Source organism: Halosolutus sp. YCN4, assembly GCF_059736495.1.
The window spans coordinates 442493-552167 of the sequence record NZ_JCASSM010000001.1; the positions used below are offsets into that span (position 1 = coordinate 442493).

Here is a 109675-nt window from a genome sequence, read left to right on the forward strand (position 1 = left end):
CGAACTGGTTCGCCGACGGGGCGGGGTTGACCGCGCTCGCGCTGGTGAGCGTCGCCCTCGCGACGCTCATCGTCCTGCCGTACCTCCAGTACATTCTCCTCGGTGTGGTCCTCGCGTACATCCTCGTGCCCGCACAGCGGCGGCTCGAAACGGTCGTCAGTCCGGTGATCGCGGCACTCGTGCTCGTCGCCGTGGCGATTCTCGCGATCCTCCTCCCGACGATGTACATCCTCGCGATCGCGCTCCAGCAGGCACTCGAGGTGGTGACGGCCGTCCAGGAGGGAACACTCGACGTCCGCGACGTCGAAGAGCGACTCGAATCGAGCGGGATCACCGTCGATATCGCCGAGATGTACGGGACCTACCGGGAGCCGATCGGCACCGCCCTTCAGGGGGTCGCGGGCACGGGGATCGAGTTCGTTGGCGGGGTACCCGGCCTCCTCATCGGGCTCACGGTGACGCTATTCGTGCTGTTCGCGCTGTTGCGCGACGGCGATCGACTCGTCGCGTGGACGCGTCGCGTCGCCCCGATCGAGGACGACGTGCAACGGGAACTGATCACCGAACTGGATCAACTGATGTGGGCGTCGGTCGTCGGAAACGTCGCCGTGGCGGCGATCCAGGCGGTCCTGCTGGCGACCGGGCTGTGGCTGCTCGGCGTTCCTGCCGTGGCGTTTCTCGGTGTGGTCACGTTCGTCCTGACGTTGCTCCCGCTCGTCGGCGCGTTCGGGGTCTGGGTGCCGGTCGTCCTCTATCTCCTCGCGATCGGTGACGTCCTCTCGGCCGGCGTTCTCGTCGTCTACGGCTCGCTCGTGAGCGCCTCGGATACGTACCTTCGCCCGGCACTCATCGGCAAGACGGGCGCGTTCAACTCCGCGATCATCGTCGTCGGTATCTTCGGCGGCATCGTCGTCTTCGGTGCCGTCGGCCTCTTCGTCGGTCCTGTCGTGCTCGGCGGTGCCAAGGTCACGCTGGACCTGTTCGCTCGGGAAGGAGCGGCGCGGCCGGGCGAATTCGGTGCGCCCGGGGGCGAGGCTGGCCCCGACGTCGACGCCGCCGTGGCCACCGACGCGGGTGACGACGCCGCGGTCGATACCGAACCCGATACCGGCATTCGATCCGACAGAGAAGACGACGCCGATCGCGCACCGGATTCGGACCCGGACGACGATCGATCGGCCCCGGCGGAGGACGCGGAGGTCTCCGACGCTGGTGCCGCCGGGACGAACGGCGAATCCGACGCCGACGAGTAGCGTCGACGCCCTTCGGTCGTCAATCGTTCTTCCAGTCGCCGGACCTGGTCCCGTGGATTTCCCCTTTCGCCCGACGCCGGCCGGAAAGCAGTGCGAGTGCGCCAACGGCGAAAAAGAAGACGCCGAGCGCCCCGGCGACGTAGTACCCGTGAACGCCGGGCAACTCGGCGGCCTCCGTCCAGCGCTGTTCCGGCGTGAACAGGGTGACCTTGAACGCCCACGCGGTCCCGGTCACTGCGAACAGCAACCCATAGACGCGACGAAGCCGCCGCGATAGCGCCTCCCGAACGGAGACCTTGAACGTCGGATTTCGCAGGTCGTCGCTCAGTTCCTCGCGCCAGTAGGCGTGCTCGACGCCGGACGGCTTGAGGACGTTCGCGAAGACGTTTTCCTGGAGGTATCGCACGCGCGCCCGCCAGTGATCGTAGAACCGGTACCGGCGGACCTCGTAGAACAGAAAGACGGACAGGGCAAACAGGCCGATCAACAGCAAGAACGCCGGCATCCGTGGACTCGCAAAGACCAGCGACAGAAGCGCCGCCAATAGCGCGATCGCCCAGTCGGTCGTCCGGTCGATCCGATCCTGTGCGCTGGTGGCCTGGCTAACCTCGCCCCGGTAGAAGTGGGGCAGGACGGCCAGAAATTCCTCGCGGTCCGTCGCGATGTCGGCCCCGATCTCCTGATCCTCCCGATCGAGCGGCGAATCGCGGTCGTCGACGGTCATGACGGGATCCCCACACCAGCCGGTTGTATCGTGATTCGCGTAGCACCTGCAGGCAGGCATCGCCCGAAGCGCGTCGTGCCGTTCGGGGACGCCGGTCGGCGGGCGTCGGGAGCGCTCGATCGGTCGCGTCAGAAGAGGTGCGTTCATTATCCCGTGGCCGTAAGAAGCGGATATCGTGTCTCGGATCGAATCCTGCCGTCCACGGGTCCGGTGGCGGAGCGGCGTGGCGAGCGCGTTCGATCGGGACCTGCTCTAGCATGTACGGAACAGACACCACGGGGAGTCCGTACGCTCCCCACACGGATGCGGATCGGACGGCGATGCTCGACGCGATCGGGATCGACGCGGTCGAAGACCTCTTCGACATCCCCGACGACGTTCGATTCGACGAGGAGTTCGGCATCGAGTCGCGAACGGAACGCGAGACGCGGCGGCTGGTCCGGTCGATCCTCGGGCGCAACCACGACCTGACCGAGTTACTCGGACGGGGCCACTACGGCTACTACGTGCCGTCGCTCGTCGACCACCTCGCGGATCGATCGGAGTTTCTCACCTCCTACACCCAGTACCAGCCCGAAGTGTCGCAGGGGTTCCTGCAGGCGCTCTTCGAGTACCAGTCGCTGCTGGTCGAACTGACGGGCCTCGATATCGCGAACTGCTCGATGTACGACGCCGCGACGGCCCTGGGCGAGGCCGCGACGCTGGCCGACCGGGTCCGCGCCACGAGCGGGCACCGGGTACTCGTCCCGGATCTCCTGCTCGAGGGGCGCCGAAGCACGCTCGCGAACTACGTGGCCGGAACCGACCTCTCGATCGAGGAGTACCCGACCGAGGACGGTACCGTCGACGTCGACGCGCTCTCGGCCGCTGTCGACGAGGACGTCGTCATGGTCTACGCCGAGAACCCGACCGTTCGCGGGACGATCGAGGAGGAACTCGATTCGATCGGTGACCTCGCCGCGGACGAGGACGCGCTGTTCGTGCTGGGCTCGGACCCGATCGCGCTCTCCCTGCTCCAGCGGCCGGCCGACGTCGGCGCGGACGTCGTTGTCGGCGACGCGAGCGTGCTCGGCCTGCCGACCAGCTACGGGATGGGGCTCGGCCTCTTCGCCTGTCGCGAGGACTACCTCCGGCAGGTGCCCGGCCGACTCGTCGGCGCGAGCGAGGACGCGACCGATCGCCGAGCGTACACGCTCACGCTCCAGACCCGCGAACAGCACATCCGCCGGGAACGCGCGACGAGCAACATCTGTACGAACCAGGCGTGGGTCGCGCTCCGGACGGCGATGCACGCCGCGTACCTGGGGCCGAACGGGATGGTCGACCTCGCCAAACGGGGCGTCACGCGGGCCGAGGACCTCGCCGATCGGCTCGACGACCTCGTCGGCGTCAAAGCGCCGGTGCACGATCGACGCCACTTCCGGGAGTTCGTGGCCCACGTCGACCAGCCGGCGCGAGCGATCGCCGACGACCTCGAGACGCGCGGGTTCGCGGTCCACGTGGTCGGCGAGCACGAGATCCAGGTCTGCGTCGCCGGCGTCCCGGACGATCGGATCGACGGCTTCGTCGAGGCGTTCACGGAGGTGGTTCGATGACGGACGAGAGCGCGGACGGACACCCCGCCCAGGAGCGGGCCGAACAGGCTCGCTACGACCAGGCCCGGTACGTCGAGGACGGGCAGTACGAACCCCTACTCGCCGAGAAGGACCGGACCGAGGTCGAGATCGACGCGGACGACTCCCCGCTTCCGGACGACCTCACGCGGGAGTCGATCGAACTCCCGGAACTCTCCGAACCCGAACTGGCCCGCCACTACACGCGCCTCTCGCAGATGATCTACGGGATCGACAGCGGCCCCTACCCGCTGGGCTCGTGTACGATGAAGTACAACCCGAAGTTCACCGAGGACGTGGCCGCCCTGCCGGACGCGGCGGTCCACCCCGATCGGTCCGAGGGGTCGATCCAGGGGACCCTCGAACTCATGTACCGCCTGCAGGACTATCTGGCCCGGATCGGCGGGATGGACGCCGTGACGCTCCAGCCGCCGGCGGGGGCGGCCGGCGAGTTCGTCGGCATCCGCGTCGCCGCGGCCTACCACGAGCACAACGACGAGGGCCACCGCGACGAGGTCATCATTCCGGAGAGCGCCCACGGGACGAACTTCGCGACCGCCGCGCTCGGCGGGTACGAGGTCGTCTCCCTGCCCAGCGACGACGAGGGGCGGGTCGACCTCGAGGCGCTCGAGGCGGCGCTCTCGGAGAACACGGCCGCGTTGATGCTCACGAACCCGAACACGCTCGGGCTATTCGAGCGCGACATCACCGAAATCGCCGAGATGGTCCACGACGTCGGCGGCCTCCTCTACTACGACGGGGCGAATCTGAACGCCCTCCTGGGTCGCGCCCGGCCGGGAGACATGGGCTTCGACGTGATGCACTACAACGTCCACAAGACGTTCGCGACGCCCCACGGCGGCGGCGGCCCCGGTGCCGGCCCCGTCGGCGTCGTGGAGGACCTCGCGCCGTTCCTCCCCGCGCCGCGCGTCCGGGAGGCTCGTGACGGGAGCGGCACGGACCGCGAGCAGACCTACGAACTGTTCGATCCCGAGCACACGATCGGGCAGGTCCACGGCTACCGGGGGAACTGGCTCGTGCTCGTCAAGACGTTCGCCTACATCGCCCGCCTGGGCGACGAGGGGCTCACCGACGCCAGCGCGAAGGCGGTGCTCAACGCGAACTACCTCGCGAGTCGGATCGACTACGACGTCCCCTACGAGCCGTTCCACCACGAGTTCGTCGCCAGCGCGGGCGACCAGGACGCTGCCGACGTCGCAAAGCGGATGCTCGACTACGGCGTCCACCCGCCGACGACCAAGTGGCCCGAGATCGTCCCCGAGGCGTTGATGACCGAACCGACCGAGGTCGAGAGCAAGGCAACGCTCGATCGGCTCGCTGCGGCGTTCAACGCCGTCATCGAGGAGGACGACGAGACGCTCGCGGCCGCCCCCGATCGGACGACGGCTCGACGGATCGACCAGACCAGTGCGGCACGGAACCCGCGGCTCTCGTGGCAAGCGCTCGCGGACGACGAGTAATCGCCACGGCGCTCACCGCGACGGCGTGGCCAGCCCGATGTCGCGTTCCAGGTGGTCGAGCAGCGCGGGGTGGAGCGAGCCGTTGGAACCCAGCAGGGCCGCCCGTTCGTCGGTTTCGAGGGCGAACGCGAACGGCTGACCGGTCTCGTCCGTGATCTCCGCGCCGGCGGCGCGAGCGATCACGAGGCCGGCGGCGACGTCCCACGGGTAGGTGTCGTACTCCCAGGTGGCGTCGGCGCTGCCGCTGGCGAGATAACAGAGGTTGAGCGCGGCCGAGCCGAGTCGGCGGACGCCGCGTGACTCCTGGTAGAAGTGCGAGAGGAAGGTCCCGTCGGGATCGTACCCCGAGATGAGCATGCTCTCGTCGAGGCGATCCCGATCGGTCGTCTCGATTCGAGCCCCGTCTTTTCTGGCCTCGCGGCCCGCGACGGCGCTGAACAGTTCGTCGGTTTCGGGAACGTAGACGACGCCAAGCACCGGCTCGCCGTCCTCGACGAGCGCGATCGAGATCGAGTAGTTCGGGTTGCCGTGGGCGAAGTTCCCCGTCCCGTCGAGGGGATCGACGACCCACGTGTACGCCGAGTCGGCGCCTGTCTGGCGGGCGCTCTCCTCGGAGAAGATCGCGTGGTTGGAGAACTCGTTGCCGATGACCGTCGTGATGATCCGATCGGCCTGGTGGTCGGCCTCGGTGACGATGTCCGACTTGTCGTTCTTGACGTCGACAGACTCGACCTGGCCGTGGAGTTCCCGGAGCGGGTCGCCGGCGGCCTGGGCGGCCTCTTTCGCGATCGTGAGCGCACGGTCGACGGTGTCCGCCTCGGGATCGTCCGTCCCGGACGCCGTGGCAGACCCCGAGAACGTCGCGGTGACGCGATCGGCGTCACCGTCGGCTGATGCGCCCGGCCCGTCGGCGTCGCGGACGTCCCAGCCGAGTTTCTTCGAGATGGCGGTGAAGAAGTGATCGTCGTAGCTGGTCCGGACGACGTGTGCGAGCTTGTCGGCGCCCGTGACGACGATCTCGTCGCCTTCGTCGAGGATCGCGTGCGCCCGGCCGCCGTCGACCTGGAGGCTCGCCCGTCCCCGGGTGGTGATCCGGAGTTCGGTTTCCGGCGAGAAGACGACCGGCCGAACGCCGATCTGGTGCGTGTGCAGGGGGACGAGCTGGAGGGTGTGGTTGTTGACGGGGTAGTGGACGGGCCCATCGGCCGAGAGCGAGACGCCGGTCGAACCGGTTGGCGTCGAGACGGCGATGCCGGTCCCCTCGAACTCGCCGACGTACTCGTCGTCGGCGTGGACGGCGAGCCGCGTGACCTTCCGATCGATCGGGTTCTCCGGCGGGACGTGCTGGATCATCACGTCGTTGATCCCGGTGGCCTCGATCCCTGGACCGTCGACCGCGACCTGCTGGCGGCTGTCGACCGAGGCCCGGCCGCGGATGGTCTCGTCGAGCGCCGCCCCGATATCCTCGGGTTCGACCCGGGCCAGAAAGGCGAGCGTCCCCGTGTTGACCCCGAGTTGCGGAATGTTCCGGGGTGCGAACGACTTGACGCCTTCGAGGAAAGTGCCGTCGCCCCCGAGGGTGACGCCAAGCGTCGCCCGGTTCTCGTCGTACGCGTCGTCGATGTCGTCCCCGACGTCGACGATCGAGAGGTCGATCCCGCGGTCGTCGGTCCAGGTCTCGAGCCGATCGAGCGCCGCGTCGCTGTCGGGGCTGACGATCGCGATGAGTTCGTCCGTCGTGGCCAGCCTGCGTCCTTGCATCGTATCCCGTGCTCACAGCAGAGCACGGCCAGTTATATATCGACTCCCGAACTGGCCGCTGTTTCGCCAAGCCGTGTTTTCATGCACGTACTGATGAACTGAGTAAAACTGATTACCAGTCGAAAGAGGCGGGAGAGATACCGATCGAGAACGATTCCGGGGGTTGCGAAGTAGGTGTTCGATCCGCGGTTCGTACGGACTACTGCAGGCCAGTTCCGGCGCAACCGCGATCGCTGTGCGGTTGCACCGGCACATCGGTACAGCAGGCCGTGTCAGGCCTCTGCGGTGCTGGTGTCGATACCGTTGATCCGGACGAAGCCGTAGTCACAGTTCGGACAGTGCCACTTGACCTTCTCGCCGAGGTGGAGCGTCGTGCTCGCGGCGCGGTAGAACGTGACCTCCCCGCAGTTCGGACACTCGCCGTCGCGTTCCATGGACATGCCGAAGGCTACCGACCGGAGCGAGTTTAACGTACTGATTTTCCCCCGACCGCACGAGATACGACAGCGGAGTTAAGTGAGCCCCGGCCATCGGTTCTCGTATGTCGATCTACACAGGTCGCGGCGACGAGGGCAAGACCGACCTCCGGGACATGACGCGGGTCTCGAAGGCGAGCGCCCGGATCGAGGCCTACGGGACCGTCGACGAACTCAACGCGCTGATCGGGACGATCCGCCCGACGAGTCACGACGACGTCGACGAGCGACTCCGGTCGGTCCAGAACCACCTCCACGTCGTCCTGGCCGACTTCGCGAACCCGGATCCAGACGAGGACGACCCCGTCGTTCGCGCCGAACACGTCGAGACGATCGAAGACTGGATCGACGAGTACGACGAGGAACTGGAGCCGCTAACTTCGTTCATCCTGCCGACCGGAAGCGAACACGGCGCCCAGCTCCACCACGCGCGGACGGTCTGTCGACGCGCCGAACGCCGGGCGGTCGCGCTCGCGAACGAGGAACCGATCAACGAACAGGCCGTGCAGTACCTGAACCGCCTCTCGGACGGGCTGTTCACCTTCGCCCGCGTCGTGAACAAGCGCGACGGCGAACCCGAGGAGTCGCCGCGGTACTGAGTTGTCGAGCGGCCCGAAAACGCGCTCCCGGGTGGTGCGGGCGCCCAGACGTCGTCGACGTGGGTTACGATTCTGCAATCGATTCGTCAGTATCCGGATCCAGTCCGACCAGCGATCGGTCCAGCACGTCGGCGTACCCCGAGGACGTGAGTTTGAGCGCGGGGACGCCGAGGAACGTGAGCGTCTGGAGGGTCAACAGGGGTCGATCGACCGCGACGCCGAGATCGTCGAGGGCGCGTTCGAGCGCCTCGAAGCCGTCCGCGACGTCTTCGGGCGGTGCGTCTGCTGCAGTCGCGGCGACCGGCATCGCGAGGTCGGCGACGACCTCGCCGTCCCGCGCGACGGCGAATCCGCCCCCCATCGCACGCACGCGCTCGGCGGCCGCGAGCGCGTCGTCGGTGTCAGCGGCGACGGTTACGAGCCCCGCGGTCTCCCACGTCCCGCTGGCGGCGACGGCACCTGTCTCGAGGCCGTACCCGGTGAGAAAGCCCGTGAACCCGCTGTCCTCGGTCGCCGGATCCCGATCGAGTAGCGTGGCCGTACAGACGTCGGCTTCGGGGTCCGGGCCGAATCGCTCTGCTTCGCCCGCAGTCTCCACGACGGCCGGTTCGACCGTCGTCTCGGTCGTCACGAGTCCCTCCTCGACCGCCATCGCGCGAACGGTTTCTCCCGAGGCCGCCGATCGCGGGGCGGTGAACCGCTCGCGATCGAGGTCGACGGCGACGGTGTCGGTGGCGAAATCGGGGTACGGATCGGTCCGGGGCTCGACCGTGGGTGCACCGTCGTCGACGACGATCGACCCGTCCGTGAGCACCGTCTCGACGCGCATCGACTCGAGGTCGTCGACGAGAACGAGATCGGCGATCGCACCCGGCGCGATCACGCCGCGGTCCCCGAGTCCGAACTGTTCGGCGGGGTTCCGCGTGGCGGCGTCGATCGCGTCCGCGGCGGGGATGCCGGCCTCGATCGCGCGCCGGACCACCTCGCCCATCCCGAAACCGTCGACGAGATCCGGCGGCCAGACGCCGTCGGTCGAGAGCGAGACGCTCCCCCGATCGACGTCCGGGAACGCCTCGACGAAGGGGTCGAGGTCGTCGCGGATGGTGCCACAGCGGCCGACCACGTGGAGACCGTGTTCCGCACGCCGGCGGATCCCCTCGGCCGAGATGGCCTCGTGGTCGTTGTCGACGACGGTCGCGAACGCCCGGAGCGCGGCCCCGCGACAGCCTGCCCCGTGGCCGACGATCGTCTCGTCGGCCTCGCGTGCACGGTCGTAGAGCCGTTCGACCGGAGAATCCCGGCCGACGACGTGGATCCAGTCGATCTCGCCGACGCCGACGACTCTCTCGTGGTCGAGCAGGCCCGCGAGTGCCTCGAGTTCGGAGTCGTCGGCGGTCGCCGGATCGAAGGTATCGACCAGCCCCTGCGGCGGCAGGGTACAGAAGACCGAGAGCGGGAGATCGGCGGTCCGATCGAGCGTCGTCTCGACGCCGCGACTCCCGAAGAGCAGCCCCAGTCCGGAGGTCTCGGTGACGATCGACGTCGTTCCGGTCGCGAGCAGTGGCGGGGCGGCCCGCTCGGGCGTGAGGTGGATGTCGGCGTGCGTGTGTGCGTCGATAAAGCCGGGGAGGACGACGCGATCGGCCGCCGAGACGACCGTGGTGTCCGGCCCGACGACGGAGTCGTCGTCCTCGAGCAGGGCGGCGATCCGATCGCCGACGACCGCGACGTCGCGATCGAGGAACTCGCGGCGATTCGAGCAGTAGACGCGACCATCCCGGACGACCAGGTCGGCGGTCGCGCCCTCGCGTTCGAGCGCGATCGGCTGGCACTCGTTCATGGGGCGTGATTCTCACGCAGGCTCGTAGGTGATGCGGTCCGCTCCGTCGACGCGCCGTGCCCGCCCGCGGTTCACGAGCACGTCCAGGTGCCCGATCGCTTCGCTCATCCCGGTGTACTGGTCGGCCAGCGAGAGATCGCCGAACAGGCCCTCCATGACCTCGTAGGCGGTCGCCTCGCCCTGCTCGTCGAGGATCGAGGCGACGTTTGCGGTCCGGTCCTCGTGCGCGGCGAGGATCTCCGCGATGCGCTCGGCCGGTTCGTCGATGATTCCGCCATGGCCCGGCAGGAGCCGATCGAATCCCCGATCGCGCAGGCGCGGCAGCGACGCGTTGAACTCCAGGAGCGGTTGCGGTCGGTCCCCGCCGTCGTCCACCGGGGGCCGGAGGAGCGGATTCGGCGTAATGTGTTCGAGGACGTGATCGCCGACGATGGCCGTCGTGCCCGCGGCCGCCTCGGGAGTTCGGTCGCCACCGTCCCCGATCGGCGTCCCGACCCCGCCACGGGAGGCGGACTCGACGGACAGGATCAGTTCGCCGGCGGCGTGGCCCGAGACCTGCTGGACCGACAGGGTCGCCGGTCCGACCTCGATCGTGTCGCCGTCGGTGAGGCGTCGATCGACCGTACAGTCCGGCGCGTACGATCGGTAGGCGCTCGAGAGATCGGTGATCGTCGCGGCAGCGTCGGCATCCATCCCGTGGGCCGGGAACAGGTCGCGGAAGAAGGCCGCTTCCGCGTCGAGTCTGGCACCGAACTCTTCGACGATCGCGGCTGCAGGCGGACTCGCGGCGACGGTCGCGCCCCGATCGCGAAAGCGCTTCGCGAGGCCGAAGTGGTCCGGGTGAGAGTGGGTCAGGAGTACCTGCTCGATATCGCCCGGTTCGAGATCGTGCACGGAGAGAAACGATCGGACCTCGTCCCAGGCCTCGTCGCTGTCGGGACCGGGATCCACGATCGTGCGGCCCGCGAGATAGGTGTTGACGTCGCCGACGGGAAACGGCGTCGGGATCGAACGACGATCGAACATCGTCGGATCCTTCCCGTGGGGCGTGTTAAGGATTCGGAAACCCGTGGCCACTCCTCAACTGTGCTACCGATCCGGCGGACGACGAACGCCGAGTGGCCGATGACAACCGGCGCGATCGTCGCGCGAGGAATTGTGTTGTCTGCGAAAGGTCTATAATTGTCCTCGTACTACTGTGTGCTAGAGGAACCCATGAACAACCACTTCCACGACAGTCTGTACTACCTCCGGCGTGCCGGCGAACACGCGGTCCTCGGCCTCCGCGACGTGGCCGACGACGCCGAAACCCGCGTTCGAACGCTGACCGGACGAGAGGTCGAACCGGAGCGTCGGGTCGACCGCGTGCGTGAGGACCTGGAAACAGTCGCGGGACAGGCCCGTGCGACGATCACAGCGGCTCGATCGTCGCTGGAAGAGCGGGGCCGATCGGGTGAGACGAAGTAACCCGGTCGGCGCTGAAAGGAAGTCTTAAGTCGAACGCACTGATACGTCCCGGTGCGGGTTGGTGATCTAGTCCGGTTATGATACCTCCTTCACACGGAGGAAGTCGGCAGTTCAAATCTGCCCCAACCCACTCGTTCACTTACTTAAGTCGAAGGAGCGGACTCCGGCGCGGTCACAACGACATTGTCCTGCGTACGTCGATATAAACCATTTGAGACCTCTCGAACCGTACCGAACCGATCGAACGGACGATTTGCATCTGTGGTGTCCGGATCGGTTAGTCCTCGGCGGCTGTTTCGGACGGTTCACGCGCCGAACCAGGGGCTGATTCGGGGTGGTCGGTTTCGTCGTCGGCGTCCGGTATCTGCCGCGGCAAGAACGTCGATGCGATGAGCAGGAGCAACACGACCAGTACCAGGAGGAGCAGCGTTGCCCGTTGCGCGTCGAACATCGCAGCCTCGAAGATACCCTCGAGCAACTGTCGCTGTGACGGAGTGAGTTGGTTCAGGAACTGTTGCTGAGTAGCTTCGGTCGCCGTCTCTGCTGCATCTTCGAGCGCGATCACCAGATCAGTTCGTTGCTCGGCCGAAACGGTCTCGTGTTCCGCTCGGAGTACCCCATCGACGACGCTCCCGTAGAACCGTCCGAGAAAATACGAGCCAACGACTGCTGTCCCCAGGGCAAATCCGATCGAATAGCTCACGTTCAGGACTCCGGATGCCTCGGCGGAGTACGCGGTCGGGACGGCCGACATCGTCATATTGGTGATCTGTGCCAGTATGAGTCCGACGCCGGCACCGTAAAGCGCCACCGGGAGAGCCATCCTGACGATCGTCTGATCGGGGCCCGTCTGCTCGTACAACAGCACCAGTCCAACGCCCATACACACGACACCGATCTGGATAAGCGTCTTCGGCGAGACGTACTTCCGCCAGTTGGGCGTAACCGACGAAAAAAGGATCGACGCGAGTGAATACGGTAACAGCGCGACTCCAGTTTCGAAGGCGGTGTATCCGAGTACTGCCTGGAGATAGACCGGGAAGATAAAAAAGAAGCCAGCCGAGACGATCGAGCGAATGTTGTAGGTGATGACACCGGCCAAAAACGGGCGGTTCGTCAGGACGTGCAGCGGAACGAGCGGCGACTTCCCAGCCCGTTCCAGTCGGCGTTCGTACTGAACGAACGCGGCGAACCCGAGCAGTCCGACTCCGAGAAACCAGATCGCCGGCGACGTCCCGAACGGATTGAACTGCATCTCGCCGACGACGAACGGCCGGCGTTCGACCATCCACCCGTACTTCCCGCTCAGAAGGAACCCGGTGACGAGCGACGTCGCACCGACGATGGACAGAACCGTCCCGCCTTTGTCCAGCGAACTGCGCGTTTCTGACAGCGGGTTCGGACTCACGTACTGCGCGAAGAAGAGAATACTCCCCACACCGACGAGTTGCAACGCAAACCCCCACCGCCAACTCGCGTACGTGGTGAGTGCGCCACCGATAATCGGTCCAAGCGTCGATCCAACCCCGCTCACGCCAGCCAACAGTCCGAACGCCTTCGCCCGGTCGTCGTCTTCGTAACTGACGATCAAGACAGTGAACGTCAGGGGAAATATCACGGCGGCTGCGGAACCCTGGATGACTGACCAGCCGAGATAGAGGATCGTCGTATTCCAGCTAATCGACGCCACCAGCGTCCCACCGGCATAGAGGATCAGTGCGACTGCCAGTACACGCCGAATACTGTGCCGAGACGGCAGCGTACCGGCTGGGAGAATCAGCGCTGCGGTCACCAGCGAGTAGAGTGCAACCGCCCCTTGAATCACGGTGACCGTGGTATCGAACTCGTCCACCATCGTGGGGATCGCCACGTTCATCAGGGAAGCATTGAGGACCACGATGAACGTCGTCAGACTCACGGCGATCGCAGGGGCCCAGTGTTGTACGCTCGTCGTTAAATCCGTGGCGGGACGAGTACTCCCGGTGGAAGGAGGGCCATCTGGGGGCATACGTGATCTACCACTGTTGACTCCCAAATAGCATGGACCCGGTCAGTCACCGAGAGTCGAAGCTACTGCCGAGCCGTCGGGGTGGGGAGGCTACCAGTTCGATTCCACCCACACGACCGGAATAGTCCACGTGCCGATCCGAGAGCCGACGGGTCAGGACGTGTCGTGTAGTCTGAAGAGACCACCACTGCGACAACTGTGCTGGTCACGCCCTACGGAGACTGATCAGCAACGGGAGAGGAGCCAGTCGCACCGTTCTCGAAATAGAACGGCGATCGCTGGGGTTCAAACGAGACTTGCAATGCCGCCCACGGACGAAACGAGGCGCGAAACAGTTGCATCGGTCGGTGGGCAGGGTGTGTAACTCGCTAGTATCGTTGCGAGGGGACCAAAAGCCGACAAGTCGGGACGAGTGACCAGAACGATGACGCCGGTTTATTCTGTATCCATCGAGACGCGAGGGCGATGCGACGCGAGCCACGAACGTCACGCAGAGCCGTATTGACAGCAACCGGAACGGTTTCCCTGCTCTGAATCGCCGGCGTCGCCGCCGGTAGTTCGGCGACGGTCGCGGACGCGCCCGTTCCGTCGGACCCGGACGCGTACGCATACCCGACGATGGGCGACGACGCGCCGACGGCCACGATCTACGGGAATTACAAGTGTCCCTATACCCAGGAGTTCGTCGCCGGAAACCTCGAAGCGATCGTCGAGGAGTTCGTCGAATCGGGACGACTCGCCCTCCAGTTCTACAATCTGGCCTACGAGCCGGGAGACACCTCGGCGTACTACATCTCCAGTAGCGATCCACGCATCGCAGCCGTCGACGTCGGTGTCTGGGACGAGGACCCCGACGGATACTGGCGATTCCACCGCGAGACGTTCGCCGACATGCCGAGCGGAACCGTCGACTACGACGACCTCGAGGAGCGACTCCGATCGGCGGGCGTCGCCAACGCCGAGGCGATCGTCGACCGTGCCAGGGCGGGGGAGTACGACGACGAGGTCGAACAGGTCGCCGCAGCGGCGGCAGCGGACGACGTCTCGTTCACCCCGACCCTCGAACTCGGTGGCGACACGACGGCACCGCACCACAACAGAGACGATATTCTCGACTGGATCGAGAAGCGCCTCGAGGACGAGCAGGAAACGGACAGCGAGGGTGGCGGAGCGAGCGAGGAAGACGCCGGGGGCGATGACGGTTCCGAAGACGAAAACGAGACGGACGGAACGGACGAGCCAGACGAAACCGACGGGGCGGACGAATCGTCGAACGACCGCGAGGACCAGAGCGGAGACGACGACTTCGTGTGGGTCACGGAACCCGAAGAACCGAATCCGGATGAGGCGTCCGGCACCGCCGACGACTGCTAGCGCCGCCGCGTCGTGACGGACTCGACGCCCGGACGGGACGTGATCTGACGACGGTCCGACCCGATCGATCCCCGCGGTGCGGGCCTCCCCGTCCCGAGTCGCTCTTTACGGATCGACGCCCTGAGCCCGCGATGAACGGGTTATCCAGCCACTGGCGAGAAGGGGGGTGGTCGCCGATCGATCGCCAACTTCAGGTCACGCCCACGAGAGACGGAACACGTCGTGACGACAGCAGACGGTGATCGTCGTGCCCGGGGATGACCACCAGACGAACCTGTTCCAGTTCGGCGACGAGGAACCGATCGAGGCGGACGGTCGCCAGGCCGACGATCGAACCGGGCGTGCCAGCGCCGATCGACCGACCCAGGACCCGTTCGTGCTCGAACTCAAGACGAGTGCCTGCGAGCGAAACGCTGCAGTGGGTGCGATCGCCGCGGAGGAGGGTCGACGACTCGAGTTCGGGTCCCGGCAGGAGGCGACGGCGTTCGCCGACGAGATGACGAACAAGGGCGGCGTTCGCGTTCGACTCCAGGCCGTCGCACCGCAGGACGAAACGCGGGCGGACGCCTATCTGGTTCCACAGCCGGTTCGGTACCGGGACGAACCGATCGATCCCGACGCGACGACGTGGGCCTTCCAGCCTGGCGCGAACCAGTACGGTGCGATCGGACAGGCCCTGGTGACGACGCCGCGGACGAACCCGCCGGCGCTTTCCTACTTCGTGCGACGGGATCTCGGGATCGACGAGGCGGCAGGTCTTCGCTGTCCCCATCAGACACGCCAGTCACGACACATGAGTTCTGACGTCCAAATCACTGGAACCCCTAGTACCGTTTGGGTAGCCAGCGCAGCGATGTACAATTCGAAACCGACCCCGTATGAACCGAAAATAATGCCGACGAACTTGACAGTGCCGGCGTCAAAAAAGACACCTAGGAGCACTCGAGGCGCGGTTTCGTTATTCGATTGTAATAATCTCATTCGTAAGATTCATCACACAGAAACACAGATGTTGTTGGATTTATTTTACATATATTGGAATACAACTCAACCATTACCCCTAATTAGATCTACTAGAGACCAACGCGAAGATCGTCACAAGCACACCTATTCCCATGTACATAACCTCTGTCCATATGACTGATCCTATCTGGCCTATCAAAGACATAATACCAAACAGTACTGTTATCTGTAACCCAAGAACTGAGATTATGATATCTCTATTCTTCATGTGAAATATTATTACTGCTTTGGGTTTAAATCATCTTGGTGTTAAGTGTTTGTTTGTTTGTTTGTTTGTTATTCACATATATCGGTCTGGGTCTCCTTCATCTGCTATGTCAAAAATATGAGTGGAGTCCCACCCGGAAAGCTCAACCCCAATCGGTCCATAACCTCCACTGATGCTATCTATATGGCCTGAGCCACCATTATGAACGTAGGAGCCAATTATATTACCTGCTATGCCGTCTAAATTCCTTAGCTCTGTCATTAATGACGCATCCGTCGTCTCTGGTGGATAGGGCGCGCCCCGAATATAATGATCAACCGGCAAGTCAACTTCAGCAGCTATACCTCCACCCTCAAGACTAGAAGAGTGGAAAAATATTTCCCCTTCTTCTTCAACACTGTCTGGGCAATTGATTGATTTGGATGTTGAACCGACAACTGACCAATGATCGTTGTTAAACGAAATGCCGATAGCATCATTTATGCCATCATAATTATCAGCCCATGAGTCTATCCCCTCAAGTTCTATATGTGCTGTGGCCCAAATCCTATCCTGGACGTCATTTTCAGCCAGCATTAGGTACACCTCAGCCTCGTCCCTTTCATAACCGTATTCTGGTGTGACTTCCGACTCTTCTGGCCGTTCTTCCCCTAGCGTAGTTGAAGTCACAGTATAGTCTAAGTTTTGTTTTTCAAATTCGTTCTTCACACCTTCTAGTCCGTCTTCATGAAAGCTTTCCACAATTTGTCTTCTACTCCTCCTTTCTCCTTTCCGGTTTTGAGCGGTAACAGTGCTAATCGTTCCCATTGCTGTGACAGAGCCGACAGCCGCTATGAGACTTCTTCGGTTCATGTTGAACCAACTGAATATACGCTCTATCTATATATAAAAATTTCTGTATTTAAGTAATATTTTTGATAGTATTTTTATTAATAATAATTTGACTACTGCAAGTATTTACCGTCGTTTTTACATTTCGCTCTGAGTTGAGAAATTGTACAACCAACTATTGTTACGTCTCGAGTGTCGCGAGTTCATCCCCGTCGAACTGACGGTCCGACTGCGCGACCCCGACGCGGTGACGATGTGGCTGGCCGACGGCACGAAAGCGCGATGGGTCTCCGACGCGGTCGCGGAGGCTCGTCGCGAGTCGACAGGCGCGACGCTCCGGACGTACCTCGTCGAGATCAAGACCGGCGACGCGTCGTTCGAGCGAGAACAGCGCGCGATCATGGAACGGAAAGCCACAGCGCCGAACGTCTCCGTACTCCAGGTCCGCGTCGAGGTCGATGCCCTGCCGGACGAGTACGGGGTCCGGATGGATCACGAGGTTGTGCCGTGACGACGTTCACGAAGGGACACCGTGAGGACGATGGGTCCGCGAGGGATCGTGAACCGGTCCGGGAAGCCATCCGCTGGCGATTTCCCGCGACGAACGTTTAAGCGGGGCCGTGTAGTACGATACAGTATGGCATACCAGCTCCGGTGCGACAGCTGCGATCTCGATCGCGAGTTCGCGGACTGGGCCGACGCGAACAGGTACGCCAGCGATCACGAGGCCGAGTTCGCCGAGCACTGGGTGAGCATTCACGACCTGCAACACGCCTGATCTCGTCACCCTGGGACCGAATCGCGGTCCCGTCGCGGCGACGACTCGTCGATCGGGCCGGACCGATCGCCGTGACGATCCGCTCCTAGACGACGGCCTGTACCCAGTCCGCCGTGACGAACTTGTACCGACAGCCCTCGCAGAGGTGGACCTCGACGACCTCGTCCGTCGCCAGGTAGACGTGGTAGCGATCGGTGGGGACGGCCTCACCGCAGTTCGCGCAGGGGGTGGTCATCGCGTCTCTACGCGCTAGTAGGACGGGGTCAGCAAAATAGCTCCCCCGGGAGCGGCGGTCCGCTACGGCTCGGATCCGCGGACGAGAACGCCGACTCAGAGGCGTCTGTGGAGTTCCGACACGACGGCCGGCGGCAGGTCCAGTCGTGCCAGCCACTCGCGACGCTGCTCGGGGTCGCCGTGGCCGGCGACGAACCCGTTGAGACGCGCGACGCCCGTCGAATCGACGAACGCGTCGCCGTACAGGGCCGCGAGTTCGTCACCGGCGATCGGCGTCGACCGGAGTTCGTACTTCTGGTGATAGTCTTCGGCGCGGGTGAACTCGTCGAGCGTCTCCACGGCGGTCGTGACGGACTGGCCGGTTCGGTCCTCGAGGGCCGCCCGATGTCGCGTGGCGGCCTCGCGCTGATCGTCGTCGTGGGCGAGGACGACGCTCCGGTACTGGCGTTTCGGCGCGGTCGATCGCCAGTCGTGGGCGGTCCAGAAGACGTCGAGCAGATCCCGGTACGACAGCACGTCGGGATCGTACTCGACCTGGACGACCTCGGTGTGATCGCCGAGCGAGTAGTAGGCCGGATCCGGCGTCGTCCCGCCGGCGTAGCCGACGCGCGTTCGGACGACGCCCTCGATCGCCCCGAACCGGGCGTCGGGACCCCAGAAACACCCCATCCCGAACGTCGCGGTCTCCGTTACCGTCGGGGCGAGCGACGGCGTCTCCCCGGTCGGTTTCGCGAGCGCCGGGTCCCGGATCGCCCGATCCCGGCCCGATCGCTCTCCGGTCGACTCCTCGGCGTTCGACTGTCCCATACGGTCCTGTGGGCTCGCGGCCGTATCCGTCCCCCGCTCCGATCGGGCGGATCAGAGTGCGGATCGCCGCCGGAACCCGATCGTCCCTAGACGAAGAACGTGCCGACCAGCGCGAGGATGAACAGGGCGGCGACGATCGCCAGCACCTCGGTGCCGTAGCCCGATTCGCCCTCGACGTCCGGGGTCCCGAACACGACGGCGAGAAGGCCTCCGGCGGCGACGATCAGGACGGCGATCGCGTAGATCGAGTACACGAGACTCGCCATGGAGTCACCTACCGGAGCCAGCGACGTAAATCCCCGACGGATCGGTCGGATTTCGACGATATCGTGGAGGTGTGCGGCTCGAAGAGCGACGGGAGAGGCGGTTCGAATATCGGGGTCGGAACGACGGACCGGGACCGTCAGTCGTCGGTCCCGCTCGCAGCGGTCCCCTCTCCCTGGGCGTCGGACTCGCCACCGTCGGCGGCGGGTCTGCCGGCCGCTGGCTCCTCACGGCGCTGGCGCACGTAGCGCGCTCGCAGGACGTTCCCGTACATCGAGAGCACGAGTCCGAGCAGGAGGACGAAGATGCCGACGTTGATCCCGATCGTCCGCACGACGCTGCCCTCGCCGAACACGAGCGAGTCCGGCACGGGGTAGCCGCCGTACTCGAGACTGGCGATGAGGACGCTGACGATGCCGACGACGACCAGTACGCCGACGAGGTTCGTCGCCCACCGCCACGAGGGCCTGAGCTGGAGGCGCTCGATCCCGGTCGTCTCGTATTCCTCGGGATCACCGTGGAAGTTCGGCGTCTGGTCTTTCGGCAGGAATGCCTTCATCTCGACCGGGTAGAAGGCGGGGTGGAAGCCGTGCTCGAAGGTGTGAAACATCACCCCCATCAGCATGATGATCCCCAGCAGGCCGTGGAACGCGACGAACGCCATCACGACCGACTGGGAGGTGTAGACGTCGATCAGCCACGTCTTCCGCCAGATGAGCAGTCCCGAGAGCATCAGCAGGATCAGTTCGATCGTGAAGATGGCGACGACGCCCTTGCCGACGTAGGACAGAAGGGGCATCTCGTCGGCCTTGTAGCCGGCGAACTGGCGGGCGGCCGGGTGGCGTTCGTCGGCTCGGCCGAGCGCGAACTTGACGTCCTGAACGAACGCCGCCGTATCGGCCTGCAGGTCCGGCAGGATCTCGCCGAAGTTCGATCGACTGCTCGATCGGATGAGCATGTAGGGCACCCAGAACCCGGTCAGGAGGATCAGCGTGAAGCCGGCCAGCCGGTGGATCGAGAGCACCCCCTCGTTACTGCCCATCAGTTCGACCAGCCACCACAGTTCAGTGTTGAACGCGATCGCGTAGCCCGTAAAGAACAGGACGAACACCGTCAGCGCCAGCAGCGAGTGGAACATCGTGGTGACCCGCGAGAACTTGCCGTGATCGAGGTTCGTCACGCCGGATCGCCTCCGCTGGATTGATCGGACGAGCGATCGTCGGCCGACTCCCTCTCCTCGTGTGGTCTCGCGCCGCCGTCGGTCGCGGCGGTCGTCTCTCGCGTGCGCGTCCTCGCTCCCGGCGGCTGCATCCGTGCGGCCAGCCGGCGGAACGCGGCCCAGTGGAGGAACACCATCACGAGGATGAAGATCCCCAGGACGACGTCCGCGAAGTGGACCAGCACGATCAACCACTCGAGCACCGGTTCCGTGTTGCCGACGACCCAGTCCGCGGCGACGCCACCCCCCTCGACGGTGGGCCGGACCCGCAGGAGGTCCTCGAAGAACGGGGCCTGTGCCGAGACGAGCGCGATCGAGCCGACCGAGAGGACGACGCCGATGAGGGCGCTGATCCAGAACGCGGCGCGGTCCGAGAGGCCACCGGTCTCGGTTTCCGTTTCGCGCGGCTCGTCCGGCGGCGCGGCGTGTTCGTCCTCCGTGGTCTCCCGCGGCCGCTCGTCGCTGTAACCGCCGTTCGCCTGTCCCTCGCGAGCCGGTTCGTCGGGCACATCGCCCGTGTGCGCGTCCCTGGCCTGATCAGCCTGTTCGTCGGCTGGCGCGTCGTCACGGTGGCTTGTCGGTTCGTCTGCGGGCGAGTCGTCGCTCGGGCCGGTCGGCCCGCCGGCGCGATCGTCGGGATCGTCCGGTGGTCGGTCGTCACTCATTGTCCTGGAAGTACTGGGCGTCCTCCTCGCCGAAGATGATCTCCATGGCCTCGTCGTTGAAGAACGAGCCACTGCCGCGTTTCTCGAGTTCGTCCGCGATCTCGCCGGCGCTGCCCACGAGGATCGCGTTGGTCGCACACTCCTCGGCGCAGGCGGGCCCCTTCCCGGCCTCCTGTCGCGGCCGACAGCCGGTACACTTGTCCATAATGGCGCCGGTGCCGAAGAGCTGGGCCGTACCGTCGTTGCTGTCGGGGAACTGCGGCGCGCCGAACGGACACCCCGAGAGGCAGTACTGACAGCCCACGCAGAGGTCGTCGGTCACCGTCACGAACCCGTCGTCTTCCTTCTGCAGGGCGTCCGTCGGGCAGACCGACACGCAGGGGGCGTTCTCGCAGTGGTAACACTGCATCGGGAGGCTCGTCTCGCCGGGGTTCTCGCCGGCGACCAGCCGATCGGTCTTGCTGGCGTTCTCGCCCTGGGGCCCCGCGGTCCCCTCGGCCATCGTCGTGATGTCGATACGCTGGTTCTGGATCTCGCGGTCCCAGGTGCGCTTGCAGGCGACGACACAGCCCCCGCAGTCGATACAGGCCTCGACGTCGGGGAAGATCCGCATCCCTTCGCCGGTACTCATCACGCCCTGGCTCAGCATCGGTCCGGACGGCTCCTGCTGTGTCATAGTCGGTCACCTCCCTCCATGACGTCCCACTCGCGGACGTCGTACCGCTTCTGCGCGCCGAGTCCGTGCTCGTCCTGCGGGTAGTCGATGAACTCCATGTCCAGGTCGTCGACCACCTCTTGGGTGGCCTTCTGGACGTGGACGACGCCCGACTTCGTCTCCTGCATCTGGGTCTCCGCGTCGAACCCGCTCGGCGTGATGATGTTCGCGCTCTCGCCGATCGCCAGCGGCTCGGTGCCGTCGGGCCAGTTGCTGGATCGGTTCTGGCCGTGGAAGACCCCGCCCCAGTGGTAGGGAAGGAATATCTCCTCGCTGTTGACCCGGTTGGTCACCTTGGCCTTCACGAGGATCGACCCCTTGTCGGCCGACGTGACGACCACGTGGTCGTCGCCCCCGACGACGTCCAGGTCCTCCGCGAGGCCGGGGCTGATCTCCGCGTACATGTGGGGCTGGCGATCGGCGGTGTACTCGTTGTTCCGCGTCTCCGCCCCGCCGCCCTGGTGTTCGACCTGCCGGCCCGAGGTCATGATGACGGTCCGGCCGTCCTCGGCGTCGCTCCCGAGGTCGGTGTGGACCGCCTCGGTCGCCCGCTGTTGGACCGTCGCGTTGTTCTGGTCGAGCCGCCAGAAGTTGACCTGCTCGCCGTTGGCCGGCCACTCCTGAACGAGGTCCGGTCGCGGGCTCTCCACGGGTTCCCGGTGGACCGGCACCGTGTCGAGGAAGTTCCAGACGACCGCTCGCGCCTTCCCGCGGCCCGTTGGCGGATCCGGCTGTGCGTAGTCGTACTCCTCGTACTCCGCGGGATCGACGTCGACGTCGTCGTACTGGTCGGCGACCTCCTGGGCCGCGTCGTACACCGACGTCTCCTCGTCGAGGGCCATCTCGACCGGCGTCGTCTGGGTCGACGCGTCGGCGGGGTCGTCGGGCAGGATCGTCGCGTAGCCCGGGTACGACGGGACGCCGTTGATCTCCTGGTCGTCCCACCACGGCGCCTCGAACGAGCCGGCGATCAGATCGAGACCGTCCTCGCCGTCCTGGTCGTAGGTCTCCTGCATCGGGTACGCCTTGTCGATGTTCATCTCCCCCCACTCGTCCGGGGTCGGGGCCATCGTGCCCCAGTTCTCGCGGAAGTCGTGGCCGCCGTCCCGCGGGTCGGCCTCCTTCGTCCAGATGATCGGCGAGCCGGGGTGGTCGTCGCCCCAGTAGGGCCAGGGTAACGACCAGTAGTCGCCGTCGACGGGCAGCCCGTCGGTGTCCGCCCGGAGGGTCTCCGTGCTGAACGCCCAGTCGTACTCCTGGTGTTGCTGGAGCTTTTCGGGCGACTGCTGGTAGCCGATCGAGCGGACGCCGAGGTTGATCTCCCGGAGGGCGTCCTCGTAGGAGCTCTGGCCGTTGTGGATCTCGGGGCCGGATCCCCAGTCGAAGTGTTCGCCAAAGCCCATCTCGTGGGCCAGTTCCTGCATGATCCGGAGGTCGGGCCGCGAGTTGTGCGCCGGCGGGCCGACCGCCTGGCTCCACTGGACCGATCGGTGGGAGTTCGTCACCGATCGGACGTGCTCGTACTGGCTCGAGGCAGGCAACAGGAGCACGTCGGCGTCGTCGGGGAGCGTCCCCGCGACCGCCGGGAAGACGTCGACGACGATCAGCAGGTCCAGTTCCTCCATGGCCCGTTTCATCCGGTCCATCTCGCTGATGGAGTTCGCGGAGTGACCCCAGAAGAACGCCATCTTCAGCGGTTCCGGCTGGTAGAGTTCCGATTCGAGGAGTCGGTCCTCCTGCGCCAGCGCCGCCTCGTACCAGCGGGCGACGGTCAGCCCGCGCTGGAACATCAGCGACTGCGGGTCGGGTTCCTCCAGCGGCGCGTCCTCGGTCTCCTCGAGGCCGTCCTCCTCGCCCTCCTGTTCGGCCTCGCTGTCGGTGTCCTCTCCCTCTTCGTCCTCGGTGGATTCTTCCTCCTCGACCTGGGCCGGCACCTCGAGGGCGTTCCACATCTCGTCGGGCATCATCTCGAACCGCTCGTACAGGTCCGCGAAGGAGATACTGCCGCTGGTCCACGGGCTCTCGGTCCAGACCTCCGTCCAGTGCTCCCACGACCCCGGCGAGTCGACGCCGTAGTAGCCCGGCAGGATACTCGCGTCGACCCCGAGGTCGGTCGCTCCCTGGACGTTCGCGTGCCCGCGCATGACCTGCAGGCCGCCGCCCGATCGGGCCGCGCTCCCTGTCGCGAGGCTGAACAGCGCGTACGAACGGATGTTCTGGGTCCCGTTGTTGTGCTGGGTGCCGCCCATCGCCCACTCCACCTGAATGTGGGGCTTGTTCTCGATGATCAGGTCGCCGATGTCCTCGAGTTGCTCCACGTCGAGCCAGGTGATGTCGGCGACCGTCTCGAGGTCGTACTGGTCGAGTTCCGTCGTGGCGTCGGGCCACCCCATCACGCGGTCGTCGAGGAACTCGTCGTCGAGTTCGCCCTGCTCCCGGACGTAGTTGAGCAGCCCCATCACCAGCGCGACGTCCGTTCCGGGCCGCATCCGGTAGTAGTAATCGGCGTGCGCCGAGGTCTTCGTGTACCGCGGATCGATCGAGACGATCGTCCCGCCGCGGGCCTGTCCCTCCAGGATGTGTTGCATCGCGATCGGGTGCGATTCGGCGGGATTCTGCCCGAGGACGATGAGCAGGTCGAAGTTGCGGTAGTCGTTGATCGTGTTCGTCATCGCGCCGAACCCCCAGGTGTTCGCCAGCCCGGTGACGGTCGGGGAGTGGCAGATCCGCGCCTGGTGGTCGACGTTGTTGGTCCCCATGAAGGCCGCCAGCTTCCGGATGGCGTAGGCCTCCTCGTTGGCGTGGTGGGCGCTACCTAGCAACATCACGCTCTCGCGGCTGTACTCGTCGATCGTCTCCTGCCAGGTCTCGACGATTTCCCGGTAGGCCTCGTTCCAGGTGACCTTCTGCCACTCGCCGTCGACCTTCCGCATCGGGTGTTTGAGCCGCTTGGGCGAGTGCTCGGTCTCGAGGATACCGGCCCCCTTCGAACAGAGCGACCCGTTGTTGATCGGGTTCTCGTGCCAGGGCTCCATCGCGGTGAAGGAGTCGCCCTCCTTGACCGCCTTGAACCCACAGCCGACGGCACAGTAGTTGCAGATCACCTTCGACGTATCCGCGTCGTCGACGACGCCGTCGTCGTCCTCCTGTGCCCCACCGAGGACGTGACCGGTGACGCCGCCGCCGAGGAACAGGCCGCCGGCGAGCGCGCTCGCTTTCACGAACGAACGACGATCGAGGTCGATCGTCACCGGCTCCCGGTCGGCACTCATGGAGGTGCCACCACGGGTGGATCGGGGTGCGCGATCGGGTGCGATACTGTGTTACTGCTACCCATTCCCATGGGCGCACTTCCCCGCTAGCCACTATGAATATTTGCTTTGAAAGTACGTATGTAATTTATCTGCGGACTAGAGTTGTAGCCACTCAAAGAACAAATTATACATTATGTGTGATTAACTCGTGCCGAATTCGTGAAACGTCAGCAATTTCGTACATAACGCTATTACCGTGTCACGAAATAGCACGATGGGATGAGAGTCGGGAGCTTCGTCTGTTCGTGTGCCGACACTTGTGACGTCGATCTCGAGGGCGTTCGAGAGGGGATCGAGGGGGTCGACGTCGCCGCGAGTTCGAGCCTGCTCTGCCAGGACGGGCTTCCCGCGATGGAGGAGGTGATCGACGAGTACGACCTCGACCAGTTGATCGTGACCTGTCCCGAGCGAGGGGCCCAGCGGACGATCGAACGCGTCGCCGAGCAACAGGGGATCCACCCCGACGGCGTCTCGTTCGTCGACCAGCGCGAGAGCGCCGGCTGGGTCCACGACGAGGCCGGTGCGACGGCCAAGACGGCCCGTATGGTCAACGCCCGGCACGCGGGGCTCGAGGCGGAGTCGATCTCCCGATCGATCTCGCGGGAGGCGGGCGACACCGTCGCGGTCGTCGCCGATCCCGAAACGGCTGCCGCACTCGCGGACGACGCCGACGTTACCCTGATCGCGGACGGCAACGAGTACGTCGACGCCGCGGCGGACCTGGACGACGTGACGATCGAGCGCGGGCGCGTCGTCGACGTCGACGGGCGCTACGGCGAGTTTTCGGTCCGCCTCGACGCCCGAGTCACCGAGGACTGCATCTCCTGTATGAAGTGCGTCCACGAGGGGCCGGACGGCGCGGTGACGCGCTACCCGGTCGATATCGATCCCGACGCGCCCGACGGCGAGTGGACGGACGTCTGTCCCACCGACGCGATCGATCTCGCGGGCGTCGAGCGCACGCTCGAGTTCGACCAGATCGTCTACCCGGCCGCCGATCGACGGACCAGGGGCGGCCGGATCGGCTTCTACACCGCGCCGATCGACGCGGCGACCATCTCGGCCGTCAAAGACCTCCTCGGAGGGATCGAGAAACCGGACCACCTCGACCTCGAGATGGACGTCTGTGCGGCTGGAAACTCGAGTCAGCCGGGGTGCAACGAGTGCGTCGAGGCCTGCCCCCACGACGCCGTCGAACGGACGCGCATCGACGCGGTCGAGTTCCACAAGGATGCCTGCCGGAACTGCGGGGCCTGCACGAGCGCCTGCCCGACTGGCGCCACGAGGCTTCGCGAGCCGTCGAACGAACGGATCGCTCGCGAGGTCGAGGCTCTCCTCCGGCCGACCGCTGAGGAAGGCGGCTGGCTCCTCGATCGATCGGGATCGGACGTCGACTCCCCGATCGTCGCGTTCGTCTGCTCCGAACGGGCGGACGACGCGCTGGCCGAGTACGGCCGCCTGGCCGCCGCGGGCAAGGCCGAGATCGAGTACCCGCCGATCCTCCCCGTCCACGTGAACTGTACGGACACCGTCGGGGAGGCCCACGCGATGCACGCGCTGGCCTGCGGCGCGGACGGCGTCGCGATCGTCGGCTGCGGCGGCGACTGCCTGCACTCCGGTCCCGATCCGAAAGCCGCCCTCGTGACCCGGCTCAACCGGGCGACGACGGATCTCGGGCTCGGCGAGCGCGTCGACTTCTTCGCCCCCGATCCCGACGATCACGGGGCGTTCGTCGAGGGCATCTCGACGTTCGCCGTCGAACTGGACGACTCACCGATCCCCGTCGGCGAGCACGAAGCCACCGGCGGGATCGACAGCGCGGAACCACGTTCCGCGAACGGCCGGACGCAGTCCGGCGGCGCCGATCGGGAGAACCCGCCGTTCGACAGTCACGGCTGGACCCTCGAGAGCGTCCGGACGATCGTCGACCACGCCGATCCCGATCGGGACGTGATCCGCGGCCTGAAAGACTTCGCCAGGATGGACGTCACGGAGGGCTGTACGCTCACGCCGACCTGCTCGAACCTCTGTCCGACGGACGCGATCCGACGCGACGAGGAGACGGCGACCCTCGAGTTCAACCACGAGCGCTGCGTCAACTGCGGGACCTGCGAGGAGGGCTGCATCGAGGACGTCATCACGATGCGGGACGGCCTCGACCTCTCCCTGCTTCCCGAGCGCCGGGACGACGACCCGTGGATCGAGGTGTTCGAGGGGTCGATGCGCGAGTGTGCACACTGCGGCAAGCCGTTCGCGAGCGAGGGGTCCGCCGCGAAGATCCAGGACGAGGTCGGCGACCTCGTCGCCGGCCTCGCGCCGAGCGCGTCGGGGAGCATCTTCGACTACTGTGGCGACTGTCGCGCCACGCTCCTGTCCGATCGAGGTGGGTGCGAATGAGCGTCGATCAGGCGGCGCTGTACGACGCCAGACTCGAACTCGTGACCTTCCTGATCGACGCGTTCGCGGACGTCCCGACCGAGTCGTTCGTCGAGACGCTGCTGACCGGCGAAATTCGGCTGCCGGACGAGAGCGTGAGCGCTGACCTCGATCGGGGATTCGACGAGTTGCGGACGTTCGTCGAGGCGAACGAGGGCCGCGATCCCGGGACCGTCCGGGACGAACTGGAACGGGAGTTCACGCGCCTGTTCGTCGGCCCGCGGCCGCAGATCATGGCCCACGAGACCTACTACCGCGAGGACACCGACTTCCGCGGGTCGGGACTGGCACAGGTCGAGGCGAGTTACGGGGCCGCCGGCTGGGCCCCGCCAGTGGAGTACCCCGAGGAGAACGATTACGTCGCCGTGGAACTCGCGTTCCTCCGGTACCTGATCCGACAGCAGCGCCGGGGTCACGAGGAGACGTTCGGCTACCAGCGCGTCTTCCACGAGGAGCACCTCTCGACGTGGATCGACGACCTCGCCGCCGACGTCCGCGAGGAGACCGACGAACGCTTCTACGCGGCCGTCGCGGCGATCCTGCAGGGAGACGTCGCGTTCGAGGAAGAAATCGCGATGCAGATGGCCTGAGGAGGAATTAGTCGTCGCGGAACGGCTCCAGTATCTCGTCGTCGAACGAGACCTCGCCGTCCACTTCGCCGTCGTTGACGTCGTGTGGCGCGGTGTGGTACCAGATCTCCTTTGCGTACTTCCTGTCGAGACCCGGGTTCGGTCGCCAGTTCGTGTGGGTCATACAGTCGCATGTGCACTGGTAGCACGGATATAGCTTTGTGGCGCTCGGCCTGTCAGTCAGGCCAGTTGACCGGTTTCGAGCGGCGCTTTCGACCGGCCGGACGGGGGTTCGACCGATCGTGATCGCGGGACCGCCTCCGATCGCTGACTCACCGCCCGGGACGGGGATCGTCGGACCAGTTCGGCCCGGAGCCACCCTCGTCCTCGAGAAACGCGCGAGCGAAGAGGTCGACGTGGAGGGCGAGCACGTCCGCGGGGTCGAGTCCGTACGCGTCGGCCTGTCGCTCGAGGAACGCCTCGAGGTCGTCGCTCGGGTCGTGGTGGATCGTCTCGCCCTCGACCTCGAAGGACACCTCGCTGGCGCCGGCGACGAGGTGTTCGATCTCGAGCAACGCCTGTTCGGCCTTGGTCTCGAGCGCCCGTTCCTCGTCCACGAGTCGATCGTCCCCCCAGTCGGCGGCCGCCTCCCGGAACCGATCGCTGACGGTGATAGAGAGCGTCATCGTGACCGTCCGTTCGCGTTCGTCTCGCTCTCGATCGGCCGGCGACTCGGATCCTCGACGGAGCGAGGCGGCCGAAACGGGTCGGTGGTCGATTCGCGTCCGAGACGATACGATCGTCCGCAGCGTGTCGGGTCGGAGTACATGGTGCGGAGCACGGCGACGGTGTTGCAGGTCGGTTAGCGGGTTACTCGGGCGGCCACTCCTCCGGTGCCGGGTCCGGTTCGCCGAGCGCACCGAACGCGAGCAGGAGCAGCCCGAGGAACGCGCCCATCACGATCACGCCCATCAGGCCGCCGAAGCCGTGCTGTCCGACCCAGTTCCCGGGGGTGAGACCGCCCATCCGGTTCACGACGGTGAGTCCGACCAGCACGGTCCAGGTCGCGGCGAACAGCAGCCCGAACGCGATCAGCGGATTGTGGTCGATTGCGGTTCGGATCCCCATAGCCGTGGTATCGCGGCCTACGATCAAAATTCCCACCGGGATCGATCACTATCGGTGAGTGTCACGGATTTCGATCGGTCCTCCGCGATCGAGTCGGCTCGCGGCCCCGGCGGCGGATCGAGCGATCGATCACGGCGTGTCGTCGTCCGACGCGAGGTCCCAGTCGGCCTTCGCGGCCGCTTCCGAGAGCGGGACGAACTCCCAGCCGGCGTCCTCGGCGATCGATTCGTCCGCACCCGCGCGGCCGACGAGGACCAGCCGATCGGCGTAGAACATCGAGTTGCGATCGATCTCGGCCAGCCGATCGGCCGGGGCCGTCCCGGTGCCGTTGAAGAAGTCCGCGTCGATCCCGTGGTCGCGCTGGAACTTCTGGATCACGTGAGCGGGGACGTCGCCGACGATGCCGATCCAGTCGGCCCACGTCGCGCCCGCGAAGACCCGGGCCGGCCGTTCGAGGTCCCGGACGGCGTCGTACGTGATCGCCATCGTCATGTCGTCGGCACCGCCGCCGTGGGGGCCCGAGGCCGAATCGGCCCCCATCGGCCGGGGTACCGAGGGGTCGGTGCCGCCCGCTTCCTCATCGGTCGATCGCGGTGCGTCTCCGGTGCCTCCTGCGGTCGGAATCCCGGCCGGCGTCCGATCGCCCGTTTTCGGGACGTGCGGTGCCGGAGCGTTCGATGGATCGGCGTCGGTGGCGTTCGCCCCCGCGCCGTCCGCGCTCGCTCTCGCACCGTCCCGATCCCGATCGGCCGACGAGGGCTCGGAGGGCGGGGCGTCGGGTTCGGCGTCCGGGTCGCCGTCGTCGCGCCAGATCCAGTCCCCGTCGTTCCCGTCCGGTTCGTCCCCGTCCGATCCGGTATCGACGTCGTCGAGGTCGATCCGGTCAGTCATCTTCGGTCACCTCCGACGGTCCGTCGCTCTCGGCTGCGTCCGCCGCGGGAACGGGCGTCGCGTCGTCGACGACCGACGCCAGTCCGAGTCGGCGAACGGTCTCGCGGGTCGGCCGCCCCGCCTCGTCCCAGCCGCGATACCGGTAGTACTGATCGAGCAACGACTCGAACGCCGCGGGATCGATCGCGTTCCCGTCGCCGTCCGCGTGCGGGTCGAGCAGGGCGGCCGGCAGGTCGTCGTCGGCCCGATCGAACCCCTCGCGGACGTTGAACAGTCGGACCAGCGTCCAGACCCGTTCGCCGACGGTCGCCAGGGCGTCACGGTCGTACGACCGGCCCACGGCGGAGAGCCACTCGGCGCCGAGGTCGGCCAGCGCGCCATCGAGGAAGTCGTCGGCGATCAGGCACCAGCGGACCGCTCGCCGGTTCTGCTCGCCGACGACGGCGGCCACCCTGGCTCGATCGCTCGCCCACGATCGGCCCAGCGCCTCGGTCTCGACGGGTCGGGCGCGGCGGTGACAGGCGCCGCGATCGCTCGTCGCGTAGGCGAGCGCCATCGTCTCGGCCCCGCGAGGGTCGTACGACGACAGGTCCATCCCCTTCACCGTCGGGATCGACCGCTCGCCGCCGAACTCGCGGGCCGCGGCGTCGATCCCGTCGGCGAGGGCGTCACCGAGCGGCGTCTCCCGTGTCGCGATCTCGCGGATCAGGTCCCTGGCGGCCTCGTAGTCGCCGAACGAGAGGTCCCGGTCGAGTATCCCGTCCTCGCTCGCGCGGACGGCCCAGGCCACGGCGTTCCCGGCCGTGATCACGTCGAGCGCGAGACGGTCGCAGATCGCCCCGAGCGCGGCGACGGCGTCGAAGTCGTCGATCCCGAGGCCGGCCCCGAGGACGATCGGCGTCGCGCCCCGCGGGACGCTGTCGCCCTCCTCGCTCTCGACGCGGAAGCCGCCGGGAACGGCCTCGTCCTGGCGCTCGCGTTCGAGCGCGTTCTCGCGGACGGCCTCGATCCCGATCTCGCTCGCGCCGTCGAACTGCCCTTCCTGCCAGCCCCGGGTCGGCAGGACGCCGACCTCGTTCGCGAAGTCGATCGTCTCGAGCGTCTCGCTCGCCCGCTGCCAGCGGCCGGTGTCGCTCTCGGCGAACGCCCGTTCGTAGCGCTCTCGGAGGGCCGCGTGCTCGTCGAGGGGGTCCCCGCGGGCGACGACCGCCTTGAGTCGCTTCGATCCCATCACGGTCCCGGCACCGCCGCGCCCGGCGTGGTGGTCGCCGCCGTCGGAGGCGATCGTCGCGTACTGGATGCCGTGTTCGCCCGCGGGGCCGACGCAGGCGACGGCCGCGTCGGGAAACGCCTCGCAGGTCGCCGCCGCGTCGGCCCCCCAGCAGTCGGCCGCGGATTCGATCGTCGCCCCGCCGTCCTCGATCTCGAGGACGATCGGTTCGTCCGATCGTCCGGTCACGAGAATTCCCATGTGAGCCCCGAGCGATCCGGCGAGCCGATGGGGAAAGCTCCCGCCGCCGTAGGAGTCGAGGAAGGTCCCGGTCAGCGGCGACTTCGTGATCGCCGCGTACCGGGCCTCGCCGGGCGTCAGGCCCGAGACCGGCCCGAGCATGAACAGCAGGACGTTCTCGGGCGCGAGCGGGTCCGTCCCCGCCTCGAGTTCCTCGTAGAGGTACCGCGCGCCGAGACCCTTGCCCCCGACGTAGGCCTCGAGCCACGCCTCCGGGATCCGCTCGCTGGTGACGGTCCGGGTCGTACAGTCGACCCGCAGGAGGCGCGACGGAGTGTCCCGTGTCATCGAGTACCAGGTACGTGGCCGGCGGTCTTTAACAGTTGGCCGGCAAGCTGCACCGATCGCTGACTCTCATATCCGCTCACGAAAATTCCCTTGCCTGTTCATCGCTAGCAGGGAAACATGCGAATGGAACTCCGGGTCTGCAACCACTGCTACGAGGGGACTCACGGGAACGACGCGAAGACGGCCATCACGCGGGACATGGTCGCGTGTGCCGAAGTGGTCCGGGAGTACAAGGACCTGATCGGCCTCGAGGCGGTGTACATCGCCAAAGTCGAGGAGGGCGACGTCGGCGGTGCTGAGGCACTTCCGGCGATCGTGGCCCGAATCGAGGAGGACCAGGTGACCCTCGCGGACACGCAACTCGTGATGGAAGACGGGGACGGCAACCTGCTCGTCTACCCCGAACCCGAGGACGTCCTCGAAGTGCTGACGCGAAACATCGACCAGATCGACGACCAGACCCGTCAGGACGTCACCGTCGAACTCTCGCCGGAGAGTTCGGACCTGCTGGTCGGATCGCGGTGAGGGGAGTCGGGAGACCGACGCTCGTGAACACCTCCCACACTTTTGTACTCGCTCGCTGAATGTCACCGTATGCGAGCGGCCGTACTCGAAGAACACGGGGAGTTGCTCGAAGTGCAGGACGTCGATTATCCGGAGCCGGAACCGGACCAGGTCATCGTCGAGACGGAGGCCTGCGGGGTCTGCCGGAGCGACTGGCACGGCTGGCAGGGCGACTGGAGCTGGGTCGGGGTGCAAACGCCCGAGGGCCAGATCCTCGGCCACGAACCCGCCGGCGTCGTCTCCGCGGTCGGCGAGGACGTCGAGACGCTCTCGGAGGGCGATCGGGTCACGGTCCCGTTCCACCTCGGCGACGGGACCTGTTCGCACTGCCGGGAGGGGCGGGCCAACAACTGCGAGACGGTCATCCCGCTCGGGTTCACGAGCATCTCGCCGGGGGCGTTCGCCGAGGCGTTCCCCGTCCGCGAGGCCGACTTCAACTGCGTGAAACTCCCGGACGACGTCGATTTCGCGGAGATGGCCGGACTGGGTTGTCGGTTCATGACGGCGTACCACGCCCTGGCCGACCGGGCGGAACTCCGGCCCGGCGACTGGGTCGCGGTCCACGGCTGTGGCGGCGTCGGCCTCTCGGCGATCCACATCGCCAGCGCCCTCGGCGCGCACCCGATCGCGGTCGACGTCCGCGAGGACAAACTCGAACGCGCCCGCGAACTGGGGGCCGTCGAGACGGTCGACGTGACCGAGGCCGAGAACCCGGCGAACGAGGTCAAGGCGCTGGCCGGCGGCGGTGCGGACGTCTCGATCGACGCGCTGGGAATCGCGGAGACGTGCCAGAACTCGATCGCCAGCCTCGGGACGCGGGGCACCCACGTCCAGGTCGGCCTGACGACCGGCGAGGAGGAGGGCCAGATCGACCTTCCCGTCGACCAGATGACGATGCAGGAGATCGACTTCCACGGCTCGTTCGGGATGCCGCTGGTCCGCTACGAGGAACTGTTCGACCTGATCGCACAGGGGACCCTCGAACCGGGGAAGATCATCGGCGAGACGCTCACGCTCGACGAACTGCCCGAGACGCTGGCCTCGATGGACGACTACGAGACGATCGGCATCCCCGTCGTCACCGAGTTCTCGGGCTGATCGACGGGCGGGAGGAACCGTTCGACGACGCGGTGTCCGGTCGAGACCGATCGGTCGTCGGTCGTGTGCTGTAAGCCGGGCGGGGGCGGGAGCCCGCCTGGCGTGAGAGACATGAGCTAACTCGAAGCGGGGGCGAGTCCACTTCCGAGCGATCCGGGCACGAACGCACGCAATCGGCTGGTCAGCGCGTTGTGGTCTGGGCCTGGCGTGTACCCGGCGGGGCGTTCCATCCCCGCAGGTGAGGCCAACGAGCGATCCCCCATTTGTTATACGGCGGTTTTGCACCCGGTAGCGTCTCCGATCCACAGCAAGGGGCGGACTACCTCGCGAACAGGGAGGCGCTACGATTCCGGCGATCGGCTCTCTCGAGCACTAGCCCCCGCATAAACGGTCCTGCTTGCAGTATCCTGCCACCGGTTCCCGCCCTCCCTGCGGTGGCGGGCCGGCCCCGCGATAGCCGGTGGGGTCCACAGGATCGGGTCCCCCAGCCCACGCGACCGGTCGACCCGCCGGTTTCAGGCACGGATAATCGACCCTTTCCGCCGATCGCGTCACGAACCCGGGATCGATCGCATTCCCTCGCTGTCCGACGATTAGGCACCGATTAGGAGTGGGTTACGGACCGCCTGTCACCCGGCCGGGGAGTGTGCGATGTTTTCACACGATTCGGGCGTCGTGGCGTGGCGGTTTCGAGAGTAAGACGGCCATAGGAAACCCTCACTTTCGGTTACAAGCCGGATAACTACAACCGATCGTCACCGACTCACTCGATATGATCACCTGCACTAACTGCGAGACCCCTCAGTTCCTGCAGATTACCCAGAGCCGCGTCTACTTCGAGGACGGAGAGATGATCAACGAGATCTCCGAGACCTACGAGTGCACCCTCTGCGAGGGGACCGGCCAGTACGTCTACGACGACGATCGGGACGAGGCCACCGTCTCCGGCGACGTCGAACTCACGAAGGAACGGCCGAAGCAAGCCTGACCGATCGCCCCCGCTTGGGGGCGACGGACGACTGGACAGCGCTACCACTCGATTACGGCTCTGGACGTGATCGTCCCTCCACGACACGCCGCCCGTGTCGCCGTCGATTGCTCTGATACCAACAGTTTCAGTTTCGATCGTGGTCACCGATCGTCTTCGACAGCCCCGCTGGAGTCGCCGTTTTCGCCGGCGCGTTCGCCGCTGGAGTCGCTCTCCGCGGCCGCACGTTCTCCATCGGCGTCAGCGTCCCCGTCCCTGTGACCGACGGCGAGTCGGTCGTATACGTCGTCGGCCACCTGCTCGCCGGAATCGCCGCCCTCGTACTGCCCCCGACTGATCGCCCGTCGGCGCTGCCTGGCGTCCCACTCCTCGAAGACGCCGTACTCGTTCATCGTCTCCATCCCGGCGAGCATCGCCGTGAGTTTGATCCCGATGAGCGGAATTTCCGCGACCGAGACGATCACGTCCGCACGGACGACGATACCGTCCCTGAGCAACACGTCGATCACGTCGACGAACGTCTCGTCGTCTCGTCTCGGTCTCATGGCCGGGTTGCTCCCTCGTCGTCGCCGAGTTCCGGCGCGAACGTGTACGGCGGCCACGGGCCCGTGAACCTGACCTCGAGTCCGGGGTTCGCCGCGACGTCGTCGAGGATCGACCCGACCGCCTCCTCGTCGTCTTCGTGGGCGAGCAGGGTGAGCCGACAGAGCGTCTCGCCGCCCGTCGCCGGCGCACCGTCGGCCGATCCGTCCCCGAGCGTCGCACTGGGCGAGCGCTCGAGCGCGTGGACCTCCCGGGTCACGTCGTCGAGATGTCCCTGGAGGTCGTCGCTCAGCGACTCCCGGCGCGCCTGCTGGAGTTCCCTGACTCGCTGCTCGTACTGTTTCTCGAGGAGGAACGCGGCGCCCTCTTCCGACGCGTCGATCCGCTCGTCGAGTTCGCGAAGCCGATCGTCGCGCTCGAGCAGCGCCTCGTCGTCGATCGGATCGGTCTCGGCAACCTCGACGCGATACTCCCAGTGGCCCGCCAGTTCGGACAGGGCCCGATCGATCGTCTCGTACTCCTCGCGGAGCCACTCGCGGAGTCCCTCGTCGCCGCCGCGGAGGATCGTGTCGAACTGGAAGGGGATCGGCGTGCCGAACGCCTCGCCGGCCTCGTCGACGACCGTCTGGTGCCGGACGAGCCACCGCTTGACCTCCGTGAGATCGGCCGAGTCGTAAATCGTGTCACACTGGTGGACGACGGCCCCGACGCCGTCGACCGTGAGCAGCGAGACCGGTTCGTCGTCCACGCCGGTCGTATCGATTGTCTCGGCCTCGTCGGCCCGGACGAGACAGTAGAGGTACCGCCCCTCCTCGATCTCCGGGAGTCGCTCGTCGTCCAGGGACTCCCCCTGTCGATCGCGCTCGCTCATGGTCTCCGGGTCGTCGGAACTCACGGCTCCTCACCTCCGAACACGGAGTAGCCGGGCTTCCGGTGGGCCTCGGGTTTCTCGTCGAACCGTTCGATCGCGTCGCTGACCAGTCCGTCCAGGTCGCCACGGAGATCGTCGACCCCCTCCTCGATCCCTTCGTCTTCCTTGATCTGTTCGATTTCGGCTTCGATCGTCGCCAGTTGGGTCCCGAGCCGCTCGATTTCTTCGTCGGCGAGGTTTCCCGACTCCATGCGGCGGACCGCCTCGCGTTCGAGAGCCTCGAGCAGGAGTTCGACGACGGTCACGACGAGCGTGACGAGTCCCTGGCGCGCGTCCTCGCCGTCGCCGACGTCGATCGTGGCCATCTCAGGACTCCTCCGTTTCGGGGGCCGCCTCCGCTTCGTCCTCGGTACCTCCCTCGTCGCTCCCGGCTTCGTCGTCTGCCGCGTCCTCCCCATCGTCGTCTGCATCGTCACTGAGCAGGTCGAACCCGCCGCTGGTCGGCCGCTCGGGATCGGGCCGCTTCCCGACCCGTTCGGAGACGCGATCCTCCTCGGGGTCGAGCGAGCCGCTCTCGTCGTCGGCCGCCCCGCCGTCGCCCGATTCTTCGTCGCCGCCCTCCTCTGGGTCCGGCGTCACGTTTACGCCGCGGGTGGGATCGATAACGGGGTTCGGTCGCTCCATCTCCGCGAGTTCCGGTTCGCCGACCGCCGCCGCGAGTCGCCGCATATCGGTCCCTTCCGGGAACTCGAGGCCGTACTTGGCAGCCGTCTCGAAGGAGGCGATCGCGGCCCGGATCTGTACGCCGAGCAGTTGGGTGTCGCCGATCGAGACGGCGATGTCGGCGTTGATGACGATCCCCTTGTCGAGGAGCATCTCGATGACGTCGGCGAGGTCGGTCTTCTGTCGGCTCGGCTGGAAGTCATGCGGCACGGCGATCACCTCCCGGGCCGGTTCCTCCCGACCGTGGTGCAGTTCCCGCCCGATACTCCCGTCGTTTGAGTGGTGAATCAGTCGTCATTCTCGGTCCTCCGTTTCTGTCGCTCGATCTCGAACCGCCGGCCGTAGATCCGCTTGCGGCTGGGGGCCGTCGACAGTTTGACCTGCTGCGGCACCGTCGCGTGACGGGCCCCGCCGCCGAGGTCGCGCCGATCGGTCTGGATCGTCGACGCCGCCGTCGGGTTCCGGGAGTTCGTGCTGGTGTCCTGGCTGCGCATCTTCTCGCGGTTGATATCGTACAGGCGCTCGAACTTCGCGTTGGTCTCGAGCAGCGCCTCCCGGAACGCATCGAGTCCCTTCATCGCCTGCTTCTGGATGAACACCTGGTAGGCCTCGGGATCCTCGGCGACGTCGGGTTTGCCGAGCGCTTCTTTCGTCCCTTCCACCGGATCCACGTCCGTCTCGATCAGATCCTCGTCGTCGTCGCCGATCAGGTCCCCGTCCTCGTCGCCGAGCAGGGATTCGTCGTCGTCCGCAACGGTCGCGGCGGCCTTCTCGACCGCGCTTGCGTCCGCATCCTCGTCGGCGACCGCCTCGATCGCGTCGTCCAGTTCGCGTTTCTCCGTCCAGATGTCGGTCAGGTCCGTGGCGTCCCACGCCTCCAGCAGGTCGATCGCCCGGAACACCTGCGCGAACTCGACGACGTCGCCGACGCCCGTGTCCTCGTCGGCGAGGGCGTCCGGGATCTCGCCGGCGTCGATCGCCTCGAGCAACGCGTCGGCGTCGACGGCCTCCGGGAGGTCGGTCAGGTCGAGCGCGTCGAGCAACTCGCCGGTCTCCGCCGCGACCCGCGTGAGCGTGTCGAGGTCCGACTGGACCCCTTCGAGGGCGTCGGCGTCGAGTTCGTCCAGATCCTCAACGCCGCCGAGACAGTCGTCGAGGTTCGCCAGGCAGTCCTCCGCGTCCGCGAGCAGACGCTCGAAGGAGTCCCCGTCACTCATCGTCGTCCACCTCGTCCGTCGATCGGTTCCCGGGCGTCACCTCGACGGTCAGGATTCCGTTCTTGATCGTCGCGTCCGCCGATCGATCGGCCCAGGGGACGTCGACCCGGTCGAGTTCCCGGTCCCCGACGGCGACGACGAGGGTACCGTCGTCGAACCCGACCGTGACGTCGTCCGGATCGGCGCTCGCCACGTCGGCCGTCACCAGCAGTTCGTTCTCGCCAGTCCGGGTCGTCAGGTGGTGCCCGCCAGTGGAACTGTGTCGACGGCGGCGTTTTCGCGGCCTGTCCCGCCGCGATTCTCCCAACTCGTCGATCGGACGCGAGCCGAACGGCGACCCCGCCGACTCGTTGTCGTCCGAATCGAACGCCGTGCCGATCGAGACGTCGTAGTCGAGAATCGTCCGGTCGCCCCGGCGTTGACCCGACGTCGAACTCCCCTCGAGTCGCTCGAGCGCGTCGATCAGGCTCGAGAGCCAGTGGTCGTCGTCCGAGCCGGCGTTCGCCGCCCGCGTGTGGGGGTGTGGATCCCGGGGCGGTGCTCGCCGGTCGTGGTCACTCCGGCCGGATTCGTCTCCGTCACGATCGGACTCGCTCTGGCCGGACTCGTCCCCGTCGTGACGACCGTCCCGGGACGCGGTGTCAGTCGACTCGCGGTCGGCCTGCTTCGGCTCCGACGGATCTCGATCGTCCTGCGCCGACTCCGACGGTTCGGCTTCGCTCTCGTCGGTTCCGGACCGATCGGCGTCGTCGTTGTCGATCGGGTGGTCGGCCGGTTCGTCGGGCGCATCGAACTCCTCGGGGTCGTCGGACTCGTCGTGCTGGTCGTCGGCCGGTTCGTCGCGGCTGTCGTCGGTCCACTCGCTCATTACTTTTTCACCTCCACGCGGCCGCTCGCGAGTTCCTCGTGGATCTCCCGTGCGATCTCGAGTTCTTCCTCGAGTTCCTCTTTCCGGCGCCGGTACTCCTCCTCGTCGCGCTCGCCGAGTTCGTACAGCAACTGGTTCTCCTTGAGTTCGTCCTCGAGTCCCTCCACGTCGTACAGTTCGTCGAGCGCCAGCGTGTGGAGCGTGTCGACGATGCCGACGATCGGTCGAAACAGGAGGTCGTCGAGGATGAACATGGTTAGCGCTGGGCCCCGATCTTGACGTCGACGAAGCTGTACGGTGCGAACGGACCCGTATACCTGAACGTGAGGTCGTCGTGTTCCTCCTCGAGTCGGACGATCGCCGCGTCGAACTCCTCGCGGTCGTCGCGCTCGACGAGGTAGGAGCGATTGAGCACGAGGCGATCGCTGAACAGGTCGTTCGCGACGGACTGTGCCGCGATCGGGTCGAGTTCGTCCGCGACCGACTCCTCGATCGCCGCCCGATCGACGTCGGCGTCCTCGTCCCGGACGATCTTGACGCCGAGTTCGATCCGCCCCTCGATATCGTTCATCGCCCGGCGGAACGCGGGGCGAGCGCCCCGCAGGACGTTCTTCAGTGCGCGATCGCTCTCGAACGCCATACCGAACTGCATCGGGACGACCGTGTGGCCGTCGTCCATGATCTCGCGGAGGACGTCGTCGTGACGCTGTGCGTCCTCGTCGGTCTCTTCGGGATCGGTCGTGTCGATGTCGGAGACGACGGCACCGAGTCGGCGGTGCGAGATCGTGTAGATTCGCGTCGCTCCGGCGACGGCGTCGGTCTCGAACGCGACGTCGTCGGAGTCGACGACGCCGTAGACGTAGCGGTGTTTCATCGGTCGGTGACGTGCTCGTGGATGGGTCGGACAGTTCGGGGTGGCTATTCGATCGCGACCTGGAACGATACTGCGACTGTGATAACTCGTCACGCGACGTTTGCGCCCCCGCGGCCTTACCGTGGTGCTTGCAATGGCAGTGGGTCGACCCCGTGCTGGTCGGCCCCGGCTGACCCGGACGTGGTGGTCGGCTCCGGGTCCCGGAGGGACTCGTGGCGCGCGTCTCGAGAGACGCCGTGCCGGGCGTTCCGACCCGATCGGGCGGACCGACAGGCGTTCTTCGTGGCGGCTTGCAGTCGCAGTGCAAGCCGTGTTACGAGGGTGGCGTGAACGAGTGGACGTAGCTATGGCACAACCACAACGAAGACCCGACTCCTCGAGTCTCGCGGAGGTACTGGACCGCATTCTCGACAAGGGCGTCGTCATCGACGTCTGGGCGCGCATCTCGGTCGTCGGGATCGAGTTGCTGACGATCGAAGCCCGCGTCGTCGTCGCCTCGGTCGACACGTTCCTGCACTACGCGGAGGAGATCGCAAAAATTGAGCAGGCCACCGCGGAGGGCGATCTCGAGGAACTGGAGGAGCTCGAGGTCGAACCGCGGCCGGAGTCGTCACCACAGTCAGCGACCGAATAATGGCCGGCGACTCGTCTTCCCGCAAGCGCAAGGTGCGCGGCCGCAAGATCAGGAGCGATCGCGAGCGCAGGGAGGGTCGACGAGCGAAGAAAGAACTCGCACGAAAGGCGTCGAAGGCGGGCGACCGCAACGGCGACAGCCCGCTGACCGATCCCGAGTCGGTCGTTCCCGAGCCGTTCGTCGAGACCGACGCAGTCGCGTCGCTTCGCGATCGGATCACCGGCTGGCTCGACGCGGACCAGCCGGTCCACCTGATCGGCCCGACTGGCTGTGGGAAGACGGCACTCGCGCTGTCGGCCGCGGCCGAACGCGGCCGCCCGGTCGTCTGGCTCAACGGTGACGAGGCCGTCGACACCGCCGCGCTCGTCGGTGAGCACGCGGGCGGGGAGCGATACGAGGAACACGATCGGTACGTCAGCGGCGTGGACAAGAAGACCCAGATCGTCCGCCAGCGGTGGGTCGACAACCCCCTCTCGGTCGCGGTTCAGGAGGGCGCGACGCTCGTCTACAACGAGTTCTCGCGGAGCGGTCCGGAGGCTCACAACGTGTTGCTCTCGGTGCTCGAGGAGGGCGTCCTCGAGCGACCGGGCAAACGCGGCGACGACCGGACGATCGAGGTCCACCCCGACTTCCGGGTGATCCTCACGTCGAACGACGTCGAGTACGCCGGCGTCCACCGGCAACAGGACGCGTTGCTCGATCGGTTCGTCGGCGTCCACGTCGACTTCTACGACGCGGAGACCGAACGCGCGATCGTCGCCGCCCACGTCGATCTCGCCGACGACGACGTCGAGACGATCGTCGCGACGACCCGCAAACTCCGCGACGAACTCGAGATGGTCGTCGGCACGCGCGCGGCGATCACGGCCGCGAAGGGCGTGGCCGTCTTCGACGCCGCGTCCGCGAACGGCGCGATCGACGACGAGGTACTCACGGACGTCTTCACCGACGTTCTCGCGCCGAAGATCGCGGGTGAGGGTCCCGACGACGTCGACGCACTCCGATCGACGATCGCCGAGACGATCTGAGTCGCTCTGCGAACGCACAGCACGCACACCGAAATTCACCACGACCATGGCCGAAGCCGATACGAAACAACGAGCGGACCAGTGCAAGGCGCTCACCGGGGACGGCGAGCGCTGCTCGCGGCCGGCCCAGGACGACGGGTTCTGCTACCAGCACGACGAGAGTGATCCAACCGTGAACGACAGCCAGGCCGTCGAACAGGAGGAGCGAGCGGACGAACAGGCCGACGAGGAGACCGAGGCCGAGACGGCCCAGGAACCGCCCGCGGTCGACATGACCGCGGAGGAGCGGGTCGACCCGGAGACCGTCGACGCCGACGTCGACGCCGATCGAAAGGAGATCGAGGGGGTCCTCGCCATTCGCGAGACCGTCCGATCGACTGCGGGCCAGCTCATCGGTCGGGAGTTCGACGCCGTCAGCGAAATCGCGCCGACCGACGACGGCTGGCGCGCGGTCGTCGAGGTCGTCGAACGCCGATCGGTGCCCGACACGCAGGACATCATCGGCCGGTACGAGATCGAACTCGACACCGAGGGCACCGTCCACGGCTACCGTCGACTCGATCGCTACCGGCGCGGCGATACGGCGTCGTTCGAGGGCTAAGCGCCGACGGATCACGCCCGGCACGTCCCGGAATCACTCGTCACACCCCGTCCGGGGCCGTCAGTCGCGACTGTAGCGCGGGCTGTTTCTGTCACGATCTCGTCGAGAGACTCGCGAGCGGTGGCTGGGATCGATCGCTCGATCGGCGACCCGATCGCGCTCAAACGGACTACCGGAAGTCGGTTCCGGTGCAATCGTGACCGCCCTGCGGTTGCACCGGGGAACTCGGTACAGCAGACCGTATCAATCGTCCGCCGGAGTCGGCGACGAGGCGTCGCCCTCGGTCGCCTCGTCGCGATCGAGGGCCGCCTCGACCCGCGGGGCGAGTTGGTTGACCATCGATCGGCCGTCGCGTTCGCGGACGACGAGTCCGTCGTCCGCGAGCGAGGAGAGGTGGTGCGAGACCGTGCTCGGGTCCCGATCGAGGGCGTCCGCGAGTCGCCCGTTGGGTGCCCGACCGAGGTCGGCGAGGGCCTCGAGGACGTCGCGTTTGGCGGGTTCGTCGAGCGCGGCGTAGAGTGCGACGTCGCCGTCCCGCCGAGCGTCCGCCGACGTCTCGCTCTCGACGTAGTATCGCCGTTTCCCGTTGATCTTGGCCGTCGACACCAGCCCTTCGTCCTCGAGAATGCGGACGTGGTGGCGGACCGTCGAGAGGGAGACGTCGCTTCGCTCGCTGATCCGCGAGAGGTAACAGCCCGGATCGGCTTCGATCGTCTCGTAGACCGCCCGACGCCGATCGTTTTCGAGCGGATCGGAGTCGTCGTAGCGGCTGTACTTGAATATCGGGAGGAGCTTCCACGGGAACTCGGCTCTCGCGTGCCGGAGGTGGCGAAGCGTCCTCGCGGTGGCCGACGATCCACTTGCACCGCCGGCACCGGTGCCGGCGCCGCCCCCACCGGCCGCCACGCCCGTCGCAGTCATCGCACCCATGAGGCCGACCAGGACGGCGTCGGCGGCCGTCGAGGACGTACCCGGACTCGATCGATCGGCGTCGTCCGGGCCGTCAGCCGCCGATTGCGTCCCGTTCTCACTCGACGACTCGTCGACGGGCCGCTCGATCGACGCCGACGACTCCGCGTGCCGGTCGTCGGTCTCGAGGGTGACGAGCGTCCCCGTCTCCGCCACGGTATCGTCGACGAGGCTCGTCGTTCCGGTGACCGTGTACTCGATCGTGCCGGTCGTCTCGTCGACGGTGTACTGGACGAGGGCGGCCGTCAGTTCGACGCCGTCGTCGACGAGATCGGTCGTCGTCCCCGTCGTGTTTTCGAGGCCGTCGGAGAGGTCCGTGACGGCGTCCTCGGTCGTGTTGGTGACGGGGTCGTCCAGATCGCCGGTGGTTTCGTTCGTCGTGTTCTCCACGGCGTCGGTCGTCTCGTTCGTCGTATTCTCGACGGCGTCCGTCGTTTCGTCGGTGGTATTCGCGAGAGCGTCTGTCGTCTCGTTCGTCGTGTTCTCGAGGGTCCCGGTCGTGTCGTTCAGTTCGTCGTCGATGGCGCCGACGCGATCGGTGCGCTCCAGATCGAGCAGGCCGGCGTCGGTCGTGCTCGACGGCGCGGCGACGGCGACGCCGACGAGGGCGCTGCTGATCAGCAGCGTGACGGCCAGAAACGCGAGTACCCGACCGATCGACGAGCCCGGTTCCATGTCAATCACTCCCCTCTTCGAGAGCCCCCGTAATACGTTTTTTCCGATAGCGTGACAGTCAGACGACTCGATCAGTCGAGCAGAGAACCGATCGATCGCGATCGATCCGGGGAGAGATCCAGCAAGGTATTTCCCCGTGCGGCGGCGGAATTGAGACATGGATTCGGCGCTTGGCCCGCCCGACGCGATGGCCGAGAAACGCGACGAGTTGACGCCGATGATGCGCCAGTACCACGACCTCTGTGCGCGCTACGACGACGCGCTCGTGCTCTTCCAGGTCGGGGACTTCTACGAGACGTTCTGTGAGGCCGCCGAACGCACCGCGCGACTACTCGAGATTGCGCTCACCAGTCGCGAGGACAGCACCGGCGAGTACCCGATGGCCGGCATTCCGATCGACAACGCCGAGTCGTACGTCGAGGAGTTGCTCGAGGCGGGATACCGTGTCGCGGTCGCCGACCAGGTCGAGGAGCCTGGCGAGACCTCCGGCGTCGTCGAGCGGGCGGTCACGCGCGTGATCACGCCGGGGACGCTCACCGAGGACGAACTGCTCGCGGGCGACGACAACAACTTCGTCGCCGCGATCGCACGGGACGGCGACGACCTCGCGCTCTCCCTGCTCGACGTCTCGACCGGCGACTTCCTCGCGACGAGTTCGACCGCGAGCGAGTCGATCGCCGACGAGGTGAGCCGGTTCGATCCGTCCGAAGCGGTCGTCGGCCCCGACGCATCCGCCGACCTCCTCCCCGAGGACTGCATGGTGACCCCGTTCGACGCCCGCGCGTTCGATCGCGATCGAGCCGGCGAGAAGGTCTCGACGTACTTTCGGAACCCCGATGCGTTGCTCGCGAGCGACGCGGAGATCCGGGCCTGCGGCGCGTTGCTCGCCTACGCCGAGTACGTCCGCGGCGGGGAGCACGAGGGCGAACGCGGCGAGGACGACGACCGTCGCGTCGACGCCGTCTTCGCGGCCGATGCCACCCATCGACTCGAATACATTACCCGCCTCACCCGGTACGATCCCCGCGAGTACCTCCTCCTCGACGCCGTCGCCCTGCGGAGCCTCGAACTGTTCGAGCCCCGTGCCGTTCACGGCCGCGAGGACGCCACGCTGGTCGGCGTGCTCGACGAGACCGCCAGCGCGCTCGGCGGCCGCAAGCTCCGGGACTGGCTCCGTCGGCCGCTGCTCGACACCGATCGGATCGCGGCCCGCCACGACGCCGTCGACGAACTCACCGGCGCGGTCCAGCGGCGGGAACGGCTCCACGACCGCCTGCGGAACGTCTACGACCTGGAGCGACTGATCGGCCGCATCTCCCGGGAGCGTGCCAACGCGCGGGACCTGCGATCGCTCCGGGACACGCTGGCCGTCGTCCCCGAGATCCGGGCGCAACTCGCCGACGCCGACTGCGACCGCCTCCGGGACCTCCACGCGTCCCTCGACCCGCTGGCCGACGTCCGCGAGTTGATCGAGGACGCGATCGTCGCGGATCCGCCGATCGAGATCACCGAGGGCGGGATCATCGCCGAGGGGTACGACGAGGACCTGGACGCGTTGCGCGAGACGGCCCGGGACGGCAAGCAGTGGATCGACGACCTCGAGGAAGCGGAACGGGAGCGGACCGGGATCGACTCGCTGAAGGTCGGCTACAACTCCGTCCACGGCTACTACATCGAGGTGACCAACCCCAACCTCGACGCGGTCCCCGAGAACTACCAGCGCCGCCAGACGCTGAAGAACTCCGAGCGGTTCGTCACGCCCGAACTCAAGGAGCGCGAGGACGAGATCGTCGGCGCGGAAGAGCGCGCGAACGAACGCGAGTACGAACTGTTCCGGGAGGTTCGCCGCGACATCGCCGGGGAGGTCGAACGGGTGCAGGCGCTCGCCGACGCCGTCGCGACGCTCGACGCGCTCGTTTCGCTGGCTACCGTCGCGGCCCAGTACGACTACTGTCGGCCCGAGATACTCGATCGGGGCGGAACCGGAGCCAGCGCCCCCGGAGACGGGGGCGACGACGGCCTCGTCATCGACATCGAGGGCGGCCGCCACCCGGTCGTCGAGCGCACGCAGGAGTCGTTCGTGCCGAACGACGCGACGTTCGATCCCGATCGGCGGCTGGCGGTGATCACCGGTCCCAACATGTCGGGGAAGTCGACGTACATGCGGCAGGTGGCCCAGATCGTCCTCCTCGCGCAGGTCGGCAGTTTCGTCCCCGCGCGATCGGCCCGGCTGACGCCGGTCGAGCGGATCTTCACCCGTGTGGGTGCCAGCGACGACATCGCCGGCGGCCGATCGACGTTCATGATCGAGATGGACGAACTCGCGACGATCCTCCGGGAGGCCGACGAGCGCTCGCTGGTCCTGCTGGACGAGGTGGGTCGGGGCACGTCCACCGCGGACGGCCTCGCGATCGCACAGGCGATCACCGAACACCTCCACGACGAGGTCGGGGCGACGACGCTCTTTGCGACCCACCACCACCCGCTGACCGAACTCGCGGACGACCTCCCCGACGCGTTCACGCTCCACTTCGAGGTCGACCAGGACGAGGGCGAGGTCGTCTTCCACCACGAAATCGCCCCCGGCGCGGCGACCGGGTCCTACGGCGTCGAAGTCGCGACCGCCGCCGGCGTTCCGGAGTCGGTGGTCGAGCGGTCGCGGGATCTGGTCGCGGCGGCGGCCGACGACTCGATCGGCGAGGACGACCGAGACCAGTCCGAAGTGTCGCCGGTCGACGACGCGGGAACGGGGCAGGCGACCGCAGACGGCGGTGAGCGGACCCCTGGTTCGCGATCCTCGTCGGAGCCACGCTCCGACGTAGGCGACGTGCCGACCGACGTCGCCGCCGAACTCCGGGCGCTCGACCTCGCACACCTCACGCCCGTCGAGGCGCTGACGGAACTCGATCGGCTGAAACGGCTGCTCGAGGAGTCGTCGAAACCGTGAGAAAACGGCGGCGGTTACGTCGAACGACGGGCGACTCGCGCGAACGCCAGTGCGGCGCCGAACAGCGCGGTGTTTTTGAGGAACTGGATCTGCTCCCGTTGTTTGGTCTCCTCGTCGTCCTGGTTCCAGAAGTCGTGCATCACGGGAGTCGTTCCGGCCAGGAAGCCGGCGATCCCGATCGCGGCCGCGGCCGGCAGTTTCCAGAGGATGACGCCGAGTCCGCCGAGCAGGAGGCCGACGCTGGCCGCGGGGACGGTGCGGTCGGGTTCGGGTGCACCCTTGAATTCGGCGTAGTCGATTCGTTCCTCGAGGTTCCGCAGGTTGTCGATCGCGTTGAACGCGAGGACGCCCCCGAAGAGGACGCGCCCGAGACGGAAGAGCGCGGTGTCGGTCACCGTGTCGTCGGTCGACTCCGCGAGCGTTTCGGATCGATCCGCAGACTCGCTATCGCGACGGTTCGGAAGACGAGATGCAAGTGACATCGACCGCCTTAGGAAATCGAGAGGAATAAGTGCGCGCTGACACCGATGTCACTGCGCCAGTGTGTAACGTTCTTCGTGGACGAGGTGGGAGAGTCGAGTGATGCCTCCCCTGTCCCTCACGAGTCCTGCATTCGACGACGGCGAGCGGATCCCCGACCGGCACGGCTACGGCGCGGAAAACGTCAGTCCGCCCCTCGAGATCGACGGCGTTCCCGACGCCGCCGAGTCACTGGCGCTGATCGTGGACGACCCCGACGCGGTCGAACCCGCCGGGAGGGTCTGGGATCACTGGGTCGTCTGGAACGTTTCGCCGGAGACGACGACGATTCCCGAAGGATGGGATCCCGACGACGCGACGGAAGGGACGAACGATTTCGGCGAGTCCGGCTACGGCGGCCCGAGTCCACCGGACCGGGAACACGAGTACCGGTTCAAACTCTACGCGCTCGATACGACGATCGACCTCGAGTCGGCCGCCGGCGCCAGCGACCTCGAGTCAGCGATCGACGGCCACGTCCTCGAAATGGCGCAACTCGCGGGGACGTATCCGTCGAACTGACGTCCCGGATCGGACGACTACCCGCCCGTCGGCTCCAGCGCGACGAACTCGAGACCGTGCTCTACCAGCAGCCGATCGGCCCGGTCGGTCACCGACGGGGCGACGAGCAGACCGCGAACGGCGGCGTCGGCGTGGAGGTCCCGCTCGAGGGCGTCGACGTACCGTCGCAGTTGACTCACGGCGTCCGGACCGACCCGGCGGCGCTTGAGTTCGACGACGACGGCGCGACCGGACGCGTCCTCGCCGTAGATGTCCACGGCACCGGCCGGGGTGTCGCGCTCGGTCGCGAGCGGCGTGAATCCGTCCTCGAGCAGGGCGGGTTCGTCGAGGATCCGCTGGCGGAGATCCTCCTCGGTTCCCTCGAGTGCGAGTTCGTTCGTGTCGGTGCCCGAGAAGGCCGAGACCTGTAACACCTGCTGGAATCGCACGCGGAGCCGTTCGTCCGGCGTCGATCGGCGGCTCTCGAGAAGGAGGGCCTCGTCCGTGCAGCCCACCTCGTGGTCGCAGCCGGGCGGCTGCCAGTTGACCGGTTGCTGGCCCTCGTGGGTGTGGACCAGCGCCGCGCCGTCGGGTTTCAGCATGACGTGGCGATCGCCCGCATCGAGCGTGCTGGCGGCGCGGCCCTCGTAGTCGACGGTGCAGCGACCGAACACCGTGACCAGGGCCTCGCGCTCGAGGCCGTCGGCGATCGCCTCGCACGCGGCGGCGAGCGAGGGCTGCTCGAGCGTGATCGCTCGCGAGGAGTGGGGACTGGCTGTCACTGTCTCGAGATTGCCCGCGGCCGAATAAAAGGGACCCGGACCCGTCGCGGCGACGCGAAACCGTGTGATGGACTGTCAAAAACCCTTATTCCTCCAGGGAGTGGCGTTCGAGCACGACATGACTTCCGAGCACGATCGCCGTCGATTCCTCCAGATCGCCGGTACGGGCACCGCAGCGTCGATCGCGGGCTGTGCGGACGCCAGTCTGTTGACCCAGGACGAAGACGAGAACGGAGACGAGCGACTCACCGCCGTCGTCGACGTCCCCCAGGAGGACGTCCAGGAACTCTACGATCAACTCGAGGCGGGCGAGATCGATCGGAGCGAGTTCCAGGAGGAGGTCGAACAGCGCCGTCAGGACGCGATCGACGAGTTCGAATCCTACGCCGACGAGGAGGACGTGACGATCGACGAGTCGTCGGACGAGGTCCCGGGCCTGTACCTGATCGACGGCGACGACGGGGCGATCCTCGGCGCGCTCCGAAGCGGCCCCCTGACCGTGCTGTACGGAAGCGAGGCCTACGACCTGATCATCGAGCAACAGCAACAACAGCAGGGACCAGCCCCCGGAGACGGAGAGGGCACGGGGAACGAAACGAACGACTCGTCGGACGGCGGGGAAGACGCGGACGACGACACGAACGACTCCTGAGGACGCACCCACTCGCGGCCGATATCCGGTCCCCGCATCCGACCATTCAGTCGACGCTGAACGGACTCTCGCGCTCGGTCCAGTTCCAGCCGGGAATGCGTTCCTGGAAGCCAGCCGCGAGCGCCGCCTCCAGGTCGTCGACCCCCGCGTTCTCGTCGTCGCCGCCGTGGACATGCACGTCCGCGTAGTGAAACGTTGCCTCGCCCAGCGTCCGCAGGGGCTGCGTGCCGGCGATCGTCGCCGCGAGTTCCCGACCCAGAATCTCGTCGACGATGAAGCCGGGGTAGTCCCCCTCGACGTCTAGCTCGCGAAGGATGGCGACCATCGCCGCGACGTTGACCGCCAGGTCGCCGTCGGCGAAGACGGCGTCGACTTCCGTGCGGTACTGCTCGTCGGTCACCGGGTCGACGTCGGTGTCGAAGACCTCACCGAGATCCGATCGGACGTCGTTGATCAGCGGAACGACGCGGTCAGCACGCTGTACGATCCAGTCGCGTTCGGCAACGACGCGGTCCAGTGTCAGTTCCATAGGTGGACAACGCGTCGAACGGCCCTGGTTTTTGCGAAGGCTTTTATACCACGCAAAGAATAGCGTCGAGTAAGCGGGTTCTCCCTGGAATCTTCCCGCACGGACCAGGACGACCGACCTGGGAGCGTGTCGTCACGCACGGAACTTGACAGGATGATCCGGAACACGAGACGGCGTCCGAACTCCGTCACATTCCGACATCACTCCCCGTCGCTATCAGGATCCACACACGAGTGGCTATCGGTGGTCGGCAGGGACCGGGACGGCGACGATCGATCGCCGCCGATCGCCCGGTGCCGGTTCCGCGACGACGACGCGACGGCTCCCCGTCGGCGAGTTCACGCAAGCCCAATTGGCGACCTATGAGTACTGTAGAGCAGCAACTCGACGATCTGAAAGCAGAGATCACGAGCGAGTTACCGACCGATATCTCGGTCTCCTCGGTGAAATACGAAGGCCCGGAACTGGTGGTCTACACGCGCGATCCGAAGAAATTCGCCCAGCAGGGCGACCTGATTCGGAAACTCGCGAGCAAACTCCGCAAGCGCATCACCGTCCGTCCGGACCCGAGCGTTCTCTCGCGACCCGACGAGGCGCGCGAGCAGATCATGAACGTCATCCCGGACGAGGCAGGCGTCACCGACCTCGACTTCCACGCCGACACCGGCGAGGTCGTCATCGAGGCCGAAAAGCCCGGCATGGTGATCGGTCGCCACGGTTCGACGCTCCGGGACATCACCAAGAACGTCGGCTGGACGCCCGAAGTCGTCCGCACGCCGCCGATCGAGTCCTCGACGGTCTCGAACGTTCGGAGCTTCCTCAAGCAGGAACGCGACGAGCGCCGGGACATCCTGGAGAAGGTGGGCCGACAGATCCACCGCGAGGAGATGTCCGACGACGAGTACGTCCGCATCTCGACGCTCGGGTGCTGTCGCGAGGTCGGACGCGCCTCCTTCATCCTCTCGACGCCCGAGACGCGGATCCTCATCGACTGCGGCGACAAACCCGGCGCCGAAGGCGAAGTTCCCTACCTCCACGCCCCCGAAGCGCTCGGGGCGGGCCCCCAGACGATCGACGCGGTCGTCCTCACCCACGCTCACCTCGACCACTCCGCGCTCATCCCGCTCCTGTTCAAGTACGGCTACGACGGCCCGATTTACTGTACCGAACCCACGCGGGACCTGATGGGGCTGCTGACGCTCGACTACCTCGACGTCGCGGCCAAGGAAGGGCGCACCCCGCCGTACGAGAGCGAGCAGGTCCGCGAGGCGATCAAGCACACGATCCCGCTCGAGTACGGCGACGTCACCGACATCGCGCCCGACGTCAAACTGACCTTCCACAACGCCGGCCACATTCTCGGCTCGGCCGTCTCGCACTTCCACATCGGCGACGGTCTCTACAACGTCGCGTTCTCCGGCGACATCCACTACGAGGACACCCGCCTGTTCAACGGCGCGGTCAACGACTTCCCGCGCGTCGAGACGCTCGTGCTCGAGTCGACCTACGGCGGCCGGAACGACTACCAGACCGACCAGGAGGACTCCGAGCGGAAGCTGAAGCAGGTCATCAAGGACACCTACGAGCGGGGCGGCAAGGTCCTCATTCCCGCGTTCGCCGTGGGTCGCTCACAGGAGATCATGCTCGTCCTCGAGGAGGCGATGCGCAGCGGCGACATTCCCGAGATGCCGGTCCACCTCGACGGGATGATCTGGGAGGCGACCGCCATCCACACGACCTACCCCGAGTACCTGCGCGACGACCTCCGCGATCGGATCTTCCACGAGGACGAGAACCCGTTCCTCGCCGAGGAGTTCAACCACATCGACGGCGGCGAGGAGGAACGCCAGGACGTCGCCGACGGCGAACCCTGCATCATCCTCTCGACCTCCGGGATGGTCACCGGCGGCCCGATCATGTCGTGGCTCAGCCACATCGGCCCCGATCCGGACTCGACGCTCGTCTTCGTCGGCTACCAGGCCCAGGGAACACTCGGGCGACGCATCCAGAACGGCTGGGACGAGATCCCCACCAGCGAGGTCGGCGCGATGGGCAACGGCGGCGGCCGCGGCACCCTCTCGCTGAACATGAACGTCGAGACCGTCGACGGCTTCTCCGGCCACGCCGATCGGGCCGGCCTCGAGAACTTCGTGCGGACGATGAACCCCCGGCCCGAGAAGGTGCTCTGCGTCCACGGCGACGAGCGCTCCACGCAGGACCTCTCGAGCGCGCTGTACCACGAGTTCGACATGCGGACATTCGCGCCGAAGAACCTCGAGACGTTCCGGTTCCTGTGACTCCCGCTTCGGCCTGAAGAGTCGGCTTTCTCCGCGTCGTTCCGCACCTGTGACTCGCTTCTGGCAGCCGTCGATGTCGACACGGCGGGCATTCGAGTCGTCTCGCACGGCGGAGTCCGGCGGCAAAACGGCACTCATCGCGAAGCACTGAGGAGTTCGCGGTCCGACCATCGCGTATGAACCACGCCATCACGCTCGCCGTGTTCGCGATGCTCGGCTGGGGAGTCTGGACCGTCCTCGCGAACGAGGCCACGCGAACGATCGACCCCGCGATCGCGATGATCCTCTCGTACACGACCGGCGTCGTCGTCGCGGTCGGGTACGTCGGCTTCCAGAACGATCCGATCAGCCTCGAACGATCGGGCGTGATTCTGGCGCTCGTTGCGGGCGTCTTCGCCGGACTCGGCGCCGTCGCGTTCTACGCCGGACTCAGCTACGGTCGGGTCGGGGTCGTGACGACGGTCTCGGCGCTGTACTTCGTCGTCGCCGCCGCGCTCGGCGTGCTCGTTCTGGGGGAGTCGATCGCGCTCACGGACGTCCTCGGGATCGGATTCGCGGTGCTCGCGGTGGTCCTGCTCGCAACCTGAGCCGCTACCCGGACTCGATCGGTCGAAATCGAAGCCGACCGGCGAACCGGCGTATCGGTTTGGTCACTCGATCGTCTCGGCGGGGTCGACGACCTCGTCCGTCGCGGGGTAGATGCCGACCTGGTCGCACAGGTCGGCCATCGGGCACGCGTCGGGGTCCTCGAGACAGGCTGGCTTTCGCGCGGTGCAGTACTCGCGGCCGAACTGGATCGTCGCGGTGTGGCCGAAGCCGCACTTCGCGGCGGGGACGTCGCGTTCGAGGACGGCCCGAACGTCCTCGTGATCGGCGTCGGGGTCGGCGATCCCCAGCCGTCGGTAGATTCGGTGGACGTGCGTATCGACGGGGAAGACGCCGCCGCGACCGCCCGCGAACAGCAGGACGCAATCGGCGGTCTTGGGACCGACGCCACGCACCTCGAGGAGGGTTTCGCGGACCGTCTCCGGGGTCTCGTCCGTGACGAACTCGTCGAAGGCGACCGCAGAGCCGAACTCATCGAGCACCCACTCGGCGGTCGTGATGAGGATCTCGGACTTCTGGTTGTACAGCCCGGCAGAACTGATCGTCTCCGCGAGCGTCGATTGCTCGGCGTTCGCGAGCGATTCCGCGAGGTCGACGCCCCCACCGTCGTATTTCGAGATCAGCGCGTCGTGGGCCGGTTGGCTCGCCTTGTCGCTCGTGTTCTGGCTCAGGATCGTCCGCACGAGACAGGTGAACGCGTCCCGCCCGCCGTAGGATTTCTGCCAGTACAGTTCGCCGAGTCGATCGACCACGCGCTCGGCCCGCGTGTCGGCGGTCGCCGGATCGAACTCGACGGGCGTCCCGCCGCCGGCCGTGCCGCCGCTGATGTTGACCGCAGGCTCCGGGTCGTCGCTCATGTGGCGGGCTTGGAGCGCAGCCCTCAAAACGACGACGGAACCGGAATCGATCGCTCGCCACGCCGTGGCGTCTCCTGAGCCCTCAGGCCATCACTCGACGGTGATCGTGACCGTCGCCTCGTACCCCTCGGCCAGCGCGTCGACCAGGTCCCGATCGAACCCTTCGGCGGCGAACTCGGCCCCGGTCACGATCGTCCGGTCGTCCACGTAGTCGCTGGTCCGGCCGACCGCGCTTCGCTCGTTGGTGAACTCGAGATCGGCGTGGCCTCGTCCCTCGACGGTCTCGGTGTAGCCGTCGGCCGCGATCGTCACCGTGATCGTCGCGTCCCGGTCCTGACAGGCCGCGACGAAGTCGGGGTCGAAGTCCGCCGGCGCGCGATCGGCTTCGATCGCGAGAATGCAGTCGCCGGCCGGAGTGAGATAGTCGTCGGTCGTCACTTCGAACGTGCTCGCGTGTTCGGCGGTGACGTGCTCGTGGCCGCGGGCGTGGATCACTTCTTCCATACCCGAGGTTCGGTCCCCGCGGCCGGAAAACGGAATCGAACTGTGGACGGCGATCCTAGACGAGACTCGCGCCGTCGAAGTCACCGCGACTGTACTCGACCTCCATCAGGTCGAGGATCGTCGGCGTGATGTCGAAGAGGTCGGCGTCGCCGATCGACGCCTCGGGGTGGTCGATGTACAGGGCGGTGTCGTCGAAGCTGTGCATCCCGTTGCGTGGCCCGGTGTCGAAGATTTCGGAGTCGGCCTTGAACCCCGACTTGAGGTCGAAGCCCTTGTTCGGGATGGCGACGAGGTCCGGCGCGATGTCGTCGTGGTCGCCCCGGAACGCGTCCTCTTTCTCGACGACGCGCTCGACGACCGGTCGCCCGTCCGGCCCTTCGAGGGCCTCGAGGTCGGCCTTGAGTTCGTCCCGGACGGCGTCGTACTCGTCTTCGGGGACCGATCCGCGCGGTTCGCGGCCCTCGAGGTTGATGTAGAATCGGCCGGGGATGAACGAGTAGGCTTTCGTGTCCGAGGCGATGTCGCCGAGTTCCTCGGGGTCCTCGGTCTCGAAGGAGAGCCAGCCCTGTTCGCGGAGCCACTCGTTGAAGTGGACCTCGTAGTCGAGGCTCGTAAAGCCGTGGTCGGAGGCGACGATCAGCGTGACGTCTTCCGGCATCGCCTCTCGCAGCCGGCCGATGTAGTCGTCGATCTTCCGATAGAAGTCCAGGAACTCGTCCCTGTACTCGCCGTCGCGCTCGTAGTCTTTGAACAGGAAGTGGTTGACCCGATCGGTCGTCATGAAGACGCCGAAGAACAGGTCCCAGTCGTCTTCCTCGATGTAGTGTTTGAACGCCTCGAACCGGGCGTCGACCGTGGCGTGGGCGTCCTCGATGAACGCGGCCTTGTCGTCCTCGTGACCGAGTTTCGGATCGACGTCGATCCGGTAGTCGATCGACTCGAGGTGGTCCCGGACGTCGTCCGGATAGGCGGCCTTGTCGAGCCCGGGAGAGAGAAAGCCCGAGACCATCCGCTGGACGTTCCGCTGTGGCGGGAAGGTGACGGGGACGTTCAGCACCGTCGACTGGCGACCCGCCTCCTGGACGCGGTCCCAGACCCGATCGGCCTGCACCTCTCGACCCATCGGAACGTAGGTGTCGTAGGTGCCGACTTCGCGATCCTGGAAGCCGTAGACGCCGGTTTCGCCGGGGTTCATCCCCGTCGTGAGCGACGGCCAGCAGGCGCTCGATTCGGGCGGAACGATGCTGGAGATTTCGCTCGCCGTCCCGTCGTCGGCGAGGGCGGCGAAGTTGGGAAACAGTTCCTCGTGTTCCGACAAGAGGCTATACGGTACGCCGTCGATCCCGATAAATGCGACCCTGGGATCGCCGTCGCCCCGCAATCGATCGAACAGACCCATGGGCGGTGGTAGTTCGACCGCATACAAGAAGGTTCGTTTCGAGACACGATTTCCGAGAAGGAGCGACAGGGCTCGTGCCGCAGGTCGCGGCAATCGTGACTGGATCTCTAGTAGCCACTGAAAGTCACTGCACACCTGATCGCGAAGCCGCCTTGCGATCAGTGTGTACATCGTTTCAGTTGTTACTACAGTCGGACTGGACCGTGACGCGATCGAACGTCAGCGAGGAGAGACGCAGGACCGACGAAACGGGGGCTGAAGAACGGGGACGGTGGTGGCCGGGCTACTCACGATCGTCGGCTTCGGGATCGAAGTTCGTCGGGACGACCGTCGGGTGATTCATTCCGACGCCGGTGTCGGAACTGTGGGCCGACGAGGAGTCGCGGGCGGACGGGTTGGTGGCTGCCATGACGGGAGTACCTACGACCCTGCACCCAATAAAATTACCCATGCTCATAATGCATGAGCCGCGGGCGGGTGGATAACTCCCGTGAATCGAGCGGCTCCCCTGGTCCGGGTTGGCGACGCCCGAGAAACGGAACGGCAGGAAACGGAGTCGACGCGACGCCGCGGCCGTCACTGCCGACGGAGCGGCTACTCGAAGTGTTCCTCGTAGAGGTCCTGGGCGTGCTCGATCGCGTCGTAGGCGGCCTGCCGGTCCTCCCAGCCCTGGGTCTCGACTTCCTTGCCCTCCTCTAAGTTCTTGTAGGTCGCGAAGAACTCGTCGATCTCATCGCGCTGTTGCTGCGGGATGTCCTCCAGATCCTCGATGTGATCGTAGCGCGGGTCCTCGCTCGGGACGGCGATGACCTTGTCGTCCTGTTCGCCGTCGTCGTCCATCTTCATGAGCGCGACGGGACGGGCCTCGATGACGCAGCCCGGGAAGGTCTGGTCCTCGACGAGCACGAGCACGTCGAAGGGGTCCTCGTCGTCGTAGTACGACTGCGGGATGAAGCCGTAGTCCGAGGGGTAGTGGACGTTGCTGTGGAGCACGCGGTCGAGGACGACGCCGGGGACGTCCTTGTCGTACTCGTACTTGTTGCGCTCGCCTTTGAGACACTCCACGACGGCGTAGATCTCTTCTGGCGGGTTCGGTCCGGTCTCTAAGTCTTCCCAGAGATTGACCATGTACCGGAAACTCCACGGGTGGATCAAAAAGTACTTTCGTAATCGAGTTTCATCTTTCAGTTGACGGCTTCCAGACAGCCGAGGGACGTGACCCGGTCGCACCAGCGTACCGGCGCCCGCGGATGTCGATTAGCTCCGTCTGATCGACCTAAGTGGGCAAATAGTTGGCAAGTCTTAAATAGTCTGGTGACATTTGCACACGTATGTCAGAGGCACAATCAATCACCGGCGAACAGAGTATTGCACGCGACCTGACCGCGTTCCAGAACAACATCCTCGTCATCCTCGCAAAAGAACCCATGTACGGGCTGGCGATCAAGCGCGAACTCGAGGAGTACTACGGAACCGAAGTAAATCACGGGCGACTCTACCCCAACCTCGACGAACTCGTCGACCTCGGACTGGTAGAAAAGAGCGAACTGGACAAGCGAACGAACCAGTACTCGCTGACCGACGACGGCTACGAGGCGGTCCTCGACGGCATCCAGTGGACCCTCTCGAAGGTCGTCACGGACGACGATCGCGCCGATGAGATCCGCGACATCGTCGACGAGAGCTACAGTACCCAGTAACCCGGGGCCACCGCTCGAGACGTTACGAGCGTGACGTCCCGTCGTTCGCAGACGACGACTGAACCTGGAATCCGGGCACCGGTTCACCGGCCGTCTCGAAGACGAGCCTGATCGAGTCGTCGATCACTTCCCGTTGTTTTTCCGTGGGCCAGGCGTTCCGTACGAAGTACTCCGATCGGAACTCCTCGAGTTCCGCAGCCGTCGCCGACTCGATCGGCTTCGCGTAGTGGTTGCCGAAGAAATCGGCGAGCGCGGCCGCGTTGGCCCCGTGGACGGTCCCGTGGGCCGATCGGACCTCGCGGGCGAGCGCGCGGTTGTGCTCCTCGACCGCGTCCCAGTCGTCCGGATCGCCGGCCCCCTCGAGCGGAATCTCGATCGCGCGCGAGGTGTCGTCGATGCGATCGGTCCTGATGACGCCGTCTTCGAGCCACTCCGCGGGGTGGAGCACGAGCGTGGCGTCGCCGGTATCGTCGCGAACGCGGGACGTGAACCCGTGGTCGGCGAGCAGTTCCTCGCGGCGGTCGGCGTACGCCGCGCGTTCGTTCTCGTCGATCGCCCCCCGTTCGAGCCTGGTGAGGCGTTCGGCGTCGTCGACGACGTCGGCCGGGAGTTCGCTCGCGTCGTCGTCACTCCCGGCGGACGAATCGTCGGTCGATCCGTCGGTCGCGTTGCGATCGTCCATGTCGACTCGTTCGTGCTCGGGGGATGTTTTCCTTGCCGGTCCGCGATCGTGCGCCCGTTCCGCCCGGCGGATTAGGCCTGATCGAGGGCCTCGTTCGCCAGCCCGTCCGCCCGATCGTTGACCTCGCGCGGGACGTGCTCTATGGTCCACTCGTCGAACGCGGCGAGGAGTTCGTGGACGGTTACGCGCTTCTCGCGCAGTTCGGGGTTGTTCGTGTCGTACTCGCCGCGGACCTGTTTGACGATCAGTTCGGAGTCGCCGCGCAGGTGGACCTCGTCGTAGCCGTAGTCGCGGGCCGCCTCGAGGGCGGCGACGAGCGCCTCGTACTCGGCCTGGTTGTTCGTCGCGCGTCCGATCCGTTCGCTCCCCTCGGCGACGATGCCGTCGCCAGTGACGATCACCCAGCCGATCGCCGCCGGCCCCGGATTGCCGCGGGCCGCGCCGTCGAAGTAGACGTGCGCGCGCCCGCCGCCCTCCCGGAGCAGTGCCTCGAGATCCCGCGGCGTCCCGCCCTGGATAACCACTTTGTCGTCGTACGCGACTGCGGTCGCGTCGCCGCGGCTCGCACGCCATCGCTCGTGATCCGTGTTCCCGGGTTCGACAGTGACACCTGCTTGCTCGAGACGATCGCGGGCCGCGTCGACGTCGCACTCGATGACCGGCATTCGTGGCTGCGGTCGGTAGGATTGGGATAAAGGCTTTCCGGTTCCAAATCGTAAACCATGCGCCTGAGGCCCCAAATATGCGGTTTTCGGCAGATACGTACCATTACCGAAAATCGCTTCCCAAGGATTTATATACTTTGGTGATACTACTATAAAAGTGCGATGACACGGTCCACCCGCCAGCGGGAGCGAACGCGTGAGACGGACGAGACCGAGGATCAGGAGGGGGTACGTGCCTGCCCCGAGTGTGAATCGGACAATCTCGTAAAGGACTCCGACCGGGGTGAGCTCATCTGTGAAGACTGTGGGCTCGTCGTGGAGGAAGAAAAGATCGACCCCGGCCCTGAGTGGCGGGCGTTCAACCACCAGGAACGACAGGAGAAGTCCCGCGTCGGCGCGCCGACGACCCAGACGATGCACGACAAGGGGCTGACGACGACGATCGACTGGAAGGACAAGGACGCGTACGGGCGGTCCATTTCCTCGAAAAAGCGAAGCCAGATGCACCGGCTGCGCAAGTGGCAGGAGCGCATTCGAACGAAAGACGCCGGCGAACGAAACCTGCAGTTCGCGCTCAGCGAAATCGATCGGATGGCCTCGGCGCTCGGGGTCCCGCGTTCGGTCCGCGAGGTGGCGTCGGTCATCTACCGACGCGCGCTCAAAGAAGACCTCATTCGTGGGCGATCGATCGAGGGCGTCGCGACGTCGGCGCTGTACGCCGCCTGTCGAAAGGAGGGGATTCCGCGCAGTCTCGAGGAGATTTCGGAGGTGTCCCGGGTCGAACGCAAAGAGATCGGTCGCACGTATCGGTACATCTCGCAGGAACTCGGCCTCGAGATGCGCCCCGTCGACCCGAAGAAGTACGTCCCGCGATTCTGCTCCGAACTCGAACTCTCCGAAGAGGTTCAGACCAAGGCCAACGAGATCATCGAGAAGACGGCCGAGGAAGGGCTCCTCTCTGGCAAGTCTCCGACCGGATACGCCGCGGCCGCGATTTACGCCGCGTCACTGCTCTGCAACGAGAAGAAGACCCAGCGGGAAGTCGCAGACGTCGCCCAGGTGACCGAAGTGACGATCCGAAACCGGTACCAGGAACAGATCGAAGCGATGGGCATCCACGGCTAGATCCGTCCCGTCTCCGCGAACTCAGTTTTTCTTGCGTCCCGCGTTCGACCAGCGGCGGCCCGATCGCGAGTCGCCGTCGTTCGACGACGTCCGGCCTACCCACGTCACTCGTCTTTTCCGACGCTGATGACCTGCAAGAGCGAGTAGACCGGCACGCCGTCGAGTTCCTCGACGCCCTGTTTGTCCGCCAGCACGATGCAGGCCAGCGGTTCGCCGCCCTCCGCACGGATGGCCTCGATCGTCTCGCGCATCGTCGTGCCGCTCGTGATCGTGTCGTCGACGACGTAGCACTCGCGGTCGCGGATGCCGGCGAAGTTCCGCGAGAACGTCCCGCCGAGTTCCTCGATGTCGCCTTCCTCCCACTGGTGTTTCGCGGGGGTGTAGGTGCCCAGGTCGGTCTCCAGTTCGCGTGCGACGAGCGTCGCGATCGGCCCCCCGGCCTTCTCGATCCCGATCGTGAGGTCGACGTCCTCGCCGTGTTTGGCGAGCATGTCGGCCATCGCCTCCGCGATCGCACCCATGCGCTTGCTGTCGCGGCCGATCGCCGACCAGTCGACGTGGATGTCCTGCGGGCCGTTCGCACGGGGCTGGGCGGACTCGGATGCCGCCTGGTCGGTCGGTTGCGTCGTCGCGCCGCTTCGCTCGACGAGCCAGCTCGCGGTTTCCCGGGAGACGTTCAACTCGTCAGCGATTTCGCCCTTCGAGAGCCCCCGAGAGGCGAGTTCGGCTGCACTCTCGATGAGGTCGTCCACGTTTTTCATATGTCCTCGAATTCGCGTGCGGCTTTTATAAAGGCTGTGAGGCGGATCCACGGCCGTGCTCTCGGTCGCCGGTGGTCACGGCAGGGCATGCCGACTGGAAACGATTATCCCACTGCCGACACCTGTAGAGCACATGGAACGATACGACCTCGTCTACCGCCTCTACGACGAGTACGACACGAAGACGTTACGGGAGTACCAGGAGTTCGTCGACGTCTTTCCGGCCGTCGACTCCCGGGTCGCCCTCGAACACTGGCAGGGCGTCCAGGAGGAACTCGAGGAGCGGAAAGACGAGATCCGATCGGACTTCGCGGCCGGCGAGACGTTCGCGGAGATCGCGGCCCGTGCGACCCGCGACCAGACGTTCACCGCGCTCGACCTCGACGCCAAGTACGGCCGCGCGGTGAACGTCCTCGTCCTGGACGTCGACGAGACGCTCCGCTCGGCCGGCGGCACCGACAACGAGATTCCGCGGGACACGCTCCACGTGCTGACGGAGTTCCACGAGGCCGGGGTTCCGATCGTCATCTGTACGGGCCAGACCTTAGAGAACGTCAAGGGATTCGCGATTCAGGGACTCGGCAGCGAGATCGTCCACTCGGGGAATCTCTCGATCGTCTACGAGGCCGGAACGGGCGTGTTCACGCCGGGTCACGGCGCGGAGACGAAGCAACTCCTCTACGAGGATCTGGACGCGGAGATCCGCGACGTCTTCGACGACGTGCGATCGCGCGTGCTTCCCGAGGCCCCGGAGAGCCTGCGGCGGGGCTGTCACCTGCAGGGCAACGAGTTCAACGTCACGATGAAGCCCAACTACGAGACCGGGTCCTCGAAGGCGCGCGAAACCATCGACGAAGCGCTGGTGTATCTGATCGACCTGCTCGCAGACGCGGTGGGGACGGCGCTCGGCCTCGACGACGAGCGCGAGTCCGGCGGTGACGACGGTGAGGGCGGCGACGACAACGGCGATGTCGTACTCGAGGGTGAAGCCGTCCGCGACTGGACCCGCGCCTTCTACGCCGCGCAGGATCCCGAGATCAGGGGCGTCCTCGAAGGCGAGGCGGCCTACCCGGATCTCGATTCCGACGCGGTGCCCGGGACCCTGACCGAGATTCTAGATCGGATCGACGTCGCCTACTACGAGGCCGACGCGGCCGAGATCGGGAGTCTGGAACTCAACAAGGTCGTCGGGGTCGAACGATCGCTCGAGGTACTCGGCGTTGACGACCCGTTCGCGCTGGTGATGGGCGACTCGAAGAGCGATCTCCGGGTGATGCAGTGGGTCGACGAGACCGACTCGGGGATCGCAGCCGCACCGGAACACGCCTCCCGGGACACCCTCGAACACGTCCTCGAGACGGACGAACTCGTCTTCGATCAGGGAAAGAGCGTGGACGTCTTGCAGACGATCTACGCGCTCAATCGCCTCGCTCGGCTGAACTAGCCGGCTTCGATCCGGCCGCTCGACGCGGCTCCTGGTCGGTCCGCCCGACCGACTGCCGCCCGACACGGATCCAGTTCGTCGCCCGTTCTTAAAACGCCGGAACACAAAGGCCTGCTCGTCATCGGTACCGGCGCTGTTGGTTCTACCAGCACGATCCGAGCGAGAGCGTCAGGCGGCGTTGACGCGGCGAATTTCCGGCGAACTGTCGCCCGAATCCGGAGCACTCCCGATCGATTCGGCCAGCCGTCCGACGTCGATGCTCGCTCTCGTCACCGTCCGAGTGGATCGGCTGACACACTTATGAGACGCGTCGAGTCCACGTATCCACACGACAGCGGCGTTGGTCGCCAACCGGACTCGAGCGCACACGTGGAGGTGACACGATGACGACGATCGCCGAACTCACGCTCTCGGCCGAGGAGTTCGCACTCGCAGACACGCTCCAGACGCTCCCGGACCTCGAACTCCGCGTCGAAAGCGTCGTCGCCGAAGGCCCGACGCGGACGATGCCGCTGGTCTGGTTCTCGAACGTCGATCGGGACCGCCTCGAGAACGCGCTCGACGACGATCCGACCGTCGCGGAAGCCATCCAGTTGCTCGAAAACACCGACGCCGGGAAGTGGCTGTACCGCCTCCAGTACGCCGACGGCGTCGGGTCGGTCTGCTGTGCGCTCTACACTCACGGCGGGACGGTGCTCGACGCCCAGTTTGCCGACGGCCAGTGGACGCTTCGCCTCCTGTTTCCCCACCGCGACGAACTGTCCAGTGCCGTCTCGGAGATCGAGACCGAGGGAGTCCACGTCGACGTACGCCGGATGGTCGAAGCCGACCAGAACGACGACCTCGAGGCGACGGCGGCCCTGACCGATCCCCAGCGAGAGGCGATCGCCGAGGCGTACCGGCAGGGCTACTACGACGTCCCGCGGGAGATCTCCCTCGAAGAACTGGCCAACGAACTCGACATCTCCCACCAGGCGCTGTCCGAACGGCTCCGGCGAGCGAACCGCGTCCTGGCGAGCGAGCAGATCGAAGACCCGACGGGCGAGATGGCGTCCGACTGACGGGCGATCGTCCCAGCTCCGGATCGCCGGGCGTCCCCAGCACGGCGGTTCGGGCCGCGACGAGACGACGACCGCTGCGGGCCTCGACTATCGGCGGACGAGCCGCGGATCGATCGATTTGCTGGCAATATTTGTGTGATGGGTTCGTACCGAGAGGCATGGACCGCACGCAGGAACGAGCGGCAGTACGGGACGTGGTTCGCGAGTTCGCCCGTGAGGAGATCCGGCCGACCGCCCTCGAGGCCGATCGAACCGAGGCGTTTCCCGAGGAGATCTGGGACGGCCTCGCCGACCTGGACCTGACGGGGCTGACGGTGCCCGAGGAGTACGGCGGCTACGACGCCGATCCGGTCACCGCCGCGATCGTCAACGAGGAGGTCGCCTACGGAATGCTCGCGGTCGCGACCGCACTGTCGGTCCACTCGCTCGCGACGTCGTGTATCGCGGCGTTCGGCGACGAGGAGCAGAAAGAGCAGTGGCTCCCCGAGATGGCCGCTGGACGACCCGTCGGCGCGTTCGCGCTCTCGGAACCGCACGCCGGATCGAACCCGGCCGAGATGTCCACCGTTGCGCGACGGGACGGCGACGAGTACGTCATCGACGGCGAGAAACAGTGGATCACGAACGGTCAGCGGGCCGGCGTCTACGTGCTCTTCGCCAGAACCGATCGGGACGACCCGTCGTCGGTCACGCAGTTTCTCGTCCCGGGCGACGTCGACGGCCTGACCGTCGGCGAGAAAGAGGACAAACTCGGCCTCCGTGCGAGCGACACCACGAGCCTCACCTTCGACGACGTTCGCATTCCCGCCGCGAACCGGCTGACCGAGGAGGGCAAGGGGCTGTCCGCCGCGTTCCACATTCTCACGGGCGGCCGGATCGCGATCGCCGCCCAGTCGGTCGGCCTCGCCCAGTCGGCCCTCGACGAGGCGCTCGCGTACAGCCAGGAGCGCGAGCAGTTCGACGGGCCGATCGCGGACATCCAGTCGATCCGGCACAAACTCGCGGAGATGCAGACCAGGACGCAGGCGGCCCGCCTGTTGACTCGCGACGCCGCCGAGACGCGAGCCGAGGGCGACGCCGCGCTCGAGGCCAGCATGGCGAAGTACTTCGCCAGCGAGACGGCGATGTTCGTCACGAACGAGGCCGTCCAGATCCACGGCGGCTACGGCTACGTCACCGAAACGGACGTCGAACGGCTCTACCGCGACGCCAAGATCACCGAGATCTACGAGGGGACCACCGAGATCCAGAAGAAGGTGATCGCGCGGGAGTTGCTCGACTGACGCCGTGGGAAGGGGCGGCCGACGATCGGCCGCGCCAGCCCGCACGTCCCGCCGGCATCTCCCCGAGGACCGAAGTCACTATTCGCTCGCCGCTCCTATCCGCCCCCGTGACCGACTACGACGCCGTCGTCTACGATCTCGATGGGACGCTCGTCCACCTCGACGTCGACTGGGAGGCCGTCGAACGCGAGGTCCGTGGTGTCTACCACGCTGCCGATCTCGAACCGCCGGGGAACGGCCTGTGGGACATGCTCGAGGCCGCCAGCGAACTGAACGTCGCCGCCGACGTCGAGGCCGCGATCGCGGAGTACGAGCGAGCAGGTGCCCGGCGTTCACACCGGCTCCCCCGGGCGGACGAACTGCCCGATCGGGAGACTCAAATCGGCGTCTGCTCGCTCAACTGCGAGGCGGCCTGTCGGATCGCGCTCGACGAACACGACCTCACGGACGGCGTCGACGTCGTCGTCGGCCGGGACACGGTCTCGAACCAGAAACCCCATCCGGAACCCCTGCTCGAGGCGGTGGCCGAACTCGACGTCACCCCCGATCGGACGCTCTTCGTCGGCGACTCGGCGACCGACGAGCGGACGGCCGACAGGGCCGGGGTCGCGTTCGAGTACGTCGGGGACGGACCCTCGGGCGTCTAGAGTAACAACTGAAACGATTCACACACTGATCGCAAAGCTATCCTGCGATCAGGTGTCCAGTGACTTTCAGTGGCTACTATAACGCGGGCCAGCCGCGAAGAAACGAGTATCGGCACCCGGGACGTCAGTCGGACTGGTGGCGCTTCGCGTACGCGAACACGGAGAGCGCGACGATCAGCCAGACGACGGCCCCGACGCGGACGGCGAACTCGGCCCGCGCGCCCCACGTCGGCAGGTCGGCGGTTGTCGAGAGGAGCGCGACGATCGGCGCGCCGACGATGATGGTCGTGACGAAGGTAACCTGCATCACCCACCCGTAGTCGACGCCGTCGGGATTCGTGGTTTCGACGGGTTCTGGCACGTTCGAAGGTGTCGACCGGGAACTAATAAGCATCGCGGGTGCGCGATCGGTAGTGTACAGTCGTCGCTGTTGAACGACTCGATCAGCGATAGATTCCAGCGATCGTGCCGAATAGGAGACGGCGCGTGTTAATCGCAGGTTCCGAGACGGCGTCGGTCCCCCAGATCGCCGTAACTCAGGCTTCGTCGCAAATGAAGAGACACGCCCCCGCTACGGTTTTGCTTCGAGCACCATTTTGAACGGCGGCGTCTCGGTCGCGCGGCGGAACTCCGAGAAGCCGCCCCTGGTAACCACCTCACGCAGCCGTTCTTCTCCGGCCTGTGCGCCCAACGCGTGGGACCCTTCCTGATCGAGCGCGTTTGGCGTACACACCATCGTGGAAACCGAATAATACATCCGCCCACGCGGATGCAGGTTCTCCTCGATCCGATCACCACCGATCGGTTCCACGATCATCCACGTGCCGTTGTCAGCGAGCGTCTCTCGGACGTGATTTGCAACGCCGACTGGATCGCCCATGTCGTGCAGGCAGTCGAAGAAGGTGACGAAGTCGTACTCGCCACCGTCGTACTCCTTGGCCCTCGCGACCTCGAAGGTGACTCGGTCGGCCACGCCGGCGGTTGCAGCGCGCTCGCGTGCCGCTTCGATAGACCCCTCGTGATAATCGTATCCGACGAACGTCGAATTTGGATAGGCCCGAGCCATGGTGATCGTCGACTCGCCACGGCCACACCCGATGTCAGCGACCCGCGCGCCCTCCCGAAGGTTCCCGTCTACCCCGTCGAGGGCGGGGATCCAGTCGGAGACGAGACGCTCTTTGAAGTCAAATTCGGAGGTGCGCATCATGCCCTGGAAGAGCTCTTCGTCGTGTTCGTGCCATCCAACGCCGTCACCGGTACGGAAGGCCGTCTCAATGTCGGGCGTAGCCTTGCCGGCGGCGGCGGCGATCTGGAACAAGCCCGCAAGGGGGGATGCTGGCCCCTCCGTATCGGCCAGCAGGAGTGCCTGTTCAGGAGAGAGGCTGTAGCGATCCGTCTCGGGGTCGTAGCTCACGTAATCGCTGGCTGCACTGGCGGCGAGCCACTCGCGCACGTACCGCTCAGCGGTGTCGGTTCGATCGGCGAGTTCGCTCGCCGTGAGCGGTCCGTGTTCGGCAAGCGCATCGTAGAGTCCGAGTCGATCGCCGATGACGGCCAGCGGCGCGTACGCGATCGCACCGATATCGATAGTGGCAGTTTCTAACAGTTCTTCGAGCCTGTCTTCGTTGATGGACATCGTGCTACCTCTTGCTGACGCGCGTTTCGGTGAACTCCGGGTCATCGGGGTGGACCGGATCGTCTCGGAGCGTTCCCGCTAATTGTGCGATCTCCGTTCCGTCTGCTGGTCTTGTTGCCATGGTTTCTTCCATTCGTTCTCCGCTTGGAGAACTGTTAGCGTCTCTGAAACGTGTGTTACGTTACCAGGGACAGGATGGCTACTTCCCGGAGAGTAAGTTAGCTATCGGGTGGCAGTCTCGCAGCTATTGACTCGTCTGAAGACGCTGCCAACTGGTCACCTGCTGCCAACGAAAGTTTCTCCGCTTTGCGGAGTGCCTACGTACACCTGTCACTCCGATACGACGCTCTTCCGGAGTCCGCTTCTCCGCTCTCGACGATCGGTGAGGGTGGGTGCTGATCACACTGCTGTATTCACCACGAGGGGTCTGATACTGAGTAGAGTACTCACCGACGCCGTACCCCGCACCATCACCCCTCCCGATCGAAGACTCCGATCGAGGTCGTGAGTTCGCGCAACTACTTCGGCCGGGCCCGCGATCGGACACCGAACCACAAGCGGTGACGTTTACTTCCCGGGGACGAACCTGTACGTATGCCTACCGTACGGGACCTCAGGGCAAAGGCGGGGGAGCAACCGATCACCATGCTGACGGCCTACGACGCGCCGACGGCCGCGATCGTCGACGATGCGGGAGTCGACGTCATCCTCGTCGGAGACAGCGTCGGGAACGCGTCGCTGGGCTACGAGACGACGCTCCCGGTGTCGGTCGACGGCATCGCCCACCACGTCGGGGCCGTCTCTCGGGCCGTCGAGGACGCGCTGGTCGTGGCCGACATGCCCTTCCTCTCGTTCGGCGTCGACGAGAAAGACAGTCTGGAGAACGCCGGCCGGATGCTCAAGGAGGAGGGCGCGGAGGCCGTCAAACTCGAGAGCGGGCCCCATACGATCGACCTGACCGAGAAGATGGTCCAGCTGGGCATCCCGGTAATGGCCCACCTCGGCCTGACGCCACAGCACGTCAACCAGTACGGCGGCTACCCGCGACAGGGGACCGATCGGGAGGCCGCAGACCGGATCGTCGAACTCGCGCAGGCCCACGCCGAGGCCGGCGCGTTCTCGCTCGTGCTGGAGCACGTCCCGTCGAACCTCGCGGCAGAGGTCACCGACGCGATCGACATCCCGACGATCGGGATCGGTGCCGGGCCGGACTGTGACGGACAGGTGCTCGTGTTCAACGACGCCGTCGGACTGAGCGAGTGGTCGCCCTCGTTCTCGAAGCAGTTCGGCGCGGTCCGCGAGGAGATGGAAGACGCCGTCGGCGACTACGTCTCGGCCGTCGAGTCCGGATCGTTCCCGGCCGACGAACACAGCCACGAAGAGAGCGATCTCGACGAATTCTACTGACGCAATTCCGAGACGGACCCTCGCAGCCGCCACGACGCGATCGGTTCAGTCACTCCCAGCCGACGTTCACGACACTCGATCGGTCTTCCGATCGAATAATAAGGACATATTATGGCCACAAAGGCGTATAGTATGTTTATCGGCAATGTTTATATCCATCCTCGTCGTACTGCAGGATACGTAGCGCGACCACTATGTCCACGACGCAACCGCCCCGGGATCTCGGTCCGGGGTCCGATCACACGGCCCGTCTCCAGCACGTGACCGTCGACGAGGGCGACCTCGAAGCGTGTACGCTCTTCCCACGCGAGATGGACGAGAACGCGATGGCGACCCAGTGGATCACCGCCAGCGGTGACGCGTTCGTCTCGCTCCGCGAGTGCCGGTAGCGCCCGCCATAGTACGGGGTGTCGATCCGGAACGGTCACCAGTCGATCGAGTCGAGAAAGTCCGCGACGGCCGCGTTGAACGCGTCGGGACGTTCGAGCATCGCGAGGTGGGCCGCGTCGTCGATTTCGACGAGAGTGCCCTGGTCGATCTCGTCCGCGAGATATTCGTGGAACCACGGCGGCGTCAACTTGTCGTACTCGCCGTAGATCGCGAGCGTGGGGACGTCGATCTCGGCGACGCGATCGCGAACGTCGAACTCGTGGCAGGTCAAGAAGTCCCGTCGAGTCACCGACTGGCCGGTCGCGTACATCCGTTCTTTCGATCGCTCCGTAATCTCCGGTTCGGGGTCGTGGAAGAGTCGATCGGGACCGTGGAGGAAGTCGACGGCCCGTTCGAAGTCCTCCTCGAGCCAGACGAGGAGGTCCTCGAGGACGCCGAGTCGCGCACCGGTTCCGGTGAGGACGGCCGCGTCCGGCTCGAACTCCCGTTCGAGCAACACGTGCTGGACGATCGCCCCACCGAGGGAGTTCCCGACGAGTACCCGCGCGTCCGTGGCCTCCGCGACGGCGATGACGTCGTCCGCGTACGCCGAGAGCGTGACGTACCCCGATTCGGCGTCGATGTCCGTCGACTCCCCGTGCCCGCTCAGGTCGACGCGTACGATCGGTGCGCGATCGGCCAGTTGCCGTTGCGGGCTCCAGGCGTCGCGCGCCGCGCCGCTTCCGTGGACGAAGCATATCGGCGGCCCACCGCCGCCCCGATCCGTCACGTCGTAGGCCGTCTCTCGGCCGTGATGAGTAACCGTTGCCATACCTGTGGAAACGACAGGGGCCCGTATAAAGACTCGATCCGACGCCGACCGCGAGCGAGGCGGCATCGACGCTACCGGACGACGGCCCTGGCGCGGATTCGGGGGCCCGTGTGACCCGGCGCGACTGGACAGGTCGCCCGCTGTCCCGTCGCGACCGACCCGATCCACTGTGAACTGCGAACAGCGATCTTTCCCGGATTCGGCCGCCTTCGTCGGGTCAACTTGAGAAAGATTTATATATTAGGAATGCTTACCTGGGGTTAGTTGAAGATGACACTCGAACAATTCACTCGCGAAGACGGGCAGGTCGCCCGGCAGTACGAGTACGACGACGAAACGGTCGTGGCCGTCGACTTCGGCGCGGCCCGGACCGACGCGTCCGTCGACCTCGTCGACGACACCGTTATCATCGTGGTCGACGACGACCAGTACGAGTTCGAACTGCCGGTCGACGCAGACGACGCGCACACGTTTATGCAAAACGGCGTCCTCACTGTTGAAATGGAGGGCCACCGATGAAACTTACTGTCAAACCACTGAAGCAGAAGGACGCAGGCCGCGGACTGGCCGCGATCGATCGGGTCTCGATGCGCGAACTCGATCTCGAGAACGGGGACTACGTCGTCCTCGAGGGCAACGGTGACGGCCAGGCCGTCGCCCGCGTCTGGCCGGGCTACCCCGAAGACGAGGGTCGCGGGATCGTCCGGATCGACGGCCGCCTCCGGCAGGAGGCCGACGTGGGAATCGACGACCGCGTGACGATCGAGCCAGCAGACGTCAGTCCCGCGAAGTCGGTCACCGTGGCGCTCCCGCAGAACCTTCGCATCCGCGGTGACATCGGCCCGCTCGTTCGCGACAAGCTTTCGGGCCAGGCCGTCACCGAAGGGCAGACGGTTCCGTTCTCGCTCTCGTTCGGTCCGATGGCGAGTTCCGGACAGTCGGTGCCGCTGAAGATCGCGAGCACCTCGCCCTCGGGCACGGTCGTTATCACGGACTCGACGAACATCGAGATCTCCGAGACGCCAGCCGAGCAGGTCAGCGCCGGCGGCGGACCCGCCGCCGAGGGCGTCCCGAACGTCACCTACGAGGACATCGGCGGCCTGGACGACGAACTCGACCAGGTCCGCGAGATGATCGAACTGCCGATGCGCCACCCCGAGCTGTTCCAGCAGCTCGGTATCGAGCCGCCGAAGGGCGTCCTCCTTCACGGCCCGCCGGGCACCGGGAAGACGCTGATGGCGAAAGCCGTCGCCAACGAGATCGACGCTCACTTCGAGACGATCTCCGGCCCGGAGATCATGTCGAAGTACTACGGCGAGAGCGAGGAGCAACTCCGCGAGGTCTTCGAGGAGGCCGAGGAGAACGCCCCCGCGATCATCTTCATCGACGAACTCGACTCGATCGCCGCCAAGCGTGAGGAGGCCGGCGGCGACGTCGAACGGCGCGTGGTCGCCCAGTTGCTCTCGCTGATGGACGGCCTCGAGGAGCGCGGTCGCGTCACCGTTATCGCGGCGACCAACCGCATCGACGACATCGACCCCGCACTGCGCCGCGGTGGCCGGTTCGATCGCGAGATCGAGATCGGCGTCCCAGACAAGGACGGCCGCAAGGAGATCCTGCAGGTCCACACCCGCGGGATGCCCCTCACCGAATCGATCGATCTCGATCACTACGCCGCCAACACGCACGGCTTCGTCGGGGCCGACCTCGAGTCGCTGGCCCGCGAGAGCGCGATGAACGCGCTTCGGCGCATTCGGCCGGAACTCGACCTCGAGTCCGAGGAGATCGACGCGGACGTCCTCGAGTCCCTGCAGGTGTCCGAAGGGGACTTCAAGGAGGCGCTCAAGGGAATCCAGCCCTCCGCGATGCGCGAGGTCTTCGTCGAAGTCCCCGACGTCACCTGGAACGACGTCGGTGGCCTCGGAGATACCAAAGAGCGCCTGCGCGAGACAATCCAGTGGCCGCTCGACTACCCCGAGGTGTTCGAGACGCTGGACATGGAGGCCGCCAAGGGCGTCCTCATGTACGGGCCGCCCGGCACCGGGAAGACCCTGCTCGCCAAGGCCGTCGCCAACGAGGCGGAGTCGAACTTCATCTCGATCAAGGGCCCCGAACTGCTGAACAAGTACGTCGGCGAGTCCGAGAAGGGCGTCCGCGAGGTCTTCGAGAAGGCACGATCGAACGCCCCGACCGTGATCTTCTTCGACGAGATCGACTCGATCGCGGGCGAACGCGGCCAGCGACAGGGTGACTCCGGCGTCGGCGAGCGCGTCGTCTCCCAGCTGCTGACCGAACTGGACGGGCTCGAGGAACTCGAGGACGTCGTCGTGATCGCGACGACCAACCGGCCGGACCTGATCGACTCGGCACTGCTCCGGCCCGGTCGGCTGGACCGTCACGTCCACGTCCCCGTGCCGGACGAGGACGGCCGCAAGAAGATCTTCGAGGTCCACACCCGCGACAAGCCGCTGGCCGACGCGGTCGACCTCGACTGGCTGGCGAGCGAAACCGAGGGCTACGTCGGCGCGGACATCGAGGCCGTCACTCGCGAGGCGTCGATGGCCGCGAGCCGCGAGTTCATCAACTCGGTCGACCCCGAGGAGATGGACGACACGATCGGGAACGTCCGCATCAGCAAGGAGCACTTCGAGCACGCCCTCGAGGAGGTCAACCCGAGCGTGACCCCCGAGACCCGCGAGCGCTACGAAGAGATCGAAGAGGAGTTCCAGCAGGCCGAACCGGCCCAGGAAGAAGACCAGCTCGGCCGCACCTTCCAGTAAGGCCGATCGCGGCCCGGATCGATTTTTGAACGGCGCGTTCGGGACGAACGACGGCGGAACGGGATTCCGGTCGACTGCGGGGGACTCGATCCCGTCTCAGTCGGCGGCGACCTCGGCCCCGTCGAGATCCGCGAGCACCTCTTCTGCGTGTCCCTCGGGCGTGACACCCTCGTAGGCCGCCTCGATCGTCCCGTCGGGACCGACGAGGTAGGTGTTCCGGAAGACGCCGTCGAACGTATTTCCGAACATGTGTTTTTCGCCGTAGGACTCGTACAGCGTGGCGACCTCGCCGAACTCGTCCGAGAGGAGGTCGAACTCGAGGTCGTACGCGCCCGCGAAGTCGGCGAGATCGTCGACGGGATCGTCGCTGATCCCGACGACGTGGACGTTGCGATCGTCGAACTGCTGTTTCGCGTCGTTGAACGAACGGGCTTCGGTCGTACAGCCGTCCGTATTCGCGCGCGGGTAGAAGTACACGACGAGGTGCTGCCCTTCGAAGTCGGAACGGCGGACGGTCTCGCCGTGCTGGTTGGGCAGTTCGAACTCCGGCGCGTCGTCGCCTACGTCGAGCATAACCACACGTTAGCGAGTGCGGTTGTATATTTTATGATTGTAAAATACACGTCCTCCGGTCCTACACGCGTTATCGTAGTAACCGAACCAATGACACACTGATCGCGAAGCCGTCCTGCGATCAGGTGTGCATTGACGTTCAGTTGCGACTATAGTTCGCGATCGATCGACGCGCCGGATCGGGTCCGGTTACTCGAGCGGTTCGGCCGCTTCCTGTTCGACGAGCGGCGTCGCGTTCTGTTCCGGCAGGGTGACCACGTCCTCACGCGAGAGGGTGTACTCCCGGTCGTCGACGCCGAGAATCGAACCGACGTCCTGCGTGATCCGCACGGTGACCCGATCGACGTCCGGTCGGTCGTCCCCGCCGGTCCCGGTTGCCGCGGTCCGATCGTCCCCGGCAGGTGGCGCGTCGGTGGTTGACGGTGGCCGAGACGGATCGGCGTCGGTCGCGGGGTCCGCGGGGGCATCCGGCTCGGGCGGATGGGGATCGGGGCTGTCCGGCGGTGACGGCGTGTCGTCTCCATCACCTTCTCGGCCGGACGGTTCGGTCGACGTGGGGCCGCCCCCCATCACGTCCGCGGGGGTAACGCCGCTACCGTCGGCCGTGGTCCCGGTCGCGGGCCCGTCTTCGGGTGGGGCCTGTTCGGGGACGGGTTCCTCGGGCGGTGCCGGGGGTGCATCGGCCTGGCCCGGATCGTCCCGAGTCGGTGCTGTATCGGATGCGACAGGATCGTCGTCCGTGGCCGGTGTGGTATCGCTCGCCGCCGCGTCGTCGGGTCCGCCCTCGAGCGTCTCGAGGACGCGACCCTTGTTCGACTGGATCCGATCGACGAGGTCGTCGAAGAGGTCGGCTTCCTCGGCGGTGAGGCCCTCGTCGTCGGCCGGCATGCCGGCCGCGGAGAGGCTGGCTTGTTTGACGAGTTTGCCCATGCGGCGCTCGTAGATGGCCTCGACGACGTCGCGGGCGGTTTCGATCTCGTCGGTAAGCCGACCGACCTCGGGGGAGGAGAACGGATCGTCCGCCTGTTCGGCGACGCGATCGCGTTCGGCCTCGAGATCGGCGATGTAGTCGCCGACCTCCTGGTAGAACGAGGGGCGCAAGTTCTGGAGGCTGTCCTTCTGGCGCTCCTTGCTCTGGACCGAACGTAACTCGTCTAGATTCATTCTTTCTCCTTTTCAGCCCTGCCACGCGCCATGAGAAACACGGCGACGTACTCCGGTAGTGACTGGTCTCCCTCCGAGATTGTAAAACTATTCCCCCCGAGTTCGACCTCGCCGCCGTCGGTGACGTCGACCGTAATCTCGTGGCCGCGGAACGTCTCGGGGACGGCGTCGACCAGCGGTTCGAAATCGGCGACCTCGTTCCGATCGAGCCGGACCGTCTCGAGGCCGCTGCCGCCGTGGAGGCTCCCGGGAAGCCGGATGAGCCGGTTCGTGTCGGTGGTGACGGGTTCGTCGATCGGCGCGTTGTCCCGTTCGACGGCGGTCGACGCGAACCGCTCGGCCAGTTGTGCGACTGCGGTGTGGACCGTGACGTTGCCCGCCTCGAGCCCTTCGCGGTTGTTCCGGGCGGCGTTCAGGGTCGCCTGCGCTTTCCCCTCGCCGATGCCGTCGAACTGCTGGAGGCGATCGAGCGCGTCCGCTTCGTCCATCTCGAGGAGGTCGTCGACGAAGGCCATGAAGTGGGAGTGGATCCGGTTGCCCCAGCCGCCGTCGATCCGCAGCGTGCGTCGTTCCGTCGGCGTCTCGCGACCCAGCCCCGCGACGGTCTCGGTCTCGATCAGTTCCTCGAAGTCGAGTCCGATGCCGCGGACGTAGTCGACGATCTCGCGGCGGTGTTCCCGTTCCAGGTGCAGGACGGATTCGTCGCGGACGTGGACGTGGTAGCCCCGGCCGCCGGAAAAGACGATTTCCAGATCTTCGAAGCCGAAGTCGTTCTCGAGGAAGTCCAGCAATCGAAGGAGGGCGTCCTTGCACGTCGCGAGCATCTCCGCGTAGGAGTCCTCGCCGAGGGTCACGTTCGGGAGGTGGTCGGCGTCCAGGTCGAAGACCAGGTCCGCGGACTGCCAGTCTTTCTCGCTCATCGAACCGGCCCCCGGATCGCGGAAGCGGCCCGCGGAGAAGTAGACGTGACGCGGGCGCTTGCGGACGAGAAACTCCGAGAGGTCCCCCAGTTCGAGTAACGATCGGTGCCGAACCATGGTCGTCCCCGGCCCGTCGGTCCAGGGGATGAAGCCCCACTCGCGTTCGTTGGCCGCGGGCGGTGGCGATAGCTCCGTCCGCCGGTAGTGATCGCGAAATCGCCCCCGAAGATAGGCCCTCGTTCGCTCCTCCATGCGCTTCGCCTACTCGGGGTGGGTCCGGTATAATTGTATTGGACTGTTCGTCCCGGACGGTACGGTACCGGCCGTCGACGTCGAAATCGGTAGCCGACTGTCGCCGAGACGGCGTCGGCTTACTTCCGATCGACGGTCACGTATCGATCGCCCCGCAGGATCGCGTCGACCCGATCGTGCCACGCCGCCGCGAATTCCTCGCGTTCCGCGTCGGTCGCATCGCCCTCGATCAGTGCCGGCAGGTGTTGTGTCGCGGGACCCGCGTCCGGGATCTTCGACGTGTCGTACGTGACGCGGACCGTCTCGTCGGTGTCGGTGCGCGTGAACTCGAAGGCGATCCCGTCGACGCCGATCGCGCCGAACCGGAGCAGGTTCTTGCGGCCGCCGTGGCCGCCGGCCAGTCCGGCGAAGCCGTCCTCGCCCGCGGCCCCCGTGACGTACGAGACGAGTCGCGACGTGACGCCGTAGGCCGGATCGTCCCGCGGCCCGCCGGCGAGCACCGCGACGTCACCGCGGACCGGAAGTTCAGTGCCGGGGTACAGCGCGTCGAGGCCGGCCCGGGCGATGCGGTAGGCCCCTGCCGCCGTGGGACAGGAGTGGCCCGCCGCCTTCACGACGTCTTCGTACGTGACGACGATCGGGTCACCCGGATCGACGACGGCCAGCGCCTCGGCGGCGGGATCGCGCAGTCGGATCGGTTCGACATCCTCGTAGTTGACGTTCCAGTTCGTGCTCGTGCGGTCGGTTTCGGTGGTAGTGTCGGTCATTGTCGTGTGATCTGGGTCGGATCGATCGGTCATCAGTACCGCAGCAGTCGCATGCCGTTCAGGATGACCAGCAGTACGCTCCCGATGTGGACGAGCATGCCGCTCGCCATGTAGACGTAACCGGCGAAGACGCCGGCCAGCAGCAGGAAGACCGTCGCCACGGCCACCGCGACGTTCTCCGCGACGTTCCAGCGGGTCGCCTTGCTGAGCGAGACGGCGTACGGAATGCGCTCCAGGTCGTCGGCCATCAGGGCCATGTCGGCCGTCTCGATCGCCGTATCGGTTCCGGCCGCGCCCATCGCGATTCCGACGTCGGCGGTGGCCAGCGAGGGCGCGTCGTTGATGCCGTCGCCGACCATCGCCACGACGTGGCCCTCGTCCTGGAACGATCGGATGGCGTCCTGTTTCTCCTCGGGCAACAGTGCCGCGCGGTAGTCGTCGATACCGATCGTCTCTGCCACTGCGCGGGCGGTACGCTCGTTGTCACCGGTGAGCATCACGGTACGGACGCCGGCGTCCTGCAGGTCCGCGACGACGCCCGCCGCCGCGGGACGGAGTTCGTCCCGGAGCGAGACGACGCCCACGACCTCGCCGTCTCGGACGACATGGACCGCCGTCTCGCCGGCCGCCTCGCGCTCGCGAACGTGGGCCGCGATCGGGGCCGGGACCTCGACCCCGCGTTCGGCGAGGAGCGCGCGGTTGCCGACGACGATCCGGCGATCGTCGTGGCTCGCGACGACGCCTTTCCCGGGGACGACCTCGAACGCGTCGGGATCGGGGATCGACGGACGGTCGAGTATCACGCCGCCGTCAGTCGCAGTCGCACGGTCGGCGTCGTCACTCCGGGCGGCCGCGAGGATCGCATCCGCGAGGTGGTGTTCGCTCTTCTTCTCGGCGATCGCCGCGTCGCGAAGCACCGCGTCGGCGTCGACGCCGAACCCCTCGACCGAGGCGACGGACGTCTCGCCGTTCGTCAGGGTCCCCGTCTTGTCGAACGCGACGAGGTCGATCTTGCCCGCGGTCTCGAGGTGCTCGCCGCCTTTCATCAGGACGCCCGATCGCGCCGCGTTGCCGATCGCGCTCACGATGCTGACCGGCGGGCCGATGACCAGCGCGCCGGGACAGCCGATGACCAGCAGGGTCAGCGCGACGATCGGGTTCCCGGACACCGCGTACGTCCCGACCGCCAGCACGACGATCGCGGGCGTGTAGTACCTCGCGAAGCGCTCGATGATCGTCTCCGTCGGCGCTTTCGCCTCCTGGGCCTCCTCGACCCGGCGGATGATCCGTTCGAGGGTCGTATCGGTGCCCGTGCCAGTCGCGACGACCTCGAGTGCGCCCTCCTGGTTGATCGTCCCGGCGTAGACCTCGTCGCCCGCCGCCTTGGGGACGGGGGCGCTCTCGCCCGTGACGGGGGCCTGGTCGATCGCGCTCTCTCCGTCCGCGACTTCGCCGTCGACGGGGACCTTCGCACCGGGTTTGACGACGACGGTCTCGCCAGGTTCGACCTCGCGCGCAGGGACTTCAACGTTCCGGCCATCACGGCGGACGATCGCCGTATCCGGGGTCATCTCGAGCAACTCCTCGAGCGCCGAGCGGGTCTTGCCCATCGTCCGCGCCTCGAGGTAGTTGCCCAGCGAGAACAGGAAGATGACGGCCGCTGCCTCCCAGTACTCGCCGATGCCGATCGCGCCGATCGCGGCCAGCGTGACGAGGGTGTTGATGCCGACGGTGCCGCTCCGGAGCGTGTAGGAGGCCTTCTTCGCGACGTCGTAGCCGCCGACGACCGCCGCGAGAACCGTGAGCACCGCGCTAACCCGATCGAGGCCGTGGACGTAGCCGAGGCTCCACCCGCTCGCGAAGAGCAGGCCGCTGGCGGCGACGACGATCGGTTTCCGGTGTTTTCGGACGTAACGCTCGAGGTTCACGTCCGATCACCTGGGCTGTGGGGTGTACCCCTGGTTCGCGATCGTTCGTTCGAACGTCTCGGGGTCGACGGCGGCCTCGTCGTGCTCGATCTCGACGCGGCCCGTCGTGTAGTGGACCTCGACGCGATCGACGCCGTCGGTCTTCGAGAGCGATCGTTCGACGTTGCTCGCACACGTCGGGCAGTCGAAGTCGGTCACTCGGTATTCGGTGATCTGGGTCATCGTCCTTCGAGTACCCCTACGGAACCACCGCGTAAATATATAATTAATATGATTTGTTTGAATACCATCACGGGCGCTTCCACCGGTGAAACGACTCGTCTAGGGGGTGTATCGGTACGGACTACGATCGGTTGGTGACGCAAGAACCGATCCTTCGACCGACCAGCGTCGTTCGGCTGAACGACTTTTACGATTCGGCCGCCTACCCCCGCTATTCAATGGCCGAATTCACGTCGGACGTCACGGTCGAAGACATCGCAGTCAGGGACACCAACGTCTCGAGCGCCGTCGACGAACCGGTCCGGGCGATGATCCTCGACATGCTCGCGGAGGCCGAACACTCCGTGGCCGACATCGACGCGGAACTCGCGGCGCGAGGATACGATCGGACGCGGAACACGGTCCGCCACCACGTCAACGAACTCCGTGACGCGGGCCTCGTCGAGGTCGCCCGTCTCGAGGAACGCAACGGCGGCACGACGAAGTACTACCGCGCGAATACGATCGTCCTCTCGTACGCGCTCCCGGAGGACGCACGGGCGGACGTCGCGGCGATGGCCGAAGAGATCGCGCCCGAGATCGCGGCCCTCGTGGGGACGCTCGAGTCCGAGTACGGGGAGACGATCGATCGGATCGTCGGCGAGATGGCCCCGTGTGAACACTGTCGCAACCAGAAGTACCGGACCTACCTGCTGTCGACCGTGCTTCGGCGGGCGTTCGTAAAAGGCGTCGTCCGGCGTGGTGACGAGGACCGGGACGCGGGGAGCGAAAACGGCGACGGCGGATAGCCGGGGCTGGCGGTTCGGGACACGCGGTAGAATCGCCCTCAGCGCCGCATCAGGTCCGAAATCCGATCGGTGATGCCGACGTCGGAGCCGAGTTTCAGGTAGTAGGCGTCGCCGCCGTCCTCGTAGTAGCTGTCGATGCGGCGTTTGATCTCGAACCCGAGGTGTTCGTAGAACTGGAGGGCGTTCTCGTTGCTGGTCCGGGCGTGACACGTGATCGTATCGTGGTCCTCCGCGACGCGGGCGACGAGTCGCTTCCCGATCCCCTCGCCGCGGCAGTCGGGCGAAACCGCCAGAAACAGAATGTAGCCGTCGCGTCGAACGGCGGCGAACCCGACGAGGTCGCCGTCCTGGACGAAACAGTGAACCGTCGATCGACGATACGCGTCGGTGAAGAAATCGTATCGCTGCTTGAGCACCCCCTCCCGCCGATTGATCCGCTCTTTTAGTTTCCAGGCTTCGTCGACGAAGTCGTCACTCCCCGGCGTGACGACGCGGCTGTCGATGTTGACGCTCACTATCACACCCTACCAGCGTCGCCAATATAATTCCACCGGCAGCACCTGCTCGGGAACGTCAGACGGAGACGATCTCGCGGGTTTGGCCGCTCTCGGGGCCGTCGATTCTCCCCCGAACAGTCGAGCGATCACCGCCCGGAACCGCGGAGAACCGACGGGCATACGACGCTAGCCGGCAAAGACCCTCACGATGGGGTTCGAACTGCGCGAGCACACGGCCGACGTCGCGGTCGCGGCGACCGGAGAGACGCTCGCGGCCGCCTTCGCGGCGGTCGCGGACGGACTCGCGGCCGCGATGTCTGACGACGTACCGGCCGAGAGCGGCGATCGATTCGCGCTGTCGGTTACTGCCGAGAGCCGCGAGGCACTGCTGTTCGACTACCTCGACGAACTGGTTTACCTCCGGGACGTCCGGGGCGAACTCCCGGTCGACAACCGCGTCGAATCGATCGACGGCCCGGCAGACGAGACGGAATCGGAGGCTGGCACCCGTTCCGGATCAGCGGATCGATCGGGTTCCGGCGACGTCGACGCCGAGGCGTGGTCGCTCGAGGCCAGCGCCCGCGGCGTCCCGCTGTCCGCGGTCGACGCGCGTGAGGTGAAGGCGGTGACCTACTCCGAGATGCGCCTCGAGCGGGTCGACGACGGGTGGGAGGCGTACGTCGTCTTCGACGTCTGAGTCCATCGACGGGCCCCGGAACGGTACCCCGGTCCGGTCGCCGGTGTGACTCGGGCCAGTCACCGGTGCGATCGAGTTCGATCGGAGAGACGAACACCTTTCATCGTCGGCGACGGATGGCCACGTATGACTGAGACCACGTTCGACGCGGACGGCATCACGCTCGAACAGGTACGCGAGTACGTCTGGGAGATCCCGCGAGAAGGGGGCATGCGAACGCCGGCCCGGATCCTGGCGAGCGAGGCGCTTCTGAAGGAGATCAAGGAGGACAAGACGCTGGAGCAGATCAAAAACACGACCCACCTGCCCGGCATCACGAAGCACGCGATCTGTATGCCCGACGGCCACCAGGGGTACGGCTTTCCGGTCGGCGGAGTGGGTGCACTAGACGCCGAGAACGGCTGTATTTCACCCGGAGCGGTCGGCTACGACATCAATTGCGGCGTCCGGATGATGCGGACGAACCTCACGTACGACGACCTGAAGGGGCAGGAGAAGGAACTCGTCGACTCGCTGTTCGCCAACATCCCGTCGGGACTCGGTGGCGGCGGCGTCGTCGAATCCGGCGTCGATACCGTCGACGAAATCCTCGCCAGGGGAGTCGACTGGGCGCTCGAGAACGGCCACGCCGTCAAGGACGACCTGCTCCACTGCGAGGACGAGGGGGTGCGCGAGGGTGCCGATCCCTCGAAGGTGAGCCAGAAGGCCAAGGATCGGGGCAAGAACCAGATCGGTTCGCTCGGCTCGGGGAACCACTTCCTCGAGGTCCAGCGCGTCACGGACGTCTTCGACGACGAGGTTGGCGCGGCCTTCGGTCTCGAAACGGATCAGATCGTCGTCCTCATTCACTGCGGCTCCCGCGGACTGGGTCACCAGACCTGCAACGACTACCTGCGAAAGATCGAACAGCAACACAAGGGGCTGCTGGACCGGCTCCCGGACAAGGAACTCGCGGCCGCGCCCGCGGGATCCCAACTCGCCGAGGACTACTACGGCGCGATGAACGCCGCGATCAACTTCGCGTGGGTCAACCGCCAGCTGATCATGCATCGGACGCGGCAGGTGTTCGAACGGGTGTTCGATCGCTCCTGGGAGTCGATGGACATGCACCTGCTGTACGACGTGGCCCACAACATCGCGAAGAAAGAAACGCATACGGTAGACGGGGAGGAACGCGAACTCTACGTCCACCGGAAGGGGGCCACGCGGGCGTTCCCCGCGGGCCACCCCGAAGTGCCGAAAGCGTACCGCGACGTCGGCCAACCCGTGATCATCCCCGGAAGTATGGGGGCCGGAAGCTACGTCCTCCGGGGCGGCGAGAACTCCATGGACCTTACCTTCGGCTCGACCGCACACGGCGCGGGGCGGCTGATGAGTCGCACGCAGGCCAAAAACGAGTACTGGGGCGGCGACGTGCAACAGCAACTCAGGGATCAGGATCAGATCTACGTGAAGGCCCAGTCCGGCGCGACCGTCGCCGAAGAGGCCCCTGGCGTCTACAAGGACGTCGACGAGGTCGTCCGGGTCTCCGACGAACTCGGCATCGGCGACAAGGTCGCGCGGACGTTCCCCGTCTGTAACATCAAGGGCTGATCCGCTGCAACGTCACGGACTGATCCCGTCGATCGGCCCGGCGAGATGCCGATCTTACTTCAATCGGAACGGATTGTCCTCGTCGTCCTCGTCGTCGCTATCGGACTCGTAGGGCCGCCGTGCCGTGATCGTCACGGTCGCCTCCGGGTCGTCCTCGTCGGCCCAGGGGCTGTCGTACGCCGAGAGTTCGAGGTCCGTCACGTCCCAGCCTTCCGCCTCGATGAGTTCGACGAGTCGGCGCTGATCGGCGAGCATATCGTCGTCCATACGGCCCGGTTTGGGCCTGATCCGGGTAGGTGTTCCGCCTAGTGGAGACCGTTCCCGTCGCGATCGGCACTGTCGACTACCTCCGCGACGAGCGTCCGGTGGCCCCGCCGAAGCCGTTCGGAGAGCGCCTGGTGGGACACCCCGAGTTCGTCCGAGAGCGTCTCCATGTCCATCTCCCGCGGGATCTCGTAGTACCCGCGATCGAAGGCCGCGGCCAGCGCCTCGTACTGGGCGTCGGTCAGCCCGTGGCGGGTCCCGTGGGCCTCCTCGAGTCGGTGGATCTTCTGCACCTCGATCGTCAGCCCCCGGTCGGTCGCGAACCCGTAGGTCCGGGAGAGTGCGTCGCGTTCGGGGAAGAGGACGCGAAACCGCCACTGCGTGTTTTCGACGGCCGCGTCGAGGATCGTGGCCCGTTCTTCGGTCAACATGTGCAACATGACGGTGACGTCGTCGACCCAGTGCATCCGATACAGGCGTTCGACGCCGGACCCAGTGAGCAGTTCGGCCTCGTTCACCGTCGGATCGTCCGCGAGCGCGTCGTCGACCGTCGCGAGCGTCGACTCGTCCCCACCGAACCAGACGTACGGCATGACGGAGTCGGGATCGTGCGCGACGACCCGTTCGATCTCGACGGTGAGCGCGTTCGTCGCCTCGAGCGTCCGCCGTAGCGCGAACTCTTCGGCGGGGACCGCGAGTTCGGCGATCGTGCTCATGGACCTCTCCACGACGGCCAGCGTCAAGAGTGATTCATCCGATCGACCGGCGGTCCGATCCGGGCGAAACTGAATTCGGTTACATCGGGGCCGGATGCCCGGCGCACTTAAGCAGTTCCGTCTGCAACTGGGTGACATGCTCACCGACGAGTTCGGGCGCGAGGTTACGGGGGTCCGGGTCTCGCTCACCGATCGGTGTAATTTCGACTGCGTCTACTGCCACAACGAGGGGCTCGGCGACACCCGGGGACCGATGGATCCCCAGGACGACGAGATGTCGACCGACGACGTCGTTCGCTTTCTGGAAGTCGCCGCCGAGTTCGGCGTCGACGCAGTGAAGTTCACCGGCGGCGAACCGATGCTCCGCCAGGACCTGGAGGAGATCATCGAGCGCACGCCCGATTCGATGGAAGTCTCGCTGACGACGAACGGTACCTTTCTCCCCGGCCGCGCCGAGGCGCTGGTCGACGCCGGTCTCGAGCGGGTCAACGTCTCCCAGGACGCGCTCGACCCGCAGGACTTCGCCGAGATCACCAAAAGCGGCGCATACGAGAAGGTCCTCGAGGGGGTCGAGGCGGCGCTCGACGCCGGACTCGATCCGGTCAAACTCAACATGGTCGTCTTCGAGCACACCGCGGGCTACGTGCCGGAGATGGTCGACCACGTCGCCGAAAACGACGGCCTCCAGCTCCAGCTGATCGAGTACATGCCCGAGCTAACGGGCAAGCCCGAGTGGAACATCGACATCGAGCGGGTCCACGACTGGCTGGCCGAGCAGGCCGTCGAGATCGAACACCGCGAGATGCACGATCGGAAGCGCTACTGGGTCGGCGGGACCGCGAACGACGAGGGAGGGATGGTCGAGATCGTCGACCCCGTCGAGAACCCCACGTTCTGCGCGAACTGCCACCGCGTCCGGGTCACCCACGAGGGATACCTGAAGGGCTGTCTCAACCGCAACGACGACCTCCGACCGATGGGCGAGATGACCAAACCCGAGATCCGGGAGGCGTTCCGCGAGGTCGTCGCGAACCGGGTCCCCTACTACGGCGAGTACATGGTCCGGAACGGCGACGGCGAGTGGGAACTGAACGAGAAGTACCTCGAGGTCGAGACGCTGGCGGACTGAATCGTCGATCACGGACTGCTATCAGTCCCCGTCGTCGCCACCTTTCGTTGCGCTTAAGTACCCGTCGGCGGTACGTCCAGGTGCGATACGTGTAGGGGATGCAGTCCCCGAGTCCGGGAGGGCGACGATAGCACCACGGTGTCGTGGTAGCCAAGCGGCCCAAGGCGCATGGTTGCTAACCATGTGGCGTCAAGCCTCCGGGGTTCGAATCCCCGCCACGACGTCGGATACACCAGGCTGGCGATTTCGCCAGTCGCTTGCAACGCGCGCAGACCAGACATACATCCATCACACATGAGCGAGGAAGCACCTCAAGAGCAAGAGGACGAAGACCTTCAGTACTTCGTCCGCATCGGTCAAACCGACCTCGACGGGACGAAATCCGTCGAGCGCTCGCTCTCGGAGATGAACGGAATCGGTCGTCGGACCGCCCGGATCATCGCCGAAGAAGCGGGCGTCGATCGGACGGCGACGTTCGGTCGACTCGACGACGACGTCATCGACGAGGTCGTCGAACTCGTAGAGAACTACGCCGACGAAGTCCCCGACTGGCTCAACAACCGCCAGTCCGACTTCTACAGCGGCGAGACGACCCACGAGATCGGTAACGACCTCCAGTTGACCCGACAGCACGACATCAACCGGATGAAGATGATCGACTCCTACCGGGGCGTTCGCCACAAGCGCGGCCAGAAGGTCCGCGGCCAGCGAACCAAGTCCACCGGTCGTACGGAGGGCACCATCGGGGTCAACGTCGAAGAGATCCGCGAAGAACAGGCCGAAGAAGCCGCCGAAGAGGGTGAGGGTGAATAATGCCACTGGGCACTGACACCAAGCAGTACGAGACGCCGAACCACCCCTACCAGGGCGAACGCATCGCGACCGAACACTCCCTGCTCGATCGCTACGGCCTGAAGAACAAGGAGGAACTCTGGCGGGCACAGTCCGAACTTCGCTCCTACCGGCGCGAGGCCCGAGACCTGCTCGGCCAGGCCCAGGGCGACGAAACCGTCGTCCGCCGCTCCGAGGAGTTCCTCGGACGGCTCAAGCGCGTCGGCATCCTCGACAAGGGTGACGAACTCGGCGACGTCCTCTCGCTCGAAATCGAGGACGTCCTCGAGCGCCGGCTCCAGACGGTCGCCTACCGCAAGGGGCTCGCCAACACCACCCAGCAGGCACGCCAGTTCATCACCCACGGCCACGTCGTGGTCGGTGACCAGCGCCACCGGATCCCGTCGTACGTCGTCGACGTCGACGAGGAGGACCTCGTGGCGTTCGACGAGAACAGTCCGCTCGCGGACGAACTTCACCCCGAACGCGCGGAGGGTCAGTAAACCATGAGCCAGGACGACGAAAAGTGGGGCATCGCCCACGTGCACGCATCGTTCAACAACACCGTCATGACCGTGACCGACCTCACGGGCGCGGAAACGATCGCCAAGTCCTCCGGCGGGACGGCGGTCAAGCAGAACCGCGACGAGGCGTCGCCGTACGCAGCCATGCAGATGGCCGAGTCCGTCGCCGAGGAAGTCAAGGCGGCCGGGATCACCGGCCTCCACGTCCGCGTTCGCGGCCCCGGTGGGAACCTCCAGAAGTCCCCCGGACCGGGTGCGCAGGCGACGATCCGCGCACTCGCCCGATCGGGCATCGAGATCGGTCGTATCGAAGACGTCACGCCGATCCCGCACGACGGATCGCGCGCTCCGAAAGGCAAGGGCGGCTACTAGACCATGACAGAAGAGTACGACGTCGAGTTCGTCGAACGCGAGGATCGGGAAGCCCGATTCCTCGTCCGGGGCGTCACGCCCGCGTTCGCCAACGGCATCCGTCGCGCGATGGTCGCCGACGTGCCGACGATGGCGATCGACACCGTTCGGTTCGTCGAGAACTCGTCGGTCATGTTCGACGAGCAACTCGCCCTGCGGCTGGGACTCGTCCCGCTGACGACCCCGCCGGTCGGCGAGTTCGGCGAGGACGATACCGTCACGCTCTCGATCGACGTCGAAGGGCCAGCCACCGCCTACTCGGGCGATCTCGTCTCGAGCGACGACCTCGTTCGGCCCGCTGACGAGAACATCCCGATCATCGACCTCAAGGATGGCCAGCGGCTCGAGGCCGAAGCGGACGCCGTGCTCGATCGTGGCAAGGACCACGCCAAACACCAGGGCGGCGTCGCGGTCGGCTACCGGCACCTCCAGCGCGTGGAGGTCGTCGGCGACCTGCCCGAGTTCGAGGAGGAAGAGCGCCAGATCGTCCGCGGCGTGATCGAAGACGGCGGCGAACTCGTGCCGACCAGCGAGTTCGATCACGACCTCTCGAACCGCTATCCGGGCAAGGAGGTCCGGGTCGAAGACGTGCCGAACGCCTTCGTCTTCCACGTGGAGACGGACGGCTCCTTCGACGTCGAGGAACTGGTCACGCGGGCCGCCGACACCATCGAGGCGCGCGCGACCGATCTCGAAGAGGCAGTACAGCTATAGATGAGTCCACGCCCCCGATCCCACGCGACCGACGCCCCACTCGCCAGCGCCGCGAACGACGAGACTGGCGACGCGTCGGCACGCCGAATCGAAAGGGGTTTGAAGGGGCAGTGGGTAGACGGAAGTGCGAGCAGGGATAGCCAAGTCTGGCCAACGGCGCAGCGTTCAGGGCGCTGTCTCGTAGGAGTCCGCAGGTTCAAATCCTGCTCCCTGCATCCACTTCTTGCAACAGATCAGTTCGCTCGGCGACGCGACGTCGCGTCGCCGAACGATCGCAGTTTCGCAGTATTTGGAGGAAACCAATGAGTAGCAAGACCAATCCGAGGCTCACCGATCTTATCGCCGAGCTGAAGTCGACGTCCCGCGAGACGGACGCCGACGTCTGGCGAGACGTCGCGGATCGACTCGAGAAGCCCCGGCGCACCCACGCAGAGGTGAACCTGGGCCGCATCGAGCGGTACGCACGCGAAGAAGAGACTGTCGTCGTCCCCGGCAAAGTGCTGGGCTCCGGCGCACTACAGAAGAACGTCACCGTCGCGGCCGTCGACTTCTCGTCCTCGGCCGAGACGAAGATCGACCAGGTCGGTGACCCAGTACCGCTCGAGCAGGCGCTCGAAGAGAACCCAGACGGATCCGACGTACGGGTGATTCGATGAGTATCGCAGAGTTCGACGCTGACGTCGTCGTCGACGCCCGCGACTGTATCCTCGGCCGCGTCGCCAGCGAGGTCGCCCAGCGCGCCCTCGACGGTGACCGGGTCGCGATCGTCAACGCCGAAGACGCCGTCATCACCGGCGACAAGGAGGACGTCTTCGAGACGTACCGGACGCGGCTCCAGCTCGGCTCCGACAGGGGGCCGAACTATCCGCGCCGACCGGACACCATCTTCAAGCGGTCCGTCCGCGGGATGTTGCCCCACAAGAAGCCGCGCGGCCGCGAGGCGTTCGACAACGTCCGCGTCTACGTCGGCAACCCCTACGAAGACGACGACGAGCACGAGGCCGAGATCCTCGACGATACGTCGCTGGATCGCCTGTCGAACATCCGCTTCGTCCACCTGGGCGAAGTCTCCGAACAACTCGGTGCTAACGTCACATGGTAACCAACACGAGTGGCAAGAAAAAGACCGCCGTCGCTCGCGCGACCGTCCACGAGGGCGAGGGTCGCGTTCGAATCAACTCCAAGCCGGTCGAACTGGTCGAGCCCGAGATGTCGCGTCTCAAGATGCTCGAGCCGTTCCGCATCGCCGGCGAGGACCTGCGCAGCGAGATGGACATCGACGTTCACGTCGAAGGTGGCGGCATTAGCGGCCAGGCAGACGCCGTCCGCACCGCCATCGCTCGCGGGATCGTCCAGCACACGAACGACGCCGAACTCCGCGACGCGTTCATGGAGTTCGATCGATCGCTCCTGGTCAACGACGTCCGCCAGTCCGAACCGAAGAAGTGGGGCGGCCCGGGCGCTCGGGCACGCTACCAGAAGTCCTACCGCTAAGGTGATCCAATCATGATGGTACCGGTCCGGTGTTTCACCTGTGGCACTGTCGTCGGCGAACACTGGGAGGAGTTCGACGAGCGAGCGAACGAGGGCGACGAGGACCCCGAGAAGGTCCTCGACGAACTCGGCGTCGATCGCTACTGCTGTCGGCGCATGCTCGTCTCCCACACCGACCTCGTCGACGTCGTCGCTCCGTACCAGTAACCATGCAACAGGAACGACACAACCGATACGAGAAAGCACGCATCCTCGGCGCGCGAGCGCTGCAGGTGTCCTACGGGGCACCCGTCTTGATCGAGACGGACCAGACGGAGCCGATCCTGATTGCCGCAGAAGAGTACGACGCCGGCGTGTTGCCGTTCACCGTCAAGCGGGGCTACGATCGAAAATGACGCTCATTACCGACGTCCGACTCCGGCGCATCCTCGACTCGCGGGGGAACCCGACCGTCGAGGCCGACGTGCTGACCGAAAGCGGCGGATTCGGCCGTGCCGCAGCCCCAAGCGGTGCCAGCACGGGCGAGTACGAGGCCGTCGAGCGGCCGCCGACCGAGGCGATCGCCGCGGCCCGCGAGCATGCCGTCCCCCGCCTCGTCGGCGAGGCTTACGCCGGGAACCAGCGCGAAGTCGACGCCATCCTGCACGCTGCGGACGGCACCGACGACTTCTCCGAGATCGGTGCCAACAGCGCGGTCGCCATCTCGATGGCCGCCGCGAAAGCGGGTGCCGACGTGCTCGGCGCGCCGCTGTTCCAGCATCTCGGCGGGACGTTCCGGGGCGAGAACTTCCCGATCCCGCTGGGGAACGTCGTGGGTGGCGGCGAACACGCCGCCGACGCGACCGACATTCAGGAGTTCCTCGCCGCGCCCGTCGGCGCACCGAGCGTCGAGGACGCCGTCTTCGCCAACGCCGCCGTTCACGCCGCGGTCGCCGACCTGCTCGAGGAACGCGACGAACCCGCCGGCAAGGGTGACGAAGGCGCGTGGGCACCGTCGATCGACGACGGCGAGGCGTTCGAGATCGTCGACGAGGCGGTCTCGATGGTCGCCGACGAGGTTGGCTTCGAGATCGGCTTCGGACTCGACGTCGCGGCCGCCGAGATGTACGACGACGACTCGGAAACCTACGAGTACGAGTCCGCCGGAATCAGTCGCGACACCGACGAACAGATCGAGTACATCGCCGACCTCGTCGACGAGTACGACCTCGTCTACGTCGAGGACCCGCTCGACGAGAACGATTACGACGCCTTCGCCGATCTCACGGATCGGGTCGGCGATCGAACGCTGATCTGCGGTGACGACCTGTTCGTCACCAACACCGATCGGCTCGTCGAGGGGATCGATCGCGGCGCGGCCAACAGCATCCTGATCAAGCCCAACCAGATCGGGACGCTGACCGACGCCTTCGACGCGATCGAACTCGCGACGAAAAACGGCTACGACTCCGTCGTCTCCCACCGCTCGGGCGAGACCGAAGACACGACGATCGCACACCTCGCCGTCGCGACCGACGCGCCGTTCATCAAGACGGGCGCGGTCGGTGGCGAGCGAACCGCCAAGCTCAACGAGCTCGTAAGAATCGCAGACGACGCGACATGACAGACAACGACGCATCCCAGGAAGGGCTCGACGCCGCCGAGGAGGAGATCGACGAGGAGCCAGCCGAAGGGGCTGGCCCCGCCGCCGACGCGGACGTCGAGCCAGCAGACGAACAGCCAGCCGAGGCCGACGAGGCCGACGCTGAACCGGAAGACGAGGGCCCCGCACTCGACGACGACGTGATGAGCGACGAGGAAGCGGACCTGCTGATCCCCGTCGAGGACTACCTCGGCGCCGGTGCCCACATCGGCACTCAGCAGAAGACCGAGGACATGGAGCGGTTCATCCACCGCGTCCGGACCGACGGCCTCTACGTGCTCGACGTCTCGAAGACCGACGGCCGCATCCGCACGGCCGCGGACTTCCTCGCGAACTACGACCCCGAACAGATCCTCGTCACCTCGAGCCGCCAGTACGGACGGTTCCCGGCGGAGAAGTTCGCCGAAGCCGTGGGCGCTCGCGCCCGCACCGGCCGCTTCATCCCCGGAACGCTCACGAACCCGAAGTACGACGGCTACATCGAACCCGACGTCCTCGTCGTCACCGACCCGATCGGCGACGCCCAGGCCGTCAAGGAGGCCATCACGGTCGGCATCCCGGTCATCGCGATGTGTGACTCGAACAACCAGACCAGCAACGTCGACCTCGTCGTCCCGACGAACAACAAGGGTCGCAAGGCCCTCTCGGTCGTCTACTGGCTGCTCGCCAACGAAGTCCTCGATCGGCGCGGCGCGGAGCCGTCCTACTCGCTCGAGGACTTCGAGAGCATGGTCTGAGCGGATTCGAATTCGGAGCGTGCTTTTTCCGTCGGCTCGCCCCCGAGCCACGCGGCCGTCCGAAGCCGATCGACTGGCTGTACCTGTCCGTTCAATTCCCCCCGAGCCGAACCGGCGGAGCGACAGAATTAGGTGACGACCGCCGGAAGTGCCGATATGATCCATCGGCTCTTCGAATTCGAGCAGGAGACGCTGCCGCCGGCGGTCGTCCTCTCGACACTGGCACTGATTGCGCTGTTGGCGATCGGAATCGTCTACCGCGTGGTGACGATCGTCGCGTTCTGACGGGCGCCGTCGAGGCGGGATCGAATCGTCACCGAGCGACAGCCAGGCGAGGACGGTGCGAGGGGATTCGAGTACCGGGCGAGCAGGACGATACACCGACAGCCCACACCTGAGTTTAAATACGAGGGGTCGGCCAATCGGGCCATGGACTGGGAGGCCCCCGTCGATGCGTGGTACGTCTTTCTGGCGGTATCTATCGTCAGCGTCGCGCTGGCTGGCGTCGTACTGAGTCTACCGGCGGGGCCGCCACCGGACGCGAACCAGGCGGCGAATACGATCGAGAGGGTGTCGGGAAGTTCCACCGAGGCCAGCGCTACCTGGGTGTACGAGGCCGATACGATCCGTATCGACGGCCCGACGATCGAGATGAAAAACGATCACAAGACCGCCCACACCAGCATGTCATACGGTGTCGTCGTTCCAGTCGACGAGTCGGAACGGTTGGAAAACGTCGTTCACGGGGCCGAGTTCGAAGACGAATACGAAGACGAGTTGGACGACGAAGACGCGCACGCCGTCGAAGCATTTCTATCGGACCTCGAGAACGAATACGAGGAAAACACCGGTGAGACGATGGTGGCGAGCGGCGAGTTAGTCGCTCGTCAGGTTACTGTCGATCCGGACGTAGACGAGGTCGAAAACCTGCACGAATCCGCGGAACTCGAAGTAACGGAAACCTCGAAAAACGATAACGTCAGGGAAGTGACCCTCTCGTACGACGGCATCCCTGGCAGAACTATCGAACTCGACCTGGAGGGGTCCTACACCACAGGTACGGACCTGCATTACGAGGAATCCAGGGCGTTCTCTACCGGATCCGGTGAGATCGTAATCTCCGACATCTCCTCGCCGACCGTGGGATGGGCAGGCAACCCGCCGCTCGAATTCTCCGTCGATTACGAGGACGGGACGTGGGCCGGAACCGATCTGGACGTGGGGACGACGCTAACGTGGGACAACGAAATCGAGCGCAGCGCCACCCTCGACGACGACGCACCGTTCGTCGAATACAAGGATTCAACCGGGAAGTACCATGTCACGATCGCTACCGTCTAGAGCGCGGACCGAACCGATCGCAGCCCTGATCGCCGTGATGACGGTCGTCGGTGTCGGAGCGTACGCCGTGTATATGGCCGATGCCCTTCCCGGAGCGACCGATCGAGGGGCCGAGGAAACGACGATCGATCGCGTTCGATACCGTCGATCCACCGCGTCGGGCCACAATCAGCGCGGCAAGGCGGTCTTCGGTTCGCGTACGGGTTTCGACGGTCGCGCGTCCGCGATATCACGTCGAGGAGGCCGTCTCGATCAGGTCTGCGACCAGTTCTACCGCCTCGATCGCCGTCGTACCGTACGTCGTCGGTTCTATGCCGAACGAGTTCCGATGATAGGCGACGGGCGGGATGCCGCCCCGGTCGTCGAACCGCGATCGGAGGTGGGTTTCGCGATCGTCTCGGAATCCACAAGAAAGCGATCGTCACCATCCGGATCGCCGCTGACGTACTTGCTGACGGCGGCCTGGGCGACGCCGAGGTGGGCCGCAATCTCCTGCTGGGTGAGGCCGCGATCGACGAGTCGGCGGGCGAGCATCCAGCGGACGCCGGCAGGAACCGCTCGACGACGAGTTCGCTCGGCAAGACCAGTGACATCGTCCCCGGATTCGGACGACGCGGACACAAGTTCGGTCACCGCGGGAGAAACGAACGACCCGGACCGGGATCGGTCGATCGGAGAGACAGACAGCTATTAACCATCGTCGTGCGAACGGCCGGGCATGACACGTTCGAGCGCCCCCGGCAAAGTATACCTCTTCGGGGAGCACGCAGTCGTCTACGGCGAACCCGCGGTGCCGTGTGCGATCGAGCGGCGGGCCCGGGTCGACGTTACGCGACGCGACGACGGGAAGTTACGCGTCAACTCGGAAGATCTCAGCCTGAACGGGTTCACGGTCGAGTACGGCGCGAACCCGGACGACCAACCGGACGTCGACGTCCCGCAGTCGCTGGTCAGCGCGGCCATGGGGTACGTCGACGGCGCGATCGAACAGGTGCGCGAGGTCACCGGCGAGGCGGACGTCGGCTTCGACGTGACGATCGAGAGCGACATTCCCCTGGGTGCGGGACTCGGTTCCTCGGCGGCCGTCGTCGTGGCTGCGATCGATGCGGCCACGCGGGAACTCGGCGTCACGCTCGACACCGACGAACTCGCCGAACGTGCATTCCAGACGGAGTATGCGGTCCAGGACGGCCAGGCCTCGCGAGCGGACACGTTCTGTTCGGCGACCGGCGGCGCGGTCAGGGTCGAGGGCGACGATTGCCGATCGATCGAGGCCCCCGACCTGCCGATTGTGATCGGGTTCGACGGCGGCGCGGGCGATACCGGCGAACTGGTCGCGGGCGTGCGCGGCCTGCGCGAGGAGTACGAGTTCGCGGCGGACACGGTCGAGGCGATCGGCGACGTCGTCCGGAACGGCGAACATGCGCTCGCGGACGGCGACATCGAAGAACTCGGACGGCTGATGGACTTCAACCACGGCCTCCTGTCGGCGCTCGGCGTCTCCTCGCGATCGCTCGACGCGATGGTCTGGGCGGCCCGCGACGCCGAGGCCTACGGGGCGAAACTGACCGGTGCGGGCGGCGGGGGCTGTATCGTCGCCCTGGACCCGACCGACGAGACCGAGACGGCGCTCTCCTTTACGCCGGGGTGTGAGGAAGCGTTCCGCGCCGAACTCGCGGAGGAAGGGGTGAGGCGACTCGAATGATCGTCCTGAAACTCGGCGGAAGCGTCGTCACGGACAAGGATCGGCCGGAGACCCTCGACGGCGCGGCGCTCGATCGAGCGGCGGACGCGATCGCGGCCGCGATCGACGCGGGCGGCGACGCGCTCGCGGACGGACTCGTGATCGTCCACGGCGGCGGGAGTTTCGGTCACCACAACGCGAGCGACCACGGCGTCAGCACGTCCGCCGGGACCCACGACGTGGATGCCGTCGTCGACGTTCACGGCGCGATGACGACGCTCAACCGGTTCGTCCTCTCGCGACTGCACGAGCGCGACGTCGCGGCCGTCCCCGTCCACCCGTTCTCGGCGGCCCACCGCGACGGCGAGGGCGAACTGACGCTCCCGACCGGGCAGGTCGAGACGTTGCTCGCGGAGGGGTTCGTCCCCGTCTTGCACGGCGACGTGGTCGCCCACGCGGGCGAAGGGGTGACGATCGTCAGCGGCGACGAACTCGTCGCGGCGCTCGCACGCGATCTCGGGGCCGATCGGATCGGCCTCTGTTCGACGGTTCCGGGGGTCCTCGACGACGGGGACGCCGTGATCGATCGGATCGGGTCGTACGACGACGTGGCGGACGTGCTCGGGGAGAGCGATTCGACGGACGTCACCGGCGGGATGGCCGCGAAGGTGCAGGCGCTACTCGATCTGGAGGCCGAGGCCTCGATCTTCGGACTCGAGGATCTCGACGGTTTCTTCGCCGGCGCGGATCCGGGCACGACGATCGGGTAGGCTACGCCCGGGACACAAGCGATCGGGGTTCCCAGTTCTCGTACACGAATTCCGCCCCGATCAGAACGTGTCGACGACTTCGTGGAGACAGCCGTCTTCTTTGTAGTGGCTGAAGTGATCCGGAACGTAATCGACGTTGTGGTCGGTGTAGTTCTCCGGCGGCGTGCCATCGACGCCGGCGGCCCCGACGGCGGTTCCCCACTCGGCGGTGCTGTACGCCCAGTCGAGGACGTCGTCGTCTTCCATCCAGAAGTTGTCCAGTCGTGCGGTCGCCGCTTCGATGTTCGATCCGTACCGCCCTTCCATCGAGACGGCGTCGTCGTCGGCTGCCCCGCCGAGCAGAACCGTCGATTCGACGACGTCGGTCCGGCCCCAGGCGTCCAGCGATTCGAGGGCGCTGAGAGCGACCCGCGCGCCGAGCGAGTGACTGCATACGCGGAGCGTGACGTCGGGATTCGCGTCCGCGTACCCGCTCAGGAAGGCTGCCAGTTTCGCGCCGTTTCGTTCGGCGATTTCGGTCGCGTTGTACCAGCCGAAATCGGCGTCCCAGGTGTAGCCGACGACGGGGGAGTCGTACCCTTCGGCCGCGAACGTCTCGCCGGCCGCGCTGACCGAGCAGACGCCGCCTTCCAGATCGTTGTTCCAGCCGTGGGCGTGGATCAGGAGTTCGTCCTCTGGATCGGTGTGAACGCCCGGAATCCCGTCCCCGGCGTACTCGAAGTTGGTGGCCGTGTTGCCGTCGGTCAGGACGACGCTCCCGTACCACGTCGTGTCGAAGTGACCGCGGGTCGTCACCCGCGGATAGGACAGCGGCGGGTCGTCGCAGCTGTCCTTCTTCCCCGCCGAAACGGGCGCACTCGCCGCCGCGATCGCACCGGTGCCGACGAGCAGCGCGCCGGTTCCCCGGAGGACGGTCCGTCGTGAGGGGGTCGCCGATGTCGGCTCGGATCCCGTGGTGTGACGTGGCATGACAATGTAATATCTCCCTACTATAATTAATCTTTATGGAATATGGGGAGGAAACTGTCGGTCGAGGGGCCGTCCACGATCGCCGTTCGACGGCGTGGCGGAATTCGTCGAGGCATGGTCAACCCACTGCGTCGAGGCGTGGCCAACCCACTGCGTTTTTAACACCCGGGCGTGTAGTGCCCACTAGCGAAACCCGCGGGCAAGTGCGTTCGCGGCTCACGGCGGTGCCGTGGGCCGATCGGCGGCGATCGTCGCCACGAGCGCATAGCGGGATGGCCAACGCGCTGAAAGACGCCGGGGCCGCACAACCGGGAGTCCGCGGACCGTTTCGATGAGAGTCCATACGCGGCTTTCAGTACAACGACCATGGAAATCGAAATTGCAACGATTGGCGGTTACGAGGAAGTCGGACGGCAGATGACTGCCGTCCGCGCCGGTGACGACGTCGTCATCTTCGACATGGGATTGAACCTCTCGCAGGTTCTGATCCACGACAACGTCGAAACCGAGCGGATGCACAGTCTCGACCTGATCGATATGGGCGCGATCCCCGACGACCGGATCATGTCCGATCTCGAGGGCGACGTTCAGGCTATCGTGCCGACTCACGGCCACCTGGACCACATCGGTGCCATCTCCAAACTGGCCCACCGGTACAACGCACCGGTCGTCGCCACGCCCTTCACGATCGAACTCGTCAAGCAGCAGATCGAGGGCGAGCAGAAGTTCGGCGTCGAGAACGACCTGATCAAGATGGACGCCGGCGAGACGATGTCGATCGGCGACTCCGGCCAGGTCGAACTCGAGTTCGTCAACGTCACTCACTCGATCATCGACGCGATCAACCCGGTCCTGCACACGCCGGAGGGTGCAGTCGTCTACGGCCTCGACAAGCGCATGGACCACACGCCCGTCATCGGCGACCCGATCGACATGAAGCGGTTCCGCGAGATCGGTCGCGAGGGCAACGGCGTCCTCTGTTACATCGAGGACTGCACGAACGCGAACAAGAAGGGGCGCACCCCGAGCGAGAAGGTCGCCCGCGAACACCTCCGGGACGTCCTCTACAGCATGGAGGACTACGACGGCGGCATCGTCGCGACGACGTTCTCGAGTCACATCGCCCGCGTGACGAGCCTCGTCGAGTTCGCCAAGGACATCGGCCGCCAGCCCGTCCTGCTGGGCCGATCGATGGAGAAGTACTCCGGGACTGCCGAGCGACTCGACTTCATCGACTTCCCCGAGGACCTCGGGATGTTCGGCCACCGCAAGTCCGTCGACCGGACGTTCAAGCGGATCATGAACGAGGGCAAGGAGAACTTCCTGCCCGTCGTCACCGGCCACCAGGGCGAGCCCCGGGCGATGCTCACGCGAATGGCTCGCGGCGAGACCCCCTACGAACTGGACGACGGCGACAAGGTCGTCTTCTCGGCGCGGGTCATTCCGGAGCCGACCAACGAGGGCCAGCGCTACCAGGCCGAGAAGCTGCTGGGTATGCAGGGCGCTCGCGTCTACGACGACATCCACGTCTCGGGCCACCTCAACCAGGAGGGCCACTACGAGATGCTGGACGCGCTCCAGCCCCAGAACATCATCCCCGCCCACCAGGACATGAGCGGCTACTCGAGCTACGTCAACCTCTGCGAGAGCGAGGGGTACAAGCTCGGCCGGGACCTCCACGTCACGCGCAACGGGAACCTCATCCAGCTTGTCGACTGATATGACGAGCCCCGAGGCACGAGAAGAAGCGGTACTCGAGGCGGTCCGGAAACGCCGCGAGCAGGTCAACGACGCGATTCCGGACGCACTCCCGATCCAGCGGCCGGAGCGGCTCTACGAGGCGTCGCGCTACCTGCTCGACGCCGGCGGCAAGCGACTCCGGCCGGCGGTCCTGTTGACGACCGCCGAGGCGCTCGCCGACGTCGAGCCGATGAGCCGGGATTACCGTTCGTTCCCGCCGGTCGCCGGGGACGCGGCGTCGACGATCGACGTCATGGCGGCGGCCGTCAGCGTCGAGGTCATCCAGTCGTTCACGCTGATCCACGACGACATCATGGACGACGACGACCTTCGTCGGGGCGTTCCCGCGGTCCACAAGGAATACGATCTGGAGACCGCGATCCTCGCGGGTGACACCCTCTACTCGAAAGCCTTCGAGATCATGCTCGAGACCGACGCGGAGCCCGATCGAGTCGTCGAGGCGTTCGGGATCCTCGCGCGGACCTGTACGAAGATCTGCGAGGGCCAGTCGCTCGACGTGACCTTCGAGGAGCGCAAGAATGTCTCGCCCGAGGAGTACCTCGAGATGGTCGAACAGAAGACGGCGGTACTGTACGCCGCCTCCGCGTGTCTCCCCGCGGTCCTGCTGGGTGCCGACGACGAGACGATCGACGCCCTCTACGGCTACGGGCTGGACATCGGCCGCGCGTTCCAGATCCAGGACGACGTCCTGGACCTGACGGTTCCGAGCGAGAAACTCGGAAAACAGCGCGGTAGCGACCTCGTCGAGAACAAACAGACGCTGATCACGGTCCACGCACGCGAGCACGGTCTCGACGTGGAGGACCTGGTCGACACGACCGACGTGGACGCCGTCACCGAATCCGAGATCGAGGACGCCGTCGCCGAACTCGAGACCGTCGGGTCGATCTCGTACGCGAACGAGACGGCCCGCGACCTGGTTCGCCAGGGGAAAGATCGTCTCGAGGTGGTGCCGGACAACGAGGCTCGCGCCCAGTTGTGCGACCTCGCGGACTACCTGATCGAGCGCGGGTACTGACCGTCGCGGTCAGTCGGCCCGCGCGACGGCGTCGCGCTCGTTTTCGCCGGCCCCCTCCGTGTCACTCACTTCGTCACCCGATTTCTCCTCGGCCGCCTCGAGGATCGCCGCCATCGTCTCGAGTTCCCGCTCCAGCGAGTCGTCGCCGATAGCGTCGGCCTCGGCGGCGAAGTGCTCCCGGAAGGCGACGATGCGCTCCGCGTACTCCGGTGCGACCCGCAGGTCCGCCGACTGTCGCTCCCACTTCCCGAGGTCGGGTTCATCGGTCCGCTCGAGACCGCCGTCGGGGGCGTCCGGGTCGTCGCCGGCGAGCGAGGCGCGCTCGTAGTCGATCCAGTTCGCCATCAGGGTCGCGTAGCGCGACAGGACGACGGCCTTGCGGACGCTGTCCGTCTCGAAGTACTCCGGTTCGCGATCGTCGAACGTCACGCGCTCGGACGTCTCGTGACTCACGCCGTCGCGGTCCTCGTAGCTCGCGGTCAGTTCGAGGTCGGGGTCATCGGCCGTCCGGTTCAGTTCGAGGAGGACGACCCCGCCCTTGCTGGCGCCGTCCTCGGTCGGCGAGGGGAACAGCGTGTTGACCGACATCAGTTCGCCGGTCTCTCCGTCGGCGTCGGGCGAACCGTACACCGCCTCGATCTCGTAGCCCTTCGACTCGACGGCGAGTTCGAGGTCGTAGACCATCGGCGTGACCATGTACTCGAACTCCTCGCCCATCCGCTCCTCGAAGTCCTCGGCGGAGTGGACGGCGTAGTAGTTGGCGCCGCGGACGGCCGTGATCTGATCGACGAGTTCGGAGTTGAAGTCCATCCCGACGCCGACGAACGTGGAGTGGATCCCGCGCTCGGCGTTGGCTTCGAGGGCGGACTCGAGTCCGTTCGCGCTCGTATCGCCGACGTTCGGCATCGCGTCGGTGAGGTAGACGATCCGAGTATCGTACCCCTCCTCTTCGGCGTGTGGTTCGACCATCTCGCGGGCCGCGTCCATCCCGGCTTCGAGGTTCGTCCCGCCGTCGGCCTCGATCGAGCGCACGTCGTCCGCGAGGGCCTCGCGGTCGCGCTCGTCCATCCGTTCGAGGGGTGCGACGGTCGTAGCACGATCCTCGAAGGTGACCAGCCCGAAGCGGTCGTCGTCCTCGAGTTGATCGAGGAGCGCGACTGTCGCCTCGTTTGCGGCCTGCATCTTCGGCTTCGTCTCGGGCCGCTCGGCCTCGGGGTCCTCGCGGTCGTAGTGGTACTCGGCCATCCCGGAGCCCATCGACCCGGAGACGTCGAGGACGACCACGAGGTTGAGGTTCTCGCGCTCGAACTCGGACGACTCGAGGTTCGAGTTCAGCCCGACCGAGAGGTACTGCTCGGTCTCGGTCGACAGCGGATCGGTCGTCACGGCGCGACTGTAGGCCGGACAGAACAGGTCGTCGCAGTCGCGATCGCCGGTCTCGAAGTAGTAGTCGTAGAAGAGTCCCTCGTGAGTGATGTCGGAGCGGATCGGCAGGTGGCCCGCCTCGACGTTGTTCCTGAAGTTGTCGACGTCCTGTGCGCCGCCGACGGCGTAGCCGAGGCTGCCATCGTCGGAGGCCCCGAGACCGCCCCCGCCAAACGAACAGCCCGCGAGCACCAGCATCGCGACGACCGCGAGCGTGGTCACCACGTGGTCCCGTCTTCGCTGTACCATGTTCGTCCCGACAGTGTCACACCTCTATAACGTTTGGATAGCTATAATTTTCATTGTAGCTAGTTTCGTCAGCGGTCTGCGCGCGAGCACCGCACTCGCCCGGGCCGACTCCACACCGCGGGGATTTTGAACGGGCGCGGTAAATCTCCCACCAATGGACGACGAGTTACGCGAGCGTGTCGAACGCGAGGCCGAGAAGCACGCGCTGTTGAACGCGGTCAAACACGAGAGCGACGCCGACGTCGGTGCCATCATGGGGCCGTTGATGGGAGACAATCCCGACTTCCGCGAGTACGGCGACGAGATTCCCGGCGTCATCGGCGGCGTCGTGGGTCGGGTCAACGACCTCGACTACGACGCCAAACGCGATCGACTCGAGGAACTCGCCCCCGAGGAACTGGCCGAGATCGAGGCCGAGGACGAGGAAGACGAACACGCGCTTCCGGACCTCCCGAACGCCGAGGAGTTCGACGAGATCCGGATGCGGTGTGCGCCGAACCCGAACGGCCCCTGGCACGTCGGCCACGCCCGGATGCCCGCCGTCATCGGCACCTACAAGGAGCGCTACGACGGCTGGTTCTGCGTCCGGTTCGACGACACCGATCCCGAGACGAAGCGGCCGGATCTCGACGCGTACGACCAGATCCTCGACGCCGTCGACTACCTCGGGTTCGAACCCGACGCGGTCTACCGGGCCAGCGATCGCGTCGAGACCTACTACGACCACGCCCGCGAACTGATCGAACTGGGCGGGGCCTACACCTGCTCGTGCCCGGCCGAGGAGTTCAGCGAACTAAAAAACGCCGGCGAACCGTGCCCACACCGCGACGCCGACCCAGAGGACGTCCTGGCGGAGTTCGAGCGGATGGTTCGGGGCGAGTACGACAGCGGGGAGATGGTGTTGCGGGTCAAGACCGATATCGAGCACAAGAACCCCGCGCTCCGGGACTTCGTCGCGTTCCGGATGATCGACACGCCCCACCCGCGTGAGGAGGCCAGCGAGTACCGCTGCTGGCCGATGCTCGACTTCCAGTCGGGGATCGACGACCACCTGATCGGCATCACCCACATCATCCGCGGGATCGACCTGCAGGACTCCGCGAAGAAACAGCGGTTCGTCTACGACTACTTCGACTGGGAGTACCCCGAGGTGATCCACTGGGGCCACGTGCAGGTCGACGCGTACGACGTCCCGATGAGCACCTCGTCGATCAAGGAACTGATCGACGACGGCGAACTCGACGGCTGGGACGACCCGCGGGCGCCGACGCTCGCGAGCCTCGAGCGCCGCGGCATCCGTGGCGAGGCGATCACGGAGGCGATGGTCGAACTGGGAACCTCGACGTCGAACGTCGACCTCGCGATGAGTTCGATCTACGCCACCAACCGCGAACTGATCGACGACGAGAGCGATCGGCGGTTCCTCGTCCGCGACGGCTCCGAACTCCCGCTCGGCGGGAGTCCCCCCGCGGAGGCGAACCCGCCGCTTCACCCCGACCACGAGGACCGCGGCGTCCGCGAGATTCCCGTCGGCGACGCCGTCGCGCTCGAGTCGGGGGACCTCCCTCAGCGGGAGGAGCGCGTCTGGCTCAAGGGGCTGGGTTGCTTCCAGTACACCCGAGACGCCCTCCAGTACACCGGCGAGGACATCGACGTGGTCCGTGAGGGCGACGTCGACGTCGTCCACTGGGTCCCGGCGACCGAGAGCGTCCCCGTCCGGATGCGCACGCCAGACGGCGACGTCGCCGGCCGCGCGGAACCCGGCGTCGCCGACCTCGACCCCGACGAAGTCGTCCAGTTCGAACGCGTCGGATTTGCCAGGATCGATCACCACGACGACGGAGAGACCGTCGTCTACTACACGCACCCCTGACGCGATCGACTGTTTCGCCGATCACAGCCGCTACGGGGAGTTCACTCGAGCAGATCGTCGGCCCGATCGGGTACCGGATCCGCGACGACGCCGTCCTGTCGGCCGAGTACGCGGGCGTGGGCGGCACAGACGTACCGGTTCGCGGCCCACGGAATGTGCAACTCGACGGCGGCGGGTCGATCGCAGTCCGCTTCGGAACACTCCATCCGTTCGTGTGAACGATGCCCACGGCTTGAGTGTTTTCCCGGCGCCGATCAGAACAGGAAGACGGCCACGAGGAAACCCAGGAGGATCGACGCCGTCAGCAGGACCTGCACCGCCGTCGACGCGAAGACGCCGACGGTCGTGTAGGCGGCCGATCGCGTGCTCCCCTCGAGTTCCCCGTTTCGGACGAATTCGAGGACGAAGACGGTGCCGAAGAGACCGACGACCAGCCCCAGCGGGCCCGTAACGAGCATGAGGACGAGCCCGGCGACTGCCGCGGCGGCGGTCGTTCCCCACGAGGCGCCGCCGGCTTTCGCGGCGATCGAACCGGCGAAGAACTCGACGAGCGCGGTGACGACGGCGATGGAGACGAGGACGACGAAGGCGAGAACCCCGAGATCGGCGAATCCGGAGCCCCACCAGTAGAGGCCGAGGCCGGCCAGCGAGAGGAGGCCGCTCGGAACCATCGGGACGGCCGCCCCGACGATTGCACCAGCCAGCAACGCGATCGCGAGGAGCGTCACCGCGTCTACCATACGTCCGTCGACGGGCGCGCGCGGCAAAGTCGTACCGCTGGCTGCGGCAGGTGGGAATCGGCCCCGGTGGCGATCACACCCCCCAGAAGAACGCGATGCCGACGGTCGTCACGACCGCGAGCAGGAGCTGGAGCGGGCCGCCGACGCGGACGAAGTCCTGGAACTGGTACTTTCCCGGCCCGTAGACGAAGAGGTTGGTCTGGTAGCCGACGGGCGTCATGAACGCCGTGCTGGCGGCGAAGGTCACCGCGAGGACGAACGCGAAGGCGTTGGCGTTCAGCCGCGCGGCGACGTCGACGGCGACCGGGACGAGCAACACGACGCTCGCCTGGTTGCTGACGACGTTGGTCATCGCGGCGGCTAGCAGGTAGAACAAGCCGAGGACGCCGATCGCCGGCAACACGTCGGCGCTCGAGACGACGATCGCGCCGAGGACGTCCGCGCCGCCGGTCTCGGCCATCGCGTTCCCCAGGGGAATGACGCCGGCCAGCAGGAAGATGACGTCCCACTGGACGGCCTCGTACGCCTCGGCCGGTTTGACGACGCCGGTCGCGAGCATCGTGACGACGCCGGCCAGGGCGGAGACCATGATCGGCAACAGGCCGATCGCGGCCAGCCCGACGACCGCGAGAACGACGCCGACCGCGATCGGCAGTTTCGAGCGTCGGAACTGCTGGAGCGCGAGATCACCGGCGACGATGACGTTCGGGTCGTCCGCGAGACGATCGACCGTCTCGGGCTCGGACTCGATGAGGAGCGCGTCTCCCGGACGGAACCGGAATTCGGAGAGCCGTTCGTGGGTGATCCTGCCGCCGCGGCGAACGGCGAGCACGCGAGCCGAGTAGGTGTCGGAAAGGCGAGCCGAGTCGATCGTCTCGCCGATCAGGTCCGATCCCGCCGTGAGGACGATCTCGACGAGCGTCTGTTCCGGCGCGAGCGTCTCGAGGTCGGCTTCGCTCGTCACGCCGGGAACGAGGTCGACGCCGTCGACGTCGAGCAACGTCTGGAGCGCGTCGTCGGTGAGCCGGACCGTGTAGACGTCACCGCTCTGGACGGTCGTCGACAGCGAGGGGTTGGACGTGTACCGATCGTCCCGGATCAGCTGGGTGACCTCGGCCTCGAAATCGACCTCCTCGAGGGCATCCCGGAGCGTCGTGCCGGTCACCGGCGAATCTTCGCGAACGACCAGTTCCGTGAGGTACTCCTCTTTCGCCGTCGTCGCTCGCTCGCTCCGGGGCGTGACGCGGGCTGGGGTGAGCCAGTAGCCGATCGTGAGCAGGTACATCGAGCCGACGACGAACACGACGACGCCGAGCTGGGTGAACTCGAACATCGAGAACGGGCGATCGACGTACTGCGCGGAGAGACTGCTCGCGACGAGGTTGGTCGAGGTGCCGATGAGCGTGAGCATGCCGCCGAACATCGACGCGTACGACAGGGGCAAGAGGAGTTTCGACGGGGAGGTCCCGTTCTCGTGGGCGAGGTCGTTGACCATCGGCACCAGCACGGCGACCGCCGCCGTGTTGTTGATCAGCGCCGACAGCGGCCCGACGATGCCGATCGTCGCGCCGAGTTGCTTGTATTCGCTCGTCCCGGTGTAGGCGGCGACGGTCTGCTGGAGACGCTGAATGAGGCCGGTCCGGCGAACCCCTTCGCTCAGGATCATCATCGCGAGGATCGTGATCGTCGCGGGGTTCGAAAATCCGGCCACGCCGTCGCTCGGGGAGACGCCCGTCCACGGGCCGAGGATCATCAGCGTGACCATGATCCCGATCGCCGTGACGTCGATCGGGACGGGCTCTGTGACGAACAACACGAGCGCCACGAAGATGATCAGGAAGACGAGTACCGAACCAGTCGTCAACGCGGCCATCCGGTTGCGCGTACTTCCAGCGCGACTGTCAAATAACCCTCGTTACTTCTCCTCGAGCGGGGTCCCGCCGGATCGCGATCGGCGGATACCCGGTCGGCTGGCGTCGATCGTCCGTTCCGCGCTCCCGCCGATTCGGTACACATACCTTTCATCGGTAGCACTGGTAGGCCATGACGGACGGTGCCATCATCGTCGGTGCGTCCTCGGGGATCGGCGAAGCGCTCGCCCGGGAACTCGCCGATCGGGGCTACGAGATCGGCCTGGCGGCGCGGCGAACGGAGCGACTGAAAGCGATCGGTGCCGAGTTACCGACGCAGGCCTACGTCGCGACGATGGACGTGACCGACGCCCCGGACGCCCGGGATGGCTTCTTCGAACTCGCCGCAGCGATGCCGTCGGTCGACGTCGTCGTTCTCAGTGCCGGGGTCGGGTACGCGAACTATCAGTTGCGCTGGGTGCGGGAACGCCGGACGATCGACGTCAACGTCCGCGGGTTCACCGCGATCGCGACGGCCGCGATGGAGTACTTCGAGGCGAATCCGGACCACGCACGCGAGCGTGACGGCCACCTCGTCGGCGTTTCGTCGGTCGCCGCCCACTTCGGAAACGGTGCGACGCCGGCGTACAACGCCTCGAAAGCGTTCGTCTCGACCTACCTCGAGGGGCTCCGGGCCCGCCAGCACGGTGCCGAGTCGGACGTGGCGATCACCACCATCGAACCGGGGTTCGTCGACACCGACCTCTCGATGGGCACGTTCTGGGAGTGTTCGCCCGAGACGGCCGCCCGCCAGATCGCCCGTGCGATCGAGAACGAGCGCAAGCACGCGTACGTCACCCGCCGCTGGCGACTGGTCGCGTGGCTCCTCGACCTGTTGCCCGAGTTCGTCATCCGGCGCGCGTTTTCCTAGGCTGGCGACTCACTCCTCGAGAAACCGATCGCGAACCGCGAGCGCCGCGTCGCCGCCGTAGCGGTCGACCAGCGGACAGACCGCGTCGCCGAGAGCGCGCATGCACTGCCCGGACGAGGGATAGTCGAGGCGATCGGCTACCGTCGACCACTCGCGAGCCTGCAACACCCGGAGGACGAGCAGTCGCTCCTCGCGGTCCGTCAGGTCGATCGCGGCCGGGTCCTCGACCAGGTACCTGACGACTAGCGATCGGAACGGGCCGGGATCCACGTCGAAGAGTCCGGGGCCGTAGGCCGCGCCGGCGACCACGCGCCACTCGTGATCGGTCAGGTCGATGGGCGGGGCCGCGTCGGGGTCGACGCTTCGCAACGCCGCGCGGGCCACGTCCGGGTCCAGGTCGTCGAGCGAATCGGAACAGACCGCGGCGAATCGCCGGGCGAACCAGTCGGCGTGGCGATCGCGGAGCGCTCGTCCCTCGTCGCTCGTTGGCGCGAGCATGAGCGCGGAGTACTCCCCGCTGGCGTCGTTGCGCGTCGTCGAGAGGTGGATCGTGCCGTAGTCGTTCCCGTGCCAGAACCGCAGGAGCCCCGGCGTCGCGCCGAAACCGGTCCCGAGCCAGTCGACGTCCTCGCCGTACTCGGCCCGGATCTCCGCGAGCAGGCGCGAACCCAGCCCCCGCGATCGGGCGGCGTGGTGGGTCGCGATGCGGACGACCCTGAGTCCGGCAGGGTCGCCCGCCGCTTCGTCGCGCAACTGGCTCGTGAGCACGTCCGGGAGCATGTTCCCGCGGACCCGCCCGCCCTCGTACATCGCCGATCGCGTCTCGCTCGCGAGGTTCCCCTCGCGGGCCAGCAGGGCGACGCTGACGACGTGCCCGTCGTGGATCAACGCCCGCGCCTCGAGGTTCGGGGCGTCGAGCAGTCGCGCGAGGTCGTTGGGCTCGGTCCGGTAGTGGGCGAGCACGAGCAGGCCGAACGCCTCCCGCAGCAGGGTCTCGTCGGCGAGGAGCGCGTCGGGGTCGAGCCGTCGGTACTCGATCACGTCCGAGTCCGGTTTCGCGTCCGCGACGAGCGGCGCTGCGGGCGGCCGGGCGTCGAGGAGCAGGGCGCGAAACGCCCAGACCTCGATCGGGTCCCCCGCGGCGTAGCGGATCGGCGCCGACATCGTGCAGTCGGTGACCGCGTGGTCGCTCTCGGCGAGTCGATCGCGAAACCGGACGGAGAAGCCGCGACCGGCCCCTTCGTAGCCGTGGATCGTCGTCGCGAACGCGACCCGATCGGCCGCGAGCAGCGACTCGAGCGTCGGGACCGGGAGCGCGGCCGCCTCGTCGACGATCACGACGTCGGCGCTCGAGAGTCGATCGACGGCCTCGTCGGGATCGCGGAACCGGACGCGGCCCCCGTCGTCCGTCTCTACCTGCGTCGATTGGACGGTGGTCGCGACGTCGAGCGTCTCGGCGAGTTCCCCCGCGCGATCGAACACCTCCCGTGCGTTCCGGAACTGCGGGGCGGTGACGAGCACGTCCTGGCCGTCGGCGGCGAACGCCCCCGCCGCGAGTCCGGCAGCGCTCGACTTGCCGCGCCCCCGATCGGCTTCGAGAACGATGGCCCGCGGTTCCCCGCGATCGGGACCGGCGGCGTCGGCGCTCGTGAGGGACTCGAATGCGGCGACGGCCTCGGCCTGGTCGGCCGTGAGGCAGGCCTCGTAGGTTGCCGCCGGAAAGAGGCGGTCGTCGGACGCGATCGGCGACTCCGTTTCGGCGGTCAGGCGAGGTGCCGGATGGGTGAGTCCGTCGTCTTCGATCGTGCCGGCGTCGCAGTCGACGATCGCGATCCCGCGGTGTGCGCGGAGGGTCTCGACGAATCGTCGTCGGAACCGTCCGGCCACGTCCGACAGCGAAAACGGGGGCACGGCCAGCGACTCGTCGAACCCGTCGCGTCGATCGGGCCACGCGTCGAGCGGCGGCGTCAGGAGGACGAGCAGGCCGCCGCCGTCGACGGTGCCGACGAGTTTCCCGACGGCGTTGGGCCGGAGTTCCGTGTGGGCGTCGATCGCCACGACGTCACGCGTCGTCCCGAGGAGATCACCGGCGTTCGACTGCGGGACCTGTTCGCAGCGAAGTCGATCGTCCGGGCCGACGAGCGTCGTCCGCGTGATCGGGATCGAGAGGTCGTCCAGGACGGTTTCGAGGGCGTCGTAGCCCCGCTCGCGATCGCCCGCGAGCACCAGCAGGCGGCGCTCGTCCGTCCGCGTCGCTTCCGCGCGGAGCCTGCGCGCGAGGTCGACGACGTCGGCGTCCATGTGACCCGATCGGGTGGCTCGAGAGTAATAGGCACCGGAACGCCACGAGGGAGCGTCCGTTCGGACGGCCGACCTGTCGTCGGCCCGACTACGGCCCGTGCGGAGGTGTCTCACTGCCTCGGCCGTTTGAACACGCTTTTAAGGGGGGCAACGCTACTGCGTAGTACACCCTACGCGGGGTTGATGATGCTCCTAGCCTCACAGGACTTCCGCCGGGTCGAACTCGGCCCGGGGCCCAGCCCCCGGACGGCAGGGGAGCGCGAGCCCACGCGTAGGAGAGGTGAACAACCAATGTCAGTCTACGTCACAACCGACATCCCAGCCGACCTCGCAGACGACGCCCTCGAGGCGCTCGAGGTCGCCCGAGACACCGGACGCGTAAAGAAAGGAACCAACGAAACGACGAAAGCAATCGAGCGCGGCAACGCCGATCTCGTCTACGTCGCCGAGGACGTCTCCCCCGAAGAGATCGTCATGCACCTTCCCGACCTCGCGGAGGAGAAGGGCATCCCCGTCGTTTTCATCGAAACGCAGGACGACGTCGGCCACGCCGCCGGCCTCGAGGTCGGATCGGCCGCGGCGGCGATCGTCGACGCCGGCGAGGCCGACGGCGACGTCGAGGACATCGCCGACAAGGTCGAGGACCTCGACTGAGGTGATTAGAGATGAGTGCTGAAGAGGAAGAAAGCGGCTCCACGCCCGCCGAGGTCATCGAGATCGTCGGCAAGACCGGCATGCACGGCGAGGCCATGCAGGTCAAGTGCCGAATCAAGGAGGGCGAGAACCAGGGACGCATCATCACCCGAAACTGCCTCGGGCCGGTCCGCGAGGGGGACGTACTCCAGCTTCGCGAGACCGCCCGCGAGGCCGATTCGATCGGAGGGCAATAATGGTCGAGAAACGAACCTGTGACTACACGGGCGAAGAGATCGAACCAGGCACGGGCATCATGTACGTCAAGAACGACGGCTCCGTGCTCCACTTCGTCGACTCCAAGGCGGAGAAAAACTACAAGCTCGGTCGCGAACCGCGCGACCTCGAGTGGACCGAGGAAGGTCGTCGCGGCAAGGGTCCGGCCCAGGCCGACACCCCCGCAGACGAGGAGGCCGACCAGACCGAGCAGGTCGAGGCCGACGAAGACGAGGACCTCGAAACCGAGGCCGAGGACGAGGAAGACGAGGACCTCGAAACCGAGGCCGAGGACGAGGAAGACGAGGACGACGTGCCCGCCGGGGACGAAACCGTCGACGAAACTGAAGAGGCCGAAGAAGCTGAGGAGGCCGAAGAGGCCGAGGAAGCCGAACAATGAGCGATCACGAACGGACCTTCGTGATGGTCAAGCCCGACGCCTTCGCGCGCGGCCTCGTGGGCGAGGTCGTCTCCCGACTCGAGGACCGCGGGCTCAAACTCGTCGGCATCAAGGTCGAGACCATGCCCCGCGAACGGGCCGAAGAACACTACAGCGAACACGAGGACAAGCCGTTCTACGACGACCTCGTGGACTTCATCACCTCGGGACCGGTCGTCCCGATGGTCTGGGAGGGCCAGGACGCGACCCGACAGGTCCGCCAGATGATCGGCGAGACCGATCCGCTCGAGGCCGCCCCCGGCACGATTCGGGGCGACTACGCGCTCGATCTCGGCCGGAACGTCGTCCACGCCGCCGACCACGAGGACGAGGGCGCGAACGAACGCGAAATCGCGATCCACTTCGACGAGGACGAACTGATCGACTACGATCAGCACGACGCCGAGTGGCTCTACGAGTAGTCACCTACTCGGCCCTCGCGTTTGTTCTGCAGTTTTACCACCGGCGTAGCCGATCGCGTACCGACTCACTGCGCCGCCCCGTGGCAGTTCCTGCCGTCGTGGGAACTGGTTGCCGAACAAACCAGTAGTTCAAGTGGGATGCCTGTCTATCCCGACCCGGATGGGGGGCGAACGATGACCGAGATACGGTTCCTGCCGCTGGCGCTCGTCGCGCTGTCGGGCGGTGCGACGGCGATCGCCTGGTACGGCTACCGGCGACAGGAACTGCCCGGTGCCGGTGCGTTCGCCACCCTCGCCGGTCTGATGGGCGTCTGGACGGCGGCGCACGCGTTTCGGCTCGCGAGTACGACGTTCGAGGGGTTCTGGATCTGGGTCAACGTGGAGTGGATCGGCATCATGTTCGCGCCTGTCGTGTGGCTCGTGTTCGCCCTCAGTTACGCCGGTCAGCAGCGGTACGTCACGCGGCGATCGATCGCCGCACTGTGTGTCGTTCCCCTGCTCGTGCAGGTTCTGGTCTGGACGAATCCGTACCACGGACTCGTTCGGGATGGCGGTCCGTCGGCGTTCGCGATCGGCACCGGCTATCCGACGTGGGAGGTCACGTTCGAACTGCCCTACTACCTCGCGATCGGCTACAGCTTTCTCCTCGTGCTCGCCGGGGCGGCAGTCTTGCTCGCGTTGCTCGGAACCTCCCAGGGGCTCTATCGCGGTCGCACGACGGCGCTGTTGCTCGGCGTGTTTGTCCCCGCTCTCGCCGGGGGCTGGCAACTGTTCTCCGACGGCCCGATTCCGGGCGTCGATCCGACGCCGGTCGCGTTTTCCGTGTCGATGGTCTGTTTCGGCTGGGCGCTGTTCGAACGGGACCTCCTGGAGGTCGTTCCGGTGTCGCCGCTCGTCGCCGGTCGGACCGTCCTCGCGGAGATGGAAAGCGGCGTGATCGTCGTCGACACGCGCCGGCGGATCGTCGAGTACAACGCACGAGCGAACGAGTGTACCGATCGCGAACTCTCCCGGGGCACCCGTCTCGAGGAGGTCGCCGAACCGCTCGCGGCGAGACTGGATTCCGACGACGACGTCGATCGTCCGGTCGTGATGGGGACGGCGGCGGGAACCCGCCACTACGACGTCGAGGTCAGCGATATCGAACGGGGGGCCCACGTCGTCGGGCGACTCCTGCTGTTGCACGACGTCACCGAACAGGCGCTCAGGGAACAGCAACTCGACGTCCTCAACCGCGTGTTGCGACACAACGTCCGTCACGATGCGAATCTCATGCTCGGCCACAGTTCGATTTTGCGCGAGGCGCTCCCGCCGGCCCATCACGAGCACGTCGAGCAGATCGAGGCCGCCGCCGAGAACCTCGCGTCCCTGAGCGAGCGATCGCGACTCGCCGAACGAACGATGGGCGAGGCGAGCGCGAACCGGCAGGCGATCGATCTCGTGCCGGTGGTCGAGCACATGGTCGAGGACGTTCGTGCGAGCCGTGACGGCGATCCGATCTCGACGGCGCTCCCCGATCGGGCCCCGGTCGTCGCCCACGAGTCGTTCGAACTCGCCCTCGAGGAACTACTCACCAACGCGTTCGAGCACGCCGGTCCGCCCGCACCCGACGTCACCGTGGCCGTCGAGCGTGGTCCGGCGGAAACGGTGCTTCGCGTGAGTGACGACGGGCCGGGGATCCCTGCCCACGAGCGGGAGGTACTCGAGACGGGGCGGGAGACGGCGCTCGAACACACCAGTGGGCTCGGACTGTGGCTGGTCACGTGGCTCGTCCGGGTGTCGGGCGGAACGCTCGACATCGCCGACCGATCACCGCGGGGGACGACCGTCGAAATCGCACTCCACTCGGCATCGACCGAGTCGATCGAGGGCCCGCCGAACCGGAACGATAGCTACTGAGGGGATTTTTTACTAAATTAAAATTATAATAACTATTATACGTTTGGTTCTAGAGAGACGTAACATCTAATGTGTCGGCTGCAGTAGGGTTGGCTGGTGGTTTCGAATGGTAACTTA

117 protein-coding genes, 3 tRNA genes and 1 pseudogene (1 of these 121 only partly in view) are annotated in these 109675 nt (G+C 66.2%); 63 read left to right on the forward strand and 58 right to left on the reverse strand.

The genetic code is table 11. The features are described from left to right. Nucleotides 1-1253: the 3' portion of an AI-2E family transporter gene (locus AC6I6X_RS02235; RefSeq protein ID WP_497928883.1), read on the forward strand. 22 nt of this gene lie to the left of the window's left edge; only the last 1253 of its 1275 coding nucleotides appear in the window; its start codon lies off the left edge, out of view; the stop codon is at nt 1251-1253. A gap of 19 nt (nt 1254-1272) precedes the next feature. Here AC6I6X_RS02235 and AC6I6X_RS02240 read toward each other — a convergent pair whose 3' ends face one another. Then, nucleotides 1273-1977, reverse strand: coding sequence for a DUF2270 domain-containing protein (locus AC6I6X_RS02240; protein ID WP_497929636.1), 705 nt, complete (start codon nt 1975-1977; stop codon nt 1273-1275). 257 nt (nt 1978-2234) lie between these two features. On the opposite strand from AC6I6X_RS02240, the gene gcvPA reads away from it, so the two are divergent. Both gcvPA and gcvPB read left to right on the forward strand, forming a co-directional pair. Continuing rightward, the gene (gcvPA, locus tag AC6I6X_RS02245) at nt 2235-3572 is read left to right on the forward strand and encodes an aminomethyl-transferring glycine dehydrogenase subunit GcvPA (protein WP_497928884.1); all 1338 of its coding nucleotides are present in this window, start codon (nt 2235-2237) and stop codon (nt 3570-3572) included. Beyond that, on the forward strand, nt 3569-5071 hold the full coding sequence (gcvPB, locus tag AC6I6X_RS02250) for an aminomethyl-transferring glycine dehydrogenase subunit GcvPB (RefSeq protein ID WP_497928885.1): 1503 nt from the start codon (nt 3569-3571) through the stop codon (nt 5069-5071). The genes gcvPA and gcvPB overlap by 4 nt, the downstream gene beginning before the upstream one ends. 12 nt (nt 5072-5083) lie before the next feature. Here gcvPB and AC6I6X_RS02255 read toward each other — a convergent pair whose 3' ends face one another. Both AC6I6X_RS02255 and AC6I6X_RS02260 read right to left on the reverse strand, forming a co-directional pair. Next, a complete protein-coding gene (locus tag AC6I6X_RS02255; RefSeq protein ID WP_497928886.1) occupies nt 5084-6832 on the reverse strand; it encodes an inositol monophosphatase family protein in 1749 nt (582 codons plus the stop codon). Between the two features lie 272 nt (nt 6833-7104). After that, on the reverse strand, nt 7105-7272 hold the full coding sequence (locus AC6I6X_RS02260; protein WP_497928887.1) for a DUF7838 family putative zinc beta-ribbon protein: 168 nt from the start codon (nt 7270-7272) through the stop codon (nt 7105-7107). A gap of 101 nt (nt 7273-7373) precedes the next feature. On the opposite strand from AC6I6X_RS02260, the gene AC6I6X_RS02265 reads away from it, so the two are divergent. Then, complete coding sequence (locus AC6I6X_RS02265) at nt 7374-7907, forward strand: cob(I)yrinic acid a,c-diamide adenosyltransferase (protein ID WP_497928888.1); 534 nt, start codon at nt 7374-7376, stop codon at nt 7905-7907. 64 nt (nt 7908-7971) lie between these two features. On the opposite strand, the gene AC6I6X_RS02270 is transcribed toward AC6I6X_RS02265, so the two are convergent. Beyond that, nucleotides 7972-9747, reverse strand: a complete 1776-nt coding sequence (locus AC6I6X_RS02270) for an adenine deaminase C-terminal domain-containing protein (RefSeq protein ID WP_497928889.1) — start codon at nt 9745-9747, stop codon at nt 7972-7974. Between the two features lie 12 nt (nt 9748-9759). Next, nucleotides 9760-10773 (reverse strand): MBL fold metallo-hydrolase, encoded by a 1014-nt coding sequence (locus tag AC6I6X_RS02275; protein ID WP_497928890.1) that lies wholly within the window; start codon nt 10771-10773, stop codon nt 9760-9762. Nucleotides 10774-10947: 174 nt separating this feature from the next. Between AC6I6X_RS02275 and AC6I6X_RS02280 the strand changes: the two genes are divergently transcribed. Further along, complete coding sequence (locus AC6I6X_RS02280) at nt 10948-11214, forward strand: DUF7553 family protein (RefSeq protein ID WP_497928891.1); 267 nt, start codon at nt 10948-10950, stop codon at nt 11212-11214. Nucleotides 11215-11269: 55 nt separating this feature from the next. Then, nucleotides 11270-11344, forward strand: a tRNA-Val gene (locus AC6I6X_RS02285). A gap of 147 nt (nt 11345-11491) precedes the next feature. Here AC6I6X_RS02285 and AC6I6X_RS02290 read toward each other — a convergent pair. Further along, nucleotides 11492-13132, reverse strand: coding sequence for an MFS transporter (locus AC6I6X_RS02290; RefSeq protein ID WP_497928892.1), 1641 nt, complete (start codon nt 13130-13132; stop codon nt 11492-11494). A gap of 708 nt (nt 13133-13840) precedes the next feature. Here AC6I6X_RS02290 and AC6I6X_RS02295 point away from each other — a divergent pair. Together AC6I6X_RS02295 and AC6I6X_RS02300 are read left to right on the forward strand one after the other, a co-directional pair. Continuing rightward, nucleotides 13841-14596, forward strand: a complete 756-nt coding sequence (locus AC6I6X_RS02295) for a DsbA family protein (RefSeq protein ID WP_497928893.1) — start codon at nt 13841-13843, stop codon at nt 14594-14596. Between the two features lie 418 nt (nt 14597-15014). Then, nucleotides 15015-15740 (forward strand): DUF8081 domain-containing protein, encoded by a 726-nt coding sequence (locus AC6I6X_RS02300; protein ID WP_497929637.1) that lies wholly within the window; start codon nt 15015-15017, stop codon nt 15738-15740. A 159-nt stretch (nt 15741-15899) separates the two neighbouring features. Here AC6I6X_RS02300 and AC6I6X_RS02305 read toward each other — a convergent pair whose 3' ends face one another. Further along, nucleotides 15900-16634 (reverse strand): hypothetical protein, encoded by a 735-nt coding sequence (locus tag AC6I6X_RS02305; protein WP_497928894.1) that lies wholly within the window; start codon nt 16632-16634, stop codon nt 15900-15902. Between the two features lie 187 nt (nt 16635-16821). On the opposite strand from AC6I6X_RS02305, the gene AC6I6X_RS02310 reads away from it, so the two are divergent. Both AC6I6X_RS02310 and AC6I6X_RS02315 read left to right on the forward strand, forming a co-directional pair. Then, nucleotides 16822-17169: a hypothetical protein gene (locus tag AC6I6X_RS02310; RefSeq protein WP_497928895.1), complete on the forward strand. Its 348-nt coding sequence runs from the start codon at nt 16822-16824 to the stop codon at nt 17167-17169. A 126-nt stretch (nt 17170-17295) separates the two neighbouring features. Then, the gene (locus tag AC6I6X_RS02315) at nt 17296-17436 is read left to right on the forward strand and encodes a hypothetical protein (RefSeq protein ID WP_497928896.1); all 141 of its coding nucleotides are present in this window, start codon (nt 17296-17298) and stop codon (nt 17434-17436) included. 85 nt (nt 17437-17521) lie between these two features. On the opposite strand, the gene AC6I6X_RS02320 is transcribed toward AC6I6X_RS02315, so the two are convergent. The 7 genes from AC6I6X_RS02320 to AC6I6X_RS02350 form a co-directional block, all read right to left on the reverse strand. Continuing rightward, nucleotides 17522-17671 (reverse strand): hypothetical protein, encoded by a 150-nt coding sequence (locus tag AC6I6X_RS02320; RefSeq protein ID WP_250139744.1) that lies wholly within the window; start codon nt 17669-17671, stop codon nt 17522-17524. A gap of 95 nt (nt 17672-17766) precedes the next feature. Continuing rightward, a complete protein-coding gene (gene msrA, locus AC6I6X_RS02325) occupies nt 17767-18477 on the reverse strand; it encodes a peptide-methionine (S)-S-oxide reductase MsrA (RefSeq protein WP_497928897.1) in 711 nt (236 codons plus the stop codon). 86 nt (nt 18478-18563) lie between these two features. After that, nucleotides 18564-18743: a hypothetical protein gene (locus tag AC6I6X_RS02330; protein WP_497928898.1), complete on the reverse strand. Its 180-nt coding sequence runs from the start codon at nt 18741-18743 to the stop codon at nt 18564-18566. A 137-nt stretch (nt 18744-18880) separates the two neighbouring features. Beyond that, complete coding sequence (locus tag AC6I6X_RS02335; RefSeq protein ID WP_497928899.1) at nt 18881-19921, reverse strand: cytochrome b/b6 domain-containing protein; 1041 nt, start codon at nt 19919-19921, stop codon at nt 18881-18883. Further along, nucleotides 19918-20625 carry a hypothetical protein gene (locus AC6I6X_RS02340; RefSeq protein WP_497928900.1) on the reverse strand — a complete coding sequence of 236 codons (708 nt, stop codon included), beginning with the start codon at nt 20623-20625 and terminating at the stop codon, nt 19918-19920. The genes AC6I6X_RS02335 and AC6I6X_RS02340 overlap by 4 nt, the downstream gene beginning before the upstream one ends. Next, a complete protein-coding gene (locus AC6I6X_RS02345) occupies nt 20618-21301 on the reverse strand; it encodes a 4Fe-4S dicluster domain-containing protein (protein ID WP_497928901.1) in 684 nt (227 codons plus the stop codon). Before AC6I6X_RS02345 ends, AC6I6X_RS02340 begins: the two co-directional genes overlap by 8 nt. Beyond that, the gene (locus AC6I6X_RS02350; RefSeq protein WP_497928902.1) at nt 21298-24612 is read right to left on the reverse strand and encodes a molybdopterin-dependent oxidoreductase; all 3315 of its coding nucleotides are present in this window, start codon (nt 24610-24612) and stop codon (nt 21298-21300) included. The genes AC6I6X_RS02345 and AC6I6X_RS02350 overlap by 4 nt, the downstream gene beginning before the upstream one ends. A gap of 261 nt (nt 24613-24873) precedes the next feature. On the opposite strand from AC6I6X_RS02350, the gene AC6I6X_RS02355 reads away from it, so the two are divergent. Together AC6I6X_RS02355 and AC6I6X_RS02360 are read left to right on the forward strand one after the other, a co-directional pair. Further along, complete coding sequence (locus AC6I6X_RS02355) at nt 24874-27051, forward strand: hydrogenase iron-sulfur subunit (protein WP_497928903.1); 2178 nt, start codon at nt 24874-24876, stop codon at nt 27049-27051. Then, nucleotides 27048-27680: a TorD/DmsD family molecular chaperone gene (locus AC6I6X_RS02360; RefSeq protein ID WP_497928904.1), complete on the forward strand. Its 633-nt coding sequence runs from the start codon at nt 27048-27050 to the stop codon at nt 27678-27680. Before AC6I6X_RS02355 ends, AC6I6X_RS02360 begins: the two co-directional genes overlap by 4 nt. A 7-nt stretch (nt 27681-27687) precedes the next feature. Here AC6I6X_RS02360 and AC6I6X_RS02365 read toward each other — a convergent pair whose 3' ends face one another. The 5 genes from AC6I6X_RS02365 to AC6I6X_RS02385 form a co-directional block, all read right to left on the reverse strand. Next, nucleotides 27688-27843 carry a hypothetical protein gene (locus AC6I6X_RS02365; RefSeq protein ID WP_497928905.1) on the reverse strand — a complete coding sequence of 52 codons (156 nt, stop codon included), beginning with the start codon at nt 27841-27843 and terminating at the stop codon, nt 27688-27690. A 148-nt stretch (nt 27844-27991) separates the two neighbouring features. Next, nucleotides 27992-28345 carry a hypothetical protein gene (locus AC6I6X_RS02370; protein ID WP_497928906.1) on the reverse strand — a complete coding sequence of 118 codons (354 nt, stop codon included), beginning with the start codon at nt 28343-28345 and terminating at the stop codon, nt 27992-27994. A gap of 184 nt (nt 28346-28529) precedes the next feature. After that, a complete protein-coding gene (locus AC6I6X_RS02375) occupies nt 28530-28787 on the reverse strand; it encodes a hypothetical protein (protein ID WP_497928907.1) in 258 nt (85 codons plus the stop codon). A gap of 129 nt (nt 28788-28916) precedes the next feature. Next, nucleotides 28917-29678 (reverse strand): DUF7124 domain-containing protein, encoded by a 762-nt coding sequence (locus AC6I6X_RS02380; RefSeq protein WP_497928908.1) that lies wholly within the window; start codon nt 29676-29678, stop codon nt 28917-28919. Continuing rightward, nucleotides 29671-31476, reverse strand: a complete 1806-nt coding sequence (locus tag AC6I6X_RS02385; RefSeq protein ID WP_497928909.1) for an aldehyde ferredoxin oxidoreductase family protein — start codon at nt 31474-31476, stop codon at nt 29671-29673. The genes AC6I6X_RS02380 and AC6I6X_RS02385 overlap by 8 nt, the downstream gene beginning before the upstream one ends. Nucleotides 31477-31593: 117 nt before the next feature. On the opposite strand from AC6I6X_RS02385, the gene AC6I6X_RS02390 reads away from it, so the two are divergent. The 3 genes from AC6I6X_RS02390 to AC6I6X_RS02400 all read left to right on the forward strand — a co-directional run bounded on the left by AC6I6X_RS02390 (nt 31594) and on the right by AC6I6X_RS02400 (nt 34126). Next, a complete protein-coding gene (locus AC6I6X_RS02390; RefSeq protein WP_497928910.1) occupies nt 31594-32001 on the forward strand; it encodes a hypothetical protein in 408 nt (135 codons plus the stop codon). Between the two features lie 69 nt (nt 32002-32070). Beyond that, nucleotides 32071-33138 (forward strand): zinc-dependent alcohol dehydrogenase family protein, encoded by a 1068-nt coding sequence (locus AC6I6X_RS02395; protein WP_497928911.1) that lies wholly within the window; start codon nt 32071-32073, stop codon nt 33136-33138. Nucleotides 33139-33910: 772 nt separating this feature from the next. After that, on the forward strand, nt 33911-34126 hold the full coding sequence (locus AC6I6X_RS02400) for a hypothetical protein (protein ID WP_250139727.1): 216 nt from the start codon (nt 33911-33913) through the stop codon (nt 34124-34126). A gap of 143 nt (nt 34127-34269) precedes the next feature. Here AC6I6X_RS02400 and gvpM read toward each other — a convergent pair whose 3' ends face one another. The 8 genes from gvpM to AC6I6X_RS02440 form a co-directional block, all read right to left on the reverse strand. Further along, a complete protein-coding gene (gene gvpM, locus AC6I6X_RS02405) occupies nt 34270-34671 on the reverse strand; it encodes a gas vesicle protein GvpM (protein ID WP_497928912.1) in 402 nt (133 codons plus the stop codon). Next, on the reverse strand, nt 34668-35540 hold the full coding sequence (gvpL, locus tag AC6I6X_RS02410; RefSeq protein ID WP_497929638.1) for a gas vesicle protein GvpL: 873 nt from the start codon (nt 35538-35540) through the stop codon (nt 34668-34670). The genes gvpM and gvpL overlap by 4 nt, the downstream gene beginning before the upstream one ends. Nucleotides 35541-35560: 20 nt before the next feature. After that, entirely contained in the window at nt 35561-35905 is a 345-nt protein-coding gene (gene gvpK, locus AC6I6X_RS02415) for a gas vesicle protein GvpK (protein ID WP_497928913.1), read from the reverse strand. A gap of 1 nt (nt 35906) precedes the next feature. Continuing rightward, nucleotides 35907-36482 (reverse strand): gas vesicle protein GvpJ, encoded by a 576-nt coding sequence (gene gvpJ, locus AC6I6X_RS02420; protein WP_497928914.1) that lies wholly within the window; start codon nt 36480-36482, stop codon nt 35907-35909. A gap of 68 nt (nt 36483-36550) precedes the next feature. After that, nucleotides 36551-37480 carry a hypothetical protein gene (locus AC6I6X_RS02425; RefSeq protein WP_497928915.1) on the reverse strand — a complete coding sequence of 310 codons (930 nt, stop codon included), beginning with the start codon at nt 37478-37480 and terminating at the stop codon, nt 36551-36553. Further along, nucleotides 37473-38348 carry a DUF7127 family protein gene (locus tag AC6I6X_RS02430; RefSeq protein ID WP_497928916.1) on the reverse strand — a complete coding sequence of 292 codons (876 nt, stop codon included), beginning with the start codon at nt 38346-38348 and terminating at the stop codon, nt 37473-37475. Before AC6I6X_RS02430 ends, AC6I6X_RS02425 begins: the two co-directional genes overlap by 8 nt. Further along, nucleotides 38348-38602, reverse strand: a complete 255-nt coding sequence (gvpF, locus tag AC6I6X_RS02435; RefSeq protein ID WP_497928917.1) for a gas vesicle protein GvpF — start codon at nt 38600-38602, stop codon at nt 38348-38350. Before gvpF ends, AC6I6X_RS02430 begins: the two co-directional genes overlap by 1 nt. Before the next feature lie 2 nt (nt 38603-38604). Further along, a complete protein-coding gene (locus tag AC6I6X_RS02440) occupies nt 38605-39222 on the reverse strand; it encodes a GvpL/GvpF family gas vesicle protein (protein ID WP_497928918.1) in 618 nt (205 codons plus the stop codon). Between the two features lie 346 nt (nt 39223-39568). Between AC6I6X_RS02440 and gvpA the strand changes: the two genes are divergently transcribed. From gvpA to gvpO, 3 genes are read left to right on the forward strand one after another with little or no spacing between them, the layout of a single operon-like run. Then, nucleotides 39569-39856 carry a gas vesicle protein GvpA gene (gvpA, locus tag AC6I6X_RS02445; RefSeq protein WP_250139719.1) on the forward strand — a complete coding sequence of 96 codons (288 nt, stop codon included), beginning with the start codon at nt 39569-39571 and terminating at the stop codon, nt 39854-39856. Continuing rightward, a complete protein-coding gene (gene gvpN / locus AC6I6X_RS02450; RefSeq protein WP_497928919.1) occupies nt 39856-40884 on the forward strand; it encodes a gas vesicle protein GvpN in 1029 nt (342 codons plus the stop codon). Before gvpA ends, gvpN begins: the two co-directional genes overlap by 1 nt. Before the next feature lie 46 nt (nt 40885-40930). After that, nucleotides 40931-41485, forward strand: coding sequence for a gas vesicle protein GvpO, halophile-type (gene gvpO, locus AC6I6X_RS02455; RefSeq protein ID WP_497928920.1), 555 nt, complete (start codon nt 40931-40933; stop codon nt 41483-41485). 243 nt (nt 41486-41728) lie between these two features. Here gvpO and AC6I6X_RS02460 read toward each other — a convergent pair whose 3' ends face one another. Then, nucleotides 41729-43129 carry a winged helix-turn-helix transcriptional regulator gene (locus AC6I6X_RS02460; protein WP_497928921.1) on the reverse strand — a complete coding sequence of 467 codons (1401 nt, stop codon included), beginning with the start codon at nt 43127-43129 and terminating at the stop codon, nt 41729-41731. A 157-nt stretch (nt 43130-43286) separates the two neighbouring features. Between AC6I6X_RS02460 and mutS the strand changes: the two genes are divergently transcribed. Continuing rightward, nucleotides 43287-46076: a DNA mismatch repair protein MutS gene (gene mutS, locus AC6I6X_RS02465; RefSeq protein ID WP_497928922.1), complete on the forward strand. Its 2790-nt coding sequence runs from the start codon at nt 43287-43289 to the stop codon at nt 46074-46076. A 14-nt stretch (nt 46077-46090) separates the two neighbouring features. On the opposite strand, the gene AC6I6X_RS02470 is transcribed toward mutS, so the two are convergent. Further along, on the reverse strand, nt 46091-46558 hold the full coding sequence (locus tag AC6I6X_RS02470; protein WP_497928923.1) for a DoxX family membrane protein: 468 nt from the start codon (nt 46556-46558) through the stop codon (nt 46091-46093). Nucleotides 46559-46658: 100 nt separating this feature from the next. Here AC6I6X_RS02470 and AC6I6X_RS02475 point away from each other — a divergent pair, with 100 nt between their 5' ends. Continuing rightward, nucleotides 46659-47117 (forward strand): YbhB/YbcL family Raf kinase inhibitor-like protein, encoded by a 459-nt coding sequence (locus AC6I6X_RS02475; protein ID WP_497928924.1) that lies wholly within the window; start codon nt 46659-46661, stop codon nt 47115-47117. Nucleotides 47118-47134: 17 nt separating this feature from the next. On the opposite strand, the gene nucS is transcribed toward AC6I6X_RS02475, so the two are convergent. Beyond that, nucleotides 47135-47878, reverse strand: coding sequence for an endonuclease NucS (nucS, locus tag AC6I6X_RS02480; protein WP_497928925.1), 744 nt, complete (start codon nt 47876-47878; stop codon nt 47135-47137). 118 nt (nt 47879-47996) lie between these two features. Here nucS and AC6I6X_RS02485 point away from each other — a divergent pair, with 118 nt between their 5' ends. After that, nucleotides 47997-48530: a hypothetical protein gene (locus AC6I6X_RS02485; protein ID WP_497928926.1), complete on the forward strand. Its 534-nt coding sequence runs from the start codon at nt 47997-47999 to the stop codon at nt 48528-48530. A gap of 46 nt (nt 48531-48576) precedes the next feature. Here AC6I6X_RS02485 and AC6I6X_RS02490 read toward each other — a convergent pair whose 3' ends face one another. After that, nucleotides 48577-49059, reverse strand: coding sequence for a DUF7984 family protein (locus AC6I6X_RS02490; RefSeq protein ID WP_497928927.1), 483 nt, complete (start codon nt 49057-49059; stop codon nt 48577-48579). A gap of 362 nt (nt 49060-49421) precedes the next feature. Between AC6I6X_RS02490 and AC6I6X_RS02495 the strand changes: the two genes are divergently transcribed. Together AC6I6X_RS02495 and AC6I6X_RS02500 are read left to right on the forward strand one after the other, a co-directional pair. Further along, nucleotides 49422-51356: a beta-CASP ribonuclease aCPSF1 gene (locus tag AC6I6X_RS02495; protein WP_497928928.1), complete on the forward strand. Its 1935-nt coding sequence runs from the start codon at nt 49422-49424 to the stop codon at nt 51354-51356. Nucleotides 51357-51532: 176 nt separating this feature from the next. Then, nucleotides 51533-51943 (forward strand): EamA family transporter, encoded by a 411-nt coding sequence (locus AC6I6X_RS02500; RefSeq protein WP_497928929.1) that lies wholly within the window; start codon nt 51533-51535, stop codon nt 51941-51943. 63 nt (nt 51944-52006) lie between these two features. Here the strand turns inward: AC6I6X_RS02500 and AC6I6X_RS02505 are convergent, their stop codons facing one another. From AC6I6X_RS02505 to AC6I6X_RS02525, 5 genes are all read right to left on the reverse strand, one after another. After that, nucleotides 52007-52819 carry an endonuclease III domain-containing protein gene (locus AC6I6X_RS02505; RefSeq protein ID WP_497928930.1) on the reverse strand — a complete coding sequence of 271 codons (813 nt, stop codon included), beginning with the start codon at nt 52817-52819 and terminating at the stop codon, nt 52007-52009. Between the two features lie 90 nt (nt 52820-52909). After that, nucleotides 52910-53323, reverse strand: coding sequence for a DUF371 domain-containing protein (locus AC6I6X_RS02510; RefSeq protein WP_497928931.1), 414 nt, complete (start codon nt 53321-53323; stop codon nt 52910-52912). 55 nt (nt 53324-53378) lie between these two features. Continuing rightward, the gene (locus AC6I6X_RS02515) at nt 53379-54722 is read right to left on the reverse strand and encodes an alkaline phosphatase family protein (protein ID WP_497928932.1); all 1344 of its coding nucleotides are present in this window, start codon (nt 54720-54722) and stop codon (nt 53379-53381) included. Between the two features lie 283 nt (nt 54723-55005). After that, nucleotides 55006-55131 carry a hypothetical protein gene (locus tag AC6I6X_RS02520; RefSeq protein WP_497928933.1) on the reverse strand — a complete coding sequence of 42 codons (126 nt, stop codon included), beginning with the start codon at nt 55129-55131 and terminating at the stop codon, nt 55006-55008. A 185-nt stretch (nt 55132-55316) separates the two neighbouring features. Continuing rightward, complete coding sequence (locus AC6I6X_RS02525; RefSeq protein WP_497928934.1) at nt 55317-55850, reverse strand: inorganic diphosphatase; 534 nt, start codon at nt 55848-55850, stop codon at nt 55317-55319. A 203-nt stretch (nt 55851-56053) separates the two neighbouring features. Here AC6I6X_RS02525 and AC6I6X_RS02530 point away from each other — a divergent pair, with 203 nt between their 5' ends. After that, nucleotides 56054-56422, forward strand: a complete 369-nt coding sequence (locus AC6I6X_RS02530; protein WP_497928935.1) for a PadR family transcriptional regulator — start codon at nt 56054-56056, stop codon at nt 56420-56422. A gap of 22 nt (nt 56423-56444) precedes the next feature. Here AC6I6X_RS02530 and AC6I6X_RS02535 read toward each other — a convergent pair whose 3' ends face one another. Then, entirely contained in the window at nt 56445-57104 is a 660-nt protein-coding gene (locus AC6I6X_RS02535) for a DUF7108 family protein (RefSeq protein WP_497928936.1), read from the reverse strand. A gap of 71 nt (nt 57105-57175) precedes the next feature. Beyond that, entirely contained in the window at nt 57176-57769 is a 594-nt protein-coding gene (rnhA, locus tag AC6I6X_RS02540) for a ribonuclease HI (RefSeq protein WP_497928937.1), read from the reverse strand. 162 nt (nt 57770-57931) lie between these two features. Between rnhA and AC6I6X_RS02545 the strand changes: the two genes are divergently transcribed. Further along, entirely contained in the window at nt 57932-58894 is a 963-nt protein-coding gene (locus AC6I6X_RS02545) for a transcription initiation factor IIB (RefSeq protein WP_006108914.1), read from the forward strand. A gap of 104 nt (nt 58895-58998) precedes the next feature. Here the strand turns inward: AC6I6X_RS02545 and gfcR are convergent, their stop codons facing one another. Next, nucleotides 58999-59655 carry a transcriptional regulator GfcR gene (gfcR, locus tag AC6I6X_RS02550; RefSeq protein ID WP_497928938.1) on the reverse strand — a complete coding sequence of 219 codons (657 nt, stop codon included), beginning with the start codon at nt 59653-59655 and terminating at the stop codon, nt 58999-59001. A 133-nt stretch (nt 59656-59788) separates the two neighbouring features. Between gfcR and AC6I6X_RS02555 the strand changes: the two genes are divergently transcribed. From AC6I6X_RS02555 to AC6I6X_RS02570, 4 genes are all read left to right on the forward strand, one after another. Then, a complete protein-coding gene (locus AC6I6X_RS02555; RefSeq protein WP_497928939.1) occupies nt 59789-61099 on the forward strand; it encodes an HAD family hydrolase in 1311 nt (436 codons plus the stop codon). Nucleotides 61100-61482: 383 nt separating this feature from the next. Next, a complete protein-coding gene (locus tag AC6I6X_RS02560) occupies nt 61483-62160 on the forward strand; it encodes a helix-turn-helix domain-containing protein (protein WP_497928940.1) in 678 nt (225 codons plus the stop codon). 158 nt (nt 62161-62318) lie between these two features. After that, nucleotides 62319-63443, forward strand: coding sequence for an acyl-CoA dehydrogenase family protein (locus AC6I6X_RS02565; RefSeq protein WP_497928941.1), 1125 nt, complete (start codon nt 62319-62321; stop codon nt 63441-63443). A 107-nt stretch (nt 63444-63550) separates the two neighbouring features. Beyond that, nucleotides 63551-64090 (forward strand): HAD family hydrolase, encoded by a 540-nt coding sequence (locus tag AC6I6X_RS02570; protein ID WP_497928942.1) that lies wholly within the window; start codon nt 63551-63553, stop codon nt 64088-64090. A 124-nt stretch (nt 64091-64214) separates the two neighbouring features. On the opposite strand, the gene AC6I6X_RS02575 is transcribed toward AC6I6X_RS02570, so the two are convergent. After that, nucleotides 64215-64451, reverse strand: a complete 237-nt coding sequence (locus tag AC6I6X_RS02575; protein WP_497928943.1) for a DUF5822 domain-containing protein — start codon at nt 64449-64451, stop codon at nt 64215-64217. A 210-nt stretch (nt 64452-64661) separates the two neighbouring features. After that, a complete protein-coding gene (locus AC6I6X_RS02580) occupies nt 64662-65726 on the reverse strand; it encodes a class I SAM-dependent methyltransferase (protein WP_497928944.1) in 1065 nt (354 codons plus the stop codon). A 594-nt stretch (nt 65727-66320) separates the two neighbouring features. Here AC6I6X_RS02580 and panB point away from each other — a divergent pair. Next, nucleotides 66321-67133 carry a 3-methyl-2-oxobutanoate hydroxymethyltransferase gene (gene panB, locus AC6I6X_RS02585; protein WP_497928945.1) on the forward strand — a complete coding sequence of 271 codons (813 nt, stop codon included), beginning with the start codon at nt 66321-66323 and terminating at the stop codon, nt 67131-67133. A 194-nt stretch (nt 67134-67327) separates the two neighbouring features. Continuing rightward, nucleotides 67328-67522: a DUF7511 domain-containing protein gene (locus tag AC6I6X_RS02590; RefSeq protein ID WP_497928946.1), complete on the forward strand. Its 195-nt coding sequence runs from the start codon at nt 67328-67330 to the stop codon at nt 67520-67522. Nucleotides 67523-67557: 35 nt separating this feature from the next. Here AC6I6X_RS02590 and AC6I6X_RS02595 read toward each other — a convergent pair whose 3' ends face one another. Continuing rightward, complete coding sequence (locus tag AC6I6X_RS02595) at nt 67558-68334, reverse strand: alpha/beta fold hydrolase (RefSeq protein WP_497928947.1); 777 nt, start codon at nt 68332-68334, stop codon at nt 67558-67560. Between the two features lie 270 nt (nt 68335-68604). Between AC6I6X_RS02595 and AC6I6X_RS02600 the strand changes: the two genes are divergently transcribed. Next, the gene (locus tag AC6I6X_RS02600; RefSeq protein ID WP_497928948.1) at nt 68605-68853 is read left to right on the forward strand and encodes an Hsp20/alpha crystallin family protein; all 249 of its coding nucleotides are present in this window, start codon (nt 68605-68607) and stop codon (nt 68851-68853) included. Then, nucleotides 68850-71114, forward strand: coding sequence for a CDC48 family AAA ATPase (locus AC6I6X_RS02605; RefSeq protein WP_497928949.1), 2265 nt, complete (start codon nt 68850-68852; stop codon nt 71112-71114). The genes AC6I6X_RS02600 and AC6I6X_RS02605 overlap by 4 nt, the downstream gene beginning before the upstream one ends. 96 nt (nt 71115-71210) lie before the next feature. On the opposite strand, the gene bcp is transcribed toward AC6I6X_RS02605, so the two are convergent. The 6 genes from bcp to AC6I6X_RS02635 all read right to left on the reverse strand — a co-directional run bounded on the left by bcp (nt 71211) and on the right by AC6I6X_RS02635 (nt 76940). Then, entirely contained in the window at nt 71211-71687 is a 477-nt protein-coding gene (gene bcp, locus AC6I6X_RS02610) for a thioredoxin-dependent thiol peroxidase (RefSeq protein WP_497928950.1), read from the reverse strand. A gap of 189 nt (nt 71688-71876) precedes the next feature. After that, on the reverse strand, nt 71877-72851 hold the full coding sequence (locus AC6I6X_RS02615; RefSeq protein ID WP_497928951.1) for a DNA replication complex subunit Gins51: 975 nt from the start codon (nt 72849-72851) through the stop codon (nt 71877-71879). Next, nucleotides 72848-74023 carry a DNA primase small subunit PriS gene (gene priS, locus AC6I6X_RS02620; RefSeq protein ID WP_497928952.1) on the reverse strand — a complete coding sequence of 392 codons (1176 nt, stop codon included), beginning with the start codon at nt 74021-74023 and terminating at the stop codon, nt 72848-72850. The genes AC6I6X_RS02615 and priS overlap by 4 nt, the downstream gene beginning before the upstream one ends. 119 nt (nt 74024-74142) lie before the next feature. Then, nucleotides 74143-74790, reverse strand: coding sequence for an FmdE family protein (locus AC6I6X_RS02625; RefSeq protein ID WP_497928953.1), 648 nt, complete (start codon nt 74788-74790; stop codon nt 74143-74145). A 32-nt stretch (nt 74791-74822) separates the two neighbouring features. Then, nucleotides 74823-76718, reverse strand: coding sequence for a heavy metal translocating P-type ATPase (locus AC6I6X_RS02630; RefSeq protein ID WP_497928954.1), 1896 nt, complete (start codon nt 76716-76718; stop codon nt 74823-74825). A 6-nt stretch (nt 76719-76724) separates the two neighbouring features. Then, entirely contained in the window at nt 76725-76940 is a 216-nt protein-coding gene (locus tag AC6I6X_RS02635) for a heavy-metal-associated domain-containing protein (RefSeq protein WP_497928955.1), read from the reverse strand. 218 nt (nt 76941-77158) lie between these two features. On the opposite strand from AC6I6X_RS02635, the gene AC6I6X_RS02640 reads away from it, so the two are divergent. Continuing rightward, nucleotides 77159-77728, forward strand: a complete 570-nt coding sequence (locus AC6I6X_RS02640) for a helix-turn-helix domain-containing protein (protein ID WP_497928956.1) — start codon at nt 77159-77161, stop codon at nt 77726-77728. Between the two features lie 38 nt (nt 77729-77766). Here AC6I6X_RS02640 and AC6I6X_RS02645 read toward each other — a convergent pair whose 3' ends face one another. Then, a complete protein-coding gene (locus tag AC6I6X_RS02645; RefSeq protein WP_497928957.1) occupies nt 77767-78243 on the reverse strand; it encodes a GNAT family N-acetyltransferase in 477 nt (158 codons plus the stop codon). Nucleotides 78244-78433: 190 nt separating this feature from the next. Here AC6I6X_RS02645 and AC6I6X_RS02650 point away from each other — a divergent pair, with 190 nt between their 5' ends. Together AC6I6X_RS02650 and AC6I6X_RS02655 are read left to right on the forward strand one after the other, a co-directional pair. Continuing rightward, nucleotides 78434-78922: an archease gene (locus tag AC6I6X_RS02650; RefSeq protein WP_497928958.1), complete on the forward strand. Its 489-nt coding sequence runs from the start codon at nt 78434-78436 to the stop codon at nt 78920-78922. Nucleotides 78923-79048: 126 nt separating this feature from the next. Continuing rightward, nucleotides 79049-80515 (forward strand): RtcB family protein, encoded by a 1467-nt coding sequence (locus AC6I6X_RS02655; RefSeq protein WP_497928959.1) that lies wholly within the window; start codon nt 79049-79051, stop codon nt 80513-80515. Nucleotides 80516-80569: 54 nt separating this feature from the next. On the opposite strand, the gene AC6I6X_RS02660 is transcribed toward AC6I6X_RS02655, so the two are convergent. Both AC6I6X_RS02660 and AC6I6X_RS02665 read right to left on the reverse strand, forming a co-directional pair. Next, the gene (locus AC6I6X_RS02660) at nt 80570-80782 is read right to left on the reverse strand and encodes a hypothetical protein (RefSeq protein ID WP_250139678.1); all 213 of its coding nucleotides are present in this window, start codon (nt 80780-80782) and stop codon (nt 80570-80572) included. Between the two features lie 38 nt (nt 80783-80820). Then, a complete protein-coding gene (locus AC6I6X_RS02665) occupies nt 80821-81495 on the reverse strand; it encodes a helix-turn-helix domain-containing protein (protein ID WP_497928960.1) in 675 nt (224 codons plus the stop codon). Between the two features lie 136 nt (nt 81496-81631). On the opposite strand from AC6I6X_RS02665, the gene moaA reads away from it, so the two are divergent. From moaA to AC6I6X_RS02745, 16 genes are all read left to right on the forward strand, one after another. Continuing rightward, entirely contained in the window at nt 81632-82624 is a 993-nt protein-coding gene (gene moaA, locus AC6I6X_RS02670) for a GTP 3',8-cyclase MoaA (RefSeq protein ID WP_497928961.1), read from the forward strand. 140 nt (nt 82625-82764) lie between these two features. Further along, nucleotides 82765-82847 (forward strand) — tRNA-Ser (locus tag AC6I6X_RS02675). A gap of 71 nt (nt 82848-82918) precedes the next feature. Then, entirely contained in the window at nt 82919-83437 is a 519-nt protein-coding gene (locus AC6I6X_RS02680) for a 30S ribosomal protein S13 (RefSeq protein ID WP_250139675.1), read from the forward strand. Continuing rightward, on the forward strand, nt 83437-83958 hold the full coding sequence (locus AC6I6X_RS02685; protein ID WP_497928962.1) for a 30S ribosomal protein S4: 522 nt from the start codon (nt 83437-83439) through the stop codon (nt 83956-83958). Before AC6I6X_RS02680 ends, AC6I6X_RS02685 begins: the two co-directional genes overlap by 1 nt. A gap of 3 nt (nt 83959-83961) precedes the next feature. Then, on the forward strand, nt 83962-84351 hold the full coding sequence (locus AC6I6X_RS02690; protein ID WP_006182145.1) for a 30S ribosomal protein S11: 390 nt from the start codon (nt 83962-83964) through the stop codon (nt 84349-84351). Nucleotides 84352-84354: 3 nt separating this feature from the next. Then, entirely contained in the window at nt 84355-85104 is a 750-nt protein-coding gene (locus tag AC6I6X_RS02695; protein ID WP_497928963.1) for a DNA-directed RNA polymerase subunit D, read from the forward strand. A 130-nt stretch (nt 85105-85234) separates the two neighbouring features. Beyond that, nucleotides 85235-85319: transfer RNA gene (locus AC6I6X_RS02700), tRNA-Leu, on the forward strand. A gap of 87 nt (nt 85320-85406) precedes the next feature. Further along, nucleotides 85407-85760, forward strand: coding sequence for a 50S ribosomal protein L18e (locus AC6I6X_RS02705; protein WP_497928964.1), 354 nt, complete (start codon nt 85407-85409; stop codon nt 85758-85760). After that, nucleotides 85757-86206 carry a 50S ribosomal protein L13 gene (locus AC6I6X_RS02710; protein ID WP_497928965.1) on the forward strand — a complete coding sequence of 150 codons (450 nt, stop codon included), beginning with the start codon at nt 85757-85759 and terminating at the stop codon, nt 86204-86206. Before AC6I6X_RS02705 ends, AC6I6X_RS02710 begins: the two co-directional genes overlap by 4 nt. After that, nucleotides 86200-86598, forward strand: coding sequence for a 30S ribosomal protein S9 (locus AC6I6X_RS02715; RefSeq protein ID WP_250139670.1), 399 nt, complete (start codon nt 86200-86202; stop codon nt 86596-86598). The genes AC6I6X_RS02710 and AC6I6X_RS02715 overlap by 7 nt, the downstream gene beginning before the upstream one ends. A gap of 12 nt (nt 86599-86610) precedes the next feature. Continuing rightward, a complete protein-coding gene (locus tag AC6I6X_RS02720) occupies nt 86611-86805 on the forward strand; it encodes a DNA-directed RNA polymerase subunit N (RefSeq protein WP_250139669.1) in 195 nt (64 codons plus the stop codon). Nucleotides 86806-86807: 2 nt separating this feature from the next. Beyond that, complete coding sequence (locus AC6I6X_RS02725) at nt 86808-86993, forward strand: DNA-directed RNA polymerase subunit K (RefSeq protein WP_250139668.1); 186 nt, start codon at nt 86808-86810, stop codon at nt 86991-86993. After that, nucleotides 86990-88201, forward strand: coding sequence for a phosphopyruvate hydratase (gene eno / locus AC6I6X_RS02730; RefSeq protein WP_497928966.1), 1212 nt, complete (start codon nt 86990-86992; stop codon nt 88199-88201). The genes AC6I6X_RS02725 and eno overlap by 4 nt, the downstream gene beginning before the upstream one ends. Further along, the gene (gene rpsB, locus AC6I6X_RS02735; protein WP_497928967.1) at nt 88198-88977 is read left to right on the forward strand and encodes a 30S ribosomal protein S2; all 780 of its coding nucleotides are present in this window, start codon (nt 88198-88200) and stop codon (nt 88975-88977) included. The genes eno and rpsB overlap by 4 nt, the downstream gene beginning before the upstream one ends. A 156-nt stretch (nt 88978-89133) precedes the next feature. Next, nucleotides 89134-89262, forward strand: a complete 129-nt coding sequence (locus AC6I6X_RS02740) for a hypothetical protein (RefSeq protein WP_497928968.1) — start codon at nt 89134-89136, stop codon at nt 89260-89262. A 144-nt stretch (nt 89263-89406) separates the two neighbouring features. Beyond that, the gene (locus AC6I6X_RS02745; protein WP_497928969.1) at nt 89407-90318 is read left to right on the forward strand and encodes a DUF7283 family protein; all 912 of its coding nucleotides are present in this window, start codon (nt 89407-89409) and stop codon (nt 90316-90318) included. Between the two features lie 369 nt (nt 90319-90687). On the opposite strand, the pseudogene AC6I6X_RS02750 reads toward AC6I6X_RS02745, so the two are convergent. After that, nucleotides 90688-90911: pseudogene (locus AC6I6X_RS02750) on the reverse strand (transcriptional regulator); the annotation flags it as partial. A 125-nt stretch (nt 90912-91036) separates the two neighbouring features. Between AC6I6X_RS02750 and mvk the strand changes: the two are divergent. Next, the gene (mvk, locus tag AC6I6X_RS02755; protein WP_497928970.1) at nt 91037-92023 is read left to right on the forward strand and encodes a mevalonate kinase; all 987 of its coding nucleotides are present in this window, start codon (nt 91037-91039) and stop codon (nt 92021-92023) included. Then, nucleotides 92020-92772 carry an isopentenyl phosphate kinase gene (locus tag AC6I6X_RS02760; protein ID WP_497928971.1) on the forward strand — a complete coding sequence of 251 codons (753 nt, stop codon included), beginning with the start codon at nt 92020-92022 and terminating at the stop codon, nt 92770-92772. Before mvk ends, AC6I6X_RS02760 begins: the two co-directional genes overlap by 4 nt. 60 nt (nt 92773-92832) lie before the next feature. Here the strand turns inward: AC6I6X_RS02760 and AC6I6X_RS02765 are convergent, their stop codons facing one another. Next, nucleotides 92833-93741, reverse strand: a complete 909-nt coding sequence (locus tag AC6I6X_RS02765) for a DUF726 domain-containing protein (RefSeq protein WP_497928972.1) — start codon at nt 93739-93741, stop codon at nt 92833-92835. Between the two features lie 366 nt (nt 93742-94107). Between AC6I6X_RS02765 and AC6I6X_RS02770 the strand changes: the two genes are divergently transcribed. Both AC6I6X_RS02770 and idsA3 read left to right on the forward strand, forming a co-directional pair. After that, nucleotides 94108-95460 carry an RNase J family beta-CASP ribonuclease gene (locus tag AC6I6X_RS02770; protein ID WP_497928973.1) on the forward strand — a complete coding sequence of 451 codons (1353 nt, stop codon included), beginning with the start codon at nt 94108-94110 and terminating at the stop codon, nt 95458-95460. 1 nt (nt 95461) lies between these two features. Further along, nucleotides 95462-96520: a geranylfarnesyl diphosphate synthase gene (gene idsA3, locus AC6I6X_RS02775; protein WP_497928974.1), complete on the forward strand. Its 1059-nt coding sequence runs from the start codon at nt 95462-95464 to the stop codon at nt 96518-96520. 9 nt (nt 96521-96529) lie between these two features. On the opposite strand, the gene AC6I6X_RS02780 is transcribed toward idsA3, so the two are convergent. Further along, complete coding sequence (locus AC6I6X_RS02780) at nt 96530-98194, reverse strand: vWA domain-containing protein (protein ID WP_497928975.1); 1665 nt, start codon at nt 98192-98194, stop codon at nt 96530-96532. Nucleotides 98195-98348: 154 nt separating this feature from the next. Here AC6I6X_RS02780 and AC6I6X_RS02785 point away from each other — a divergent pair, with 154 nt between their 5' ends. Continuing rightward, on the forward strand, nt 98349-100067 hold the full coding sequence (locus AC6I6X_RS02785) for a glutamate--tRNA ligase (protein ID WP_497928976.1): 1719 nt from the start codon (nt 98349-98351) through the stop codon (nt 100065-100067). Between the two features lie 41 nt (nt 100068-100108). Here AC6I6X_RS02785 and AC6I6X_RS02790 read toward each other — a convergent pair whose 3' ends face one another. The 3 genes from AC6I6X_RS02790 to AC6I6X_RS02800 form a co-directional block, all read right to left on the reverse strand. Next, on the reverse strand, nt 100109-100273 hold the full coding sequence (locus AC6I6X_RS02790) for a DUF8014 family protein (RefSeq protein WP_265111995.1): 165 nt from the start codon (nt 100271-100273) through the stop codon (nt 100109-100111). Nucleotides 100274-100321: 48 nt separating this feature from the next. Further along, on the reverse strand, nt 100322-100807 hold the full coding sequence (locus tag AC6I6X_RS02795) for a DUF456 domain-containing protein (protein WP_497928977.1): 486 nt from the start codon (nt 100805-100807) through the stop codon (nt 100322-100324). Between the two features lie 73 nt (nt 100808-100880). Next, nucleotides 100881-102680, reverse strand: a complete 1800-nt coding sequence (locus tag AC6I6X_RS02800) for an SLC13 family permease (RefSeq protein WP_497928978.1) — start codon at nt 102678-102680, stop codon at nt 100881-100883. 170 nt (nt 102681-102850) lie between these two features. Here AC6I6X_RS02800 and AC6I6X_RS02805 point away from each other — a divergent pair, with 170 nt between their 5' ends. Then, nucleotides 102851-103588, forward strand: coding sequence for an SDR family NAD(P)-dependent oxidoreductase (locus AC6I6X_RS02805; RefSeq protein ID WP_497928979.1), 738 nt, complete (start codon nt 102851-102853; stop codon nt 103586-103588). A gap of 9 nt (nt 103589-103597) precedes the next feature. On the opposite strand, the gene tmcA is transcribed toward AC6I6X_RS02805, so the two are convergent. Continuing rightward, nucleotides 103598-105889 carry a tRNA(Met) cytidine acetyltransferase TmcA gene (gene tmcA / locus AC6I6X_RS02810; protein WP_497928980.1) on the reverse strand — a complete coding sequence of 764 codons (2292 nt, stop codon included), beginning with the start codon at nt 105887-105889 and terminating at the stop codon, nt 103598-103600. 291 nt (nt 105890-106180) lie between these two features. Here tmcA and rpl7ae point away from each other — a divergent pair, with 291 nt between their 5' ends. The 5 genes from rpl7ae to AC6I6X_RS02835 all read left to right on the forward strand — a co-directional run bounded on the left by rpl7ae (nt 106181) and on the right by AC6I6X_RS02835 (nt 109558). Beyond that, nucleotides 106181-106543 carry a 50S ribosomal protein L7Ae gene (gene rpl7ae, locus AC6I6X_RS02815; protein WP_250139639.1) on the forward strand — a complete coding sequence of 121 codons (363 nt, stop codon included), beginning with the start codon at nt 106181-106183 and terminating at the stop codon, nt 106541-106543. A gap of 11 nt (nt 106544-106554) precedes the next feature. Then, nucleotides 106555-106779: a 30S ribosomal protein S28e gene (locus AC6I6X_RS02820; protein WP_006064297.1), complete on the forward strand. Its 225-nt coding sequence runs from the start codon at nt 106555-106557 to the stop codon at nt 106777-106779. After that, a complete protein-coding gene (locus AC6I6X_RS02825; protein ID WP_497928982.1) occupies nt 106779-107198 on the forward strand; it encodes a 50S ribosomal protein L24e in 420 nt (139 codons plus the stop codon). The genes AC6I6X_RS02820 and AC6I6X_RS02825 overlap by 1 nt, the downstream gene beginning before the upstream one ends. After that, nucleotides 107195-107659, forward strand: a complete 465-nt coding sequence (ndk, locus tag AC6I6X_RS02830) for a nucleoside-diphosphate kinase (RefSeq protein WP_250139637.1) — start codon at nt 107195-107197, stop codon at nt 107657-107659. Before AC6I6X_RS02825 ends, ndk begins: the two co-directional genes overlap by 4 nt. Before the next feature lie 174 nt (nt 107660-107833). Beyond that, nucleotides 107834-109558, forward strand: coding sequence for a sensor histidine kinase (locus tag AC6I6X_RS02835; protein ID WP_497928983.1), 1725 nt, complete (start codon nt 107834-107836; stop codon nt 109556-109558). Nucleotides 109559-109675 lie beyond the last annotated feature (117 nt).

Excerpts from the sequence above, each read along its gene's own strand:
- AC6I6X_RS02240 (WP_497929636.1), bottom strand. The coding sequence starts at position 1,977 with ATGACCGTCGACGACCGCGATTCGCCGCTCGATCGGGAGGATCAGGAG.
- gcvPA (WP_497928884.1), top strand. The coding sequence starts at position 2,235 with ATGTACGGAACAGACACCACGGGGAGTCCGTACGCTCCCCACACGGAT.
- gcvPB (WP_497928885.1), top strand. The coding sequence starts at position 3,569 with ATGACGGACGAGAGCGCGGACGGACACCCCGCCCAGGAGCGGGCCGAA.
- AC6I6X_RS02255 (WP_497928886.1), bottom strand. The coding sequence starts at position 6,832 with ATGCAAGGACGCAGGCTGGCCACGACGGACGAACTCATCGCGATCGTC.
- AC6I6X_RS02260 (WP_497928887.1), bottom strand. The coding sequence starts at position 7,272 with ATGTCCATGGAACGCGACGGCGAGTGTCCGAACTGCGGGGAGGTCACG.
- AC6I6X_RS02265 (WP_497928888.1), top strand. The coding sequence starts at position 7,374 with ATGTCGATCTACACAGGTCGCGGCGACGAGGGCAAGACCGACCTCCGG.
- AC6I6X_RS02270 (WP_497928889.1), bottom strand. The coding sequence starts at position 9,747 with ATGAACGAGTGCCAGCCGATCGCGCTCGAACGCGAGGGCGCGACCGCC.
- AC6I6X_RS02275 (WP_497928890.1), bottom strand. The coding sequence starts at position 10,773 with ATGTTCGATCGTCGTTCGATCCCGACGCCGTTTCCCGTCGGCGACGTC.
- AC6I6X_RS02295 (WP_497928893.1), top strand. The coding sequence starts at position 13,841 with ATGGGCGACGACGCGCCGACGGCCACGATCTACGGGAATTACAAGTGT.
- AC6I6X_RS02305 (WP_497928894.1), bottom strand. The coding sequence starts at position 16,634 with ATGGGAACGATTAGCACTGTTACCGCTCAAAACCGGAAAGGAGAAAGG.
- AC6I6X_RS02315 (WP_497928896.1), top strand. The coding sequence starts at position 17,296 with ATGGCATACCAGCTCCGGTGCGACAGCTGCGATCTCGATCGCGAGTTC.
- AC6I6X_RS02320 (WP_250139744.1), bottom strand. The coding sequence starts at position 17,671 with ATGACCACCCCCTGCGCGAACTGCGGTGAGGCCGTCCCCACCGATCGC.
- msrA (WP_497928897.1), bottom strand. The coding sequence starts at position 18,477 with ATGGGACAGTCGAACGCCGAGGAGTCGACCGGAGAGCGATCGGGCCGG.
- AC6I6X_RS02330 (WP_497928898.1), bottom strand. The coding sequence starts at position 18,743 with ATGGCGAGTCTCGTGTACTCGATCTACGCGATCGCCGTCCTGATCGTC.
- AC6I6X_RS02340 (WP_497928900.1), bottom strand. The coding sequence starts at position 20,625 with ATGAGTGACGACCGACCACCGGACGATCCCGACGATCGCGCCGGCGGG.
- AC6I6X_RS02345 (WP_497928901.1), bottom strand. The coding sequence starts at position 21,301 with ATGACACAGCAGGAGCCGTCCGGACCGATGCTGAGCCAGGGCGTGATG.
- AC6I6X_RS02350 (WP_497928902.1), bottom strand. The coding sequence starts at position 24,612 with ATGAGTGCCGACCGGGAGCCGGTGACGATCGACCTCGATCGTCGTTCG.
- AC6I6X_RS02355 (WP_497928903.1), top strand. The coding sequence starts at position 24,874 with ATGAGAGTCGGGAGCTTCGTCTGTTCGTGTGCCGACACTTGTGACGTC.
- AC6I6X_RS02360 (WP_497928904.1), top strand. The coding sequence starts at position 27,048 with ATGAGCGTCGATCAGGCGGCGCTGTACGACGCCAGACTCGAACTCGTG.
- AC6I6X_RS02365 (WP_497928905.1), bottom strand. The coding sequence starts at position 27,843 with ATGACCCACACGAACTGGCGACCGAACCCGGGTCTCGACAGGAAGTAC.
- AC6I6X_RS02370 (WP_497928906.1), bottom strand. The coding sequence starts at position 28,345 with ATGACGCTCTCTATCACCGTCAGCGATCGGTTCCGGGAGGCGGCCGCC.
- AC6I6X_RS02375 (WP_497928907.1), bottom strand. The coding sequence starts at position 28,787 with ATGGGGATCCGAACCGCAATCGACCACAATCCGCTGATCGCGTTCGGG.
- AC6I6X_RS02380 (WP_497928908.1), bottom strand. The coding sequence starts at position 29,678 with ATGACTGACCGGATCGACCTCGACGACGTCGATACCGGATCGGACGGG.
- AC6I6X_RS02385 (WP_497928909.1), bottom strand. The coding sequence starts at position 31,476 with ATGACACGGGACACTCCGTCGCGCCTCCTGCGGGTCGACTGTACGACC.
- AC6I6X_RS02390 (WP_497928910.1), top strand. The coding sequence starts at position 31,594 with ATGCGAATGGAACTCCGGGTCTGCAACCACTGCTACGAGGGGACTCAC.
- AC6I6X_RS02395 (WP_497928911.1), top strand. The coding sequence starts at position 32,071 with ATGCGAGCGGCCGTACTCGAAGAACACGGGGAGTTGCTCGAAGTGCAG.
- AC6I6X_RS02400 (WP_250139727.1), top strand. The coding sequence starts at position 33,911 with ATGATCACCTGCACTAACTGCGAGACCCCTCAGTTCCTGCAGATTACC.
- gvpM (WP_497928912.1), bottom strand. The coding sequence starts at position 34,671 with ATGAGACCGAGACGAGACGACGAGACGTTCGTCGACGTGATCGACGTG.
- gvpL (WP_497929638.1), bottom strand. The coding sequence starts at position 35,540 with ATGAGCGAGCGCGATCGACAGGGGGAGTCCCTGGACGACGAGCGACTC.
- gvpK (WP_497928913.1), bottom strand. The coding sequence starts at position 35,905 with ATGGCCACGATCGACGTCGGCGACGGCGAGGACGCGCGCCAGGGACTC.
- AC6I6X_RS02425 (WP_497928915.1), bottom strand. The coding sequence starts at position 37,480 with ATGAGTGACGGGGACTCCTTCGAGCGTCTGCTCGCGGACGCGGAGGAC.
- AC6I6X_RS02430 (WP_497928916.1), bottom strand. The coding sequence starts at position 38,348 with ATGAGCGAGTGGACCGACGACAGCCGCGACGAACCGGCCGACGACCAG.
- gvpF (WP_497928917.1), bottom strand. The coding sequence starts at position 38,602 with ATGTTCATCCTCGACGACCTCCTGTTTCGACCGATCGTCGGCATCGTC.
- AC6I6X_RS02440 (WP_497928918.1), bottom strand. The coding sequence starts at position 39,222 with ATGAAACACCGCTACGTCTACGGCGTCGTCGACTCCGACGACGTCGCG.
- gvpA (WP_250139719.1), top strand. The coding sequence starts at position 39,569 with ATGGCACAACCACAACGAAGACCCGACTCCTCGAGTCTCGCGGAGGTA.
- gvpN (WP_497928919.1), top strand. The coding sequence starts at position 39,856 with ATGGCCGGCGACTCGTCTTCCCGCAAGCGCAAGGTGCGCGGCCGCAAG.
- gvpO (WP_497928920.1), top strand. The coding sequence starts at position 40,931 with ATGGCCGAAGCCGATACGAAACAACGAGCGGACCAGTGCAAGGCGCTC.
- AC6I6X_RS02460 (WP_497928921.1), bottom strand. The coding sequence starts at position 43,129 with ATGGAACCGGGCTCGTCGATCGGTCGGGTACTCGCGTTTCTGGCCGTC.
- mutS (WP_497928922.1), top strand. The coding sequence starts at position 43,287 with ATGGATTCGGCGCTTGGCCCGCCCGACGCGATGGCCGAGAAACGCGAC.
- AC6I6X_RS02470 (WP_497928923.1), bottom strand. The coding sequence starts at position 46,558 with ATGTCACTTGCATCTCGTCTTCCGAACCGTCGCGATAGCGAGTCTGCG.
- AC6I6X_RS02475 (WP_497928924.1), top strand. The coding sequence starts at position 46,659 with ATGCCTCCCCTGTCCCTCACGAGTCCTGCATTCGACGACGGCGAGCGG.
- AC6I6X_RS02485 (WP_497928926.1), top strand. The coding sequence starts at position 47,997 with ATGACTTCCGAGCACGATCGCCGTCGATTCCTCCAGATCGCCGGTACG.
- AC6I6X_RS02490 (WP_497928927.1), bottom strand. The coding sequence starts at position 49,059 with ATGGAACTGACACTGGACCGCGTCGTTGCCGAACGCGACTGGATCGTA.
- AC6I6X_RS02495 (WP_497928928.1), top strand. The coding sequence starts at position 49,422 with ATGAGTACTGTAGAGCAGCAACTCGACGATCTGAAAGCAGAGATCACG.
- AC6I6X_RS02500 (WP_497928929.1), top strand. The coding sequence starts at position 51,533 with ATGAACCACGCCATCACGCTCGCCGTGTTCGCGATGCTCGGCTGGGGA.
- AC6I6X_RS02505 (WP_497928930.1), bottom strand. The coding sequence starts at position 52,819 with ATGAGCGACGACCCGGAGCCTGCGGTCAACATCAGCGGCGGCACGGCC.
- AC6I6X_RS02510 (WP_497928931.1), bottom strand. The coding sequence starts at position 53,323 with ATGGAAGAAGTGATCCACGCCCGCGGCCACGAGCACGTCACCGCCGAA.
- AC6I6X_RS02515 (WP_497928932.1), bottom strand. The coding sequence starts at position 54,722 with ATGGGTCTGTTCGATCGATTGCGGGGCGACGGCGATCCCAGGGTCGCA.
- AC6I6X_RS02520 (WP_497928933.1), bottom strand. The coding sequence starts at position 55,131 with ATGGCAGCCACCAACCCGTCCGCCCGCGACTCCTCGTCGGCCCACAGT.
- AC6I6X_RS02525 (WP_497928934.1), bottom strand. The coding sequence starts at position 55,850 with ATGGTCAATCTCTGGGAAGACTTAGAGACCGGACCGAACCCGCCAGAA.
- AC6I6X_RS02530 (WP_497928935.1), top strand. The coding sequence starts at position 56,054 with ATGTCAGAGGCACAATCAATCACCGGCGAACAGAGTATTGCACGCGAC.
- AC6I6X_RS02535 (WP_497928936.1), bottom strand. The coding sequence starts at position 57,104 with ATGGACGATCGCAACGCGACCGACGGATCGACCGACGATTCGTCCGCC.
- rnhA (WP_497928937.1), bottom strand. The coding sequence starts at position 57,769 with ATGCCGGTCATCGAGTGCGACGTCGACGCGGCCCGCGATCGTCTCGAG.
- AC6I6X_RS02545 (WP_006108914.1), top strand. The coding sequence starts at position 57,932 with ATGACACGGTCCACCCGCCAGCGGGAGCGAACGCGTGAGACGGACGAG.
- gfcR (WP_497928938.1), bottom strand. The coding sequence starts at position 59,655 with ATGAAAAACGTGGACGACCTCATCGAGAGTGCAGCCGAACTCGCCTCT.
- AC6I6X_RS02555 (WP_497928939.1), top strand. The coding sequence starts at position 59,789 with ATGGAACGATACGACCTCGTCTACCGCCTCTACGACGAGTACGACACG.
- AC6I6X_RS02560 (WP_497928940.1), top strand. The coding sequence starts at position 61,483 with ATGACGACGATCGCCGAACTCACGCTCTCGGCCGAGGAGTTCGCACTC.
- AC6I6X_RS02565 (WP_497928941.1), top strand. The coding sequence starts at position 62,319 with ATGGACCGCACGCAGGAACGAGCGGCAGTACGGGACGTGGTTCGCGAG.
- AC6I6X_RS02580 (WP_497928944.1), bottom strand. The coding sequence starts at position 65,726 with ATGTCCATCAACGAAGACAGGCTCGAAGAACTGTTAGAAACTGCCACT.
- panB (WP_497928945.1), top strand. The coding sequence starts at position 66,321 with ATGCCTACCGTACGGGACCTCAGGGCAAAGGCGGGGGAGCAACCGATC.
- AC6I6X_RS02590 (WP_497928946.1), top strand. The coding sequence starts at position 67,328 with ATGTCCACGACGCAACCGCCCCGGGATCTCGGTCCGGGGTCCGATCAC.
- AC6I6X_RS02595 (WP_497928947.1), bottom strand. The coding sequence starts at position 68,334 with ATGGCAACGGTTACTCATCACGGCCGAGAGACGGCCTACGACGTGACG.
- AC6I6X_RS02600 (WP_497928948.1), top strand. The coding sequence starts at position 68,605 with ATGACACTCGAACAATTCACTCGCGAAGACGGGCAGGTCGCCCGGCAG.
- AC6I6X_RS02605 (WP_497928949.1), top strand. The coding sequence starts at position 68,850 with ATGAAACTTACTGTCAAACCACTGAAGCAGAAGGACGCAGGCCGCGGA.
- bcp (WP_497928950.1), bottom strand. The coding sequence starts at position 71,687 with ATGCTCGACGTAGGCGACGACGCGCCGGAGTTCGAACTGCCCAACCAG.
- AC6I6X_RS02615 (WP_497928951.1), bottom strand. The coding sequence starts at position 72,851 with ATGAATCTAGACGAGTTACGTTCGGTCCAGAGCAAGGAGCGCCAGAAG.
- priS (WP_497928952.1), bottom strand. The coding sequence starts at position 74,023 with ATGGAGGAGCGAACGAGGGCCTATCTTCGGGGGCGATTTCGCGATCAC.
- AC6I6X_RS02625 (WP_497928953.1), bottom strand. The coding sequence starts at position 74,790 with ATGACCGACACTACCACCGAAACCGACCGCACGAGCACGAACTGGAAC.
- AC6I6X_RS02635 (WP_497928955.1), bottom strand. The coding sequence starts at position 76,940 with ATGACCCAGATCACCGAATACCGAGTGACCGACTTCGACTGCCCGACG.
- AC6I6X_RS02640 (WP_497928956.1), top strand. The coding sequence starts at position 77,159 with ATGGCCGAATTCACGTCGGACGTCACGGTCGAAGACATCGCAGTCAGG.
- AC6I6X_RS02650 (WP_497928958.1), top strand. The coding sequence starts at position 78,434 with ATGGGGTTCGAACTGCGCGAGCACACGGCCGACGTCGCGGTCGCGGCG.
- AC6I6X_RS02655 (WP_497928959.1), top strand. The coding sequence starts at position 79,049 with ATGACTGAGACCACGTTCGACGCGGACGGCATCACGCTCGAACAGGTA.
- AC6I6X_RS02660 (WP_250139678.1), bottom strand. The coding sequence starts at position 80,782 with ATGGACGACGATATGCTCGCCGATCAGCGCCGACTCGTCGAACTCATC.
- AC6I6X_RS02665 (WP_497928960.1), bottom strand. The coding sequence starts at position 81,495 with ATGAGCACGATCGCCGAACTCGCGGTCCCCGCCGAAGAGTTCGCGCTA.
- moaA (WP_497928961.1), top strand. The coding sequence starts at position 81,632 with ATGCTCACCGACGAGTTCGGGCGCGAGGTTACGGGGGTCCGGGTCTCG.
- AC6I6X_RS02680 (WP_250139675.1), top strand. The coding sequence starts at position 82,919 with ATGAGCGAGGAAGCACCTCAAGAGCAAGAGGACGAAGACCTTCAGTAC.
- AC6I6X_RS02685 (WP_497928962.1), top strand. The coding sequence starts at position 83,437 with ATGCCACTGGGCACTGACACCAAGCAGTACGAGACGCCGAACCACCCC.
- AC6I6X_RS02690 (WP_006182145.1), top strand. The coding sequence starts at position 83,962 with ATGAGCCAGGACGACGAAAAGTGGGGCATCGCCCACGTGCACGCATCG.
- AC6I6X_RS02695 (WP_497928963.1), top strand. The coding sequence starts at position 84,355 with ATGACAGAAGAGTACGACGTCGAGTTCGTCGAACGCGAGGATCGGGAA.
- AC6I6X_RS02705 (WP_497928964.1), top strand. The coding sequence starts at position 85,407 with ATGAGTAGCAAGACCAATCCGAGGCTCACCGATCTTATCGCCGAGCTG.
- AC6I6X_RS02710 (WP_497928965.1), top strand. The coding sequence starts at position 85,757 with ATGAGTATCGCAGAGTTCGACGCTGACGTCGTCGTCGACGCCCGCGAC.
- AC6I6X_RS02715 (WP_250139670.1), top strand. The coding sequence starts at position 86,200 with ATGGTAACCAACACGAGTGGCAAGAAAAAGACCGCCGTCGCTCGCGCG.
- AC6I6X_RS02720 (WP_250139669.1), top strand. The coding sequence starts at position 86,611 with ATGATGGTACCGGTCCGGTGTTTCACCTGTGGCACTGTCGTCGGCGAA.
- AC6I6X_RS02725 (WP_250139668.1), top strand. The coding sequence starts at position 86,808 with ATGCAACAGGAACGACACAACCGATACGAGAAAGCACGCATCCTCGGC.
- eno (WP_497928966.1), top strand. The coding sequence starts at position 86,990 with ATGACGCTCATTACCGACGTCCGACTCCGGCGCATCCTCGACTCGCGG.
- rpsB (WP_497928967.1), top strand. The coding sequence starts at position 88,198 with ATGACAGACAACGACGCATCCCAGGAAGGGCTCGACGCCGCCGAGGAG.
- AC6I6X_RS02740 (WP_497928968.1), top strand. The coding sequence starts at position 89,134 with ATGATCCATCGGCTCTTCGAATTCGAGCAGGAGACGCTGCCGCCGGCG.
- AC6I6X_RS02745 (WP_497928969.1), top strand. The coding sequence starts at position 89,407 with ATGGACTGGGAGGCCCCCGTCGATGCGTGGTACGTCTTTCTGGCGGTA.
- mvk (WP_497928970.1), top strand. The coding sequence starts at position 91,037 with ATGACACGTTCGAGCGCCCCCGGCAAAGTATACCTCTTCGGGGAGCAC.
- AC6I6X_RS02760 (WP_497928971.1), top strand. The coding sequence starts at position 92,020 with ATGATCGTCCTGAAACTCGGCGGAAGCGTCGTCACGGACAAGGATCGG.
- AC6I6X_RS02765 (WP_497928972.1), bottom strand. The coding sequence starts at position 93,741 with ATGCCACGTCACACCACGGGATCCGAGCCGACATCGGCGACCCCCTCA.
- AC6I6X_RS02770 (WP_497928973.1), top strand. The coding sequence starts at position 94,108 with ATGGAAATCGAAATTGCAACGATTGGCGGTTACGAGGAAGTCGGACGG.
- idsA3 (WP_497928974.1), top strand. The coding sequence starts at position 95,462 with ATGACGAGCCCCGAGGCACGAGAAGAAGCGGTACTCGAGGCGGTCCGG.
- AC6I6X_RS02780 (WP_497928975.1), bottom strand. The coding sequence starts at position 98,194 with ATGGTACAGCGAAGACGGGACCACGTGGTGACCACGCTCGCGGTCGTC.
- AC6I6X_RS02785 (WP_497928976.1), top strand. The coding sequence starts at position 98,349 with ATGGACGACGAGTTACGCGAGCGTGTCGAACGCGAGGCCGAGAAGCAC.
- AC6I6X_RS02790 (WP_265111995.1), bottom strand. The coding sequence starts at position 100,273 with ATGGAGTGTTCCGAAGCGGACTGCGATCGACCCGCCGCCGTCGAGTTG.
- AC6I6X_RS02795 (WP_497928977.1), bottom strand. The coding sequence starts at position 100,807 with ATGGTAGACGCGGTGACGCTCCTCGCGATCGCGTTGCTGGCTGGTGCA.
- AC6I6X_RS02800 (WP_497928978.1), bottom strand. The coding sequence starts at position 102,680 with ATGGCCGCGTTGACGACTGGTTCGGTACTCGTCTTCCTGATCATCTTC.
- AC6I6X_RS02805 (WP_497928979.1), top strand. The coding sequence starts at position 102,851 with ATGACGGACGGTGCCATCATCGTCGGTGCGTCCTCGGGGATCGGCGAA.
- tmcA (WP_497928980.1), bottom strand. The coding sequence starts at position 105,889 with ATGGACGCCGACGTCGTCGACCTCGCGCGCAGGCTCCGCGCGGAAGCG.
- rpl7ae (WP_250139639.1), top strand. The coding sequence starts at position 106,181 with ATGTCAGTCTACGTCACAACCGACATCCCAGCCGACCTCGCAGACGAC.
- AC6I6X_RS02820 (WP_006064297.1), top strand. The coding sequence starts at position 106,555 with ATGAGTGCTGAAGAGGAAGAAAGCGGCTCCACGCCCGCCGAGGTCATC.
- AC6I6X_RS02825 (WP_497928982.1), top strand. The coding sequence starts at position 106,779 with ATGGTCGAGAAACGAACCTGTGACTACACGGGCGAAGAGATCGAACCA.
- ndk (WP_250139637.1), top strand. The coding sequence starts at position 107,195 with ATGAGCGATCACGAACGGACCTTCGTGATGGTCAAGCCCGACGCCTTC.
- AC6I6X_RS02835 (WP_497928983.1), top strand. The coding sequence starts at position 107,834 with ATGACCGAGATACGGTTCCTGCCGCTGGCGCTCGTCGCGCTGTCGGGC.